Origin of the sequence: Variovorax guangxiensis (genome assembly GCF_003952165.1) — a bacterium.
Taxonomy (GTDB): Bacteria; Pseudomonadota; Gammaproteobacteria; order Burkholderiales; family Burkholderiaceae_C; genus Variovorax; species Variovorax guangxiensis.
Map to the genome: position 1 here is coordinate 224373 of NZ_RXFT01000008.1, position 115156 is coordinate 339528.

The window sequence follows — 115156 nt, forward strand, 5'->3', positions numbered from 1 at the left end:
ACGCGGTCTCGGACAACACCCTGCCCGTGATGCTGTCGCTCGACGCGCTGGTGCAGGACCGGCTGGCCATGATCGAGAGCCTGGCCAGCTCGCGCAACATCGAGCTCGAGCTGGTCTGCGAAGACCGCGTGCCGGTGCTCGGCGAGCGCGAAAGCCTGGTTTCGATGATCGACAACCTCATCAACAACGCCATCAAGTACAGCCCGCCCGACGGTACGGTGGTCGTGCATGTGTCGCGCGATGGCGAGCAGGCCCTGCTGACGGTGGCGGACCAGGGCCCCGGCGTGCCGGCCGCGCTGCGCGAGCGGGTGTTCGACCGTTTCTTCCGCAACCCCGACCAGAGCCAGAGCGGCAGCGGGCTGGGGCTGGCCATCGTCAAGTCGGTGGTCGACCGGCACGGCGGCGAGGTGGCGCTGGGCGAAACCGCGAGTGGCGGCCTGCTGGCCACCGTGCGCCTGCCGCTGGCTACCGCCGATGCGCCGCAACCCATGCTGTGCAGCTGAAACGTTCGCCGGTGCATGGCAAAAAGGGGCCGAAGGGCATAAAGGGCGTGGTCAGCCCCGAATTGGGGCGAGGAATTACACTACCCGGCGCTGTTTACAGGACACTTTCCCATGAAGTGGGTCATTCTTGCCATCTTCGCGCTCAGCGCGCTCTACGTTCATTTCCGCGGCCAGGTACGGCATCGTTTCTTCAGGCAGCTCTCTGATCACTCGACCTTCCTGGCGCCGCTGAACGTCTTCATGTACCTTTTCTCGAAGGTGCCGGGTACGCCCTACCTGTCGCCTGCCGAGTTCCCCGAGATGCGCGTGCTCGAGGAAAACTGGGAAGTGATCCGCGAGGAAGCGCTGGCCATGCGCAACGGCGGCAGCATCAAGGCGTCGAGCCAGTTCAACGACGTGGGCTTCAACTCCTTCTTCAAGAGCGGCTGGAAGCGCTTCTACCTGAAGTGGTACGACGATGCGCACCCCTCGGCCGCCGTGCTGTGCCCGCGTACCACCGAGCTGCTGAAGGGCATCGGCACCATCAAGGCGGCCATGTTCGCCGAGCTGCCGCCGGGCAGCCGCCTCGTGCGCCACCGCGATCCCTTCGCCGGTTCGTTGCGCTACCACCTGGGCCTGTGGACGCCGGGCGTCGAGGGCTGCTACATCGACGTGGACGGCCAGCGCTACCACTGGCGCGACGGCGAGGCCGTGGTGTTCGACGAGACCTACATCCACTACGCCGAGAACACGACCGACCACGACCGCGTGATCCTGTTCTGCGACATCGAGCGCCCGCTGAAATACCGCTGGGCCAGCGCGGTCAACCGCTGGTTCGCGAAGAACCTGCTGGCAGCCGCCGCGTCGCCCAACGATGCCGGCGACAAGACCGGCGGCATCAACCGCGCGTTCAAGTACATCTACCAGATCCGCGTGGTCGGCAAGCGCCTGAAGGCCTGGGACAAGCGCGTGTACTACCTCGTGAAGTGGGCCATCTTCGGCGGCCTGGCGCTCTGGATCTTCTGGTAAGGGCTCAGGCCTCGTTCCATGCCAGCCGGGCGCGCGCGGTGCCTGCCTGGCTCACGACGGCCGCCAGCAGCGTGCCGCCGAGCACGTCGAGCAGCACATGCTGGCGCGTCGCCAGCGTCGAATAGACGATTCCCAGGGCCCACAGCACATTGAGCACGCGCACCCAGGCCGGCGCGCGCACCTCGCGAAGCTGACGCTGCAGCAGCACCGCGGTGAACACAGCGAAGGCCACGTGCAACGACGGGAAGGCATTGCCGCCCGCGTCGGCGTTCTTGAGGAACATCAGCGACGGGTATTGAGCCCAGTCGACCGCGAATGCCGGCACCGTCGTCGGAAAGAACCAGAAGACCACCAGGCCCATGCCCGCCATCAGTGCGGCATCGCGCGCACAGGCGCGCAACTCGGCCCAGTCCTTGGCGAAGGCGGGCGGCAGCGAGATGTAGAACCACAGCGAGCCGTACAGGAGCATCGCCTCGTCGCTCACGCCCACCCAGTGATCGAGCGCGGTGAGCGGCATCACGGTGGGCGGCGTCGGCGGGTTGTGCATCACCCAGAAGTAGAGGACGAAGAAGCCCGTGATGCCCGCCGTGGTGCCGATCATCTTCGCCACCCAATGCGTGGCGATGCGACGGCCCACTGCCCCGTACCAGGGTGTAGGACACGAGGAGGGGAAGGGTGAGGAGGGCGCGGCGCGACGGGTCATCGGCGTTGCAGCTTATGCAACTGCATTGCGTGAACATTGCGCCGGTTGCAAAAAAGTCCTCTCCTAGAATGGCCGGCCCTGGCCTCTGCCAGGCCTTTCACTGGTCTCCCTTTTCTACGTACTCCCATGCGAATCCTGCTCGTCGAAGACGAAGTCGATCTGGCTCAAGCCCTGGCCTCGGCGCTGCGGCAGAACCAGGCGGTGGTCGACGTGGCGGGCTCGCTGCGCGAAGCCGAAGACGCGGCGCTGTCGGCGCAGCACGACGTGATCGTGCTCGACCGTGGCCTGCCCGACGGCGACGGCCTCTCGCTAGTGGCCTTCCTGCGCCAGAACGACATTCCCGCCGCCGTGCTGGTACTCACAGCCATGACCGACGTGGCGGAACGCGTGCTGAGCCTCGACGGCGGCGCGGACGACTATCTCGCCAAGCCCTTCTCCATGGACGAGCTCATGGCGCGCGTGCGTGCGCTGGCGCGGCGCCCCGCGGTGCGTGCGAACCTCGTCATGACGCTGGGGCAGCTGCGCTTCGACCATCACACGCGGCAGGCCCATGTCGGCGAAGAGTGCCTCACCCTGCCGCGCCGTGAGCTGCTGGTGCTGGAAGCGCTGCTGGAGCACCGTGGCCGTACCGTGCTGCGCGAGGCCATGCAGGACCGCGTGTACGGCCATGCGGACGACATCCAGTCGAACGCGCTCGACACGCACGTCTCTCGCCTGCGCTCCAAGCTCGACAAGGCCGGTGCGCAGGTCGAGATACATGCCATCCGCGGCGTGGGCTACCTGATCTGCGCGGCCCGCCCCGGCGGCATGACGGTCGCATGAGACAAGGCCTGCTCTCGCTGCGCTGGCAGCTGATCTGGAGCCTGATCCTCCTGCAGGTGGTGGTCGGCACGCTGGTGATGGGTGGCTTTCTCGGCCTGGCCTGGGTGCTGGGCCGCGTGGTCGACGAGACCGGGCAGGAGACCATCACGGCCATCCAGCGCGCGCTGGTGCGCGGCCCCGACGGAAAACTGGCGATCGAGCCCACGCCGGAGGTTCAGCGCCTGCGGGAGGCCGATCCTCCTTTCTGGTTCATCGCGCGTGACAGCCATGGCGCGGAGTTGCGCAACGGCGACGTGCCTCCCAGCTACGCCAGGCTCTTCGATTCGCTCGACGGCATGGAGCGCATGGCCATCAACCCCGAGAGCGACAACACCCGGCCCAAGGCTCGTTTCGATCGCGTGGAAACGCGCGCGGGCCTGGTGGCTGTGATGACGCAGACGGGCAGCCCCCTGACCGTGAAGAACACGCTCAAGGGCACCGCCATCGCCTTCCTTTTCCTGGTGGCGCCGATGGCGCTGGTGACCTGCCTCGGCGTGATCCTGGCCACGCCCTTCGTCGTGAAGCGCGGCCTCAAGGGCGTGGTGGCCACGGCCGAGCATGCCGAGAGCATCGACGTGCACGAACGCACCACGCGGCTGCCGCTGGCCAATGTGGCGAGCGAGATCCGCCCGCTGGTCAACGCCGTGAACCGCGCCTTCGACCGGCTCAACGAAGGCTACGACCGGCAGGAGCGCTTCCTGGCCGACGCTGCGCACGAGCTGCGCACGCCCATCACCACGCTGCAGATCCATCTCGAAGGCCTGCAGGACGGCCCGCTCAAGGTGAAGCTCCTGCAGGCCTCGGCGCGGCTCGCCACGCTTGCCGAGCAGCTGCTCGACCTGCAGCGGCTGGACCATGTGGCGGTGCAAGACCGCCAGCAGGTCGACCTGAAGGCGCTGTGCGAGCGCGTGGCGGGCGACATCGCGCCGCTGGCCATCATGAACCGCTGCACGCTGTCGGTGGAAGCGCCGAAGCCACTGTGGGTGCGCGGCGATGCGCCCTCGCTGGAGCGCGCGCTGAGCAACCTGATCCAGAACGCCATCGAGCACGGCGGGCAGGGCTGCGACATTCAGGTGCGGCTGTGGGAGCCCTCGGGCTTCGAGGTGCTCGACTCCGGCCCCGGCATTCCCGAGGCCGATCGCGAGCGCGTGGTGGCGCCATTCCACCGGCTGGTGCCGCGCGGGCGTGGCGCGGGGCTGGGCCTGCATCTGGTGGCCGAAGTGGCGCGCCTGCACGGCGGGCAGCTCACGATCGGGTCCAGCGAATCGGGTGGAGCGAAGATGCGGCTGGAGCTGAATCTCGACGCATGAAGATCTGCCCACCATGAACGCCATCGACCGGCTGCCCGAACCCACGAACCTCGCCAGCGCGCAAGCGCTCATCGCGCGCTTGCAGGCAATGCTCGATGCCGAAGGGCTTGCGATGCGCGCGCCGCCGCCCGAGCCCACTACTTGCTGCGGGCGAGGCTGCAACGGCTGCGTGTGGGAAGGATGGCTGGCCGCCGTGGCCTACTGGCGCGACGAGGCCTCGCTGCTGCTCGGTTGACGGCTCGAACGATGCCGGCATAGAGGGTCGGGCGCACGTTGCTGAACAGCATCTGGCTGCTAGGCCCGGGCGGGCTTGCCCGCCGGCCGCCGCCGCGTGAGCGCCAGGTTGGCCGTCATCATGGCCGCGACCAGCGTGACCAGCCACGAGAAATAGACCCACAGCAGGAACATGGGGAGCACCGCAAATGCTCCATACAGCGCCTTGTACGTAGGCATCTTGACGAGGTAGGTGGTGAAGCCGCGCTTGCCCAGCTCGAAGGCCATGCTGGCAATCAGGCCGCCCGCGAAGGCGTCGCGCAACCGCACCTTGGTGTTCGGAACGAGGTAGAACATGCTGGTCAGTGCAGCCACGCCAAGCACGAGCGGCCCGAGGTCGAGCACGACGGCAAGCGAGGGTGGCAGTGTGCGATGAGCCCCATGGAAACGCCCAGGAATACGACGATGAACGCCAGGCTTGCGGCGACCTGGGGCAAGCGTTCTTTTCTGGCGCGATCGATGGTCAGGCGGGTCAGGGCAAACATGTGTCGCTGAAGCAGGAGGAGTCGAACGGTTTCGCGGGCGCAGGGACCGCCGCCGCTGCAGCCGATCGTCGGTCCGACGGCAGTCTCGTGCGGATCGCATCCCCGTTCGATCATCCAGAGGAAGTCTGCAACCGAGGCCTCCCACCTTGCGTCAGCTCCTGGACTTCGCGTATTCCTCCGCGCTCATCATCTCCAGGCCGACGAACGGGGCATCGCCTTCGACCCATGCGTCGTGACCCGGCGGAATGGTGTACGACATGCCTTCCTCGATGACGGTCTGCGAGCCGTCATTCATCTGCACGGTGATCCGGCCGGAAACCGCGTACCCGACGTGAGCCGCCTGGCAGCTGTCCGTGCCCACGACCGGCTTGATGCACTTCGACCAGCGCCACCCGGGCTCGAACCTGAAGCGTCCGAGCGTGTAGCCCTCGAGGCGGACCACTTCGACCCGGGTCTTCTCGGGCTCGCGAACCTCATCCGGTTCGTCATGGGATTTCGTCTGAAGCTTGTTGACATTCATCGGACTGGTCATCGCTACTCTCCTTGCACGAGTGAGCAACTGGTCCGCGGCAGCCTCGTGCCGAACCGCACGTGAACCATTGAATATTAGTCTCGGGTAACGCTTGCGGTGACCTATTTTTCGCGACTGCACGATGGCGCTCGGTCACAGGAAATCTTCGTCCACCACCAGCGACAGCACCGACCAGCGCAGCCGCTGGGCCCAGTTCGATTCCGGCTCCCGATGCAGCACCCAGCGGCGTCCGTCGCGCAGGAAGCTCCATTGCAGGCTGCCTCGCATCGGCGTCTCGCTCACGGTGAAGCTCGCGGGCATGCGCATGCGATGGATCAGGTCCGCCAGCTCGCTTGCAAGCGCGGGACTGTCGACGATCAGGCCCAGTTCGGTGTTGCAGTGCGCCGAGCGCCGGTCCATGTTCATCGACCCCACGTAGAACCAGCGCCGGTCTACCACCGCGAGCTTGGCGTGCAGGCGGCCGAGCGAGCCGCGGCCGCTTTCGGTGTCGCTCCAGGCCGGTTGCGGTTCGCCGGCCGGCATCAGCTCGTACAGCGCGGCGCCCATCTGAAGCAGCGTGCTGCGGTAGCGCGCGTAGCCGTAGTGCACCAGCGGCTCGTCGGTGGTGGCTAGCGAGTTGGTCATCACCGACACGCTCGCACCCTCGCGGCTCGCATGAGTGAGCGCCTCGATCATGCGGGGCATGGGTACGAAGTAGGGCGAGACGACGAGCACCTCGGAGCGTGCGGTGCGCAAGAGGTCGAGGTTCGCGGCCATGACCGCGCCCTCTCGGCCTTTCGGCGTTCCGGCTTCTTCGACGCTGCCGCCGGCATCGCCCGCGAGGAGGCCTTGCACCACTGCGTCCGCCACCACGCGCACCTTCGCGGGAACCAGCTCGACCCGCCCCTGCGCGAGCTGCGCGCCGACCGGACCGCGCCCCAGCGCGTCGCGTTCGCCGGCGGGGGGCATCAAGCGCCCGAGATCGTGCACCAGTGCGGAGAAGCGTTCGCGCGCATGGGCCGGCGCCGGACGGTCTGCGGCCGCGATGGCCTCGAACGGGTACGACAGCGGTCCGTTCCAGAATGCATCGAAGCTCGCCGACAGCGCCCGCACCGCCGGCCCGGCCAGCAGTGCGTCCATGTCGATGAAGTTCGCCGGCTTGCTGCGCCCGAAGTATTCGTCGGCAATGTTGCGCCCGCCCGTGATGGCGAAGCTGTTGTCGGCAATGAAGAGCTTGTTGTGCATGCGCCGGTTCACGCGGCCGATCTCGTGCAGCGACAGCAGCACACGCGTGCGCAGGCCGCCGCTGCGCACCGGCAGCGGATTGAAGACGCGCACCTCCACGTTGGCGTGCGCAGCCAGCCCGGCCAGCAACTCGTCTTCTCCGCCCGCGTACAGGTCGTCGACCAGCAGGCGCACACGCACGCCGCGTCGAGCCGTGTCGCGCAGTTCGCGCAGGAACTGGCGGCCCGAGGTGTCGTTGGCCACCACGTAGTACTGCGCATCGACGGTATGCCGTGCGGCCCGTGCGAGCGCGATGCGCGCGTCGAGGGCCTGGTCACCGCTCGGCAGCAGGCGCACGCCGGACACATCGGATATCCCGGGCATCGCGCCGTCCGGGTCCGGCAGCGACGCGGCGGCGATGCGTGCGAGCGCGCTGTCCCCGACGTCCGTGCGTGCCTGCGACGCGACCCGGTGCACGTTGCCGGGCAATGTGGCGCAGCCCGCCAGCAGCGAGACCGCGGCCATGGCCGCGGCGCACAGAGCGCGGGCGAACACCGCGTGGTGGAGCGCCAGGAGGCAGAACCGGTACGCAAGGGGCTCCCATGCGGTACGCAGCGCGGCGAATGACTTCGGGGTGTTCATGGCGGTCCTCGGTGCATCGGATGCAAAGTGGCGATCGATGCAGCCAGTCTTCCGCGCGGCGCCCGCCGCAACAATTGAACGCAGCGCCTAGTCTCCGGCGCGGTGCCGGCGTGGCCATCCGACTAGGCCGTTGGTGTAGGTGCGCGCACTCGCTTATTGGGTTGCTTTGCGCTAACCTGCATTCAGGACGGGGAGAGCCACCGTAGACGCGAGGTCTGTATGAAGGTTCTTCTGGTCGACGACCACGAGATCGTCTGGAACGGCACCCGACTCCTGCTGGAGCGAATGGCCGCCGAGATCGAACCCGGCCGTCCCTTTCATTTCGAAGCGGTGCGGGACGCCGAGGAGGCTTGCCAGCTGGACCCCGCCGGTGTCGACCTGCTGCTGCTCGACTACCACCTGCCCCGACTCTCCGGGCTCGCCGCGCTCAAGGCCGTGAAGGCGCACTTCGAGGCCGCGCCCGTGTGCATGCAATCGGCGGAAAGCTCGCCGCAGCGCGTGCGCGAGGTCATCGAGGCCGGCGCGGCCGGCTTCATTCCCAAGTCGTACCGGCTCGAGGACATGGAGGCCGCCCTGCGGGTGGTGCTGCGCCACCGGATCTACCTGCCGGCCGAGTTCGTGCTGGCCGACGACGTGACCCGCGCGCGCGACCCCGACGAGCTGCCGCGCGAGGATCTGGCCGGCTTCCTGCGCGTCGAGCTGTCGCCGCGCCAGCGCCAGGTGCTGGCGCTGGCGATGCGGGGCATGCCGGTCAAGCTGATCGCGCGCCAACTGCTGATCGCCGAGGGCACCGTGAAGGTGCACCTGTCGATGGTCTACCGCGCGCTTGGCGCGCGAAACCGCACCGATGCCATGTGCCGCGTCTTCGACGCGCAGGCGGCATGGGCGCTCGAGGCCGCCTGAACATGCCGGCCGCGCCCGACGAACTGGACGAACGGCGCCTGCAGGTGGTCGCCGAGCAGGCCGTGGGGTTGCGCTGGCAGATCCTGCTCACCGCCGTCGTCGTTGCGGCCATCGTCTGGCGCGACGTTCCGGCGCCTTGGGTGCTCGGCTGGTTCGCGGCGGTGATCGCCAGCCGCGAGTGGCGTGCCGCCGCGCTCGCGCGCATGGCCGCCGACCGGGCGCGCCCGATCGCCGCGCGGCTGCGCGCCACCGTTCGCTGGAACGTGCTGATCGGCGCCTGCAATGGCTCCGCGGCGCTGTTCATGACACGGCTCGATCCGACGCTGGATGCGGTCCTCACGATGATCCTTGTGTCCTGGGGCGCGGGCGCCGTTTCCACCAGCGCGACCGTGATGCCCGCCTTCCTGGCCTACGCGGGGCTGCTCTTCGTGCCCACGGCGGCCATGTGGCTGATGGCCGGCGGCTGGCTCGGCTGGGGCGTGGGTGCGCTGGTGCTGATGTTCTTCGGCGTGCAGACGCGCTTTGCCCGGCGCAACCTGCAGACCTTCGAGGAGTCGTTCGGCATCCGCGCGGAGAACCAGGCGCTGGCCACATCGCTGGAGTTCGAGCGCGCGCAGCTCGCCATCGCCCGCGATCAGGCGGTGCGCGCCAACAACGACAAGAGCCGCTTCCTGGCCGGTGCCAGCCACGACCTGCGCCAGCCCCTGCAGGCGATGGCGCTCAACGTGGGGGCGCTGCGGCACGTGGCGATGGCGCCCGATGCGCGCGCGATCGTCGAAGTGGTCGACAGCAGCCTGGAGCAGTTGCGCGCCATGCTCGATGCCTTGCTCGACGTCTCGAAACTCGATGCCGGCGTGGTGGTGGCCCAGCCCCAGCCCGTGCGGATCGACCGGCTGCTGACGGCCGTGATGGCCAGCTTCGGCGCCGCGGCGGCGGCGCGCCAGATCGGCCTGCACACCACCTGCCCGCCCGGCCTGGAGGTGCGCACCGACCCCGACCTGCTGCGCCGCATGTTGGCCAATCTCGTCGACAACGCGATCAAGTTCTCGCCTGCGCAAGGGCAGGTCGTGGTGCGGGCCTGCACGCGGGATGCACCGGACGCCGAGGTCGAGCTGACCGTGCAGGACAGCGGCCCCGGCATCGCACCCGAGAACCATCGGATCGTGTTCGAGGACCTGGTGCAACTCCACGCGACGGGCCCCGGCGCCGCGCTCGCTGCGACCACCGCGGGGCATGGCCTCGGCCTGGGCATCGTGCGGCGGATGGCCGAGTTGCTGGACGTGCCGGTGGAGCTCGAATCCAGCCTCGGCGCGGGTGCCTGCTTTCGCCTGCGGCTGCCGCGCGCCTCAACCGCCGGCGCCGAATGCTTCGAGGGTGACGGCGCAGGTTCGCAGTGGAGCCTGGCCGGGCGCTGCGTGCTGGTGCTGGAGGACGACCCGATGGTGCGCGGCGCCTACCTCAACGCTTTGGGAGCGATGGGCTGCCGCGTGCTCCCGGCCGCCACGCTGGACGAAGCGCTGGGGCACATCGACGAGCCCGACGCGGTGGTGGTCGACTGCCGGCTCGGCGACGGCCTCTCGGGTTTCGATGCCGCCGAGCGCCTGCGCAAGCAGCGCCGCGCACAGCCCGCGCTGCCCGTCGTCATGGTCACGGCCGATACCGATCCGGCGGTGGTCGAGGCGGCACGGCGACAGGCGCTGCCGCTGCTGCGCAAGCCCGTCGATGACCAGCGGCTCGGCCGTGCATTGGCCGCGGCCATCGAAGGTTCCTGAATCCGCGACCGACCCGCGAGGAGTCGAACATGAACAATGGCGGCCACCACCATGACGATGCCCTGGGTGACCGCCTGCTCTCGGAGGGTGCTGAAGTGCTGGTGCGCGAGATCGTCGCGGCGCCGCCGGACGCGCTGCACTGCGAGGTGCTGGTCATCGGCAGCGGCTACGGCGGCGCGGTGGCGGCGGCACGGCTGGCGGGCGCGCTGCCGGTGAACGCACAGTCCGGCACCGCACCGGGCGGGCGACCGGTCAGGGTCTACGTGCTGGAGCGCGGCAGCGAATACCTGCCGGGCGAATTTCCGGCGACCTTTGCCGAGTTGCCGGGGCATGTGCGCTTCAGCATGCAGGACGGCAGGCCCGCGCGCGGCAACCCCTCGGGGCTGTTCGACCTGCGTCTGGGCGGCGATGTGAACGCGCTGCTCGGCAATGGGCTGGGCGGCGGGTCGCTCATCAACGCGGCGGTGATGGAGCGTGCAACGTCCGATGCCTTCGAGGGTGGCGCCTGGCCCACGGGCCTCGACCTCGCCGCGCTGGCGGATGGCTACGGCAAGGCCGAGGCCATGCTGGGCCTGGAACAGATCCCCGAGAGCGTCCCGAAGCTCGATTCCCTGCTGAAAGCCGGTGCGCGGCTGCACGCGGCGAGCGGCAAGGCCCACGTCGCGATCGCCTTCGCGGACGGCACGCGCACGCCGGCCCAGGTGGCGATGCACAGCTGCCTGCGCTGCGGCGACTGCGTGAGCGGCTGCAACCACCGTGCAAAGAAATCGCTGGACACCAACTACCTGGCGCTGGCCCATGCGCGGGGCGCGCGCCTGTTCACCGGCGGCACTGCGCACCGCATCGTGGCCCTGCCGGCGGGGGCCGGCTATGCGGTCGAGTTCTTCTTCACCGACCGGCGCAAGGCACGCACCGACAACACCCGGCCCTATGTGGTGCGCGCGCGGCGGGTGGTGGTGGCCGCGGGCACGCTGGGTTCCACCGAGCTGCTGCTGCGCTCCAGGGCCGCGGGCCTGCCCGTCTCGCAGGCGCTGGGCGCGGGCTTCTCCGCCAATGGCGACATGATCGCGGTGGCGGCCGCGCAAGACGACGAGGCGCTGTCCTGCGCGGCTGAAGGCGACGCACCGGCGCAGCGCGGCGTCGGGCCGACCATCACCGGGCTGCTGCGCACCCGCGCGAAGCAGGGCGAGCGCCCGCTGGTGATCGAGGAGTTCGCCATTCCCGCGCCGCTGCGCCGCCTGCTCGCCGAGGTGGTGAGCACCACGGACGCCCTGCAGGCGCTCGCGCGCATGGACCTCGACCTTCACGCGCCGGACGAGGGGCGCGATCCGCTGGCCGTGGACGACGACATGCTGCGCCGCACGCCGGTCTACGGAATGATGGGCGACGACGGCGCCGCCGGCACCATCGAACCGGTCGGCCATGGCGGCAGCGATGCGGTGCTGGCCGACGCACAGGTGCGCGTCGCGTGGAACAAGGTCGCGGCCCTGCCGGTGTTCGCGGCGCAGACGCGTGCGCTGCATGTGGCTCACGACGGCGCCGGCGGGCTCGGCGGACGCGTGCTGCCCAACCCGCTCTGGAATCCGCTCCCGCCGTTTCGCAGCCTCGAGTCGCTGGTGGACGCGGCGGGCTCGGTGTTCACGGTGCACCCGCTGGGCGGCTGCCGCATGGCCGACGGGCGCGAGCGCGGCGTGGTCGACGGCTGGGGCCGCGTCCACGACGGCGGCGCTGCTGCCGGTGCCGCCGCGCTGCTGCCCGGCCTGGCGGTGCTCGACGGCTCCATCGTGCCGGTGTCGCTCGGCATCAATCCCTCGCTCACCATCGCGGCACTGGCCGAGCGCGCAGTGCCGGTGCTGGCCGCGGACTGGGGCCTGGCGCTGGCCGATTCGCCGCAGCCCCCGGCATCGGAGCGCCCGTTGCGCCGCGACCTGACCCGACCCCGCGCACCCGCGCCCACGCGCGTCTCCCTGCGCGAGCGGATGACGGGCCGGGTGCACATCGACGGCCAGGACTTCGCGTTGAGCGCCGAGGTGGAATTCGAGCCCTTCGACGTACCGGCCCTGCGCGCGGCGCCGCGCGCGCTGGCGCAGCCGATGGTGGTGCTGCGGTTCGGCAAGGGCGACGACGCGCCCGTCGCGCATTGCACCGGCACCGCATCGATGCTGGTGCGCGAGAAGAGCGACAGCATCGAACGCATCCTGCGCAGCCACGCGCTGGCGCGCAAGAAGCTGCAGGCGCTGGCGGAGGTGCTGCTGCCTTCGCGCGCGGCCATGGCGGGCCCGAACGGCGGCAACGGCGACGACGAGGGCGAAGAAGGCCTTGCCTTCGACGGCCCGGTCATGGCCGACCTGATGGCGCTGTGCTCGCACCTGGGGCAGGCGCGCCTCATCGAATATGACTGGACGGTGGCGCGGGTGGAGCACGGCGCGCCGCTGAAGGAGGGCGACCGGCTGCGCCTCACCAAGCGCATCGCATTCGTCGAGGGCGGCAACCCATGGCGGCAGCTGAGCGAGGGCGAACTGAAGCGGATCGGCCCCCTCGGTGAAGAGCCGCTGGGCCGGATGGTGCTGGACCCTTCCTACTTCGTCGAGAAGCTCCAGCCGCTGCTGCGCGTGGAACATCAGCAGGACATGCCCAACCAGCTGGGCGACCTGGCCGAGCTGGCGCTGTGGGTGCTGCGCATCGTGCTGCACATTCACCTGTTGCACTTCGTGCCGCCGCCCGATTCGCCAAAGCGCGACTGGGAGCGGCTGCCCGGCGAGGTGCATGGCATACGGCCCGAGCCGGTCGAGCTCGACACCGCCGCCGGCCCGGGCAGCGCGCCGCCGCGGCTGCTGTCGCGCTACCGCCCGCCGGCGCGCCGCGCGGGCACGCGGCCCGTGATGCTGATCCATGGCTACGGGGCCAGCGGTTCCACCTTCGCGCACAAGAGCATTCCCGGCAACCTGGTGCACAGCCTGCTCGCGGCCGGGCGCGAAGTCTGGGTGCTCGACCTGCGCACCAGCATCGGCTTCTCGTGCCGGCCGCGGCCCTACTGGTCGTTCGACGAAGTGGCGCAGGCCGACATTCCGGACGCATTGCGCACCGTGCAGGCGGCATACGCCACGCCCGACGAAGCGGCGCCTGTCCAGGTCGACGTGGTGGCGCACTGCATCGGCGCCGCCATGTTCAGCGTGGCGGTGCTGCGCCTGCCGGAGTTGCACGCGTCCATCGGTGCCGTGGTGCTGTCGCAGGTGGGGCCGCTGCTGCGCGCCACGGCCTTCAACCGCTTCCGGGGCTATGTGGCGGGCTACCTGCAGCAGTTCATCGGCATCGACGAGTTCGACACGCGGCCCGTGCTGACGCACATGAAGCGCCTGCTGGTCGACGGCCTGCTGGCGACATTTCCCTATCCCGACGACGACGGGGAGGCGCAGCGCCTGCGCGAGGCACCGGGCTTCGCGGCAGTGCGGCACAGGGCCGATGCCATCTTCGGCCAGACCATGCGGCTGCACAACATCGGCAAGGACACGCTCGACGCGCTCGATTCGATCTACGGCTTCGTGAAGCTGAGGGGCCTTGCCCAGGTCGGCAACTACGTCCGCGAAGAGGTGCTGACCGATGCCGGCGGACAGGGCCACGCGGTCGGTTTCGAACTGCTCGGCGAGCGCTTCGGCTTCCCGGTGTTCATGCTGCACGGGCAGCGCAACGCGGTGTTCGACTGGCGCGGCTCGTACGAGAGCTTCTGGCTCCTGAAGCGCGTGTTCGGCAAGGACGGCGGCCTGTCGCGGGAGCCGCCCGAGCTGCCGGACCCGTCGAACGCCCCGAACGCCTCGAACCCTGCCGGGGAGAACCTCTTCCTCGGCGAAGGCACCCCGCACCAGCTGCTGGTGCTCGGCGCCTACGGCCACCAGGACACGCTGATCGGCGAGAAGGCCTGCAGCGACGTGTTCCCGCACATCGTGAGGTTCTTCGAGGCCTTCGACAGGAAGCCCGGCCCCGACACGCCGGTGCCGCCCGACTGGCGGGCCAGCCTGCCGTGGACCGGCCCGTGGCTCGGCCATGCGAGCCGCGTGGCAGGCAACGAGGGCCGGCTGCATTGCCGGCTGGCGCTGCGCCCGCCGCCCGCGCATGTGTCGGCGCGCGCCGTGGTCTTCGTGCCCGCGTGGCGCCGGGGCGGGCGATGGTGCTTCGACTTCGCATGGATGGTGGGACTGCAGACCACGCGCGAGAAACTCCTGCAGGAGGCGGTGGAAGTCGATCTCTTCGACGACCGGCTCGACGAGTACCAGGGCTTCGCGGTGCTCACGGCGCACGACGACCTGCCCATTGCGCGCGGCCCTGTCGATGTGCTGGGCAGGCGGCTGGCGGGCGGGCTGTTCGCGCTGCCGCAGGACGAGCCGATCGAGCCCGTTCGCCGCCAGGTGATGCAGACGCTGGACGCGGCGACCGACGCGCAGCGCGAGCGTGCCGTGGTGCGCCTCGACCCCGCATGGATGGGCGCCGTGCAGCGCGAGGACGAGCCCGCGCAGGCCTCGCTGTGCTTCGCGCTCGCCAGTTGCCAGTACGTGCCGGGCCTGGTCGACCGCGTGCCCGCACAGGCGTCGTACCGGCGGCTCGCGCGGCGGCTCGAGGTACTCGCGCCGCCGCACAAGCCGCAACTGCTGGTGCTGGCCGGCGACCAGGTGTATGTCGACCAGACTGCGGGGCTCTTCGTGCCGGCGGGCGGCGACGACGTCGGCCAGGCCTATGCGCTCACCTTCAGGTTGGAGGCGCTGCGCCAGGTGATGGCCTCGCTGCCGACCTATCCGCTGCTCGACGATCATGAGGTGATGGACGACTGGGAGCCGGGCCCCGACCCCTATGGAACGCCGGCCGTGCGCGCCGCGCTCGACGGCTACTTCTCGCAGCAGCACAAGCTGGTGCGCGACATGGGCCGGCGACGCGACCAGCGTCCCTTCGACTACAGCATTGCGCCGGCCGGCTTTCCGTTCTACATGCTCGACACGCGCAGCACGCGCCAGCAGCGGGTGCTGCGCACCGCCGGGCAAGCCGTGGCCAGTGCCGCGCCGCTGGAGCAGGCGGCGATCCGTACCGAAGCCGGCATGGCCGACCTGAGGAAGTGGCTCGAGGCCGCGCCCGCCGGGCTGCCCAAGTTCATCGTGTCGCCCGTGGCGCTGTTCCCGATGCCGCGCGCGGCCATCTTCGGCGACCCGGCGCAGCGCCTGGGGCTGGACGACTGGAGCGGCTACCCGGCCTCGCAGCGCGCGCTGCTCGAACTGCTGCGCGACATCAGCGCGCGCCACGTGGTGGTGCTGTCGGGCGACCGCCACATGTCGAGCGTGTCGAGCCTCTGGCTGCAGGCATCGGGCGGGCCCGTGGAGGTGATCTCGGTGGTGTCCTCGGGACTTTATGCACCCTGGACCTTCGTCAATGCGCGGCCCGACGCCTTCTGGCTCGACGGCCAGTTCGAACCCGGCGCCACCATGGTCACGGCGGCCGTGGGCATCGGCAACGGCTTCGCAGTGCTGCAGGTGGAGCGGGGCGCCACCGGCCATTGGCGGATCGGCGTCACCCTCGACCTGGACGACGGGCTCACGCAGTGCCACCGCGACCTCGATCCGGCCGGCGGCAGCGGCTGGACGGTGGAGGGACCGGCTCGCTTCGAGCGCGTCCAGCACGCCTAGTGGGTCTGGCGCCTGTGCGTCTCCGGCCTGCCGGTCCGGATCGCCGCCGCCGTCAGCGCGTGAGCCAGCCGTTGATCTCGTCGATGACTTCGGCCTTGTCGCCGCCCGAGAGCGCCTGCAACCGTATCCGCGACATCAGGTAGACGAAGCGAGCCTGAGCCAGATCGCGCTGCGCGGAGACCTTCTGCTGCTCCGCGTTCAGCACGTCGGGCAAGGTGCGGCTGCCGGCCTCGAACGAGCGCCGGTTCGAGATGACGACCTGCTCCGCGGAACGCACCGCCTGTTCGAGGGCCTTGACCCTCAGGATGCCTTCAGTCACGCCGCGGAATTCACGATGCAGCCGAACGCCGAGGTCGCGGCGCAAGGCTTCGAGGTCTTCTTCCGCCCGCTGCCGGCCTGCATGCGCCTGCCTCACGGTGGAACTCACATGGCCGCCCGAATACAGGGGAATGTTGAGTTGCAAGCCGATGGACCTGTTGCTGTAGCGGGTCTTGATGCTGGTGATGGTGTCGCTGTCGTTGCGGGACCATTGGGCGATGGCATCCAGCGTCGGATAGTGGCCCGCCCGCGCCTTCTCCAGCTCGTGCCTGGCCGCTTCCAACTGGGCGCCGAGCGACCGGAGTTCCGGGCTGTTGAGCCCGGCCTGCTCGATCCAGTCTTCCACCCGGTCGGGCGTCGGGCGCACGAGCCGCATCCGGAGCGGGTCCAGCGGCGCCAGCCCGTCGATCGGGCGGTTGACCAGGCTCTGGAGTTGCCTGCGCGTGAAGTCCAGGTTCTGGCGCGCCTCCAGTTCCTGCGCGACGTTGAGGTCGAGGGCCGCGCGTGCCTCGTCGATGTCGGTGCGCGTGCCGAAGCCTGCGCCGACCCGCTTCTGCGCGGCATCGAGCTGGGTCGTGTACGCCGTCTTTTGCGAGAGCACCAGCGCGAGATGCTCCTCGGCCAGCAGCGCCTCGAAATAGGCGCCGCTCACCCGAACGCCGACGTTCTGCAATTCGCGTTCGAGAACCGCCTCGGCATCGTCGACCTGGGCCTGCGCCTGACGGTAGTCGGCCATCTGGTACATGCGGAAGATGGGTTGCCTCAGGCTCAGCACTTCACTGCTGCTGGTGTAGCGCAGGTCGGACGTGACGAGTTGCCCTGATGCGTCGGGCGAAGTTCTTTCCAGCCAGTTCCGATGGCGCGAGACGCTCGCCGACAAGTTGGGAAGCAGTTGCGCGCGGGCCTGCGGCAGGCGTTCGCGCCGGGCGTCGGTGGCTGCCCGCACCGACCGGATCGTCGAGTCCTGTTCCAGCGCCGCCGCGTAGGCCTGGGACAAGTCGAGCGACCAGGCCGGCCCCCAGAGAAGACCGGCAGCGGCGAATGCCAGCACGTTCCTTTTCACGGGTCATTCTTCCGTCATGGAGGCCGCGACACGCTTGGTGAGCGGATGCAGCAGGTAGACGAGCAGAGAGCGTTCCCCTGTCTTGAAAACCACCTCGACCGGCATGCCCGGCTGCAGCGAACGCTTGCCCAGCTTCTTCAGGCCCTCCTGGGTCACCGCCACCCGCGCGAGGAAATAGCTCGCGTTGGTCTGGGGGTCCGTCAGCAGATCGCCGGAGACCGAAACCAGCTTGCCCTGCACCACGAGCTGCGGGGAATGGGCAAAGGTCGAGAAACGCACGTCCACCGGTATGCCGGCGTGGACGCGGTCGATCAGATGAGGCGGCACTCTCGTTTCGAGCAGCAGGGGCTCGTTGGCGGGCACCACATCCATCAGCTTCTGCCCGGGTGCGATCACGCCGCCCACGGTCTGTGCCACCAGTGCCACCACCTGGCCCGAAGCGGGCGAGCGGATCTCGGTGCGGCCCAGTTCGTCCCGCAGGGCGAGGAATTTCTCGAAGTCTCCCTGCACCTCGCGGCTGACTTCCGCCTGCTGCGTCTCCACTTCCTTGTGGTATTCCTGCTGCCTGGCGATGGCGCGCTGGCGAAGCTCCGCGACCGACCGCCGGGCCCGGCCCATGTTGCCGATGAGTTCGGCAATGAAGGTGCCCGATTCCGCGACCTGGCGTTCCATCTCCAGCTGGCGGTTGCGCGGGGCATACCCTTCGGCGACCATCTTGCGTGTCTGGGTCAGCTCCTCGTCGAGAAGCGAAAGCTGGGTCCGGCGGCTGCTCAGCATGCTTGCGTAAGCCTGGGACAAGGCCTGCTGGCCCTGGATGTTCTCCTCGATCGATTGCAGGTCGGCGCGCAAGGCGGCGCGGCGCGACCTGAGCAACTGCTCCTGGTTGAACATCTGCTGACGGATCAGCGGGTCCGTGGCAGCCGCCTGCAAGTCCGGATGGAAGTCGATGGCGTCCTGCCCGCCCTGTTCCGCCAGCAGCCGTCCTTGTATGGCGCGAAATCCCAGGTAACGCTGCCGCACGGTTTCGAAGCTCGCCCTGGCCGCGGCGTCGTCGAGCTTGAACAGCAGCTGGCCTTCCTGGACCTGATCGCCTTCGCCGACCCGCACCTCCTTGAGGATGCCTCCGGTCTGGTGCTGGACGGCCTTGCGCTTCGTGTCGATGGCGACCTGCCCCTGGCTCGGCACGCCCTCGTCCAGCGGAGCGAATGCGGCCCACAGCAGAAATCCGCCGAGTCCGGCGATCAGGGCCCACACGCCGATTCGCCCTGCGCGCCCGAACTCGTTTCCGGGGCCGTTGGCATCCTGCGACCGGTCGTCCTCCGCGGGCGAGGGGAGGGCAGTCACGTCTCTGAGAGGATTCGGTCTGGCCATCTGGAACTCCCTGCGACATGAATCGGATGCAGGACGGCGCCGGATCAGGCCGACTGCACCAGGGCTGCCGGTCGCACGTCGGACCGGGGGCGGCGAAAAGACGCGAGCACGGCATCCCGTGGTCCGTCCGCAATCAACTCGGCATCGTTCAGAACCATGAGGCGGTCGGCCACTGCAACCGCGTCCTGGCGGTGGGTGATCAGGAACACCGTTTTTCCCTTGGCCTTCAATTCCCGTATGGCTCGCAGCAGCGCTGCTTCCCCGTCATCGTCCAGGTTGGCGTTCGGCTCATCGAGGACGATGAGTGACGGGTCGCCATAGAGCGCCCGGGCCAGTCCGATTCGCTGCCTCTGTCCTCCGGAAAGCCGATGGCCCGCGTCGCCGATGGGGGTGTCGTAGCCCTTGGGAAAGCGCAGGATCGTCTCGTGCAGGCCGGCGCTGCATGCGGCCTCGATGACCTTGCGCGAGTCGACCTTGCCGAGCCGCGCGATGTTCTCGGCGATGGAGCCCCCGAACAGTTCGATGTCCTGCGGCAGATAGCCGAGATGCGGACCCAGTTCGAGTCGGTTCCAGCCCCGGACCGGCACGCCGTCGAGCAGCACCGCGCCGCGGGATGCGGCCCAGATCCCGACCATGACTTTCACCAGCGTGGACTTGCCGGAACCGGATGGTCCCAATATCGCGACCACTGTTCCTGCGGGGACCGCAAACGAAATGTTCTTCAGGATGGGTGCCGCGCGCCCCGGGGCCTCTGCAAAGACGCCTTGAAGGCTGACCTCGCCGGTGGGGCCGGCCCGGGAAGGAGCAGGGGCCGGGGCCTGCCCGGGGAAATCGGCCAACAGCCTGTCGAGACGCCCGATTGCGGCGCGGCAGGAGACAAAGCCCCGCCACGCGCCGAGCAACTGGTCGATGGGCGCAAGGGCCCGGCCCATCAGCACATTCGCCGCGATCATGGCACCGGGCGACAACTGGCCATCGATCACCAGCAACGCACCCGCCCCCAATGCGAGCGACTGTTGGCTGTAGCGTATGAACTTGCTCCATCCGGCGACGCGATTGACGAGGCCATGCGCGGAAGCGCTCTTGTCCATGCAGGCCGCATGCTGGCGATTCCAGCGCCTTTGCAGATTGGCGACCATGCCCATCGATTCGAGCACCTCGACGTTGCGAAGCTTGTCCTGCAGGTCGCTCATCGAATCGCCCGATGCTTTCAGGGCCGCTTCCGATGGCGCGACGGTCTTCCTCTGTCCGAACCAGGCCAGTGCGGCCTGGACCAGGGCGAACCCGAGCGCCAGGACGCCGAGCCAGGGATGAAGAAAGAAGATCACCGCGATGTAGATCGGTGTCCAGGGTGCATCGAAGAGCGCGAAGACGCCCAGGCCGGTGAGGAACTGGCGGATCTGGTTCAGGTCAGCGAACGGCCTGGGTGCGATGGACGCCGACTGGCCGAGGTAGGCCTGGAAGCTCCCGTTGAACACCCGGGTGCTCAGTTGCCGGTCGAAGCGCAGGCTGGCCCTCACCAGCAGGCGCGAGCGCAACCATTCCGACAAGGCCAGCGCCGCGAAAAGGAGCAGCGTGATCAAGGACACCGCGAGCAGGGTCAGCTCACTCTGGCTGGCAAGCACGCGGTCGAATATCTGCAGCATGTAGATGGTCGGCGCGAGCATGAGCAGATTGGTCAGGAAGCTCAATGCTCCGACCAGCAGGAACTCTCTTCGGAACTCCCAGAGAGCGCGCCCCAGTTCGCTGCGGTTGAAGAACGAGGGTTTCTTCATGGCAGTGGATGCGCCTGAAGCGCGATGCTCGCGGCGTTGCCGGCATCGCGCCGCTTCGATGCGATGCCGCTTTCCATCTTGCGCAGTCGGTTCGCCGCCTGCTCGTTGGCCTGCCGCAGCGCGGCGAGCACCTCGTCACGCGGGCCGAACGCCTGCATCGTGCCGTCGCACAGCACCAGCATCTTGTCCGCCACGGCCAGCACGCTGGTGCGGTGCGTCATGACGACGAAGGTCGTGCCGCGCGCCTTGAGATTCAGGATGGTGCTTGCCAACGCTGCGTCGCCGGCCTCGTCGAGGCTCGAGTTCGGTTCATCGAGCACCACCAGCGAGGGCTCGTCATAGATTGCGCGCGCCAACGCGACCCGCTGCCGCTGCCCGCCCGACAGCACGGCGCCGTCATGGCCGATCGGGCTGTCGTAGCCCAATGGAAGGCTCGTGATGTACGAATGCAGGTCGACGGCCAATGCCGCCGCCTTGACCTTGGAAGGCCGCACCTCTCCGAAGCGCGCGATGTTCTCGGCCAGTGTGCCGTCGAGCAATTCCACGTCCTGGGGCAGGTAGCCGATGTGCGGGCCGAGCTCGTTCTTGTCCCACGAGAACACGTCCGCGCCGTCCAGCCGCACCTTGCCGCTCGCTGCCGGCCAGAGGCCGACGATCAGGCGTGCCAGGGTCGTCTTTCCAGCGGCGGAAGGGCCCACGACGGCAAGCACTTCGCCGGGCGCCAGGGCGAAGTCCACGTTCTTCAGGATGGCCGGGCCGCTGCCCGGCGCGCCTGCCACGAGGCTTTCGACCTGCAGCGCGCCTTTGGGGGGCGGCAGCGACATCGTGTCCGGTCTCGGGCCGACGGCGCCCAACAGGCTGTCCAGGCGCTGCCATGCATCGCAGGCATTGACCACCGCGCGCCATTGCGTCACGAGCAGCACCAGCGGTGCCAGGGCACGGCCGCCAAGGATCGAACCTACAACCATCAGTCCGGCGTTGCCATTGAGCGGGTTCTTCAGCAGCAGGCAGGCACCGAGGCCGAGCAACAGGGAGCCCATGGTGACCTGCACGAACTTGCTGATGGCCTGGCAGGCCCCGGCACGGTCCGACGCCAGGGCTTCGCGCTGAAGGAAGTCGCGTCGCCTGCCCATCCAGCGGCGATGGACGTCCTTCAGCATGCCCATCGACTCGATGACTTGCGAGTTTCTCAGCGCGGCGTCCGCATACTGCTGCGCCTCGATCGCGCATCGATTGGCCGACATCAGCGCAGGCCGGGTGTTCCGGTCGTTGATCCAGCCAATGAACACCTGCAGCAGCGAGCCCACGACAGCCGACCAGCCCAGCACCGGGCTGATGGCGAACATCAGCCCCAGGAAGACCAGCGAAACCGGCGCTTCCATCAGTGCCAGCAACGGCGCCGAGTACAGGAATTCACGCAAGGTCCGGAGGTCGTTGAGCGGCTGCGCGGTCCCGCCCGGCAACCGCTTGAGACCCGCTTCGAAGACGGCGGCGAAGACGCGGTCGCGCATCTTCTGGTCCAGTTTCTGCCCGGCCTGGTACATCACTTCCGCGCGGGCCCAATCGAGTATTTCCATCAGGCAGCAGGCCGCCAGGACCAGCAATGTCAGCATGGCCAGCGTGAGCGTGCTGCGACTGTTCAAGACCCGTCCGTACACCTCCAGCATGTACCCGCTCGGAGCCAGCAGCAAAAGGCTGGAGCAGGCACTGAACCAGGCCGCCCGCACGAAGTAGGCGTGGAGCGTTGTCACCGCCTGCCGCAATTCGCCAGACTTTTCCTGAGGCTTCATACCACCTCGCAGGTTCGACATCGGTACGCCTGAACACAGGCCGGGTGAGAAGGGGCGGCGCTTTCGCCGACCCTTGCTCCAGAGCTCGTTACGCGATCGCTTCCGTCTGCTGGGTTGTGCCGATCAGGTTGGCCACGCCATCGATCTCCAGGTGGACGTCGAAGTTGAAGCCCGCGAAGTCGGTATCGCCGTCGATCACCTGACCCACGAAGTTCAGGTCCACGTCCGAATTGATCGTGGTCGACGTGATCACATCGATCTTGATGATCTTGAACACATCGTTGTCGGCCGTGTCGGCATAGTTCGACCCTGTGGCGGTCAGGTTCACCGTGTTGTGGCCGCTCAGGCTGATACCCGTGCCGGTGATTTCCTCTGTGCTGCTCAGGACCTGTACGCCCGTGATCTGGTAGTTGGCGCTGTCGTAGTCGTCCTCGCCGATGCTGACGACCTTCAGGCCTCCTCCGGCCGATTGGTAGTCCGCCGCGGAGTTGGCGATCAGCAGCCGGGTCGTGGTGGTGTTGTTCGACGCGTTGAACAGCTTCAGCAGGACAGCCACGTCCTCGCCATCCGTGATCTGATCGATCGTGATGTTGATCGCGTCGGCGTAGGCCGTGTCCGTGCCGACGATGGCCGCCCCGGGACGCTGCGGCGGACTCGTCAGGTTGGGGTTGCTCACCGGGTTCGACTTGTAGAAGTCGAAGTTCAGCAGCTCGCCGGACTGGACGGTATCGGAGTTCACCCCGAGGGTGTTGGTCGCGACGTTGACGAAGCCGGGACTCTCGCTGGTGAAGGTTTCGCCTGCCACGAACGCGTGGTTGTTGCCCGCCAGCAGATCGCCGGAGTCGCTCGGAGGATTGGAGGACCTGGCGGACAGCACGCCGAAGAAGTCGTTGCTGTATTGCTGGACCACGATCTCCGGCGAGTTGTTGCCTACGGTGTCGTAGTTGAAGGATGCCAGCGGCGCACTCGTGGAGAACGTCGTCTGTCCTCCGAAGACCTGGTCCAGGTCGAAGGAAAAGGTGCCGTCCGTCTTGTTGAAGACGACCGTGCCCGTTGCCGCCTGCGTTGTCGTCGACGTCGGCCCGGGGTAGTAGTTGAAGCTGAAGTTGTAGGTGACGGTCGTCGCGTCTTCGGCAAAGTGCGAGACGGTCGCATCGGTGATGGGGCGCCCGCCGCCGGTCGTTCCGCTCAGGCTGTTCAGCACGATGCCGTCGGTCGACGCGTTGTCCACGTCGTCGGCGCCGATGGAGAAGTTGTAGGTTCCCGCAATGGGCTGGGCGTCGTTCGCTCCGATGAGGTCGGAGATGGCCGTCACCGTCGGGCCGTCGTCGTCGAACCTGATGTTGGCGCCGATATTGAGCACCTTGGAGTCGCTGGCGGTGTCTCCATCGCCATCGGTGAGCGTCACGGCGTTGGTCAGGGTGATCAACGTGTCGGCCATCGTGGCCTGCTGGGCCGGGTAGTTCGACGAAGCACCCGGCAGCGCGTGATCGATCTCGGCAAACTGCTGCAGCGTCACCGAACCGGTTGTGCTCACCGCGACGTCGAAGATGGTGTTGCCCGCCGTGATGCCTGCTGCGCTGGCGGCAGTCGAGCCGATGACGTTCCCGCTCACCAGGTACAGCCTGATGGCTGCGCCCTCGCTCGTGAGTCCGGAAAGCCCGCCTTGCGTTGCCACGCCGAGCGCGAAGGTCGAGACGGTGGTGCCGGCCCCGTCGGCGCCATAGCCGCTCGACGTCACGCCGAAGGCGCTCGAGAAGTCCTGGGTGGCCGAGTCGGTGGCTGCCGCGATGGTCTGGGCGTCCTGCGTATTGAGCAGCGTTGTATCGGTGGGCGTCGCCAGCACGATGGACGGGCCGTCGTCGTCGAACTTGATGTTCGCGCCGATGTTGAGCAGCTTCGAGTCGCTGGCGGTGTCTGCATCGCGATCGGTCAGCGTCACGGCATTGGTCAGGGTGATCAGGTCGTCGGCCATCGTGGCCTGCTGGGCCGGGTAGTTCGATGAGGCACCCGGCAGTGCGTGGTCGATTTCGGCGAACTGCCGCAGCGTGACCGAACCGGCGGCGCTCACGGCCAGGTCGAAAATGGTGTTGGCCGCGGCGACGCCGGCTTCGGTGGCGGAAGTCGAGCCCAGGACCTTGCCGTTGAGCAGGTACAGATAGATGGTCGAGCCGTCGCTCTTGAGCCCGGAGTCTCCGCCCTGCGATTTCACGCCGAGCGCGAAGGTCGAGTCGGTGGTGCCGGCCCCGTCGGTGCCGAAGCTGCTCGAAGTCGTGCCGAAGGCCGTCGCGAAGTCCTGGGTGGCGGAGTCGGTGTTGGCTCCGATGGTGTCGGCGTCCTGCGTGTTGAGCAGCGCGGTGTCGGTGGGCGTCGCAAGCACGATGGACGGGCCGTCGTCTTCGAAGACCATCATGGAACCGACTTCCGCCGTTGCGCTGGAAACCTGCAGCAGCCTGAAGCCCCCGATGTCGAAGTCCGCGTGGGTGTTGCCCGAGGCATTGAGGGCCGCCCCGTTCTCGACGAGTACGCGGTTGTGGTCCGCCGACGTCGTGTACTCGATCGAGTAGCCGGCCTTGACGCCGGTGATCGTCGCGACGCCGTTGGTGATGCTGATGGCGATGGCCGAGCTCAGCGCGCCTTCGGCGCCGTTCGAGAAGGTTTCGAGAGCCGCCCCGGTGACGGAGTCGAGCACGCGCACGCTCGTGATCGACACCACCTGGTCGCCCGCATAGCCGTCGATGAAGCTGTTGCCGGACTCGACCGCCGTGCTGTACGCGGTGACCTTGACCTGGGCGCTCTTTCCGCTTTGCAGCTGCACGACGTCGAAGTCGGCGGTCCTCGCTCCGAACATGCCGGTGAAGTCGATGTTCGACTCCAGGTCGGCCTCGTTCTGGTCCAGGTTCGGAATGGTGACGTCCGCCCTGGCGCCGGTCACGAACGTGAAGCGGATGCCTTCCTGCTCGGTGATCATCTGGCTGTTGGTGCCGAACGTGGTCGGCCCGCCGGCCTGGCTGGTGTTGATCGTGTCGCCGGTCGTGATGTTGATGTCATCGGCGGTGCTGTTGGGATTGGGGCCCGACTGGTTTGCCGGGTCCTTTCCGGTCGCGATGATCGACACGTCGGAAATCCGGCCGTTGACGATCGTCGGGTTGCTCTTCGTGAACATCAGGAACAGGTTCTGGCCGGATGGCGCGTTCGCGAGGTTGAACTCCGTATCCTGGCTGACACTGACGAAGACCTTGTTGAGCAGGTTGACCGCGTCGTCGGGGTTGGCCGGATCGGGGTTCGATATCGCTTCGTACTGGACCATCCAGATCTTGGCGCCGGTTACCGGGCTTCCCGTTTCCTCCAGGTAGGCGGCGAACACGACGACATTGAGGGCGGTCTTTCCGTAGACGACGTTGTTGTTGGTCGTGTCGGTGAACAGGAAGATGTCTTCGCCGTCGGCGGTATTGAGACCGCTGTCGAAGCCATTGAGCGGAGCGCCGCCGGCGTCCGTGAAGGAAATATCGGTGACCGTGCCGGATATGCTGAATGTGAACGCGTTGGTGCCGGTGTTGGTTCCGTCATAGCCGCTCAGGGCGGCATTGATGGCGGTCCCGACGCTTTGGGCCGCCAGGCGGCTGCTGAACGCAGCCGGCAGCGAGCTTGCGGAAATGTCATTGTCGTTACTGTCGCCGGCAGCAGCGGGAGTAGCGGCAAGGTTCTGCAAATTGGCGGATTCGTCCAGAGTGACGGTCGAGCCGGCCGTCATATTTAGCGCGGGCATAAGCACTCCTTGGGTTGGAAAAATACGCCGACAGCAGATGCCGATGGATGTGCGTTCGCTGGCAATCGACCGGGTTCATGTATCAGCAGGAAGGGATGCTGAACCGCCCGGCAGCGCGTTGTCCATAGGATAAAAGTTGTCACCCAAAGGATGACGCGCGGGGCAGGACGCTTGCCCTCATGCTCTTAACCTTTTGATACCTTGCGAGGTTTGCGGACCTATCTGTACGAAGATGCGGTCTTTATCATTACCTTCCGGATACCTCCAAAACAAGCGCTTCGGAGGAAGCCATGGAAGAAGTTCCACTGCCGTCTGCGGGGCTGGAACCTGTGTGGAACGCGGATCCGCGGCCGTTCACGCAAGACTTCAGACCGCTGTCGCCATTTGCACCACCCGCGCTGTGGGCATCGGGCTGTTTGCAGCCAGCTGGCCTGGAGGCCCCAACTCATACCCCGTGCCCCGCGGTCGAAGTCCGTGTTCCGGTTCTCGTCGCAACCCTCCCGGGCCGCGCATCGACGCTGTCCGGGCTGGGCCTGTTGGCCTCGAGGTACCGGGCCGAGCGGATGTACCAGGTCGAGTATGCGGAGATGAACAGCATCTGCGACCTCGAAGCCCGCTGCCGGCAGCAGGCGCCTCGCTTGCTGCTGGTGGACACCGCGTTGATTGCGCCGGAGAGAGTCGACAAACTGGATGCCCTGCGCCGCCGTTTTCCGGCCACCGACTGGCTGCTCGGTTGGGAAGCGCCTTCCATGCCGGGGCTGGACGCCGCGATCCGGAGTCAGGCGCGCGGCTGTGTCGAGTGGACAGCGAGTGCAGAGCAGGTCGCGCAATCGCTGGATGCCGTGCTGGCGGGTACCCTGGGCTTCCCGGGGCCGGTGCTGCAGGCGCTGTATCTGTCCGTGCTGCGATTGAAGGCCGCCGGTGGGCGGCCGGCGGCCTGTGCGATATCGCCTGCAATCAGGCTGACCGCACGCGAGGACGAGGTGCTGTCGCTGATGTACCGGGACATGACCAACAAGCAGATCGCCGAGCGGCTCGGCATCAGCGTCAACACAGTCAAGAAGCACCTCGCCCATGTGTTCGCGAAGCAGGGGCAGCACAGCCGGCGCTGGCATCTCGCCTGATCCGTGGCAAGTGCCTCGGTTGAAGCGCCGCTAGCTCTTGCCTCTTGCCATGCGAATCGGATCGACCAGCCGGTCGTAGGCATCGGCATCCAGATAACCCAGCGCAATGGCCGCCTCGCGCGGCGGAATGCGGCGTTCCACTGCAGTGCGCGTGATGCGCGCCACCTTGTCGTAACCGAGCACGGGGTTGAGCGCCGTCACCGACAGCAGCGCATTGCCCAGGTTCGATTCGAGCCGGTCGCGATCGACATCGAGCCCTGCCACCAGCCTGTTCGCGAAGACGCGTGCGCTGTCCGCCAGCACGCGAATCGACTGCAGCACGTTGTGGATCAGCACCGGCTTTGCCACGTTGAGTTCGAAGTTGCCGGATGCGCCGGCCATCGTCACCGTCACGTGATTACCCGCAACCTGCATGGCCGCTTGGGCGACCACCTCCGCGATGGTCGGGTTGCGCTTGCCCGGCATGATCGACGAGGTCAGTCCGTCGTCCGGTATCACCAGCTCGCCGATGCCGCAGCGCGGGCCGGACCCCATCCAGCGGATGTCGTTGGCGATCTTCATCAGCGATGTGGCGACCACGTTCAATGCACCCGACAGTTCCACCAGCGCGTCGTGGCCCGACATGCCTTCGAACTTGCACGGATGAGGTGCGAATGGCAAGCCTGTGAGCCTGCCGATCTCCTCGCAGAAGAACGTGTCGAAGTTCTCCGGTGCATTGAGCCCCGTTCCCGCCGCCGTGCCGCCCTGGGCGAGCAGCAGGAGCCGTGGCAAGGCATCCTGCAGCCGCGAGATGCCGCTGGACACCTGCCATGCGAATGCCTCGAATGCCTGGCCCATCGTCATCGGCACGGCGTCCATCAGGTGCGTGCGGGCCACCTTCGCCGCACCGGCGAACGCGCGGGCGCGGTCTTCCAGCGCGTCTTTCAGAACGGTGAGCGATGGAATCAACCGCTTCGTCAATTCGGTCGCGGCGGCGATGTGCATCACGGTCGGAAAGCTGTCGTTCGACGACTGCGATGCATTCACATGGTCGTTCGGGTGCACCGGCGACTTCGTGCCCAACGGCTGCCCCAGCAGCTCGTTGGCCCGGTTCGCGATCACCTCGTTGGCATTCATGTTCGTCTGGGTGCCCGAGCCGGTCTGCCAGATCGTGAGCGGGAAGTGCTCGTCGAACAGGCCGCGAGACACTTCCCCGGCCGCGGCGGCGATGGTCCCGGCCAATGCCGCGTCGAGTGCGCCGCAGCGTGCGTTGGCTTTCGCAGCCGCGATCTTCTGCAGCCCGAATGCGTGCAGCAGGCAAGCCGGGAAGCGCTCCGTTCCCACTTCGAACACGCCGGCCGCGCGCTGCGTCTGAGCGCCCCAGTATCTGTCGACGGGAATCTCGACCGGCCCGAACGCGTCGTGCTCGATGCGGGTGGCGGCTGTCATGCGTGTCAATCCAGGGCGATGTTGGCCTTGGCCGCTACCGCCCTCCAGCGCGCCACCTCTGCCTCGGTGTGCTTGCCGAGTGCAGCGCCGGTGTATTGCTCGGCCGGCAGCATCTGGATCGCCTGCTCGGCGAGGCGATCGGTGAAGGTCTTGTCGCTCATCACCTTCAGGTAGGCCTGCTGCACCTTGTCGAGCACCGCCTGCGGCGTGCCCTTGGGCGAGTAGATGCCGTACCAGGTCGAGGCCTCGAAGCCGGGCAGCACCGTCTCGCTCAGCGTCGGCACGTCCTTCAGCTGCGGCAGCCGCACCTTCGAGGTCACGGCCAGCGCGCGCACCTTGGCTTCCTTGATCTGCGGCATGGCGGTGTTGGTCTGGTCGAAGATGCCGTCGACCTGTCCGCCGATCACATCGATCAGCGCCGGGCCGGCCCCCTTGTACGGAACCTGCGAGATCCTGATGCCGGCCGAGGCGGCGAACAGTGCCGCGATCAGGTGCGAGCTGGAACCCACGCCGGCATTGCTGATGAAGAGCTTGTCGGGATTGGCCTTGCCGAAGTCGACCAGCGCCTTGATGTCCTTCGCCGGGTGCTCCTTGCGCACCATGAGCACCAGCGGCGTGTCCGGGAAGCGGAACACCGGAGCGAAGTCCTTGACCGGGTCGTAGGCGAGCTTCTTGTACAGCGCCGGCGCGGCGCCCATGTAGCCCATGTGCCCGACCAGCATGGTGTAGCCGTCCGGAACAGCGCGAGATGCCTTCGCGGCGCCCACGGTGCCGCCGGCACCGGGCGCGTTGTCGATCACGATGGACTGGCCCAGTTCGCGCGCAACCCTTTCCGCGATGGCGCGCGCGAGTGCGTCCGTGGGGCCTCCCGCCGCGAAGGGAACGATCCAGGTCACGGGCCGTGACGGGTAGGTCTGCGCGCTCACGCCGTGCGCCGCGGCGGCAAAGCTCATGGCCAGCAGCGCGCGGGCGGCCAGCTTCCTGATGTCGATCATCTGTCTTGTCTCCTCGGGTTGGTGGTTCAGGCCGCCACTTCGGCGGAAAGTGCGAGTGCGCGGTCCACCATCTGCGGCGCGAGGCCCAGGTAGTTCGCCGGATCGGTCAGGCGGTCGATGGCCGCGCGGTCGAAGTGCTTCGTGACCTCGGGCAGCGCCGCCAGCGCCTCGGCCAGCGTGCCGCCCTTCTCGTTGACAGTGCGGCAGGCGTCGTAGACCACGTCGTGCGCCTGCTGGCGGCCGATGTGGGGAGCCATGCCCATCATCACGGCCTCGGCCACGATCAGGCCCCGGCTGATGCCCAGGTTGTGCTTCATGCGGGCCTCGTCCACGATCAGGCCGCCCAGGGCGAACCTGGCCTGGTGCAATGCGCCGGCGGTGAGGATGAAGCTCTCGGGGATGGCGATCCACTCGGCGTGCCACGGGCCGGTCGCCCGTTCGAAGTCCTGCACCATGGCATCGACCATCAGGCCCGCGTGCTGCCGCACCGCCTTGGAGGCGGCCAGCATCAGCTCGCTGGAGATCGGGTTGCGCTTCTGCGGCATCGTGCTCGACGCGCCGCGCCCCTTGACGAAGGGTTCGTAGACCTCGGCGAACTCGGTGGAGGCCATGATCATGATGTCGAGCGCGATCTTGCCCAGCGAACCCGTGACGAGTGCGAGCAGGTTCACAGCCTCCGCGAAACCGTCGCGCGCCACATGCCAGGTGGTGGCGGGCACGCCCAGCCCCAGTTCCCCGGCCAACGCCTTCTGCACCTCGAAGCCCTTGTCGCCGAGCGAGGCGAGCGTGCCGGCGGCGCCTGCGAACTCGACCACCGCCACGCGCGGACGAAGCTCGGCAATGCGCTGCTGGTGCCGGTCGAACATCGCGAGCCAGATCGCGGCCTTGTAGCCGAAGGTGATGGGCAGTGCCTGCTGCAAATGGGTGCGCCCGGCCATCGGCGTGTCGCGGTGCTTCTTCGCGAGAGCGGCGAGGATGCCGCGCAGCTCGCGGACGTCCGCTGCGATGCTGTCGAGCGCGTCGCGCACCTGGAGCGCCACGGCGGTGTCCATGATGTCCTGCGTGGTCGCGCCCCAGTGCACGTAGCGGCCTGCTTCGCCGCACATCCCGACCAACTGGTGCACCAGCGGCAGGATGGGGTAGCCGACGATGTCGGTCTCTTCGCGCATGTGGTCGAAGTCGATGCGCTCGATCCTCGATTCGCGCGCGATCGTCTCGGCCGCCTCGGGCGGGATCACGCCCACGCGCGCCTGTGCCCTGGCAAGAGCAACCTCGGTATCGATGTAGCGCTGGACCAGTGCGCTGTCGCAGAAGAGCTGCCGCATCTTCTGCGTGCCGAACGCGTCGCGGAAAAGGATGGAATCGACGACGGTGCTGGCCATCGGGAGGGAGAGGCGGGTGTTGTTCATGGATGGCCTGGCGAGAGTAGGATGTGTATGTCCGGACATATTGGATTAAATATGTTCGGACATATATAGAAAATAAGGGTTTACCCTTGATGCCATGAATGCGATCCTCGGGGGCAACATGTCTTCCCCATCCAAGCCTCATCACAGCGACATCTCGCGCCACCTGACCGAAGCCATCACCAGCGGCCATTTCGCCGTCGGCTCGGTGCTCCCGACGGAACTGGAGCTCTGCGACCACTACAAGACCAGCCGGCACACCGTGAGGGCGGCGTTGGCCGAGCTCCAGCGCGTGGGGCTGGTGTCGCGCCGCAAGAACGCCGGAACCCGTGTGGAGGCGACGAAGCCGCGCGACACCTTCCGTCCTTCTCTCGCGTCGGTGGACGATCTGGTGCAGTTCGGCACCGAGCACCTGCGGCAGGTGCAATCGATAGAGGAGGTGGCGGTTTCCGCTTCGGTGGCGAAGGACCTGGGCTGCGCGCCCGGTGCGCGCTGGCTGCGGATCTCCAGCCTGCGGCTCGACAGCAGCGGAAAAGTCGGCCCCATCGGGTGGACCGATGTGTACGTGGACCCGGCGTACTCGGAAGTCGGGGCGCTCGTGCGCGAGTCGCCCGACACCCTGGTCAGTTCATTGATCGCCGAGCGCTATGGCCGGCAGATCGCCGAGATCCACCAGGACGTGCGAGCCGACACCGTCAAGGACGCGGTATTGGCGAAGGCGCTGCAGGTGGAGCAGGGTGCGGCGGTGCTGAAGATCGTACGCCGCTACCTCGATGCGGAGGGGCTGGCCTTCGAGGTTTCGGTGTCGGTCCATCCGGCGGACCGGTTCTCGGTGTCGATGCGGCTGCAGCGTTCGGGGGCGTAGCTGCCGGCCGCATCGGCTTCGGGATCTACTGGTTCTGCGACCCCCGATGCGCCCACCCCGTCGTGTGCTTCTCGACCACGCTGAAGAGTTCGTACATCAGCATCGCCATCGCCCCCACCACCATCAGCCCCGCGAACGCCAGCCCCATCTGCATGGCAGAGCCGGCCGAGATCAGCAGGTAGCCGATGCCTTCGTTGGCAGCCGTCATCTCGCTGACCGTGGTGCCCACGAACGCCAGCGTGATCGCGACCTTGAGCGAGCCGAAGAAGTAGGGCATGGAGCGCGGCAGGCCGATCTTCATGAGCACGTCCCAGCGCCTGGCGCCGAGCACGCGCAGCACGTCTTCGAGCTCGGGCTCGAGCGTGGCGAGGCCGGTCGCGATGTTGACCATGATCGGGAAGAAGCTGATCAGGAATGCCGTGAGGATCGCCGGCCCGATGCCGATGCCGAACCACACCACCAAAATCGGCACGAAGGCCGCCTTGGGCAGCGCGTTGAAGGCCGTCATGAGCGGGTAGATCGCCGCGTACGCGATGCGCGAGCTGCCGATGACGAAGCCCAGCAGCACGCCCACCACGATCGCGAGGCCGAAGCCCGCCATCGTGACCCAGAAGGTGCGCCACGCGTGGCCCGCGATGACTTCCTTGAACTCCCAGAACTGGTTCCAGATGCGCCACGGGCTCGGGAAGATGAAGTCCGAAACCTCGAAGGCCGAGCAGATCACCTGCCACAGCAGGATCACCGCCACGAGCAGCAGCCAGGGCGACCAGCGTTCGATTTGCTTGGTGTTTCTCATGAGATCGTGCGCCTCAGTGGGAAACAGCCGCGGCGGACTGTGCGGCGCTCGCGCCGGTGTTGCGGATGGCGCCGATGTGGCCGCGCAGCTCCAGCACGATGTCGGTGAACTCCTTGGTGTAGGTGAGTTCGAGTTCGCGCGGGCGCGGCAGGTCGATCTCGCGCTTCACCACGAAGCGGCCCGGGCTCTTGCTCATCACGTACACCGTGTCGGCGAGGAACACCGATTCGCGCAGGTCGTGCGTCACCAGGATCACGTTGAACTGCTGCTCGGTCCAGAGGTCGCGCAGGATGCACCACAGCTCCTCGCGCGTGAACGCGTCGAGCGCGCCGAAGGGCTCGTCGAGCAGCAGCATCTTGGGCTCGTGGATGAGCGCGCGGCAGATGCTCGCGCGCTGCTGCATGCCGCCCGAGAGCTGCCACGGGAACTTGTCCTCATAGCCGCCCAGGCCCACCTTCTGCAGCAGGCGGCGGGCGCGCTCCTCGTACTCCTTGCGCTTCGCCTTGAAGCTGGAGCGGTAGGGCTCGACGATCTCCAGCGGCAGCAGCACGTTGTCGACCGTGGTGCGCCACGGCAGCAGCGAGGGCGCCTGGAAGGCCATGCCCGAGATCTTCAGCGGCCCGGTCACCGGCTGGCCGTCGATGCGGATCTTGCCCATCGACGGCATCTTCAGCCCGGTGGTGAGCTTCATGAAGGTCGACTTGCCGCAGCCCGAGGGCCCGACGATGGCGATGAACTCGCCGCGCTTCACCTTCAGGTCGATGGCCTCGACCGCGAAGTGGTTGGCGCGCAGCAGCTCCTCGTTGTAGGCGAGCCAGACGTCCTGGAAGTCGACGAAGGGGGCCGCGTCCTGCGATGCGGCTGCCATCACTTCTTCAGGATGTTCAGTTCGGCCGCGGGCGGCAGCAGTGCTGCGGTCCACACCGCGTCGGGGCTCACGCGCGTCTTGGTGTTGAAGGCGTCCGAAACCTGCGAGGCCATCAGCGACATGCGGCCCGCGTTGACCGCGCCGAAGCCCTCGGCGCGCGCATCGGCGCTGTTGATGACGGTGTCGATGGCCAGCTGCAGGCGGCGCGTCTCGAGCTTGCTGTCGATGATGCCGTCGCGCGCCTTCACCGACTCGATGGCCACGGCTGGATTGGCGATGACCTCCTTCGCGCCCTTGGCGAAGGCCGAGAGGAATTTCTTCACCGCCGCCGGGTTCTCCTTGATGAGCTTGGGCGAGGCGATGATGACGTTGCCGTACAGCTTCACGCCGTAGTCGGGGTAGGGAAGGATCACCACGTCGGCGGTCTTGGCGCCGCGCGCTTCCAGGTTGAGCAGCGAGGTGAAGGTGAAGCCGGTGATGGCGTCGATGTCGCCGCGCATCAGCATGGTCTCGCGCAGCGTCGGGTCCATGGCGGTCCAGTTGACCGTGCCGATGTTGTTGGCCTTGGCGAAGATCGGGAAGGCGCGGCGGCCCGCGTCGAACACCGGCGCGCCGAGCTTCTTGCCCGTGAGGTCCGAAGGCTTGGTGATGCCGCTCTTCTTGAGCGTCATGACCGAGGCCGGCGTGTTGTTGTAGACCATCATCACCGCGACAGGCTTGTTGGGGCTGTCGGGATTGTTGGCATGGAACTCCATCAGCGCCGCAAGGTCGGCGAAGCCCATGTCGTAGGCGCCCGAGGCCACGCGCGTGACCGTGCCGCCCGAGCCGTTGCCCGCGTCGATGGTCACGTCGAGGCCCGCGGCCTTGAAGTAGCCCTTGGCGGCCGGGTGGAGGAACAGCGCCGCCGGTCCCTCGAAGCGCCAGTCGAGCTGGAACTTGATCGGCGTCGGGGTCTGCGCAAGGGCCGGTGCGAGGCCGAAGCTGAGGGCCGAGGCGGCGAGGAAGGACTGGAGCAGTTGGCGCTTGTTCATGCGGAGATCGATCCGTTGGATGAAAGGGGATTGAATGCTTCTGCATTCAAGCAAAAACGGTGCCCGCACGTGATTGGTGCGAACCCTTCCTCGCGGATCGAAGCGGTGCGCGGGCGTCGCGATCTGCACCCGCTCAATGCAAAAACGCGGCCGAGGCCGCGTTTGAAGCACCGAAAGCGGGATTCTTCCCCGCTGGACGGCCTTGCGCTTACTTGTCGACCGTCACCTTCGCCACCGCCAGCGCAGTCATGTTGATGATGCGCCGCACCGTCGACGAAGGCGTGAGCACGTGCGCCGAACTCGCGGCGCCCAGCAGCACCGGGCCCACGGTGATGCCGTTGGCGCCGGTCATCTTCAGCACGTTGTAGAGGATGTGGGCCGAGTCGAGGTTCGGGCACACGAGCAGGTTGGCCTCGCCGCTGAGCGTGGTCTCGGGCAGGGCGGTGCGGCGGATTTCCTCCGACAGCGCCGCGTCGCCGTGCATCTCGCCGTCGCATTCGATGTCGGGCGCCATCTGCGCGAACAGGTCGCGCGCCAGCCGCATCTTGCGGGCCGACGAGCGGCTGGAGGTGCCGTAGTTCGAGTGCGAGAGGAAGGCCACCTTCGGCGGCAGGCCGAAGCGGCGCACTTCCTCGGCGGCCATCACCGCGATGCTGGCGAGCAGTTCGGCGCTGGGGTCTTCGTTCACGTTGGTGTCGGTGATGAACACCGTGCGTTTGTCGAGCGTGAGCGCGTTCAGCGTCGCGAAGCCCGGCGCGCCGCGCTTCAGGCCGATCAGGTTGCGGATGTGCTCCAGGTGCACGTCGAAGCGACCGACCAGGCCGCAGATCATGGCATCGGCGTCGCCCAGGTGCATCATGAGTGCGGCAATGGTGGTGTTCGAGCGGCGCACCATGGTCTTGGCGGCCTCCGGCGTCACGCCGCGGCGGCCCATGATCTTGTGGAAGCTCTCCCAGTAGGTGCGGAAGCGCGGATCGTCCTCGGGGTTGACGATCTCGAAGTCGACGCCCGCGCGGATGTGCAGGCCGGCCTTCTTGATGCGCGCGTCGATCACGGCGGGGCGGCCCACCAGGATCGGCTTGGCCAGGCCTTCGTCGACGGCCCACTGGGCGGCGCGCAGCACGCGCTCGTCCTCGCCCTCGGCGTACGCCACGCGCTTGGCGGTGGCGATCTTCGCGGCGCTGAACACCGGGCGCATGAACATGCCCGTCTGGTAGACGAAGCGCGTCAGGTGCTGGCGGTAGGCGTCCATGTCCTCGATCGGGCGCGTGGCCACGCCCGAGGCGGCCGCTGCCTTGGCCACGGCCGGCGCGATGCGCAGGATCAGGCGCGAGTCGAAGGGCTTGGGAATGATGTAGTCGGGGCCGAAGGAGAGTTCCTGGCCGGCGTAGGCGGTGGCCACCTCTTCGCTGATGTCGGCCTTGGTGAGCTCGGCGATCTCGCGCACGCAGGCCAGCTTCATCTCTTCGGTGATCTTGCTGGCGCCGCAGTCGAGCGCGCCGCGGAAGATGTACGGGAAGCACAGCACGTTGTTGACCTGGTTCGGGTAGTCCGAACGGCCGGTGGCGATGATGCAGTCCGGCCGCACGGCCTTGGCCAGTTCGGGGCGGATCTCGGGCTCGGGGTTGGCCAGCGCCAGGATGATGGGCTGGCTCGCCATGGTCTTGACCATCTCGGCGGTCATCACGCCTGGGGCCGAGCAGCCCAGGAACACATCGGCGTCCTTCACCACGTCGGCCAGGGTGCGGGCGCCGGTGTCTTTCTGGGCGTAGCGTGCCTTGGATTCGTCGAAGCCGCCCGCGCGGCCCATGTAGATCAGGCCCTTGGAGTCGCAGGCGTGGATGTTGGCGGGCTTGGCGCCCAGGCCGACCATCACGTCCAGGCAGGCGATGGCGGCCGCGCCCGCGCCCGAGACGGCGATCTTCACTTCCTCGATCTTCTTGCCCACCAGCTCCAGGCCGTTGAGCAGGGCGGCGGCCGAGATGATGGCCGTGCCGTGCTGGTCGTCGTGGAACACCGGGATGTTCATGCGCTCGCGCAGCTTCTTCTCGATGTAGAAGCACTCGGGCGCCTTGATGTCTTCCAGGTTGATGCCGCCCAGCGTCGGCTCCAGCGCCGCGATGATGTCGACCAGCTTGTCGGGGTCGCGCTCTGCCAGCTCGATGTCGAACACGTCGATGCCGGCGAATTTCTTGAAGAGGCAGCCCTTGCCTTCCATCACGGGCTTGGCGGCCAGCGGGCCGATGTCGCCCAGGCCCAGCACGGCGGTGCCGTTGGTGACCACGCCCACGAGGTTGCCGCGGGCGGTGTATTCGGAGGCGGTTGCCGGGTCGGCGGCGATGTCGAGACAGGGATAGGCCACGCCGGGCGAATAGGCCAGCGACAGGTCGCGCTGGTTCAGCAAGGGCTTGGTCGGGGTGATCGAGATCTTGCCCTTGACGGGCGAGCGGTGGTATTCGCGCGCTGCCTCGCGAAGTGCTTCTTCTGCGGGGGAAAGGGGTGCAGCCATGAAAGTCTCCTTGTTTCTGACGGGCAATGAGGCTACCGCAAAAGCAGGGCCTCCTATTACTGGGGAAATGCCGAAAACGCCTGGACCCATAGCTTCCGCTCGATAAGGCGGGTTCCGGCGGATGGGAGGGGGCTCTGGGGTTCGCTAAACTGCCGATCGTTACCAACTGGTTAACAGACCGGCCGTCCAGCCGGACATCGAGCCGGGGGTATCGCCGACAACGAAAACACCGCGAAAAGAGGGGCAACTCGCATGGCATCCGGACCTTTCAACAGCAACGATCCCGACGTCGTCGTCATCGGAGGCGGCCCATCGGGCTCCACGGTGGCCGCGCTGCTCGCGGACAAAGGGCACGACGTGGTGCTGATCGAGAAGGCGCAGCATCCGCGCTTCCACATCGGCGAATCGCTGCTGCCGATGAACATGCCGCTGTTCGACCGCCTCGGCGTGCGCACCGAGGTCGAGGCCATCGGCATCCGCAAGCACGGTGCCGAGTTCGTCTCGCCCTGGCACGATCACTCCAGCCAGTTCCACTTCGCCGAGGCGATGGACAAGAGCTTTCCCTACGCGGTGCATGTGCGCCGCTCCGAATTCGACGAACTGCTCTTCCGCCACGCCGGCAACCGCGGCGCGCGGACTTTCGAGGGACAGCGCGTCACCGGCGTGGACATGGATGCCGGCAAAGGGACGCCCGACAACAGGCCGCTGGTGAAGGTCAAGGCCGACGATGGCACCGAGACCACCTGGCGCCCGCGCTTCGTGATCGACGCCAGCGGGCGCGACACCCTGCTGTCGAACCAGTTCGACGCCAAGCGCCGCAACCGCAAGCACGCCAGCGCGGCGCTGTTCGGCCACTTCGCCAATGCCGAGCGGCGGCCTGGCCGCTTCGAGGGCAACATCACGCTGTTCTGGTTCGACCATGGCTGGTTCTGGTACATCCCGCTGAAGGACGGCACGGTGAGCGTCGGCGCGGTGGCATCGCCGGCGTACTTCAAGCGCCGCAAGGGCTCGCTGGAAGAGTTCCTGATGGAGACCATCGCGCTCGCGCCCAAGCTGGCCGCGCGGCTGAAGAACGCCACGCTGATGGAAGGCGCCACCTCCACCGGCAACTACGCCTACGACTCCAAGTTCTGCCGCGGCGACCGCTTCATGATGGTGGGCGACGCCTATGCCTTCGTCGACCCGATGTTCTCCTCGGGCGTGTACCTGGCGATGAACAGCGGCTTCGAGGCCGCCACCTGCGCCGACCTCTGGCTCAAGGGCGAGGCGAAGGAAGCCGAGAAGGCCTTCAGGCACTACGAGAAGGTGATGAAGCACGGACCGAAGATGTTCTCGTGGTTCATCTACCGCATCACCTCGCCGGCCATCCGGCGCCTGTTCATGGCCCCACGCAACATCTGGCGCATGCAGGAGGCGCTGCTGTCCATCCTGGCGGGCGACCTGTTCCGCAACACGCCCATCGGCCCGCGCTTCTGGGGCTTCAAGGTGACTTATTACGCCTCCTGCCTGGGCATCCTTCCGCAGGCCGTGAAGACCTGGGCCTGGCGCCGCCGCAACCTGAAGGAATCGCTGGAAGCGTTGAAGTAAAGCGGACAGCCGAACGCAGAGGTCGCGAAGGTTTCGCGAATGTCGCAGAAGGAAAACCAAAAAAAGGATTTCATGGTTTCTTCTGCGACTTCTGCGTAGCTTTTGTATTTCTTCTGCGTTCGGAAGTCCGCTTTCGAAGAACCTCAATCAGGCGTGACTGTGTGCTGCGCCAGCGCCTCCAGCGCGCGCACCAGCGCCGAGTGGTCGAGCTGGCCGTAGCCCAGTGCCGCGCAGGCATTCATGAGCTGCGCCGCGCCGGCCGTCTGCGGCAGCGAGACGCCCAATGAACGGGCGCTCTGCATCGCGAGGTTCAGGTCCTTCTGGTGCAGCCCGATGCGAAAGCCCGGCGCGAAGGTGCGCTTGATCATGCGTTCGCCGTGCACTTCGAGGATGCGCGAGCTCGCGAAGCCGCCCATCAGCGCCTGGCGCACCTTGGCCGGATCGGCGCCCGCCTTCGACGCGAACACCAGCGCCTCGCCCACGGCGGCGATGTTCAGCGCCACGATGATCTGGTTGGCCACCTTGCAGACCTGGCCGTCGCCGGCGCCGCCCACGAGCGTGACGTTCTTGCCCATCTTGTCGAGCAGCGGCTTCACGCGCCCGAAGGTGCCTTCGTCGCCGCCGCACATGATCGTGAGGCTCGCGGCCTTGGCGCCCACCTCGCCGCCGGAGACCGGTGCGTCGATGTAGCCGGCGCCCAGCGCGGTGATGCGGCGCGCGAAGTCCTTGGTGGCGATCGGGTCGATGGAGCTGCAGTCCACCACGATCTTGCCGCTGGAGCCCTTCAGGCCGTCGGCCACGCCCTCGGCGCCGGGCGCGCCGAAGAGCACCTTCTCCACGTCGGGCGTGTCCGGCACCATGATGAAGACCACGTCGGACTGGCGTGTCACCTCCGCCGCCGAGGCGCAGATGGTGGCCTTCGACACGAAGGGCTCGGGCGTGTTGCCGTGCGTGTTCACGAAGAGCTGGTAGCCCGCCTCGAGCAGGTGGCCCGCCATGGGCGCGCCCATGATGCCGAGGCCGATGAATCCGATCTTCTGTTGCTGCGTCGTCATGTCTCTTGTTCCTTTTCCGATGTCAGTCATTCATTTCATTGCTGCTGCGTGAGCGCGTGGCGCCAGCCGAGGCCTTCGATGGTGGTGGCGCGGGGCTTGTACTCGCAGCCGATCCAGCCGTCGTAGCCCAGCGAGTCGATGTGCCTGAAGAGCCACGGGTAGTTGATCTCGCCCGTGCCCGGCTCGCCGCGCCCCGGGTTGTCGGCCAGCTGGATGTGGCCGATGCGTGCCAGGTTCTTCGAGAGCGTGTTGCCCAGCTCGCCTTCCATGCGCTGCGCGTGGTAGATGTCGTACTGCACCCGCATGTTGGCCGAGCCGACCTCGTCGATCAGCGCCAGCGCCTGGTCGGTGCGCGTGAGGAAGAAGCCCGGGATGTCGAAGGTGTTGATGGGCTCGACCAGCAGGCGCAGGCCCGCTGCTTCGAGCTCGCGCGCGGCGAGGCGCAGGTTGGCGACCACGGTCTTGTGCGCCGCATCCCTGTCGACGCCGGCAGGCACCTTGCCCACAAGGCAGTTGACCTGCGGGCAACCCAGGACGGTGGCGTAGTTGATCGCCACGCCGATGCCTTCGGCGAACTCGCCCGTGCGGTCGGGATGGCAGGCGATGCCGCGCTCGCCCTTGTCCCAGTCGCCGGCCGGCAGGTTGTGCAGCACCTGCTCCAGGCCGTTGGCGCGCAGGGCGGCGGCGAGTTCCTTCTTCTCGAAGGGATAGGGGAAGAGGTACTCCACCCCCTTGAAGCCGGCCTTGGCGGCGGCTTCGAAGCGCTGCATGAAGGGCAGCTCGGTGAAGAGCATCGTGAGGTTGGCTGCGAACTTGGGCATGTCGGGTCTTTCAGTCGTTCATGAGGGATCGGGAACCGAACGCAGAAGTCGCGAAGGTTTCGCAGAGGTCGCAGAAGGAGAACCAAAGAAGTTTTCTTCTGCGACTTCTGCGTAGTTTTTGTATTCCTTCTGCGTTCGGCTGCCCGTATTCAGCGGTCCTTGATCAGTCCAGCAGCGCCGCAACAGCCGTCGGCGCGTCGGCCGGCGTCTCGGCCAGCGGCTCGAACTCGGTGATGTTGTCGATCTCGGTGCCCATCGCGATGTTGGTCACGCGCTCCAGCATCACCTCGATCACCACCGGCACGCTGAACTCGGCCATCAGGGCCTCGGCGCGGCGGATGGCCGGCGCGATCTCTTCCTGCCGGTTCACGCGGATCGCCTTGCAGCCCAGGCCCTCGACCACCTTCATGTGGTCGACGCCGTAGCTGCTTTCGATGCCCGCGTCGGGCGCCGCGTTGATGTTGTCGAACGCGAGCTGCACGCAGTAGTCCATCTCGAAGCCGCGCTGCGCCTGGCGGATCAGGCCGAGGTAGGAGTTGTTGACCACGATGTGGATGTACGGCAGCTTGAACTGCGCGCCCACGGCCAGCTCCTCGATCATGAACTGGAAGTCGTAGTCGCCCGACAGCGCGACGATCTTGCGCGCGGGGTCGGCGGCACGCACGCCCAGCGCGGCGGGAATGGTCCAGCCCAGCGGACCGGCCTGGCCGCAGTTGATCCAGTGGCGCGGGTTGTACACGTGCAGGAACTGCGCGGCTGCGATCTGCGAGAGACCGATGGTGCTCACGTAGCAGGTATCGGTGCTGAAGTTGTTGTTCATGCACTGGTACACGCGCTGCGGCTTCATCGGCACTTCGTCGAAGTTGGTCTTGCGCAGCATCGTCTTCTTGCGCTCGATGCATGCCTTGGCCCAGTCGCGGCGATCGGTGAGGCGGCCCGCGGCCTTCATCTCTTCGGCCACCTCGACGAAGAGTTCCAGCGCGGCCCTGGCGTCCGACACGATGCCGAAGTCGGGCGTGAACACGCGGCCGATCTGGGTGGGCTCGATGTCCACGTGCACGAAGGTGCGGCCCTTGGTGTAGACGTCGACGGAGCCGGTGTGGCGGTTCGCCCAGCGGTTGCCGATGCCCAGCACGAAGTCGCTGGCCAGCATCGTGGCGTTGCCGTAGCGGTGGCTGGTCTGCAGGCCGCACATGCCGGCCATCAGCGGGTGGTTGTCCGGAATGGAGCCCCAGCCCATGAGCGTGGGAATCACCGGCACGCCGGTGGCTTCGGCAAAGCGCACCAGCAGGTCGGATGCGTCGGCGTTGATGACGCCGCCGCCGGCCACGATCAGCGGGCGCTCGGCCGCGTTGAGCATGCCGACGGCCTTCTCGATCTGGGCCCGCGTGGCGGCCGGCTTGTAGGGCTTGAGCGGCTCGTAGCTGTCGATGTCGAACTCGATCTGCGCCATCTGCACGTCGAAGGGCAGGTCGATCAGCACCGGGCCCGGGCGGCCGGAGCGCATCAGGTGGAAGGCCTGCTGGAACACCTGCGGCACCTGGCCCGGCTCGCGCACCGTGACCGACCACTTGGTGACGGGCTTGGAGATCGATTCGATGTCCACCGCCTGGAAGTCTTCCTTGTAGAGCCGCGCGCGCGGCGCCTGGCCGGTGATGCAGAGGATGGGAATCGAATCGGCCCAGGCCGAGTACAGGCCCGTGATCATGTCGGTGCCCGCCGGGCCCGAGGTGCCGATGCACACGCCGATGTTGCCGGCCACGGCGCGGGTGTAGCCCTCGGCCATGTGCGAGGCGCCTTCCACGTGGCGCGCCAGGATGTGCGCGATGCTGCCGCGCTGGCGCAGTGCCGAGTACATCGGGTTGATCGCTGCGCCCGGCACGCCGAAGGCCTGCGTCACGCCTTCCTTTTCCATCACCAGAACCGCGGCCTGGACCGCTGTCATCTTTGCCATCTGAGTCTCCTTTGGGATGGGCTCACTGTAGGAAGCGGGGCGGATTCCAAGAAGACGGCTGCGGACCATAAAACCTATTCCAGGCTGGAATAAGTGACTACCATCCGGCCCATGGACAGATTGCTGGCAATGGAAATGTTCGTGCGCGTGGTCGAGACGGGCAGCTTCTCGAAGGCCGCGCGCGAGTTCAACACCACGCAGCCCACGGTAACCAAGCAGATCGCCGCCACCGAGGAGCGGCTGAAGGTGCGCCTTCTCAACCGCAACACCCGCGGCGTGAGCCTCACCGAGCCGGGCGCGCTCTACTACGAGAAGTGCAAGACCATCGTGCGCGAGGCCGAGGAGGCCGACAGCATCGTGCAGCTGCGGCAGACCCAGGCGCAGGGCCTGCTGCGCGTGGGTACCTCGGTGGCCTTCGGGCGTCGCGTGGTGGTGCCGCTGGCGCTCGAATACATGAGCCGGCATCCGCAGGTGCAGCTCGACCTGAGCTTCGAGGACCGCTACGTGGACCTGATCGCGCAGGGCATCGACGTGGCCATCCGCATGGGCAAGCTCGCCGACTCGTCGCTGGGCGCGCGCTACCTGGGCGCCAATCCGTGGGTCATGGTCGCCTCGCCCGCCTACCTGAAGAAGCACGGCACGCCGAAGCGCGCGCAGGACCTCAGCGCGCACGTGGCGCTGATCTACAGCAGCGTGGTGGGCGACGAGTTCTGGCGCATGCACACGCCGCGCGGCGAGCCGGTCACGGTGCCAGTGTCGGGCCGGTTCCGCTCGAACAACCTCTCGGCCGTGCTGGCAGCGGCGCGCGACGGCCTGGGCATCGCGCTCATGCCGCGCTACGTGGCCAGCGATTCGCTGGCGGCCGGCAAGGTGCGCGAGGTGCTGGGCGACCATGCGCTGCCCGAGCAGGAGATCCACGCCGTCTTCCCCTCGCCCAAGCTGGTGCCGGGCAAGGTGTCGGGCTTCGTGGCCTTCCTGCAGGGGCGCTTCGACGAAGGCTGGTGGGAGGCGGCCTGAGCGCCGACCATCGGAGAGGGCTTCAGGCCGCCACGAAGGCGCCGTGCAGCCCCAGCGGCAGGGCATAGGGCAGCGTGGCCTGCGCCACCGGGCCTGCCGCGAGATTGTCGGCCGCGAAGCACGAGAGCACCGTCTTCTGCCGCCCGAAGTCGAAGGCCGTGCCCAGCACCCAGCCGGGCCTGGAGCCGTCGGGCACGAAGACGTGCTCTTCCACCATGGTCTGCGCGCCGTAGCTGAAGCGCTGGCTGCGGCCGGTTTCCACGTCGGTGCGCGCGACCGCGCCGAAGCCGGGCAGGTCGCGCCGGATCTGCGTGGCGTGCACCACCTGGCGATGCCGCAGGCCGACGCGCCGCGGATCGATGCGCGGGAACTCGGCCTCCTGCGCCAGCGCCGTCTGCGTGGCCCGTCCCCCGGACAGGTTCAGCGTGGCGACCGTCAGGTGCGGCTCGGTGGTCTTCACGCGGCGGGCGCGCATCACTTCGCGGTTGCTGATGAACACCGAATCGGAGTTCTCCGAGCGCACGTAGTCGATGTGGATCTGCGTGCCGCGCGGCGTGTCTTCCTCCCAGGCGTTGCCGACGTGGAACAGGAAGCCAGCCGGCAGCGCGAGCATCTGGCGGCGTTCCCAGTTCTGCTTGTCGACCACCAGCGCGCGCATGCCGAGTTCGGGCCGCCAGACGTGCGCATCCAGGAAGGTGGCGCCGGCTTCCTTGCGCTTGCCGTCGTAGACCAGCGGCGGCAGCAGGAACACCAGGTGCCGCTCGGTCACGGCGAAGTCGTGGACCATCGGCATGTCGGCCACCGGCACCACAGCGGCGCGACGCAGCGTGCCTTCGGGCGCGATCTCGTACAGCGCCAGCAGGCCCTGGCCGGAGCTCACGCCGAAATTCCACACCGTGCCGTCCGGATCGATCTTGGGATGGGCCGAGAACGGCATGCCCGCGAGATCGGGGCGCCAGGTCTTCACGCCCAGCGTGTCGAGCGTGCTCGCGTCGATGCGGGTGGCCGAGCCGCCTTCCCACAGCGCCAGCACCTCGCCGCCCATCGGCAGCACGCTGGTGTTGGCGACGTTGATGCTGTCGGCCGAGGTCGGCGGCTCGACGCCCGGTGGCGTGGTGCCGAAGGCCTCGAACAGGCGGCGGCCCGCTTTCGTCTCGGCCACGCGCTTGGGCGTGGCGACGTAGCGGCCCTGGTGCCGCACGTCGGTGCCCTCGATCACGAAGCGGTGCACCATGCCGTCGCCGTCGAACCAGTGGTGGTAGCGCTCGCCGCCCAGGTCATGGCCGGCCGGGCCGATGCGGAACAGTGTGCCGGCGACGGCATCGGGGAAGCGGCCGCGCACGGTGGCGCGGGTGAGCGGGAAGTCGTTCGGGGGCGTGGCGAAGCCGGTCTTCCAGGGGGCGCCGGAGGCTTCGAACTGGACCTGCCAGTCGTCCGCCGTGCCGGCTGCCCGCGCCAGCGGCGCCAGAAGGGGGAGGGCACCGGCCGAAGCCAGCAGGCGCAGGAGTTCGCGTCGTTCCATGGCTGTCTCCCTTCGTCTTCAGTGCAGGTGGATGACTGTCTGCATGTCGGCCTCGACACTGATCGCCGCCGCGTCGAAGCCGGGCGCCGCGCGGTTGCCCTTGGCATCGTTCGAGAAGCCGTAGCGCTCGGTGGGCATGCCCATGAGGTTGGTGTCGAGCTTGCCGTTGCCGTTCTCGTCGGCGAACACGCGCAGCGCGTAGCGCCCGGGCGCCAGGCCGGTGAACAGCAGGCGGGCCTTGCCCTCGCGCATCGGTGCGGTCTGCGAGGCCACGGGCTTGCCGTCGGTGTAGCTGGCGGCGTCGCCGTACACCGCGACGTAGAGCGTGGCGTCCGCGGCCGGGCCGTCGGCGACGCTCAGGCTCAGGTCGGCGGCGAGGGCGCCCAGGGGCGCGAGGATCGCGGCCGCGCACAGGGCGCGCACGGCGGGGCGGAACGGGGGAAGGCGGAGTTGCATGACGGGCCTCGTTGGTTGTTGGAGGCCCGACGATCCCGCAGGCCGGGCGCGGCGCCCAGCCTCATGCGACGGAATGCGGGATTGCGCGCGCGAAATGCGCGCGGCGGGGAGCGGACGGCGCCGGCTTCAGCCGGCTTTTTCGTCCTTGGCGACTTGTCTGGGCTGTGCGTCCTCGGCCTGCTCGTGCCCTGGGCCCACATGGCCGGAGTCGGCAAAGAGGCTCCATGCCGCCATGAACAGCGCCGCGATGACCGGCCCGATCACGAAGCCGTTGATGCCGAAGATCGCCATGCCGCCGATGGTCGACATCAGCACGATGTAGTCGGGCATCTGCGTGTCCTTGCCCACCAGCACGGGGCGCAGGATGTTATCGACCAGGCCGATGACGAACACGCCCACGAAGATCAGCACGCCGCCTTGCCAGAAATGCCCCGTGGCCAGGAAGTAGATGGCCACCGGCCCCCAGATCAGCGCCGCGCCCACGGCCGGCAGCAGCGAAAGAAATGCCATCAGCACCGCCCACAGCAGTGCGCCCTGCACGCCGAGGAACCAGAAGGCCAGCCCGCCTAGCGCGCCCTGCGCGACCGCCACGGCCACGTTGCCCTTGACCGTGGCGCGGATCACGGTGGTGAACTTGTTCAGCAGGTAGTGCGTGTGGGGCTTGGCCAGCGGCAGCGCGTCGCGCATCCGCTTGGAAAGGTCGGAGCCGTCGCGCACCAGGAAGTACAGCAGGTACAGCATCACGAAGAAGCTGACGATGAAGTCGAAAGTGTTCTGGCCGATGGCCAGTGCCTGGCTCGCGATGATCTGGCTGGCCTGCCCGGCGGCCGCCGAGATGCGTGCCTGCCATGCCGCCATGTCGCCCAGGTTGAAGCGCTCCACCAGGTTCAGCAGCCACTGCGGCGAGGCGTCGAGGATCTGCTGGAAGTAGGCCGCGAAGTTGATCTGGCCCGAGCGGATGCTCTGTGTGACCAGCGCGATCTCCTGCACCAGCGACACCCCCACCATGGCCAGCGGCAGGATCACGATGAACAGGCAGATCGCCAGCGTCGACAGCGCCGCCGCATTGGGCTTGCCGCGCATCCTCTTCAGCAGCCGCTTGTAGAGCGGCGTGAACAGGATCGCCAGCGCCACGCCCCACAGCACCGCGCCGAAGAACGGCATCAGCACCCAGAGGAAGGCGACGGTCACGGCGGCGAGAAGGGCGAGGAACACGCCGCGCTGGAGTTGGGGTGAGTTCATAAGTGTCTCGGACTGTAGCCGAGCGCAGCGACAGCAGAACCCATTTGCCGGCTTCGGCTCGCTCGAGCGATCGAGGATCTGCTTTCCTGCGTTGGGAATATCGAGACAAATCGCACCAAAGCCCGCTCGTTTATTTCAGATGCCCGCATTCGCGTCGGCTTGCGTCCTAGGATTTTCTGCAAGAAATAAAAGAGGGAGGTGAGCGTGAGCTCAATTTGCAATTGCAATTCGTGCAGCACGAATTGCTCCGGGATTCCTGTCGTGTCTGCAGGCATTGATTCGGCAATGGTCTTGCACGTCCGGATTCAGAACCCGTCGGCAGAGGCGCCGTAACTCTGCAAGCCGGCAGCCCGATTGCGCGGCCGAGCCTCTTTTCTTTCCCAATTGATCTTCACGAAACAAACAGACGCAGTCAGGGAGACTGGACTATGGGACCAGGCACGCCGCAGCGGCCACCATCGGGCACACATCAAGGCCAGCCCGCACCGACATCCATCGCCGAGCGCGAGCCCCAGACGGCCGTCGCCCCGCTGAACACCATCGCCAAGGAAGACATCGCCGCCGCGAGCAAGGCGGTGGACGAGTGGCTGCGGTCCTTCACCGGCGGCTATGTCACGCTCGACCGGCTGACCACGGTGCTGGGCAGCATCCCCATCGTGGGCAACATCATGGCGCTGGTGGATGTGTTTCTCGACATCGTCACCATCCTCGACAAGAAGTCCACCGATGCCGTCACGAGGTTCCTGAACTGGGCGAGCCTCGGCATCAATCTCATCGGCCTGATTCCAGCGCCGCCCACCATGGCCGCTGCGCGCATGAGCCTGCGGCCCACGCTGCACCTCGTCAGGCAGGAGCTGCTGCATGGGGCCAGGAATCTCGGCCAGACCATCGTCACCATCCTGGTGGGGCACCTGAATGCATCCATCGTCGGTGAGCTGGAGACCTTCATCGACGGCGCCATCGCAAGGCTCTCGGGCATTCTGGAAGATTGCGCGAGGCTCTCCGACAGCATCCTGGACAACCTGATCGGCATCCTTCAGCGCGTGCTCGGCGGGCAGGACCTCTTCACCGTCGCCAGGCCGGGTGCCCCCGAAACCAACGACTACGACCCCAGGACCCAAAGCACGTGGAGCGGCATGTGGCGCCGCGCGGTGAAGTACTCCGAGGGCACGGCCAGGCGCGCCGCCAACTACGCCGCAAGGAAGGCCGCAGCCTACCTGCCCGAAAGCGTCAGGGCCAGGGTCAGCGAGGTGATCGAGAGCCTGGTTGCCTTGAAGGCGGACTTCCGCAGGCAACTGACCGACCTCGCCAACCAGGAACTGCAGGGCAGCATCATGTGGCTGCTGCGCCAGCTGCTGTCGGCCATGGCGCAGAAGAAGAGCCTGCGCGCGGCCATCGTGTCGCCAGGTGCAGGTGCCGAAGCAACCAAGAGCAGGCCCGGTACCCGGGTCGAGCACGTACGTGTACAGGCGCCGGCCCACGGCGACCCCGGCTGCAAGAACTGCCCGCTTTCGGGCGCAACGGTCCCTTCGGCAAGCAGGTTCGCCATCAGCCTGGCGACCGGCTGCGAAAGCTTCACCCACGTCGACTTCACACTGGTTGCGCCGTTGCCCATCACCTGGGCGCGCACCTATCGCAGCAATCTTGGCGCTTTCGACGAGGGCACCCTCGGCGCGAGATGGCTCACGCCCTACAGCACGCGCGTGGACATCGCCACACCGACGCAGGGCCCGCGGGCCGGCGAGCCCAGCCTGGTCTATCACGGCGCGGACGGCCGCAGCCATGCCTATCCGCTGCTGGCCGTGGGCCGGAGCTACCGCGATGCCATCGAAGAAGTGACGCTCACGCGGCTGAGCGAGAGGCTGTTGGCCCTGGATTTCGGCAAGCCCGTATCGAGCGGCGAATCCGGCGACTGGCGCGAGGTCTACGAGCTGGTGGATACCTCCGCCCGCAAGGTCGCTACGCAAGGCAGACAGCACTTCCGGCTTGTCGCGCTGCACGCCGGCAAGGAGGCCAGCATCGGCCTGCGCTACGACCATGTGATCGCAGCCACCGGCGAACAGGTCTTGAGCGACATCGTCAGCAAGCAGGGTGATGTCACCGTGGCCCATGTGGGCACTCGCCCCGATGCGAGAAGCGGATTGATCGCCAGCCTGTGGGAGATCAAGGGCGGCCAGGTCGTGCGACAACTCGCCGGCTATGTGCACGGCGCCGAAGGCGACCTCGTCGCGGCCCAGGACGAAAACGGCGAGACCTGGAACTACAGCTACAGCCACCATCTCGTGACCCGGTACACCGACCGCACGGGCCGGGGCATCAACCTCGAGTACGACGGCACCGGCGTCGATGCCAGGGCGGTTCGCGAGTGGAGCGATGACGGGAGCTTCGCCCTCAGGCTCGAGTGGGACAGGAACATCCGCCTGACCTATGCAACTGATGCGCTCGGCGGCGAGACCTGGTACTACTACGACATCCTCGGCTACACCTACCGGATCATCCATCCCGACAAGCGCCAGGAGTGGTTCTTTCGCGATGAGGCGAAGAACATCACGCGCCATGTCCACACCGACGGCAGCACCGACGACTTCAGCTACGACGCCGACGGCAACCTGCGGACCCACACGCGGGCCGACGGCAGCCAGGTGCACTTCGCGCACGACGAGCGCGGACGCATGACGGGCCTGCGCGATGCCGAGGGCGGTGTCTGGAAGCGCGACTACGACGCCGACGGCAACCTCGTCGAAGAGATCGACCCGCTGGGGCACAAGACCGCATACGCCTACGACAAGGCCGGCCGGCCCGTGCGAATCACCGATGCGAAGGGCGGCGTCAAGACGCTGACCTACACGCCGGCGGGCCAGCTTGCCAGCCACACCGATTGCTCGGGCAAGACCACGCGGTGGGAGTACGACGAGCAGGGACGCCTGGTCAAGGCGACCGATGCCATGAGCCAGGGCACCCGGTATCGCTACACGAGCGCGAACGAACGAGGGAAGGCTGCCGCCGCAGCGAACGCCAACCGAACGGGCCGGCTCGAGGAGATCATCCTGCCGGACAACACCAGCGAGCACTTCGTCCATGACGCAGAAGGGCGCCTGCTGGCGCACACCGATGCGCTGGGGCGCAGGACGAGCTACGACTACACGCGCTCCGGCCTCGTGTCCCGGCGCATCGACGCGGCGGGGCATACGCTCAAGTACCGCTGGGACCTGCTCGGACGCTTGAGCGAACTGCATAACGAGAACGGCAGCCGCTACGACTTCCGTTATGACCCCGTGGGCCGTCTGCTGGAAGAAGTGGGCTTCGACCGCAAGACCACACGGTACGGCTATGAAGAGTCCACGGGGGTGCTGTCGGAAGTGGCTGAGGGCGAGCACACCACGCTGCTGCAATTCGATCCGATCGGCCGCCTGATCGAGCGCAGCGCCGGCGGCGATGCAGAGAGCTTCGCCTACGATCGGAACGGCCGCTTGGTCGAAGCCGGCAACAGCGACGCCAGGCTGCAATGGTTCTACGACCCCGCGGGCAACCTGACGCGCGAGCATCAGCACTACCTGCAAGGCGCCCGCACGGCAGTCTGGCAGCACGGCTACGACGAACTCAACCAGCGCGTCGCGACCATCCGCCCAGACGGTCATGTGACTCAGTGGCTCACCTATGGCTCCGGCCACGTGCATGGATTGCTCGTCGACGGTCAGGAGATCCTGGGCTTCGAGCGCGACGACCTGCATCGCGAGATTGCGCGCGCGCAGGGCAACGGACTCACACAGGAGCAGCACTACGACCCGGCCGGCCGATTGCTGGAGCAGCAGCTCTCCCAGACCAGGCGCGGCGCCCTCGGAGCCACCGGCATTCGCCGCAGCTACCAATACGACAAGGCCGGCCAGCTGATCGCCATCGGCGACAGCCGGCGCGGCAACCTCAGCTATCGCTACGACCCGGTAGGGCGACTGCTAGAAGCCAACAGCCGGTTGGGACGGGAGACGTTCGCGTTCGATCCAGCGGGGAACATCGGCAACCCGTCTCCAGACGCGGAAGGCACCGTGCAGCCGGCGAGCCGCGTCACCAATCGTGTTGCCGTTCGCTCGGGTAGCGATGGTCGCAGCATGGCCGGCAAGCTGATGGACAACCTGCTGAAGGACTACGCCGGCACGCGCTACAAGTGGGATGAGCGCGGCAACCTGATCGAGCGCAGCCGCAACGGCGAAAAGACGGTGTTCACCTGGGACGGCTACAACCGGATGCGAAGCGCCGAGACCTTCGGCGAAACCACAAGCTTCAGCTATGACCCGCTGGGCCGGCGCATCGCCAAGCGCACACGGCATGCGTGCACCTTGTTCGGCTGGGACGGCGATACGCTGGCGTTCGAGAGCACGCAGAGCGCCGAGGGCTGGCAGGAGGGTGGCTGGCTTGGCGACAGCGTTCACTACATCCATGAACCCGGCTCGTTCGTGCCGCTGGTGCAGATCCGGCAGGCCCAAGCCGTCGTGTTGAGCCGGACTACGGATGTGAAGGCACTGATGGCCGACAACGGCGGGCGCTACGACATCGAGCTGGACCCGCTATGGAACGGGGAGCAGAGCCGAACACCTGCGCCGTTCAGCAAAGAGGAAATCGCCTTCTACCAGTGTGACCATCTGGGCACGCCGCAGGAGCTGACGGATCATGAGGGGCGCGTGGCGTGGTCGGCGAGCTACAAGGCTTGGGGGGAGGCGAGGCAGGCGATCAGTGAGGCTGGACGGCGGGCTGGCTTTCGAAACTCCATCCGCTTTCAAGGTCAGTACTGGGATGAAGAGACGGGGCTGCATTACAACCGGTATCGCTATTACGATCCGCTGGTAGGGAGGTTCGTAAGCAGCGATCCGATCAAATTGGCGGGTGGAATCAATCTCCAACATTACGCGCCGAACCCGCTCGAATGGATTGATCCGTTGGGTCTGGTTGGGAAATCCATCCCGAATGGAACGTCTGTCAATCGTATTGGTGGTAATTCGATAGAGAATTTGCGGCTAAAACCTGGCGAGAAAAATCTGAATCCGCCAGGAATTTCGGTGCTTCACAGCTGCTGCCCCTGCACGGCATCAACTCAGATGAGAGATGCTTTTCCTCGGGCGACAGGACTGCAGCAAGCTGCAGGTACTATAGCCTCTGGAACTTCAGATCAAATAAGAAATTCCGGCTTCGATGTTATCTCTGACCCAACAGGCAAATTTCCAAATCATGCGCGAATAGTGCACCCACATGGTACTGAAGGGTTCAACGATGAGAATCTTCGAAGTCTTTCCAGCGCACTTGGAGTTCAAACATCATGTCCTCTGAAGAAATGAATTTTGATCTTTTGGATTTTGCTTTTGTTGACTTGGGAGTCATATCGATTAATTCTTTGGAGAATGGAATCTATATTGGAAAATTTTCTCCAAATGATTCTTTTGAAAAATATAAAGCCATATTTTTGGAGTATGAGCTACTCGTTGAGTCTCAGCAATTTTCAGCGGTTGATGAGATGGATTTGAAATTTGCAAGCATGGGTTTTTTTGTGATTTCTAAGAATCATAAGAGTGCTGCTTGTGAGATTTTTGATCTACAAATCATGGGGGGCAATATTTCCTTTCGAATGGCATCTTCGGATTTAGGTTTGAAGGCTGATGTCAATAATCGGCGTCCATTGCATCCAAGAACCTGACTTATTCGTGCCGCTGGCGCTGATCCGGCAAGGCCCAAGCAGTTGGGTTGAGCCGGACGACAGATGCGAGAGCGTTGAGGGCCGACAAAGGCGAACGCTTCGCCATCGAGCTGGACCTGTTATGGAACGGAGAACAGAACCGAGCACCTGCGCCGTTCAGCGAGGAAGAAATCGCCTTCTACCAGTGCGACCATTTGGGCACGCCGCAAGAGCTGACGGATCATGAGGGGCGTGTGGCGTGGTCGGCGAGCTTGGGGGGAGGCGCGGCAGGCGATCAGTGAGGCTGGACGGCGGGCTGGCTTTCGAAACTCCATCCGCTTTCAAGTACTGGGATGAAGAGACGGGGCTGCATTACAACCGGTATCGGTACTACGACCCACTGTCAGGTCGATTTGTTTCCGGCGACCCGATCAAGCTTTCTGGCGGATTCAACCTTCATCTCTTTGCTCCTAGTCCCATTGGCTGGGTAGATCCTCTTGGGCTGCAGGCAGGAAAAAGACGCAAACACCCAGAATCGAAGATGGAAACCACAAAGAAGGTTGGCAGCATATCGACGAGCGGCATATCACAGGAAACTCACCCGATGGCCCTGGCTACCTTTTTGCACCGGGTACAACAAGAGCGCAAGTTCAATGTCTTTGTGAGTTGCTTGTGCAAAAAGGATCGAGAACCAGCGATCCTGCTCGAACAATTCAAGCATATGAAAAAAGAACGACCGTAAATGGTAAGAGAACACGCTATCGAGCCATCTTTGATTCAAAGGATGGAAATAGGGAAATTACCGCTTTTCCGGTGGAGAGTGAGTGAAGATGAAGGTTTCGTTTTCTAGGATAGATCCAGACTCCGCGCCTGGAGGTTTTGATATGGGAGATATCCTGATCGAAGCTGAAGGTAAAAAAATATCATCTCAAGGAAGTTCTCAAAATTTGATGATGATTTATATAGCACTTTCTGATTTGATGTTTGGGGTTTTGGGGCTGAATGGTGCGCGTGGCGACTCCAATTTTGTAGGAGTGGATTCTTCTTTTTCGGTTTACTTTAAATCCAAAGGAAGTGTGCTTGAGATTTCGCAGAAAAAAGGATTAAAAATGACCTGCAAAAAAATTGATTTCTTGAATGCCCTATGTTCCGGTGTGGGGGAGTTTCTTGCGTCAGGAAATGATTTGAAGTTTTCTGATTCGGTACGCTCTGATCTTCATGTCGCTTTGGGGAAGCTGATACAGGCCAAATCAAGAAATTAGAATTATTGAAGATTTTGTTCTGCGGCGTTGTTCGTGGGGTGACAGTGTTCATTGCACCCATGAGCCTTGCTCGTTCGCGGGGCGTTGATAGGTGAGGGATAAAAAGCGGCAGAGGGTGTCCCGAAACGACTACACAAGCAACCGTTTATCGAGGTGAAAACGGAGAAATTCGAACGGCATTCCCGCAGCTTCCAACGCCTTAAGCATGCAGATCTTCCCTGACTACATTTCCAAATTGAACTACTGCTTGCACGTCATGAGCGATGACGAGCTGGATGATTTCTATATCAACGATGGTGGCTGCCGCGCCAATCTGCTTGATGTGATGAAGGCCGACTTCGAGCATTTCGGACCGGAGAGCCAACAGCGAGTACTGGATGCTATTGAGTTCATTCTGTCATCGGGCAATATCGAAAAATACTGGCGCGCCGTGGTGCCTCATGAGGTGCCTCTAGATGAAGTGGAAGACAAACCGGGCTACTTGCGATCGCTCTACGAAAAGCTGACGGGGCGTTTGCTGTCGCCAAGAGGCTTTGGGTCTGATGTGGAAATAGTCTATGGGCGTCACAGCATTGACACTCGCCTTTAATCGGGCAGCCGCTACAGGTGAGAGAAGCGATGCATCTGATCGAGCGTAGCCGCAACGGCGAGGAGACGGAAAATTTACCCGAGGAATGTGTATGACTGGACTTAAGGAGGTTTGGGTTTTCAGTGGGGTGAACGCAAAATTCCCTGCAGCGGTTTTTGATGTCAAGGAAGATGCTTTGGGTTGGATAAAAAAGAATAGATTAACTGGTGTTTTGACTAAATATCCAGTGGGAATTTCGGTTTATGAGTGGGCGATTGAAATCGGCAATTTCAAAGTGAGGTCAGGGAGGGATTCGACCCCTGAGTTCATTGGAAAATTTTCGAGTGCAGCGCAAGAGCATATGCATTTCGAAGATGGAAATTTCGATTGATTTTTTGCGCGGAATCCGTTCAATTGAATTGATCCAACTGGCTTTGACCGACAACCGGTTAACCGGCGTGCAGAGAGAATCTGGTAGGGCAGATTTTCGAAAGCTATTCCGCTCAGGACTGGTGTCGGAATAAAACGAAGGGACCGCACTGCAGCCGACATCAGTATTGCGACCGGCTGTCAGGCCGACTTGTTTCTATCGACCTCCGGCCGCACCGGCACCGCGAATGTGCGTGGCCGAAAGCGTCTCACCGCCGCGCGCGCGGCAGCGCCACCGGCGCCAGCGTGACCTTCAGCCGGCTGGTCGCATCCGGCTCGGCCGCAGCATCCACTTCCAACGCTCGTTCGACATTGCCGATGTGCTCCAGCATCAGCCGCCGCGCCCCGGCCGTGTCCCCGGCCTCCAGCGCCGCGACGATGGCGCCGTGCTCCGCGCACGACTGCCCGGCTTCATGCTTGGACTGGTAAAGCGTGGCCGCCAGCGTGGTGCGTGCCGTGAGGTCGCGCAGCACGTCGACCAGCAGCTGGTGCCCCATCTGCTCGGCCAGGCAGACGTGGAAGTCGGCCAGCAGGAAAGCGCGGGTGGCGGCGTCGGCGCCCTCGATGGCGCGTTGTTCGTCGGCGATGTGGTCGCGCAGCTTGCGGATCACCTTCGCGAGCGGCCGGCCTTCGCTGGCCTCGAGGATGCCGGCCTCGACGATGCGCCGGGCCGAGAAGGCGTCGCGCGCTTCCTCGGCCGAGGGCTCCACCACATACCAGCCGCGGCGCGACTGCACTTCGACGAAACCGCGTGCCTGCAGTTGCATCAGCGCCTCGCGCACCATGGTGCGGCTTACCGAGAAGTTCTCCGCCAGCGCCTGCTCGCCCAGCCGTTCGCCCGGCGCGAGCTTCTGCGCGAGGATGGCCTCGACGACGCGTTCGGCGATGACGGTGGGGCTGACGTCGGGGGCGGGCATGTTGATGGTCCGGCTTCTTTCTCTATCAATTAGTGTGCCGCGGTGTTTACCACGGGCCTGGCCCCGGATTCGGCTTCGGCCAGCGGCTCGTCGTCGGGCGAATAGTTGCCGTCGAGCACCGCGTGGGCGCGTTCGCGGTCGATGTCGCCTTCCCAGGCGGCGATGGCGACGGTCGCCACGCAGTTGCCGATCAGGTTGCCCAGCGCGCGGGCGATGCCCATGAACCAGTCGACCGACAGCACCAGCACCAGCCCGATGGCGGGAATCGCCGGAATCGCGTGCAGCGTGGCCGCGAGCACCACGATGGCCGAGCCGGGCACGCCGTGGGCGCCCTTGGAGGTGACCAGCGCGATTGCCAGAATGGTCAGCAGGTCGGCCATCGAGATCGGCGTGTTGGTGGCCTGTGCGATGAACACGGCCGCCAGCGTGATGTAGATCGAGAAGGCGTCGAGGTTGAACGAGTAGCCCGTGGGAATCACCAGGCCCACCGTCGAATCGCGGATGCCCATGCGGCGCAGCTTGGCCATGACCTGCGGCAGCACGCTGTCGGAAGAGGTGGTCGCAAAAACGATGGTGAGCTCCTCGCGCAGGTAGCGCAGCAGCTTGATCAGGCTGAAGCCCGACATGCGCATCACCAGCCCCAGCACCACGAACACGAAGACCAGCACTGCGCCGTAGAAGAGCGCCACCAGCATGCCCAGTTGCTTGAGCGAGCCGATGCCGTATTGGCCCACCGTGAACGCGATGGCACCCAGCACGCCCAGCGGCGCCAGCTTGATGATGATGCCCATGATCTTGAAGAGCACCAGCGACGTTGCGTCGATCACCGCCGCCACCGGCTTGCCGCGATCGCCCAGCAGCGTGAGCGCGCAGCCGAAGAGCACCGCGAACAGCAGCACCTGCAGCACGTCGCCGGTGGCGAAGGCGTTCACCACCGTCGTCGGGATGAGCTTCATCAGGAACTCGACCGTGCCGCCGCTCGTGAGCTTGTCGGCGTTCGAGGCATAGGCGCTCATCGCGGCCGGGTCGAGCTTCGACGGGTCGACGTTCATGCCCGTGCCCGGCTGGAACACGAAGGCCAGCACCAGGCCCATGGCCAGCGCGATGGTCGTCAGCACCTCGAAGTAGATGAGCGACTTCACGCCCACCCGGCCCACGCGCTTGAGGTCTCCCGCGCCGGCGATGCCATGCACCACCACGCAGAACACCAGCACCGGGATGATCATCTTGATCAGCTTGATGAACCCGTCACCGAGCGGCTTGAGCTTGACGGCGTACTCGGGAGCCAGCAGCCCCCCGAGCACGCCGAGCACCAGCGCGATGACCACCTGACCGAAAAGCGACTTGGCGAAGCGGGGCATGGGGTGTCTCCTGTCTGTCTACCTGCTGTTTGTCTTGCCTGGTTTTTGCATGCAAGCAATGCCATTTCTTGCATGCAAGAAATGTAGGCAAGGTAGCAAGGAGCGCGTCAGAGGGTATTCCCGGGCACGGGACAGGCTGGCAGACGGGGACGTGGCCGGCAGCCGCGCCCGTTGTTGAACGCCAGGTCAGGCGGCGGGGGGCGGTGCCGCTTCTTCGGCTGCCTCGCGCGGCAGCTCGTACAGAAAATATGGCGGCTCGCCCGGCCGGCTGCGCAGCAGCAGCGGCCTCGCCACGTTGTAGACCGGCACGTCGTTGATGGTGCGCGCCTGCAGCGTGCCGCGGTGCGCGTGGCCGTGGAACACGGCATCCATCGGATAGCGCAGCAGCGGCTCTTCGAGCCGGCTGCTGCCGAGAAAAGGAAAGATCTCCACCGGCTCGCCCTGCACCGTGCCGACGATGGGCGAGTAATGCAGCAGCGCGATGCGGCGCCGGGTGCGCAACTTGGCGAGCGCCGACTCGAGCTTCATCGCTTCGTTCAGCGCTTCCTGCACGAAGAGCTTGATCGCCGGCTCGCCCCATGCGCCGAGCGAGCCGCGCCCGAAGCCGCCGCCGAAACCCTTGACTCCGGCGATGCCCACTCCCTCGATCTCGCAGATGGAACCGTCGAGCACGCGCACGCCGGCCTGGGCCAGCACCTCCACCACCTGCCCCGGTGTGCCGGATTCGAAATCGTGGTTGCCCAGCACGGCGACGATGGGAACGGACACGCCGCTCAGTTCCGCGGCGAGGATCCTGGCTTCCTCCGCGGTGCCATAGTCGGTGAGGTCGCCGCACAGAAGCAGCGCGTCGGCCTCGTCGGCGGCCTGCGCGAAGAAGCCGTGCAGCGAGCCTGCAGAGTCGCGATGAACATGGAGATCGCCCACCGCGGCGAAGCGGACGTGAGAAGAAGACTTGGGATGAGCCATGGCGATGCCAGCCTGCGCCAGCACGCGATGCATGCTCATCGGCCCCATCCCGCTGCGCCTGTAGGTGCCGGCCGACGTTCGATGGGGCCGTTCGCGCCGGGCCCGGGTTCGCTCGCGGTACCTACGCTGCCCGACATGGATCACCCGGCCGTTGCAGTTGCCGCAGCAGCAGTTGCTGCTCCCGCTCTCGCGCCTTCGCTCGAGGAGGAGGTCGATCCCCGCGTGGCCGACTTCTACCGGCGGACCTTGCGCGCGCTTGCCAGCGCCGGAATTCCCTTTCTGGTGGGCGGCACTTTCGCCCAGGCCTGCTACACGGGCATCCGCCGCCCGACCAAGGATCTGGACCTCTTCATCCGGCGCGAGGACTACGAGCGCATCGCGCAGCTATTGCTGCAGAAGTACGGCTGGCGCGCCGAGATGCGCCACCCGCACTGGCTGGCCAAGGTGCACGACGGCCGCGAGTTCATCGACCTGATCTTCAATTCGGGCAACGGCCTGTTCCCGGTGGACGAGCGCTGGTTCAGGGGCAACTGCAGTGCCGATGTCCTGGGCGTGCCGGTGCTCGTTGCCAATGCCGAGGACTGCGTGCTGTCCAAGGCTTTCATCATGGAGCGCGAGCGCTTCGACGGAGGCGACATCGCCCACCTGATGCTCGCGTGCGCGGAGCGCCTCGACTGGGCCGGCCTGCTGGAGCGCTTCGGCGTGCACTGGCGGGTGCTGATGGCCCACGTGACGCTGTTCGGCTACATCTATCCCGGCGAGCGCCACCGCATTCCCGCATGGCTGGTCGCCCGCCTGATCGGCCGCCTCGCCGACGAGATGCGCGAGGCGCCGCATCCGGAAGACCACGTCTGCGCCGGCACCCTGCTCTCGCGCGAGCAGTACCTGCCCGACGTGCGCCAGATGGGCTACGTGGACATGCGCCTCACCCCGGCCAGCGGCATGACGCAGGAGGACGTGGCGGCGTGGACCGAGGACATCCAGGCGAAGAAACCGAAGGACGAGGCGAAGGACGATTCGAAGGACGAGGGCGAATGACGCCGCTCAGGCGTCGACGTCGATCAGCGCCAGCCCCGTTTCGCGGTCGCAGGTCTTGCGCAGGTAGCCTGGCGATTCGACCAGCAGCACCTCCAGCGTGGGCTGCACCGTGGCCTGCAGCACGTGGCCGCCGATGGTGCTGCCGCCGCGCCGCCCCAGCACCGCATGCGCGTGCACCTTGGGCCGGTCGCCATCCAGTGCGATGTCGCCGTTGAGCGAAAGCACCTCGACCTGTTCATCGACCGGAATGCGCTCGTAGTCCTTGCGCTCCCAGTCGAAATACCCGAGTTCGGCGGACCGCAGCGCGCCGATGGCGCTGAAGCGGCTGGCGGTCAGTGCGTGCTCTTTCGCGAATCTCTCGAGGATGGGGATGACGTCGTCGCCCTTTTCGAACACGAGAGCGATGGTCCGCTCGGGCTGCTTGTTGAGAATCTTGAACTTCATCTGCGGGAGCTCCTGTGGACGTGACTTGCTTCACCGCCTGCAATCCTCGGTGGACCCCTTGCATGGGCGGTCCGCGCGTGACCGCGGGGGAGGGCCGGCGCGGGGCTTGGTGCGATCGCGCTCGCCCGGCACGGCATCCGCGGGCGGCTTCTCGATCAGGCCCTGGTCTCTGTGCGGCGGAGCGGGCTTCACCAGCCGCGGATCGCCGTTGCCGGGCGGCTTCACGATGATTGCCGGGTCTGCGCCGGGCTGAGCTTCGCCGGTGCCGGCCGGCGGCCGCTGCCCTGCCGCGGGCTGCGCGGCGGCCGGTCCGGCGCACAGCATCAGGGCGCCGGCCACCAGCATGGACTTCGTTGTCAGGGAAGTCATCGAAGCCAGCCTGGAACCGGACTGCGGCACTCAGGCCGGCACCGGCTGCGAAATGCCGCAGAGCGCTTCGGTGGCCGGTTTGGTCTTGCGCTCCTTCACCGCCACGTCGGCGAGCGCGAGGATGCCGACGAGCCGCTTGTCCCGATCGACGATCGGAAGGCGCCTGATCTGGTGCTCGGCCATGATCTGCGCCGCGTGGTCGACCGCGTCGTCCTCGTAGGCCCAACGGATGCCGTCGGACATCACGTCGCGCACCTTGGTGTTGCCGTCATGGCCCTCGGCCACGCCACGGATGGCGATGTCGCGGTCGGAGATCGCGCCGACCATGCGGTCGTTCTCGCCCACCGGCATCATCCCGAAGTCGCCGTCGCGCATGCGCTTCGCTGCTTCGGCGATGGTCGCATCGGGGCTGATGACCTCGACGTCGCGGGTCATCACATCGTTGATCTTTCGCATCTGGAAATCCTTTTCTGAAACGGGCAGCCATGGCTCGCCGCCGGCAAGCTGGCTGCTGGAGAAACCGGGCTATCTGCCCCGGGGAGTTCCGGGAGCCGTTTCGCCCGGTGCGGTCGGCGCAGTGGGTGTGGCCGGCAGTTCCACCGGAACCTCGAAGCGCTTCTGGAGCACGTGGAAGTAGGCGAGCGCGCCCAACAGCGCGATCACCGCCGCCACGATGCCCCACGCGAAGACGCGGCGTTCTTCGCGTTCGGCACCCGGCGGCCGCTGTTCTTCCTTCATGCCCGGCGGAACTGCTGTCGCTGCGCTGCGGGCGCTACTTCTTCATGGCCTTGACTTCGGCCTTGCCCTTGTCCTCGTCGGCCTTGGCCTGCTTCATGCACGCGGACTTGGCGTCGCCCTTCTGGTCGTCGCACTTTTCCTTGGCGATGCTGTAGGCCACCTCGACCTTGGCCTCGGCCACCTTGCGGGCGCCGCTGTCGCTGGGCCTGACCTTCTGGTCGAGTTCGGCCTTGGCGATCTTTTCCTTGCCCTTGGCTTCTTCCACGCAGACGTCCTTTGCGTTGTCCTTCATGGCATCGCAGGCTGCGCGGTCGGCCTTGTAGTCGGCTGCGATCTTGTCGCGGCCGGCCTTGAGTTCGGCGACCGCCGGATCGGCCGCGGGTGCCGTGGGTGCGTTCATCTGCGCATGGGCCGAAAGCGCCGTGAGGCAGGATGCGGCAATGCAGCTGTAGATGAGTTTGTTCATGTCCATCTCCTTGGAACGCCGGCGCTCGTTGCACACAGGATGGAACCGGGAAAAGGATCGGAAAAGGATCGGATAGCTGGTTCACCCGGTTCGGGTTGTCCGGCGCATGAAATCCAGACTAGAAAGCACCGAGGATGAGTCGATAGGACGCTGGGCGATGCGCCCGTCAGTGCATGCTGACGCGCGATGCGGTGACGGACTGTTCTCACGCCGATGCGCTGCGCCTTCCGACCGGCTGCGCTCGTGCGCCGTTCAACATCCGGACAGGGGAAAAACCCGGGACCAGGAAAGGACCCCCATGCAGATGCTCCGGATTTCGAGCGAGCGGCGCGCCCGCCTGCTGGCGGATGGCCTCCTGGCCATCAACGCCAGGAGCCAGGAAGTGCTCCACGGCCTCACCTTCGAGGAATCGCAGTTCCTGATCGACTTCGACGACGACGATGGGGCAGCGGACGACGATCCGTCGCAGGAGCGGCGCAGCGAACTCTCGCTGCGGCACGAGCAGGCGCGGCTGCGGATCGCGACAGCCGACGACGAAAGCAGCGCCGACGAGGAGCAGCGGCCGAGAGCTGCGACGAAGTTCTAGCTCTGGACGTGCAGGGCGCTCATGCGCCGGACCCGACCCGCACGTGGATCTCGGGGAACTTGTCGTCGTAGAACGCGAGCCTCGCCTTCAGGCCCTGGTGCTCATCGTACGGGTCTTCGTAGCTCCACACCGCGTCCTCCAGCCGTCTCTCGCCGAGATTCAGGCTGTAGTAGTGCGCCGTTCCCTTGAACGGGCACTCGGTGGTGGTCTGCGAGCGCGCCAGCTTCTCCATCCGCACGTCGGAGCGCGGGAAGTAGTAGCGGGCGGGAGCGTGGTCTTCGTCCACCCTCACGACATTGTTGGACGTGGCGATGACCACGCCTTCGGCCTCGACTTCCACGGGTTGCTGCAGCCGCGTTTCACGGACCTGGTGGCCGGGATGTTTCCGGTGACCGGGGGATTTGCTCATTTGCTGTTCCTGTCTGGTGCCTGGCCGTTCGGCGCGACGACCGGCGCGGCGGGTTTGTCGGGAAGGGACGCATCGCTGTTCGCGCCGCCCCTGGCCTTGTCAGCGTCGGCCTGCGCCGCGCAGGCGGATCGCTCTGCCGCGCTCCTGAGGTCGTCGCACTTCTTGATGGCCGCCCGGCGGATGGCCTCCTGCCTTGCTGCCTCGGCAGGCTTGTTCGCGTTGCCGTCGCCCTTGGGCTTGGTCGCATCGATTTCCGCCGGCACTGGAAGCGGCGCCTGCTGCGCCGTTGCGTGAACCGCAGCCAGGCAGGCTGCGGCGAGGACGATGAGTTTCTTCAGGTCTGGTCCGGACATGGCGGCCTCCAGAAAGAAAACCAATCTGTGCCTCTGGCGTGTGCACTCATGTCGGACGAATTCACTTCGCGCCGAGCGATTCGGGAGCAGCGAGTGCGTCAGGAGCCGTTCATGTTTGGACGGATCCGTCAGTAACGTTACCGAATATCCGGCCGCCGCGACCTCGCCCTTCGCGCCCGCATCGCGGTGCATCGGCGTCGCGATTTCCGCGCTTCCCTCTGACGCCCAGTGCCGGCTTCGGCCTTGCCTAACGGCTGCGCCACCTCGTCGCCGCGTGACCCTCATGCCGTGGCGATGTAGGACTTTCGCCCGACCGTGCTGTGGCCCAAATGTGAACTTTGCACACTCTGTTTCGCTCCGATGCAGCCAAAAACGGGGGTTCCGCCTTACCTTGATATTGCACTGCAGCAAGCACGCGGACGGCGGAAATACCCGGGATGTTCGCGAACGCGGTGCCTGAGTCTCTTCAACCAGTGGACGCGCGCCGGAGTTCCGACCCTTGCGCACGTTCGTCGCCAAGGGGTGGTCATGCGTGTTTCGAAACTCCGTTCAGTTCTTCCTTCCCGGCGCCCGAGGGGCGCGGCCCGTGCGGCGGTGCGTCCGCCTTCCGGTCCGCGCGGCCGGTTTCGGCAGCGCGGCGCCTTCGTGCCCAAGCTCGCGGCTTATGGCCTGCTGGCGTTCGTGCTTTGGCTGATGGTCTCGACGCTGGTGCAGCCGTTGCTGTCCTCCCAGGCCACCCGGGCGGTGCTGCAGGCGCCCGTGGGGCTCATCACCTCGCCGATCAACGGCGTGGTCACGCAGATGGTGGTGCATGCGCGCGACACGGTCGAGCCGGGCACCGTGGTGGCAACGGTGCGCAACCCGACCATCAACCAGGAGATCCTCACCACGCTGAGTTCGCAGCGCCTCGCGCTGCAGAGCCAGCTCGCGCAGCTGGGCAACCACTTCAAGGCCGACAGCCAGGAGCTGAAGTTCGTCGGGCACGAGGCCAACGTGCACCGCGAGGCTTCGCTGGCGCAGGCTTGGGACTCATGGCAGATCGCGCAGCGCCAGCGCGACGTCGCGCACAGCGTGGTCGAGGAGCAGGAGAACAAGGTCCGGGTCAACAAGGCGCTGCTCGAACAGGGCGCGATCAGCGAGCAGGTGATGAACGCGGCCGAGGCGCAGCTGAACACGGCGCGCGCCAATGCGTCGGTGGCCGAGCAGGCCTTCGCCGGCCAGGCGCAGACGGTGGCCAGCGCGGGGCAGGGCGCCTTCGTGGGCACCGGCGGCAACAGCATCTTCCAGACGCTGGAGAGCCGGCGCGAGGTGCTGCGCAACAGCGTGAATCGCGCAAAGCAGGACGGCACGGCCATCCTCTCGCAGCTCAAGCAGGTGACGGCATTGGAGAACGAGGAGCGCCAGCGGGTGGAGAAGCTCTCGGCCTATGAAGTCAAGGCGAGCCAGCCGGGCCAGGTCCATACCGTGCTGGCGCCCGAAGGCGCCTACGTCACCGCCGGGGCTTCGCTGGTGCGCGTCACCGACTGCCGGCGTCTGGGCGTGGTGGCGGTGTTTCCCGCGCGGGTGGCGAAGCGGCTGAGCATCGGCTCGATGCTCGACGTGAAGCTCGACCAGAACGGCCCAGCAATGCCGGCGCGCGTGCAGCAGCTGCTGCCGGTGGCGTCCGATGCGCTGCAGAGCACCTACAGCGTGCCCTTCCCCTTCGCCGAACAGGGCTCCATCTACGCCGTCGCGGACTTCGAGGGCAACGCGGCGCAGAAGGCCACCGAGGGAAGCAGCCTGTGCGCTCCTGGCAAGGTGGTCGCGGCGAGCCTGCGCTCCTGAGCCGGGATCGAGGGGACGAGCCATGCGAGCGATCCCGATGCTGCGTGCCCTGGCGCTTTGCATGGTTGCCTTGCCCGCGGCAGCCTTTGCCCAGCAGCCCGCAGCGACATCGACTCAGCAGCGCCTCGCGCAGCAAAGCTGCGAGGGCCTGCGCCAGGCGGTCAAGGACGCACAGAAGAGCACCACCAGCGGCCCGCTCTTCCTTGCGAGCTACCGCGTTGCCGGCAACGACCGCGGCTCTGCGCCGCTGGAGCCGGCGCTGGCGAACGCGGCCTACACCTACGACAACGCACTGGCCGGCATCGCGCTGCTCGCATGCGGCGACGCGGCTTCCGCCAGGCGCATCGGCGACGCCGTCGTGCGCGCCATCGAACGCGACCCCAACGCCGCCGACGGCCGCGTGCGCAACGCCTACCGCGCAGGCCCGATGACCGAGGACAAGGCCGCGCTGCCCGGCCGCTGGGACGAGGGCCGCAAGCAGTGGATCGCCGACGCCTACCAGGTGAGCACCGCCACCGGCAACGTGGCCTGGGCCGCGCTGCTGCTGCTGAACCTGTCGCAGGCCGAGCCGACGCCGGCCTATTCGGCGGGCGCGCGCAGGCTGCTCGGCTGGATCGAGCAGCGCACGCGCGCGAAGAACGACCCCGACGGCTACAACGGCGGCTGGTACGGCTGGGACAACGCGCAGCGTGCGCAGACCTGGAAGTCGACCGAGCACAACATCGACATCGCGGTGGCCGCCGCGTGGGCTGCGCGATCGGGTGAGGCGGGTGGGCAGGGCGAGGCCATGCGCCGCCAGGCGCGCACCGCGCTCGATTTCGTCGGCCGCATGTGGAACCCGTCGGAGCAGCGCTTCAACATCGGGACCAAGGAAGACGGCGCGACCATCTCCACCGAAAGCTCGGGCCTGGACGCGCAGCTCTGGCCGCTGCTGGCGGCGACCGACCGCTCCTGCGCCTGGACGGGCGCGCTCGACTGGGCGCAGAAGCACCACAGCTCCGGCGAGGGCTACGGTTTCTCGCGCGATCCCGACGGCATCTGGACCGAAGGCAGCGCGCAGTTCGCCGCGACGCTGGTGGCCCGCAAGGGCTCGGCGCCCGAGGCGCTGTGGCGGCTGCTCGCATCGCAGCGCGCGGACAACGGCCTGTACTACGCCACGCCCAGCGCGCGCATCTCCACGGGGCTGGCCATCGGGCCCGATTCGCCAGGCGCCGACTTCTTCTACTACCACTGGCCGCACCTGGGCGCCACCGCGTGGATCGCGCTGGCCGCCAACGGCTTCAACCCATTCACCGGCAAGACCGCCGCAGCAGGAGCCATTCCATCATGTCCCACCTGATCGCCACGCCGGAGTTCCAGCTCAACGCCCTCGTGGCGGGGCTCGCGCTGCTCCTGATGACGTGGGGCCGTGTCGAGCGCACGGGCCACCGCGCCGTGTTCGGGGCGCTGACCGCGCTGCTGCTCATGCGCTATGCCGTATGGCGCGTGACGGCCACCATGCCGCCCTCGGACCTCGGCTTCGAGACCCTGTTTGCCTGGGTGTTCCTGTTCTTCGAGATGACGGCCGTGGTCTACACGCTGATGTCCATCCACATGCTGGTGCGGCGCCGCGACAACCGGCGGCTCGCCGATCTGGGCGAGGCCGCGCTGCGCGCGCGCGGCGCGGATGTGCCGGCGCTGGACGTGTTCATCTGCACGTACAACGAGGAACTGGCCGTGCTCGAGAAGACCATCATCGCCGCGCAGGCCATCGACTACCCGCGCCTGCAGGTCTGGGTGCTCGACGACACCCGGCGCGACTGGCTGCGCGACTACTGCGCGCGCAGGGGCGTGAACTACGCGCGCCGGCCCGACAACAGCCACGCCAAGGCGGGCAACCTCAACAACGGCCTGCGGCTGTCTGCGCAGACGACCAACGCGCCCTTCATCCTGGTGCTCGACGCCGACTTCGCGCCTCGCCGCCAGATCGCCTGGCGCATGCTCGGGCTCTTCGACGACCCGAAGGTCGGGCTGGTGCAGACGCCGCAGTTCTATTACAACGCCGACCCCATCCAGCACAACCTGCGCGCCACCGACAGCTGGGTCGACGAGCAGCGCGTGTTCTTCGACGTGCTGCAGCCCGCGAAGGATGCGGTCGACTCCGCCTTCTGCGTGGGTACTTCGTTCATCGTGCGCCGCGACCTGATCACGGCCGCGGGCGGCTTCCCGGTGGGCAGCGTGTGCGAGGACATCCACACCACCTACCTGCTGCTGCGCCGCGGCCATGTCACGCGTTGGCTGGGCGAGCGGCTGTCGAACGGGCTGTCCGCCGAGAGCATCGTCGACTACATCAACCAGCGCAGCCGCTGGTGCCTGGGCACGGTGCAGCTCGCGCTGCTGCCGAATGGGCCGCTGCGCGGCAAGGGATACAGCCTTTCGGCGCGGCTGCACTTCCTGCACGGGTTGCTGCACTGGCTGGGCAAGCCCTTCATGGCGCTGATCATGCTGGCGCCCGCGCTGTACTGGTATGCCGACGTGTCGGCCTTCCATGCGACGCCGCAGGCCTTCGCCGCCTACGGGCTGCCGCCGCTCATGATGTTCTGGGCGTACAGCTACTGGATCAGCCAGCGGCGCTGCCTGCCGGTGTTCAGCGAGGTGAGCCAGCTCGTCGCGGCCATGGCCGTCACGGGCACGCTGCTCGCCGCGATGCTCAAGCCCTTCGGCCATCCGTTCAAGGTGACTGCCAAGGGGCTGGACCGATCGAAGACGGTGGTGCACTGGAAACTGGTCGCCGTGTTCGGCGGGCTGCTCGTCGCGCTGCAGCTGGGCGGTGCGACGGCCATCATGACCGGGCCGGCGCTCGCGCCGGGCGACCAGCTCAACCTGGTGTGGACCGGCATCGCGCTCGTCCTGTGCCTCGGCGCGCTCATCGCCTGCGTGGACCTGCCGAGGCCCGATGGCGAGGAGCGATTCCCGTGGCGCGTCGCGACGCGGGTGCGAACGGCGGCGGGCGAGGGCGAGTCGCGCTTCGTCAACATCGCCGCGGACGGCGCCCTGATCGAAGGCGGCGCGCTGCTCAAGCGCCTGCGCGTGGGCCAGCCGCTGGAGGTCTTTGTCGACCCGGTGGGCTGGCTGCCGGCCTTCATCGACCGCCGCAAGCGCGCCAGCGCGGAGTTGCGCTTCGCCGCCACCGAGGCGCAGCGCGAGCAGCTGGTGAGCCATGTCTTCAACGTGCCGCCGAGCCACGTCGCGGTGCAGGTGCGGCCCTGGGGCGCGGCCTCGGCGCTGCTTGCGAGCGCGGGCTTCGGCTCGCCGGGAGCCGGCGTCGTGCGCATGTTCCTGCGGCTTTCGCTCCTCGTGCTGGCGGTGTGCGTGCTGCTGGTGACGAGCGGCTGCAACCTCACGCCGCCGCTCAAGCAGCCCGACCTGACGGTGCCGTCGAGCTGGCCCGCCGGCGCCACCGTGCCCTCGGCGGAGCCCGCCGACTGGCGCGGCTTCGTGCAGGACGACGAGCTGCGAGGCCTGATCGACACCGCCCTGCGCCAGAACCGCGACCTGCGCGTGTATGCGGCGCGTGCGCGCGAAGCGCGAGCGGTCTACGCGGGAAGCCGCGCCTCGCTGTTTCCGGAGCTGGGGCTGTCCGGCAACGCGCAGCGCGCGAAGACCACGCCGCAGGGCTCGCTCAGCCCGGTGGGCAACATTCCGTCGGACGGGCGGGTGTCGAACAGCTTCGATGTCCAGGCCGGCGTGATGTCTTACGAGCTCGACTTCTTCGGCCGCCAGCAGAGCACGGCGCAGCAAAGCGGCTCCCTGGCCGAGGCCGGCGACAAGGACTACGCGGCGGCCCGCATGAACCTGGTGGGCGAGGTGGCCAACGCGTACCTCACGCTGCGCGCCGATCGTGCGCTGCTCGCGCTGGCCGACACCAACGCGGCTTCGCTCTCGGCCAACGCGGACATGATCGGCCGCGCCAAGGCCGTGGGCGGCGCCGCGCAGCTCGACGTGTACCGCGCGCAGTCGCTGCTGCAGAACGCCCGCGTGCGGCAGGAGGAATACCGCATGCGCGTCGCGCAGGACCTGCAGGGGCTGAACGTGCTGGTGGGCCAGCCCGTGCCGCCGGACACCGGCTCCGCGCGGCCCTGGCCCGAGCGCTCCACCCAGTCGGTGGCGGCAGGGCTGCCCTCCAGCCTGCTGCAGCGCCGGCCTGACCTGCTGGCCGCCCGCGCCCGCGTCGAAGCCGCCAACTCGGGCATCGGCGCCGCCAAGGCGGCCATGCTGCCGACCATCTCGCTGACCGCGCTGGCGGGCGGCGTCAGCAACGAGTTCTCGACGCTGCTGAGCAGCGGCAACAGGAGCTGGGCCGGCGTGCTCGGCGTGTCGCTGCCGCTGTTCGACTGGGGGCGCCGCTCGGCCAACGTCACGAGCAACGAAGAGAAGCTCGCGGCCGCGATGGCCTCGTACGAATCGGCCGCGCAGGTGGCCTTCCGCGAGACCGCCAACGCCCTGATCGCCGGCGACCACCTGCGCCCGCAGCTGGAAGCGCAGCAGTTGCGCGTGCAGTCGCTCGAGAAAGTCGCCAGCATCTCGCGCACCCGCTTCCGCAGCGGACTGGAGGACTATTTCTCCAGCCAGGATGCGCAGCGCGAGCTGTACGCCGAGCAGCAGCAGCTGATCGAGCTGCAGCTCAAGGATGCGGTGAACCTCGTTAACCTCTACAAGGCGCTCGGGGGTGGCTGGGGGAGCGCCTGAGGAGGCGCCAGCCGTTCCCGGCTCTCGTCATCACCGCACGAACACCTCGATCTCCACGCGCCGGTTCGGCGCGAGGCAGTCGATCAGCTCGGCCCGCTTCGCCGTCTGCGCGCATTGCACCTTCGGCTCCGACTCGCCCTTGCCCTGCACCTGGATGGCCTGCGCCGGCACGCCCGAGCGCACCAGGTAGTCGCGCACGGTCTCGGCGCGAGCCAGCGAGAGTGCCTGGTTGTATGCAGTGGTGCCGAGCCGGTCGGTGTGACCGGTGATCCTGATCGACTCCACGGGGCCGGCGCTGCCCCTGATGTCGCCCGCCAGTGCGTCGAGCCTGCGCCGTCCTTCGGGCAGCAGGTCGGACAGCGAGCGGCCGTCGAAGCGGAACAGGCCGTCGGCGCCGAGCGTGGTCCTCGTGGCGGCAGCGGCCGGCCGGGCGGCTACGGGCGTGGCCGCCGCGCGCGTCGGGCGCAGCAGGTCGGCGCAGCCCGGGCCCTTCCAGTACATGCCGTTGGTCAGCACGTCCGCGTTGAAGCGCACCATGTACTGGCAGCTGATGTACTCCGGCCCCGCGCCGGTGCGGAAGTGGAAGATGTAGTTCCACTCGCGCACGCCGCCCAGCCCTTCGCTGAAGTGCGGGAAGCCCAGCAGTTCGCGGACCTGGTCCTTGCCCATGCCGGTGCGCATGGTGCGCAGGGCATCGAGGCTGGGGAAGGCCCCCTGCTTCCACTTGGCCGATTCCGGGGAGGGGAACTCGTCGTCCTTCGGCGGCGCCGGGTTTTCCGAAGCGGCGCGGGCCTGCATCTCGGGCGTGACGGTGTAGCTCGGGCTGGCGCAGCCGCCGGCCAGCAATGCCGCCATGCAGAGCGCGGAAACAGCGCAGGGGGTCCTGAAGCGGGAGAGCTTGTTCATGATGGGGTTCGTCCGGTTCATCTGTATCGCTTTCCCTTCAGTTGAAGACCCATTCCGCGCCGACGGTGGCGCCCACGCCGGCGCGGCTGGTGGCCACGCCGCCGGTGATGCTCCAGGCGTTGTTCTCCGCGGTGCGGCGGAAGCTCACGCCCACCGCGCTCTGGCCCTTGAACGAGCCCGCGCCGATGCGCATGACCGTCTTGCCCGGCACGTAGCTGCCGGGCATCTGCAGCGCCATGGCGGCGGCGACGCCGGCATAGGCGTTCTTCTCGACACCGTCGAGGCGGTCGCCCAGGGCGTTGATGCGGTTGTTCAGGCCGGCGCTGGTCGCGTTGAGCTGGTTGACGTTGACCGCGTCGGTGCCCGCCACGCCCGGTGCCACGTTGTGCACCGTGACCGGGCCGGTGGCGTTGCTGCCGCCCATGGTCACGCTGTTGTAGTTGGTCGTGCCGTCGGCGTTGGTGTCGTACTTGACCGTCGACTGATCGATCACCGCCACCTGGCCCTGCACGCCCCGCAGCTGCGACACGTTGACCGCGTCGCTGTCGGCAGTGCCCGCGGCCACGCCGGTGATCTGGCGGAACTGGCCGCTGGCGGCATTGCCCACCGACACGGCCGCCAGCGTGCTCGTGGTCGCACCGATGGCGATGCGCTGCGCGTCGGTCGCGGTGGGCGGCACGTAGCCGGCCACGCCCGCCGCCGTCGAAGCCACCGAGCCCGCGCCCAGCGCCACGCCGCCTGCCTGCGTCACGCTGGTGCCGGCGCCCAGCGCCACGCCCTGCACCGCGGCGGCCGAAGACTGCGTGCCCAGCGCGATCGAGTCGGCCAGGTGCGAGGTCGAGCCCTGGCCGATCGCGATGCCGCCGGGCGCGCTCTGCTGCACCACGGCACCGTTGCCGATGCCCACGCCGTTGTTGCCGTTGACCACCGTCTGCGGGCCGACCGCGACGGATTCCGCGCCGATGGCCAGCGAGTCGGCCGCCGTGGAGTTGGCGTGGAAGTACTGGATCGGCGTGACCGCGAAGGACTGCAGCGCGCCGCTGAGCTGGCGCACCGTCACGGCATCCTGCGCCTGCGTGCCGTCGGCGACGTTGGTGATCTGGCGGTAGGTGGTGGCGCTGCCGACGGAGAGCGCGCCCAGCAGCGTGCGGTCGGTCGTGTTGAATGGGATCAGCGAACTGCCCGCGGGGATGTTGCCGGTGCTGCCCGCGACCGCGCGGTCGGACACGGAGCCCGAGCCGAGTGCGATCCCGTTGTCGACGGTGGCGCTCGCATCCTTGCCCACGGCGACGGCGTCTGCACCTGTGGCGCCGTTGTTGTTTTCGTTGCCGCCGCCGGTGGACTGGACGCTGAAGTACCTGATCTTGTTGGCCGTGACCGTGCTGCTCAGGTTCTCGATCGACTGGTTGGTGAAGAAAAGCTGCGAACCGTTGACGGCATCGGTCGACGAGCCCGAGAGCCTGCCGGCCGCCACGTTGGTGATCGTGCGCTCGGCTCCGACCGAACCGACGCTGACTGTGCTCGTCGGCGCGGCGCCGGCGAAGTTGTAGGTCGTGCCGTTGATCACCGTGCTGGCCGTGCCGACGGCCGCGGCCGTGGTGGACCCGGCGCCCAGCGCTACGGCGCCGGCGTTGCTGGCCACGGCGTTCGGCCCGATGGCGACGGAATCCGTCGCCAGCGCCTGGGAGTCGGGCAGGACCGAGTTGGCGTGGAAGTACTTGATGCCCGCACCAGCGTTGATGTTGGTGATGTCGGTCGTGTTCTTCGTGACCTGCAGGTTCGTGGCGTTCAACTGGGAGCCGTTGACGGCGTCGGTCGAGGTGTCGGAGAGCCGGCCGGCGGCCACGTTGGTGATCGTGCGCTCCGCGCCGACGGCACCGATGCTGACCGTGCTGGTCGGCGTCGTGCCGGCGAACTTGTAGGTTGTGCCACCGATCACCGCGTTGGCCGTGCCGACGGCCACGTCCGTCACCGAGCCCGAGCCCAGCGCCACGGCACCGGCATTGTTGGCCACTGCGTTCGGGCCGATGGCGACGGAGTCCGCTCCCACTGCCTGCGAGTCGGGCTGGGTCGAATTGGCGTGGAAATACTTGATGCCCCCGCCGGCGTTGATGTTGGTGATGTCGGCCGTGTTCTTCGTGACCTGCAGGTTCGTGGCGTTCAGCTGCGAGCCGTTGATGGCGTCGGTGGAGGTGTCGGAGATGCGGCCAGCGGCCACGTTGGTGATCGTGCGCTCCGCGCCCACGCTGCCCACGCTCACGGTGCTGGTCGGCGTGGTGCCTTTGAAGTTGTAGACCGTGCCGCCGATGGTCGCGCTGGGCGTTCCCACCGCCGTGGCGGTGACCGAGCCGGAGCCCAGTGCGACGTCGCCCGCATTGGCCGCCGCCGTCGCCGCATCGCCGATGGCCACGCTGCCCGCCTTGCCGACGGCACCTGCCGTGGAGCCGTTGCCCAGGGCCACCGACCCCTGGCCGATCGCCTTGTTGCCGTTGCCGATGGCCACTGCGCCATTGGCCTGGTTGGCCGCGGTGGCCGAGGCCGTGCCGTCGCTGTTGGCGATGTTGTCCGCACCGCCGACGAACGCGCCTGTGCCGCTCGCAAAACTCGGATCGCCGATGGCGACAGCGCCGTTGCCATAGGCCGTGTTGCCGGAGCCGATGGACACGGCCTTGCCGCCGGTGGCGGTGGCGTTGGTGCCGATTGCAACCGCTTCGGCCGAATCCGCCCGGGTGTTGCTGCCGACCGCGATGGTGTTAAGGGCCGAGGCGCTGGACAGGCGGCCGATGGCGATCGCTTCCGTCTGGGTCGCGGACGACTCTCCGCCGACGGCAATGGCATTGGTTCCTGCTGCATTGGCGCCGGCGGTCGTGTTGCCGCCAACCGCCACGGAACCGGTGCCAGTGGCGCGCACTGCGGTGGCGGCGGTGGTCCCGCCCGAGCCGAGCGCGGTGGCGTTGTCGGCGCCCGCATTGGTTCGGGTACCGATCGAAACCGAGTCGACGCCGGTCGCGTGATTTGCGATACCCATCGCGACAGCGCGTGTCTGGGACGCCTCCACGTCCGTGCCGACGGCGATGGCGGCATCCGCCGTGGCGCCCGTTCCCGCCACTGTGCGTGCGCCAAGGTTGATGGAATTTATCTGGGAAGCCACAGCCTGGAAGCCGATCGCGATGGCGTTGCGGCCGCTTGCGCCGGCGCTGGTGCCTTGCGCGATGGCGTCCTGTGCGGAAGCAGTCGCGTTCAGGCCGATCGACGTCGTCGCGTTGGCCGCGACGCCGATCCCCGCATTGGTGCCGATGGCGATGTTGTCGTTGCCGCTGACCAGGTTGCCTGCGGAGGCCTTCAAGGTGGCATCGTAGGCGACCGCGCCGTCGCCTGCGCCGAAGGCGATGTTGCGCGTTCCCGTGACGCCTGAGCCGGCACCCCGCATCGCGCTCGCGATGCCTCCTCCCATGGCGGTGTTCTGCGCGCCGCTGACCAGTGTTCCCGCGGCAATGCCCACTGCGGCCGAACCCGTATTGGCGCTCGTCGAGCCCGCGCCCGCACCCTGGCCGACCGCGACCGAACTGGCCCCGCTCGCGACCGCCTGTGCTCCGAGCGCAAGCGAACTGTTCCCCAGCGCCCGGGCGGCGTTCCCTACGGCAGTGGCTGCCTCGTCGCTTGCCTTTGCCGTGGAACCGAGGGCTGTTGCCGTCTGGGCGGTTGCGGCAGACTGCACGCCGATGGCAACGGCAGCGTTGCCGCTTGCGGTCACGTCCGTGCCGATTGCGATCGAACTCTCGCTCAGAGCGCCTGTTCCCGCAGCGGTACGTGCGCCCAGGTAAAGGGAATTGATCGCAGAGGCAATGGCGCCGAAGCCGAGAGTCACGGCATTCAGGCCCGTACTGCTGGCGCCATAACCTATGGCAGTGGCACCGCCGGCAGTTGCTTGAGACTGCTGCCCCACGCAGGTTGCGCTGCCGCTGTAGTAGTTATAAGGGGCCGTGGTGCAAATTGCCGACTGCGCATGCGCCATCGAGGCCCCTCCGAGTCCTCCCATGGCCAACAGTGCACTCATGACGCCCGCGCGCCAGTGCCCTGACCGGAGCAATGTGAGCGCGCGGGGCGCTGCATCCACGCGGCTCCCGCCGCGTTTTCCTCCAGCGGAAGTGATTTCAGACGCCGCTACCCAGGCGCCGAGGGATTCGTTCCACAACGAACGATAAGTCTTGTTCATGAGCCCCGTCCCATCCATTCAAAAGGTCGTTGAACGGCCAAAACCGTTCGGGCTCCCTGTGCAATTTTCAAATTATTTTTTGCAAACAAATCTTATTGAATGAATTGAAGGAGGCGCCTTTTAATGTCTCATTTTGGAGTCAGATTGCCGAATTGATTTGAATTTTAAATCAAGCCAAATGTCAAAATAGTAATATGAAGATACTCTTTGAATTATTTTGTTGTATTTTTTAAAAAATCAGCCGTTTAGATATAAGTTGTAATCACATTTTTGATATGGATCGCGCTCGAAAATCTATTTGATTTTTTATTGAATTTGATATTTCCATGCCGGACGCGGTGTCCGGGGAAGCGCGCATGCCGCGACTCGTCGTGATAATCCCGGCCGATCCCGAATGGCAACGCCGCTTCGGAGCCTTCCCACCACTTCTCTCCATCCCCGTCATGTCTTCCCACTTCTGCTTTCCTGTCATTGCTGCATCCGTCGCCCTCGCACTCGGCTTTGCGCCGAGCTTGCCGGCCGTGGCGCAAACGGGCGCACCGGCGCCGCGCGTGCAGTCCGACCTGAAGGACATCCGCATGCGGGCGATCACCAGCCTGCCCAAGGCGGGCGGCAGCGCCGACGACCGCAATAGCTGCTCATGGCGCGTGATCCAGCCGAAGTCGCCAGCGGCCAAATTGGTGGCCGCGCAGGGCTGGGCGGTGACCGCCGATGTGCCGATGGGTTCCTATCGCGCCGTCAGCTTCGCTGGCCAGATGGAAGCCGGAACCAGCGGCACCTGCACGATCACCCAGGGCAACGTGGCGGTGTTCGATGGCGACAGGCTCGTCGCGCTGGCCTACGGCAAGTCGCCCGAAGACCCCGCCATCGGCAACCTGACCGCGCTGGAAGGCGGCTCCGTGCGCGTGTGGGACGGCGACCTCGTCGGCTCGCCGGTGGGCGACCTGCGCGTCGAGGCTGATGGCACCCTGCACCTCGGCAAGCCGGCCGACGAGGAGTCGGTCTGCAAGGGCCGAGCCAAGGTGCCGAACGTCTACGGCATGCCGATCGACAAGGCGCGCAAGGTTCTGGCTGCCAGCGGATGGAATCCGGTGCGCGGCGGGGCCAGCAGCGAGGCCCGGCAGGCCGGGTTTGTCAAGCGCGGCATCGCCGAAGCCGAGTCCTGCGCGGGCACCGGCCTTGCCTATTGCGACTTCGGCTATTCCGGTCCGGCCGGCCGGCTGACCGTGACCACGGCGGGAGAGAAGAGCCTTCCGGACGTCGTCGGTTACGACGTCAACTGCCGCTGATGCAGATGAAGCCTGGCGCCGCGCACTGAAGCCGGGCAGGGCGGGGCGGGGCGGGGCGGATTCAGGCAGGCGATGCCTGCGCACCTACACGGGTTGTCCGGCCGTTCCCACATTCGCCCGCATCGCGACGCAAAAGCATCGACTCCGGATCGAGTACCGGCACCGGAGCACAGACTTGGCAACCCCGTCCACCCGAAGAACGCGCACGCGAGCGGCGAAAAAGCCGCATGGAGACATCCGCATCGGAATCTCCGGCTGGCGGTACGCGCCGTGGCGGGGCCGCTTCTATCCGGCCGGGCTGGCACAGCGCAACGAGCTTGCCTTCGCCTCGCGCATGCTGCCCAGCATCGAACTCAACGGATCGTTCTATTCGCTGCAGCGCCCCGAGTCGTACGAGACATGGCGCGACCAGACGCCCGACGGCTTCGTGTTCGCGGTCAAGGGCTCGCGCTACATCACGCACATGCTGCAGCTCAAGGACGTGCGCCCGGCGCTCGCCAACTTCTTCGCCTCGGGCGTGCTCACACTGGGCCGCAAGCTCGGCCCCATCCTCTGGCAGCTTCCTCCGCGCATGCGCTACGACGCCGAGCGCGTCGAAGCCTTTCTCTCGCTGCTGCCGCACGATGCCAAGGCCGCGTCGGCGCTGGCGCGCGAGCACGACGAGCGCATGAACGGGCGGTCCTCGATGAAGGCCCCGCGCGGCCTTCGCATCCGCCATGCCATCGAAGTGCGCAACCGCAGCTTTGCCGACCCCGATTTCATCGCCACGCTGCGCCGGCACGGCGTGGCCCTGGTGGTGGCCGACACCGCGGGCCGCTGGCCGATGCTCGAAGACATGACGGCGGACTTCGTCTACATCCGGCTGCACGGAGACAAGGAGCTCTACGCCAGCGGCTATGGCGACGCCGCACTCGACCGCTGGGCCGAGCGCATCGAAGCATGGAGCCAGGGCCGTCAGGTCTGCGACGCCAGGCTTGCTTCGGATGTCGGTGCACGGCGGGGCCGGCACGATGTGTACTGCTACTTCGACAACGACACCAAGGTGCGCGCGCCCTACGACGCGGCGCACCTGGCGATGCGGCTGGGGCTTCCGACGGGCTTCGAGCCGGAGGAGAAAGCCCGCCACCGGGGATGAGAGAGCCCGACCAGGTTGTGGCTGCCGCACGTGGCGCCTTCAACGGCTGATAGGCTCGCGTGCTCTACCGGGCGGAGCCTTTCAACAATGTCCAGCAACAAGTTCCAGATCGGCAAGTGCGCATTCGAGTTCGCGCCGGATACCCAGGTCGTCTTCGAGGATGGCGGCATGTCCTTCGAACTGAAGGCTCGGCCCGTCGCCTTCGACAAGGCGCTGCACGCGCCGCCCTTCGACCCCGAGGGCTCCGACAACCCGGCGCCGGGGCAGGTTGCTCCTTCGTTCCGCTCCTCGACCTTTCACTTCCATGACAACCACGACACGCCGCACCGGCGCGTGCGCTACCTGAAGGATCAGCCGACGCACGGCTTCTATCTCTGGGAGAAGGGCTTCGACTTCGGCACGCGCTTCTTCGGCGAGATCGACCTGCGGCCCGACCGCATCGAAATGCACGGCCTGCTGCGGCACGACTACGAGACGGACGAGGAGGGCGTTGCGGTCGATGTGGTGTGGCACTGCACGCCGGGAGAGGTGGAACTGCGCGCGCACACCTACGGCAGCTTCGATGAGGCGATGGCTGCTCCGCCAGAGCGCGTGCGGCGGTTGATCATCAGCCATTGGGATGCCGTGTGGCGCGAGGAACTGCTGCGCTTCACGCAGCTCGAGTTCCTGTCGATGGAAGACCTGTGGACGGGCAACCCCGAGAAGGCCGTCACGGCCTTGCCCGAATCCCTTTGCATGCTGACGCGCCTGCGCGAGCTGCATCTGCGCAGCCGCCATATCGCCCGTCTTCCCGAGAACCTCGGGACGCTCGAATCGCTGGAAGTGCTTTCGCTCCAGCACTGCCGGATCGAAGCATTGCCCGACAGCATCGGAAAGCTCGCGCGGCTGCAGAGGCTGCTGCTGGACGGCAACCAGCTCAGGACCCTGCCCGAATCGGTGGGCCACCTGCCGGCCCTCAAGCTGCTGAGCATCAACCGCAATCCCTTCGAGTCGCTGCCGGCCTCGCTGCGGAACATCGCGAAGGTCAATATCGAGAGGAAGAACGAAGCGCTCTTCCGCGACATCCGCTATCGCCCCGACGTGGAGGTCGCGATCGACCGCGAGGCCTTCATGGCACGCAGCAGCCCGCTGCATGTGGCGATGCTGGGCGATGCCCTGGCACGCCACGATCTCAAGGCTTACGAAGAGCCGCTTCGGCGCCACGCGCGCCAGGCACTGCGCCTGCGCACCACGGAGCCCGAGGATCATGCGACCCCGGGCAGCACGCGCATCGGCGGCACGCCCGACCTGCCGCCCGGCATCGACTACCCGGTCACCGATGGAAAGCTCTGGCGCTTCTATGCACAGATCGATCTCGCGGACATCGCCGCGCTGCAGTCGTGGCTGCCGCGCACCGGCCGCCTCTACTTCTTCGGCGAGGGCCAGGAGAAGGGCGACGGTGTGCGCGTGCTGCATTCGAATGCTTCTGCCGCCGAGCTGCAGCCCTATGCATGGCCGGAGGGCGCGGAGTTCGCCGATGGTTCCGACGTGAGCGACGCTCATGAAGGCTACAAGGTCCGCATCGACGCCACCGTGTCGCTGCCGAACCTCTACAACGCCGGAGGAGGTCGCCTGAGCGGTGAAGACGCCTCGCTGCTCGAGATCGACAGGGACGACAAGCTGCAGGAAGCGTATTGGGCGCTCGAAGCCGAACTCGCCGGCGATGGCGAGCGCAGGAACGGCGCACACCTGATGAACGCACACGTCTTCACGCAGCACGAGAACCCGCAGGAGCAGGCCTCGCGCGAAAGGGGCGGCCTGCCGCAGGAATGGATCAACCTGCTCACGCTCGATTCGGACAACAAGCCCGGCTTCTGCTTCTGGGATGCCGGCACCTTCACCTTCAGCATCCACGAGAAGGACCTGGCCCTGGGCGACTTCTCGCGCGTGCACTGGAGCCTGGAAAGCAGCTGAGTCCGCGTCGTTGGTGCGGACTAGAACTTTCGCAGTCCCGCTCGCGTTGTTCTTTCGCAATACCCGCATTCCGCCGTGCCGGATGAGGCGTCGGCACGCATTCCCATACCTAGAATCGCGCCGGTCCGGGCGTCCGCCCGGCCCCATCAACCGGAGAAGCCGCGATGTCCTTTTCGTTCGGTGCCGTCGTCGTCACGTACTTCCCCACCGACGGGCAACTGACGAATCTCCATACGCTTTCGCGCTCGTGTCCGCGTCTGTGCGTGGTCGACAACACGCCGGAGCCGGGCGGCTGGCATGGCGCACTCGCCGATGCGGGAATCACCGTGCTGCACAACGGCAACCGTGGCGGCATCGCGGGCGCATTCAACTGCGGCATCACCGAGCTCGAAGCGCAAGGCGTCGAACTCTTCTTCCTGCTCGACCAGGATTCGGTGCTGCCCGCTGGCTACTTCGACGCAATGTGCCAGGCGGCGGAGACGGCACAGGGAAAGGCTTCCGGTGAAGGCAAGCAAGCCGCTGCCTTCCTGATCGGCCCGCTCGTCCACGACACCAACCTCGACGCGCTGATCCCGCAATTCGGCCTGCAGGGCAAGCGCGTCTACCAGCTCGACCTGCGCAAGCCCTTTACCGAGCCGCTGTCGCGCTGCGCCTTCATGATCTCGTCGGGCTCTCTGATCTCGCGCGGGGCCTGGGCCAAGGTCGGGCACTTCGACGAGCGCTACGTGATCGACCACGTCGACACCGACTACTGCATGCGCGCCCTGCGCAGCGAGGTGCCGCTCTATCTCAACACGCAGGTGGTGCTGCGGCACCAGATCGGCGACCTCGAGGCGAAGTCGCTGTTCGGCTGGAAGATCTACGTCATCAACTATCCGGCCGTGCGGCGCTACTACATCTCGCGCAATGCACTCGACCTCTCGCTGGCGCACATGCGTGCCTTTCCGGCGATCCTGTTCATCAACGTCTACACGCTCAAGCAGATCCTGCCCATGCTGATCTTCGAGCGCGACCGCTTGAGAAAGAGCGTCGCGCTGCTGGTCGGCTGCCTCGACGGCCTGCTCGGCAGGCTCGGTGGCATCCGCGAGGTGCGCCCGCGCGTGGGCAAGTACCTGAGCCGCAGCGGCTGAGAGTGCAGCGATGAATTCGACCCTTCAAGCACCGCGCGTGCGCCGCGCCGCGCTCGCCTTCATCTTCGTCACGGTGCTGATCGACTTCCTCGCGTTCGGCCTGATCCTTCCAGGCCTGCCGCATCTGGTGGAGCGGCTGGCCGGCGGCAGCGCCGCGACCGCGGCGTACTGGATCGCGGTGTTCGGCACGGCGTTCGCGGCGATCCAATTCGTGTGCTCGCCGGTGCTGGGCGCGCTGTCCGATCGCTTCGGGCGGCGGCCTGTGATCCTGCTGTCATGCCTGGGCCTTGCCGTCGACTTCGTGTTCATGGCCCTTGCCGACAGCCTGCCGTGGCTCTTCATCGGCCGCGTGGTGTCGGGCGTGTTCTCGGCCAGCCTCACCACCGCCAATGCCTACATCGCCGACGTGACGGCGCCGGAAGAAAGAGCCAGGAGCTACGGTATCGTGGGCGCGGCCTTCGGCGTGGGCCTGGTGCTCGGTCCGGTGCTCGGCGGCCAGTTGAGCCACGTCGATGCCCGCCTGCCGTTCTGGTTCGCGGCCGGCCTCACGATGCTCAACTTCTGCTACGGGTGGTTCGTGCTGCCCGAATCGCTGCCGCCAGAGCGGCGCAGCCGGAAGTTCGACTGGTCGCATGCCAACCCGGTCGGCTCGCTGATGCTGCTGAAGCGCTATCCGCAGGTGTTCGGCCTGGCGGCGGTGATCTTCCTGGTCAACCTCGCGCAGTACGTGTACCCGAGCGTGTTCGTGCTCTTCGCCGACTACCGCTTCCAGTGGAAGGAAGACACCGTGGGCTGGGTGCTCGGCCTGGTGGGCGTGCTGAGCGTGGTGGTCAACGCGCTGCTGATCGGGCCGGGCGTGAAGCGTTTCGGCGAGCGCGCGGCGCTGCTGTTCGGGCTGGGTTGCGGCGTGCTGGGCTTCGCGATCTGCGGCGTGGCCGATGCCGTGGCGGTCTTCATGCTCGCGCTGCCGTTGTGCACCTTGCTGGCCTTCGCGGGGCCGGCAGCGCAGGTGCTGGTCACGCGGCAGGTCGACGCGGCGCAGCAGGGGCGCATCCAGGGCGCGCTGACGAGCCTGGTGTCGGTGGCGGGCATCGTCGGGCCCGCGGCCTTCGCCGGAAGCTTCGGCTATTTCATCGGCGTGGACGCACCGGTGCAGCTGCCGGGCGCGCCGTTCTTCATTGCCGCACTGTTCCTGTGCGTGGGCACGCTGGTCGCCTGGCGCTGCACGCGGCCGGCGGCGGCCACAGGCGAAGCGGTGGTCGAGCCAACCTGACCAACCTGACGGCGCGCCGGCTGCCGTCTCAGCGGATCGGGGCCGGCGCAAGTGGCCGCTCCCCCGTGCGACTGCGCGGTCGCGGGGTACTCGTCGGCCCGTCCGTACGTAATTCCCCTTACGGCTGCGTCAGATTGCAATCAGTTTGGCGCCAGAGCATGCAGGGGTCCGGACTTCCGCCCGGATGGAGACGATCAGCCCCGGTTTGCCGGTGCCGGTGATTTCGAAACCCATCGCACAAGAAGAGATGAAAAACAGAACCCTTGTCAGAGGCTTGTTCCTCATGGCGATAGCGCTGGCCTTCGGCCTGACCTCGCTTCGCTACCCCATCGGAGACTTGAGCCGTGCCGGCCCCGGTTTGTTCCCCGCCATGATCAGCGCGATGCTGCTGGTGATCGCGGTTTCCACCGTGATCCGGTCGTTCTTCGTGGAGCGCGTGGCGCTGGAGTTCAACTTCAAGAACATCTCGCTGATCCTGGGCAGCCTCTGCGGCCTGGCGGTGATCTCCATGTACGTGAACATGATCGCCGGGATCATCTTCATGGTCTTCTGCTCGGGCTTCGCCGCGTCGTCCTACTCGGTCATGCGCAACGTGAAGATCTCCGCCGGGCTGGTCGTCATGGCGCTGGCCCTGCAGAAGCTGCTCGGCCTGAACCTTCCGCTGTACTGAGGAAGGACCGAGCATCATGGAAGTCCTCAACAACCTCGCGTTCGGGTTCTCGCATGCCCTGACCATGCAGAACCTGCTGTTCTGCGCCATCGGCTGCACGGTGGGCACGCTCGTCGGCCTGCTGCCGGGCCTCGGCCCGCTGGCCACCATCAGCCTGCTGCTGCCGCTGACCTACTCCATTCCCACCACCGGCGCGCTCATCATGCTGGCCGGCATCTACTACGGCGCGCAGTACGGCGACAGCGTCAGCGCCATCACGATGAAGATCCCGCATGCGAGCAGCATCGTGGCCTGCATCGACGGCTATGCGATGACGCTCAAGGGCCAGACGGGCCTCGCGCTCTTCACCGCGGGCTTCTCCAGCTTCATCGGCGGCACGGTCGCCATCCTGGTGCTGTCGTTCCTCGCGCCCGTGCTCGGTGAAGTGGCCTTCCTGTTCGGGCCCGCCGACTACGTCGCGATGATGCTCGTGGGCTTCGTGTGCGTGAGCTTCGTGACCACCGGCAGCCTGCTGAACGGCCTGGCGATGTGCATGATCGGCGTGCTGCTCGGCACCATCGGCACCGACGTGAACAGCGGCATGCAGCGCTTCACGCTCGACCTGCCGTTCCTGGTCGACGGCGTTGGCATCGTGAGCATCGCGCTGGGCTGCTTCGGCATTGCCGAGATCACCAAGAACCTCGACTCGCGCGAGGAGCGCTCGCCCTTCAACGGCAAGATCAACCTGATCCCGACCTGGGCCGAGTTCAAGCGGATCATTCCGAGCGCCCTGCGCGGCAGCGCGGTCGGCTCCTTCCTGGGCATCCTGCCCGGCGGCGGCCCGACCATCGCCCAGTTCGCCGCCTACGCGATCGACAAGAAGGTCAGCAAGTACAAGCATGAGATCGGCACCGGCTGCATCGAAGGCGTGGCCGGCCAGGCCGCGGCCGACGAGGCCGCCGCGCGCACCAGCTTCATTCCGCTGATGAGCATCGGCATCCCCGAGAACGCCGTCATGGCGCTGATGCTGGCCGCCTTCATCATCAAGGGCATCCAGCCCGGCCCGAACATGATCGGCAGCCACCCCGAACTGTTCTGGGGCCTGGTGGCCAGCATGTGGATCGGCAACGTTTTCCTGCTGGTGCTGAACGTGCCGCTGGTGCGCTACTGGCTGTCGGTGTTCAAGATTCCGTACGCGGTGCTGTTCCCGTCGATCCTGTTCTTCTGCTGCATCGGCACCTACAGCGTGAACAACAGCCTCGAGGACATCTTCATCACCGCCGCCTTCGGCTTCATGGGCTACATGTTCATGCGGCTGGAGCTCGAAGCTGCGCCGCTGATGCTGGGCTTCATTCTCGGCCCGATGCTGGAGGAGAACTTCCGCCGCGCCATGCTGCTGAGCCGCGGCAGCTTCGGCATCTTCGCCACGCGCCCGATCAGCGCCACGCTGCTGAGCCTGGTCGGCGTGTTCATCGTGTGGCAGGTGACTTCGTTCCTGATCAAGGTGCGCAAGAACAAGGGCGCGGCCCTGCCGCCGCAACCCGTGGCGGCGATGGAGGAATAAACACGCCTGCCGGCCGCTTCGGCGGCAAGCAACGATAGACCTGTTCGCCGCGTTGCCCGCCTGGGTAACGCGGCGAACTGCTTTGAGGTGGCCCCGTTCGCGCGCACCGTCAGTGCATGCGCGCGAACTTCCCCGGCGGCTGCCCCACATGCCGGCTGAACGCCGTGCTGAAGGTGCTGGCCGAACCGTAGCCCACCCGCTCGGCCACTTCCGCGATCGCAAGCTCGTCGCCGCGCAGAAGCTGCTTGGCCAGGGCCATGCGCCACGACAGCAGATATTCCATCGGCGGCATGCCGACAGCGCGGCTGAAGCGGTCGAAGAAGGCGGAGCGCGATAGCGCGCTCTTGCGCGCCAGCTGTTCCACCGTCCAGCCGCGGGCGGGGTCGCCATGCATGTGGCGGAACGCAGCCGCGAGCCGCTTGTCCGCCAGGCCGCGCAGCAGACCGGGCGGCGCCTCTTCGCCGGAGGTGGTGCGCAGCGCTTCCACCAGCAGCACTTCCACGAGCCGGATTAGCACCAGCTCGCGGCCCGGCCGGCGCTCCAGCGATTCCTCGCGCACCAGCTGCGTCAGCAGCGGAAGCTTCTGCGAACCCCGCACGTGCAGCACGGCGGGAAGCAGCGACACCAGCATCGCCGAATCGGGCGAGTCGAACTCGAAGTAGCCGCCCAGCATCCGTACCTCGGGCCGGCCGCCGCGCGTGCCGTGGCGTATCTCGCTGCCGCTCGTGTCCATGGCCGCCTTGCGCGCGTCGATGGGCACCGGCGTGCCCGGCTCCAGGCTCGTCATCGTGAAGCCGGGCGTGGTGGGCAGCAGCACGAAGTCTCCCGCGGTGAGCGTCAGCGTTTCCTCTCCATCGACCGACAGCAGGCAACTGCCTTCGAGCAACGCGCAGAAGCTCGGCAGGCCGAACTGCGTGTAACGCACGCCCCAGCGCCCGGCCCCGCTGATCACCTTCGAGAACACCGCCCGGGGCTTGAGCAGCGCGATCACATGCGACAGCGGGTCGATGGCCATGGGTGGACTTTCACAAACAAATGATGGACTGATGATTGTAGATAGTCCGGTAGGTCGAGCCTATCGTACGAGTTCCTTCCAACCGCTCGTTCACTTACCCATTCAGAGGACCACCATGAAGACTGTTCTGATCACCGGCTGCTCGTCCGGCTACGGCCTTGCCACTGCGCGCCATTTCCATGCTCAAGGCTGGAACGTCGTCGCGACCATGCGCAAGCCGCAAGACGGACTTTTCGAAGACTCCCCGCGCATGCGCGTGCTTGCGCTCGACGTGACGCGGCCCGAGAGCATCGTCGCCGCGCTGGACGCGGCAGGCCCTGTCGACGTGCTCGTCAACAACGCCGGCATCGGCCTGTTCGGTGCCTTCGAGGCCACGCCGATGGCGACGACGCGCGAGCTCTTCGAGACCAACACCTTCGGCGTGATGGCCATGACGCAGGCCGTGCTGCCCGCGTTCCGCGAGCGCCGCGGGGGCGTGGTCGTCAACGTGACTTCGAGCGCGACCCTTGCGCCCATGCCCCTGGTTGCGGTCTACACCGCCAGCAAGACGGCGGTCGAGGGCTTCACGGCCTCGCTGGCTCACGAACTGAGGGCATTCGATGTCGCCGTGAAGCTCGTCGAACCCGGCTACGCGCCCACGACGCGATTCACCGAGAACGGTGGCGAGCGGATGCAGGGCCTGATCACCGAGCCGTATGCGCCCCTTGCTCAGTCGATCTTCGGTGCGCTGGCGCAGGCCACGCAACTGACGAAGGAGTTGGATGTCGCCGAGGCGGTCTGGCGCGCGGCGAACGATGCGACGGGGCAACTGCGATTTCCGGCGGGCGCCGACGCGGTCGCGCTGGCGCAGCGGGGCGCGGGTTGAGGCAGCCGTCCGGCGCCGGCCGCGAGCTTCAGCCTGCCGTTGCCGCAGTTGCGGTCGCAGGCGCAGGTGCAGATGCAGATGCAGATGCAGATGCAATCGCAGCCGCGGTGGCCGGCGAGGCCTCGGGCTCGCACTGCAGCGCGCTGTCGGTGCCGGGGATGGGCGCGGTGAGGATCTGGGCCAGCCAGTGGTCGAGCGTGTCGTCCGGCGGTGCTGTGGGGCGATGCTCGCGGGCCGAGGGCTCCGCGGCGCCGGAGGCTCCGCGGGTGATGGGGCTCACCTCGTCGGGAAACCATCTGAAGATGCTGACCTGACTCTTGTAGCCATCACCCGAGCGCACGAAGAGGAATCCCTGCTGTGCGTTGCCTTCCGCGTCGACCGGGACACCGGCAGCCCGAAGGGCCGTGACCCTTGCGCCGGTTTCCATGTCGCGCGGCAGCTTCAAGGTGATGCTTGCGTTGTGGACCATCCGTCTCGCCATGTTCGTACCCTCATGCTTTCTTGCGGCTCGCTGACTCGAAAAGCTTTCCCAGGGGCCCGCGTTTTTTTGAGGGAGGCGCGGGCCTCCCGGAACTTCATTGCGGTAGTGCCTGCCTACTTGTCGTGATGCAGGTAGCTCGCCTGCTTCGGCAGCAGCAGGCTCACGGTGAAGGCCACGACCATCATTGCCGTCACGTACCAGTAGAAGTAGGACTCGTGCCCGATCGACTTCAGGCCCAGCGCCACGTACTCGGCGCTGCCGCCGAAGATCGCGTTGCCCACCGCGTAGGAGAGGCCAACGCCCAGTGCGCGGATCTCGGGCGGGAACATCTCCGCCTTCACGATGCCGCTGATCGAGGTGTAGAAGCTCACCACCGCCAGCGCGAGGGTGATGAGCGCACCTGCCACCAGCGGGCTGCCGACGTTCTGCAGGTTGCTCAGCACGGGCACCGTCATCAGCGCGCCCAGGGCGCCGAACAGCAGCATGTTGCTGCGGCGGCCGATGCGGTCCGACAGTGCGCCGAACAGCGGCTGCATGCACATGTAGATGAACAGGCAGGCCGTCATCACGTTGCTGGCGGTCTTGATCGACATGCCGGCGGAGTTCACCAGGTACTTCTGCATGTACGTGGTGAAGGTGTAGAAGATCAGCGAGCCGCCGGCCGTGTAGCCGAGCACCACGAAGAAGGCGCGCTTGTGATGGGTGAAGAGCTCGCGCATCGTGCCCGCGCCCTTGGCGGCGCGGGTCTTGTTGCTGGCGGTCTCGGTCAGCGTGCGGCGCAGCATCAGCGCCACAACGGCCGCCACGGCGCCGAGCACGAAGGGAATGCGCCAGCCCCAGGCCTTGAGCTCGGCCTCGTCGAGCACCTGCTGCAGCACCACAACGACCACCACCGCGAGCAACTGGCCGCCGATCAGCGTGACGTACTGGAACGACGAGAAGAAGCCGCGCTGGCCGCGCATCGCCACTTCGCTCATGTAGGTGGCGGTGGTGCCGTATTCGCCACCCACCGACAGGCCTTGCAGCAGCCGCGCAAGCAGCAGCAGCGCCGGAGCGGCCGCGCCGATCTGCGCATAGGTGGGCAGGCAGGCGATGACCAGCGAGCCCACGCACATCATGACCACCGAGGTCACCATCGAAGTCTTGCGGCCCTTGCGGTCGGCGATGCGGCCGAACAGCCAGCCGCCGATCGGGCGCATCAGGAAGCCGGCGGCGAACACGCCGGCGGTGTTCAGCAGCTGCACCGTGGGGTCGGACTTGGGGAAGAAGGCGGGCGCGAAATAGATGGCGCAGAAGGCGTAGACGTAGAAGTCGAACCACTCCACCAGGTTGCCGGACGAGGCGGCGAAGATGGCGAAGATGCGCTTGCGCTTTTCCTCGAAGGTGTAGGGCGTGTTGTTGTTGGCGGTGGCGGGTGCCGCGTCGGGGCTGGAAGCGCCGGCGGCCGCGCTTGCGATGGCGGTCATGAAAGGGGTCCTTGTCTCTGGCTGCGGCCCGCGGCGTTAAGAAGAAAAGGCACGCGGGGGCCGTTGCGGCGAGTCTGTCCGGCCGGTGCAGCGCTGTCGTCCGTAACCGGCCGTTGGCCGTCTACGTATCGGTACGCAAGGGTAAATACCTAGATTGGGGCCGCGACGGGCGTGCGCCGTCGGCGGTGGCCGGTGCCCGGCAAGCTACAGCAAGTGCTCCCGCAGGAACCGATCCAGCTGATGGCTGTTCGCCAGCCCCAGCTTCGCGAACACGTGCGCCCGGTGCGTTTCCACCGTGCGCTGCTCCAGCGGGGCGAGTTCCTGCGCGATCTGCTTGTTGGGCTTGCCCTCGGCGACCAGCCGGGCGACCTGCATCTCGCGCGGGGTGAGCTTGTCCCACAGCGCCTGCGCGGCCTGGCGGGCCTGGCGGCGGGTGGCGATCTCGCCGGCCTGTTGCAGGGCGCGGGCGATGGTGTCGAGCAGGCGCTCGTCGTTGCAGGGTTTCTCGAGCCAGCCGAAGGCGCCGTTCTGAACGGCTTCCACGGCCATGGGAATGTCGCCGTGGCCCGAGAGGAAGATGACCACGAGCGGGCTGTCCTGCGTGCGCAGCGTGTCGAACACCTGCAGGCCGCTCATGCCTTCCATGCGCAAGTCCATGATCACGCAGCCGGCGCGCTGCAGGTCGGTGCCTTCGAGGAAGGCTTCGCCCGAGGCGAAGGTCTGCACCGCGTAGCCGCGCGACAGCAGCAGCAGGCCGAGCGAGCGGCGCACGGCCTCGTCGTCGTCCACGATGCACAGGTTGTTGGCGGGAGCGGCGCTGTTGTGGGTCATGTCGGTGGCGATATTTCCAGCTCGAGGGTGAAGACTGTGCCACCGCCCGGACGGTCGGCAAAGGTGAGGCGGCCCCTGTGCGCCTCGACGATGGTGCGGCAGATGTTCAGGCCCAGCCCCAGCCCGCCGGTCTTGGTGGTGAAGAAGGGCGAGAACACCTGCTCGGCCACGGCGGCGTCGATGCCCGGGCCGCGGTCGGCCACGTGGATGTGCATGCGTCCTTCCTTGAGCCCCGCCTCGATCTCCACCAGCCGCTGCTCGGGCGGCACGGCCTGCATGGCGTGCAGGCTGTTCGACAGCAGGTTGAGCAGCACCTGCTCGAGCAGCACGCGGTCGCCGCGCACCTCGGGCAGTCCGGGCGGAATGCGAAGCTCGGCGCGCGCCTGGCGCATGCGGATCTCGCCCTGCAGCAGCGCGATGGCGTTGCCGGCCAGCGCTGCCACCGAGCAGTCTTCCGTGCCCACGGTGCGCTGGCGCACGAAGCCGCGGATGCGCCGCACGATCTCGGCGCTGCGCTGCGCCTGCGTCACGGCTTCGTCCAGGCTGCTCACCAGCAATTGCTGGTTGCCCTGCTCGGCGAAGGCCTTGGCGGCGCTGGCGAAGTTGCTCAGCGCCATCAGCGGCTGGTTGAGTTCGTGGGCCAGCGTGGAGGCCATCTCGCCCAGGCTCGCCAGGCGCTGGGCGTGCTGCAGTTGCTCGTCGTTCTGGCGCTGGCGCAGCTCGGCGCGCTTCTGTTCGGTGATGTCCACCACCGAGCTCATCCAGCCGGCGTGCTTGCCGTCGGCATCGATCAGCGCGGCGGTGTAGACCATGGTGATGACCTCGTGCCCGTCGCGGTGCCGCAGGCGCGACTCGAAACCGGAGCGCACGGGCTGGCCGCTCATCATCGCGTCGTAGTGGCGCCAGTGCTGTGTCACGTCGTTCGGGTGCCAGTAGGGGTAGGGCGGCAGCTTGCCCAGCAGCTCGTCGGCGCCATAGCCGGTCATTTCGCAGAAGGCCGGGTTCACGTAGATGATGCGGCCTTCGAGGTCGCGCGCGCGCATGCCCACCAGCAGAGAGTCTTCCATCGCCTTGCGGAAGGCATGGGCCTCGTCGAGGTCGTGGGTGCGCTCGCGCACGCGCAGCTCCAGCACGCGGCGCGCGTCGCGCTGCTCGGCGAAGCGGCGTTCGCGCAGCTGCCAGTAGAGGCCGGCCAGCAGCAGCACGACGGCGCACAGCAGGCCCAGCATCCAGGCACGCTCGCGCGCGTTGGAGACTTCCGCGTGGTCGGTCATCACTGTCAGCGTCCAGCCGAGGTCGGGCAGGCGCTCGTCCACCGCGAGGTACTCGCGCGGGCGGCCGCCGATATCGGTGCGCACCAGGTAGCCGAGCTGGCCTTCCTCGCGTTCCACCTTCCACGGCAGTGCCGTGAAGCTGGTGCGCGTGCCGTACTGCTGGTCGCGACGCATGCCTTCGAGCTCGGTGGCCTGCAGCGGGCGCGATGACCGGTACATCCACGACGGTACCGAGCTCAGGAACACGACGCCGCGAGCGTCGGTCAGCAGGATGGGGTCGCGCACGAAGGTCCAGGTTTCCTGCACCTGGCGCAGGCTGACCTTGACCGTCACCACGCCCCGGATCTCGCCGCCTTCGCCGCGCACCGGCGAGGAGATGAAGAGCCCCGGCTCGCCGGTGGTCTGGCCCACGCCATAGAAAAGGCCGTTGCGCCCCGCGCGGGCGTCGATGAAGTAGGGCCGGTTGGCATACGACTGGCCGACGAAGCTCTGCGGCGTGTTCCAGTTGCTGGCCGCCAGCGTGAGGCCCTGCATGTCGATCAGGTAGAGCACGTCGGAACCGGCCTGCCGGTTCACCCGCTCGATGTAGAGATTGGCGCGCTGCTTGGCGGCAATGTCGTTGGGGCGGGCCAGCGCGGCCAGCACGTCGGGATGCAGGCCCGCGGTGAAGGGCAGGTAGCTGTACTTGCCGGCGGCGTCGCGCAGGCCGAGCACGTGCACTTCCATGGCGCGGCGGATCGAGTCGGCCTGGAAGCTCGCTTCGCGGTTCGCCGCCCATTGGCCCGCGAGGCCGATCAGCAGCAGGGCCAGCGTGCACGCGGCCATCCAGGCGATCGTGCTGCGATGCCGCCGGCGAAGGCGGGCCTGGGCGGTGGCCGACGTCGTATGCGTCGGATCGGGGGCGGGGGTGGACATGGTGGGCGGCATGGGGGCGGGGCCGACCGGCGGCGGGAGGATTTTGCCCTGATCCTCCCGGGCAGGCCCTGCCGCCCGCCTTTCGCCCACCTTCCGTTCAGGCCGCCACCGGCTGCTCCTGCGTGCCGGCCCGCTGCGTGGCCCGCCCGGCCGGGCGCGCGTCGAGCTGCCTTGCGAGCGCATCCCACCGCACTCGCGCCGACACCACGCTTTCCTCCTTCACATGCCCGAAACCGCGGATCTGCTCGGGCAGCCGTGCGAGCGACAGGGCAGTATCGAAGTCGATGGCATCGAAGCGCGCGAGCACGTCCTCGACCATTGCACGGTAGTCCTCGATGAGCTGCCGCTCCATGCGCCGCTCGGCGGTGCGGCCGAACAGGTCGAAGGCCGTGCCGCGCAGGCCGCGAAGGCTCGCGAGGACGCGGAAGGCACCCATCACCCAAGGCCCGAAGCTGGTCTTCATCGCGCGGCCCTCGGCATCGCGGCGGCCGAGCACCGGCGGCGCGAGATGGAAGCGCAGCACCGGCTTGCCCTCGAACTGCTCGCCCAGCTTTTCCATGAAGCGCCGGTCGGTGTAGAGGCGCGCGACCTCGTACTCGTCCTTGTAGGCCATGAGCTTGAAGAGGCCCGATGCGACAGCCTTCGCCAGCTGGTTGCTGCCGCGCTCGCGCTCTTCGAGCGCACGCACGCGCTCCACCAGCTCCGCGTAGCGCTGCGCGTACGCGGCGTCCTGGTACGACGCGAGGAACTCGGTGCGGCTCCTGACCAGCGCCTCCAGGCTCTGCGGCCGCTGCAGCGCGACGACCTTCTGCGGCGAAGCTTCTCGCGTCACCGCCGCGAGGTCGAGCGCCGCCTTGCGGCCCCACCGGAATGCGGCCTGGTTCGCCTTCACCGCCACACCGTTGATCTCGATGGCCTTGTCCAGCGCCTCGGCCGACAGCGGCACATGGCCCTTCTGGAAGGCGAAGCCCAGCAGGAACAGGTTGGCCGCGATCGCGTCGCCCATGAGCCGCGTGGCCAGTTGCGTCGCGTCGATGAAGTCGGCGCGGCCTTCCACCGATTCCTCGATGAGCGCGCGCACCTGCGCCGCCGGAAACTGCCAGTCGGGCTGCTGCGCGAAATGGCCGGTCGGCTGCTCGAAGGTATTGACCAGCGCATAGGTGCGGCCCGGCCGCATGCGCGCGATGGCGTCGGGCGCGCCGGCCGTGAGCATGTCGCATCCCAGGATCAGGTCGGCCTCGCCGGTGGGAATGCGCTGCGCCTTCAGCTGGGCCGCGTCGCGTGCGATGCGCACATGTGACGTGACCGAGCCGTTCTTCTGCGACATGCCCGTCATGTCGAGCACGCTCACGCCCTTGCCTTCGAGGTGCGCGGCCATGCCGATCAGCGCGCCGATGGTGATGACGCCCGTGCCGCCGATGCCGGTGATCAGGATGTTGTGCATGCCGTCGAGCGCGGGCTGCTTCGGCTCGGGCAGCGGCGCCTCTTCGGCTGCAGCCTTCGCGGCGACCGGTGCCTGCCTGCGCGGCTTCACGCCTTCGACCGTCACGAAGCTGGGGCAGAAGCCCTTGATGCACGACTCGTCGGCGTTGCAGGCGCTCTGGTCCACCGCGCGCTTCAGGCCCAGCTCGGTCTGCTTCGGCAGCAGGGCGGTGCAGTTCGACTGCTCGCCGCAGTCGCCGCAGCCCTCGCAGACCGCGTCGTTGATGAACACCCGGCGTGCCGCCTGCGGAAACTCGCCCTTCTTGCGGCGGCGGCGCTTCTCGGCGGCGCATACCTGGTCGTAGATCAGCACCGAGACGCCCTCGAACTCGCGCAGCTCGCGCTGCACCGCGTCCATGCTGTCGCGGTGGTGCACGGTGAGCATGAAGCCCTCGCGCTCCGGCGGCAGCACGCTGCGGTCGGACCAGCGCGACGGGTCTTCGGCCACGAGCGCAAGGCGCTTCACGCCCTCGGCCGCCATCTGGTGCGCGATGCGCGGCACGGTGATGGGGCCGTCCACCGGCTGGCCGCCCGTCATCGCCACCGCGTCGTTGTAGAGGATCTTGTAGGTGATGTTCACGCCCGCCGCCACGGCCGCGCGGATGGCGAGCGAGCCCGAGTGGTAGTAGGTGCCGTCGCCCAGGTTCGCGAACACGTGGCTGCGCCTGGAGAACCACGCCTGCCCCAGCCATGGCGCGCCTTCGCCGCCCATGTGCGTGGTCGTGCGGTTGTGCTCGGGGTAGATGGCGGTGGCCATCACGTGGCAGCCGATGCCCGCGAGCGCGAGGCTGCCTTCGGGCACCTTGGTCGAGGTGTTGTGCGGGCAGCCCGAGCAGTACCAGGCCGGCCGCGAGGGCGTGGCCACGGCCTTGCCCAGCACCACGTCCTTCGCGTCGAGGATCGCCAGCCGCATGCGGATGCGGTCGCTGGTGTGAAAGCGCGCCACGCGCCCCGCGACGACGCGCGCGATCTGCGCCACCGAGAAATCGGCCGTGGCCGGCAACAGCCACTTGCCGCGCGGATGCGCGCCCCATTCGCCCTGCTCGTCGAACTTGCCGATGACGCGCGGGCGCACGTCCTCGCGCCAGTTGTAGAGATGCTCCTTGAGCTGGTATTCGACGATCTGGCGCTTCTCTTCCACCACCAAAATTTCTTCGAGGCCATCGGCGAACTCGCGGATCGAATCGGGCTCCAGCGGCCACGGCATCGACACCTTGAAGAGCCGGATGCCGATGCGCGCGGCCTCGTCGGCATCGATGCCCAGTTCTTCCAGCGCCTCGAGCACGTCGCGGTACGACTTGCCCGAGGCCACGATGCCCAGGCGTGCCTTCGGCGAATCGATGGTCACGCGGTTGAGCCGGTTGGCGCGCGCATAGGCGATGGCGGCGTAGATCTTGTAGTCCTGCATCAGCGCTTCCTGCTTGCGCGCCTGCACGCCGAGCGTGTCGGTCGACAGGCGCGCATGCACGCCGCCGGGCGGGAAGACGAAGTCCGAAGGCAGCTGGGTGTGCACGTCGAGCACGCCGGCCGGAATGGAGCCTGAAGACTCCACCGTGTCGGCCAGCGCCTTGAAGCCCACCGGCAGCCCCGCGAAGCGCGACATCGCGAAGCCATGCAGGCCGAGCTCGATGTACTCCTCCACGCTCTGCGGGTAGAGCATCGGGATCATCGACGCGGCGAACAGGTGGTCGCTCTGGTTGGGCAGCGTGGACGAAGACGCGCCATGGTCGTCGCCCGCCACCAGCAGCACGCCGCCGTGGGGCGAGGTGCCCGCGTGGCTCATGTGCTTGAACACGTCGCCGCAGCGGTCCACGCCCGGGGCCTTGCCGTACCACATCGCGAAGACGCCATTGACGGCGGACTCGCCCGTCAGGTGCACCTGCTGCGTGCCCCACACGGCGGTGGCGGCGAGTTCCTCGTTCACGCCGGGCAGGAACTTCACCGCGCTGGCTTCGAGTTGGGGCTGCGCCTTCCACAGCGCCTCGTCCAGGCCGCCGAGCGGCGAGCCGCGGTAGCCCGAGACGAAGCCCGCGGTGTTCAGCCCGGCCTTCTGGTCGCGCCATTTCTGCACGAGCATGAGGCGCACCAGTGCCTGGATGCCGCTGAGGTAGATCCGGCCTTCGGTGGCCGTGTATTTGTCGTCCAGCGCAACGCTGGCCAGTTCGTGGGATGCCATGACTGAAAAAGACTCCGGGTAGGACTCGTCGGAATGCGGGCTTGGCCCCGGTAGAGGGCCGGCTCGCGGAATGCCTCGGCGGGGTAGACGCCGAGGCAGCAACGATTCTTCCGGCTTGTCCGCGGAAAGTGCTTCTTCTTTTTGGCGGCATGCCTCAGGTTTTGGAAGATCCGTCTGCTGTTGGTGTATTCGACCGAAAGTATTTCGGTGCAGTCCGTGCCTCCCGCCGGCCCGACAATGTCGGCCTTGCAGACCCACCCCCGCACCCCATGAGACCCGACCTCGATTCGCTGGCGCTCTTCCTTCGCGCCATTGAGCACGGCAGCCTGTCGAAGGCCGCCGCCGAGAGCCACATGGTGCTGTCGGCCGCCAGCCGCCGCCTTGCCATCCTCGAAGAGCAGCTGGGCGTGGTGCTGCTCAACCGCACATCGAAGGGCGTGACGCCCACCGGCGCCGGCGAGTCGCTCGCCATGCATGCGCGGCAGATATTGCGCGACGTCGACCGCATGCGCGCCGACCTGTCGGACTACGCGCAGGGCGCCACCGGCCGCGTGCGGCTGCATGCCAACGCATCGGCCATGGGCCAGTTCCTGCCCGACGACGTGGCGAGCTTCCGCCAGCGCTATCCCGAGATCCGCGTGAGCGTGGAAGAGCACCGCAGCGTCTACATCGTGCAGGCGATTCGCGACCGGCAGGCCGACGTCGGCGTCATCACCAGCGAGGCGGCCGACCCGGCGCTGCACTTCATTCCGTACCGCACGGACAGGCTCGTGGCCATCGTGCGGCAGAAGCACCCGTGGCGCGGGCGCGAGGTGTCGTTCGAGGAGCTGCTCGACTACGACTTCGTCGGCCTGGAAGACGACTCCGCCATCTCCCGCACCATGGAAGACGCCGCGATGAGCGCGCGCAAGGTGCTGCGCCTGCGCGTGCGCGTGAAGAGCTTCGAGGCCGTGTGCCGGATGATCGAAGCGGGCATGGGCGTGGGCATCCTGCCCGAAGGCGCTGCGGTGGCCTATCGCAAGGAGATGAAGCTGCGCTTCATCAATCTCACCGACGCGTGGGCTTCGCGGCGGATGTATCTGTGCACCCGGCAGGAGGCGCTGAGCTTTCCGCAGAGGCGGCTTGTCGACCATCTGCTGGCGCGTGGGATGTCCTGAGGCTCGGGTCCGGGTTCGTTCAGGGCGAGGCTCACGCCGACGGGGCGCCTTGCTGCGCGAATGTCCCCGGTCTTCGGCCTTTGTGATGGAGGGCGGTTCGGTTGAATCGCACTCTTCGGCAGCCTGCGATAGATGTGATTGCGCAGACGCCCGACAAGTCAGGGCAACGACGCAACACAACGATAGCTTTCAGCCTTCGTCACGTCGCCCGACACGTACGCCGGGTAGTTCGGATAGCGGCACATGGGGCGCGTCGCTCCAATCGCCTGAATGCGCCTCCAGGCGACCCGGGTCCTGCAGGACCCGGGATTCGCCCAGAACCCCGACCAGCGCCTCGCGGACTTCTTCAATTGACAGTGCTGTGTTTTGCCTGGACATGAAAACTGCTTCTCGACTTTCGATGGGAGACATTGACTGCGAATGCGCCGAAGCGAGCTTTCTCGAAGGTCCGTCGAAGGTCCTGGTCCAGGGGCGCGCGGATGTGTGCGCGGGCCAGCCCGGATCACCTTCTTTTGCGAACCGCGCCCAGGCTTCGTGCATCTCGCGCGCCAGCTCACCGGGCGCCGCGGCTCCCGCAAACTCGCGGCCCATGGGGGTATGCAGGTTTGCGAAGACGAATGGCAATTCGACACCATGCGCGGCGCCCAACTGGCCGCCGCATTGCGGCGAGCGCCAGGAAAAGAGATACCGGTACGTCGGCCCGAGGTGCGCGTCGGCCAGCTCGGCGATCCGCCGGGCAGGGGTGCTGTAGAAGTACTCGGACTGCAACGCGCACAGCGCGGCGCCGGGGCTTTCCTGGCCGGCGGGCATCGGCAGGCCGGCTTCGCGAACGAAGTCCTCGAGGTCCGTGGCGGTCAGGCGGGAGAGCGCGTCCGTCGGCACGTAGTACAGGCGCATCTCTTGCGCATTGCTGCCCACCAGGATCTGCAAGCGCCTCGGTGCGGCCGTCCATTCATCCGCCATCGCCTGCAGGGGCTCTGCCCGCAGGATCCGCCCGTCGACGACAGGGCGCAACGGGAAGAGGTTGCGGGCGCTCATGCCGTGCGCTTTTCGCAGGCGCGGGTCGCTCGCCAGTGCATGCACCGCTTGCAGAAGACCGGTGATGGGCGCCGCGGCCATGGCCAATCGCGTCGGCTCGATGCCGGCCACCGACGCGATCGCCCGGAAAGCCACGGTGGCTTCGTCCACGCTCTGACAAGCGATGCTCGGGCTCTGAAGGATTGCGCGGTGAAAGAGGCCGCGCGAAGCGGGCATGCCCATCAGGCAAGCCAGGGCACCGGCCCCCGCGGATTGGCCGAACACGGTGACCCTTTCGGGGTCGCCGCCCCAAGCGGAGATGAAGGCCTGGACCCACTGCAGCGCCGCGAGCTGGTCGAGCAACCCGCGGTTGTCCGGCGCCGAAGGAAGGTGTGCGAAGCCGTCCACGCCAAGCCGGTACTGGATGGAGACGAACACCACGCCCTGCCTCGCGAACGAGGCGCCGTCGTACAGCGGATCGCTCGCGCCGCCGCGGAAGAACCCACCGCCATGGACCCAGACCATCACCGGCAGATGGGCGCCGGGCGGCGCATCCGGCGCCCAGATGTTCAGCCGCAGCGCGTCTTCGCCGCCGCGCGGGTCGTCCTGCGCCTGCGGGTCGCGCGGCCATTGGAAGGCGACCGGGCCGAACGAGGAGGCATCGCGCACGCCTGCCCACGCAGGCACGGGCACCGGGGCCTCGAATCGCAGCGCGCCGAAGGGCGGCTGCGCATAGCGCACGCCTTTGAAGACACGCACGCCGTCGAGCCATGCACCCCTGAGCCCGCCGCCATGGGCCAGGCGCACCTCGGGTGCGTGCTTCGCGTTCATTCGGTGGCCAGGCCCAGCCTGTCGATCAATGGGCGCCACACCGCGGCATCGCGAGCGGCCCAGCTGCGCACATCCGCGGGCGCGGAAGCAATGAGCGTGACGTTCATGGCTTCCATGCGTGCCTTGTACTGTTCGTTGGTGCGGCATTGCTCCGTTGCTACGTTGAGCTTGGCCGCGATCGGCTGTGGCAGCCCCGCCTTGCCCACTACCGCAATCCAGGAAGGCCTCGCAAGATCTGCCGCGGCCGGAACCAATTCGGCAATCGTAGGCACGTCAGGCAGCAGCTTCGATCGCTGGCTGTCGAAGACCGCTAGTGCCACGAGCTTGCCGGCCTTCACCTGCTGCGCCGCCGTGCCGATCACGAGCGTCATGGCCTGGATCTGCTTGCCGATCAGCCCGGTGAGGCCCGCGCCCTCGCCGACGAAGGGCACGTGCGTGCCTGGCACGCCAACCTTGTCCAGCAGCGCCGTGGTCAGCAAGTGTGCCGGGCTTCCCTTGCCAGGAGACCCGAAGTTGATGCCGCCGGGCGTGGTCTTCGCCAGCTTCTCCAGGTCAGCCAGCCGCGCGATGCCTTCGCCCGCGGGCACCGTGAGCACGAGCGGCGAGGTGCCCAGGATCGCGATGCCCTCGAAGTCGGTCGCCGGATCGTAGGGGCGCTGCTTGTAGGTGTAGGGCGTGATGCTCATCTGGGACATGCCGATGCTCATCAGCGTGTAGCCGTCGGGCGACTGCCCCTTGAGGTTGTTGATGGCCAGCAAGCCATTGGCACCTGGCTTGTTCTGCACGATCACCGGGTGCGCGAGTTCGCGTGCGATGCAGTCGGCCCAGACGCGCGTCATCGAGTCCGATGCGCTGCCCGGCGGTTGTTGCGCGATCAGTTGAATTGGCTTGGCTGGGTACACCACAGCGTCTGCCCAACTGGCTGCGGCGCATGAAGAGATGAGGATCGCGAGCAGCAGCCTGGGCGTGTGGATAGGGTTCATCTTGTCTCCTGGAAAATAGGTGTTCGCCCGGGCCTAGCTGCGTGCCGCCGGGGCGCGCGAAGGCTTCCTGGGCTTGCGAGGCGCCGCGGCCGCTTCGCAGTGCGCGACGATCAGATCCGCAAGGCACGCCAGTTGCGCTTGCGATCGCTCCGAGCGCACTTCCTCGGCGGTAGAGGGAAAGAGCTGCAGGAGGCCCAGGCCCCGCAGCGCGGAGAAGACAAGCCCTACGACTGCGTGCCGATCGGCGGCGTTCTCGAGTTCCGGGAAGGCGCCGAAGAATCCCGCTTCCATTTGTTCGCCGAGTTCGATCCGAAGACTGGCAATTTGTGCGAGGACTTCGGGTTGATTGCGCGTGCCGAGGTAGATGTTCCAGGCTGCGACGAAGCGAGGCTGCGCGTAGATCAACTGCCAGGCCGCGTTGACGAAAGCCGACGCGCGTTCGTGCAGCGGCAAGGTTTCCGCAGGCCAGAGTTCGCCCGCATCCACACCCGACTGGATGAGCTCGCCGAGCACCTGCATCATCAGCACCGCCTTCGATTCGAAGTGATGCTGGACCGCGCCGGAAGTCATGCCGGCGGTCCTGGCCAGTTCGTGGATCGACATGTCCTCCAGGCTTCGGGTCTGGATCACATCGATGGCCGTGGCGATCAGGTGTTTTCTTGTGGCGGCGCTGCGTTCGGCATGCGTGCGACGGGGTGCGGAAGGTCTGTGCATGTATTTACATTACGGATTTTCCGTAAAATGTATTTGCATCCGGCGTGCCCCTGGATAGGGGTAACCCGATGGCACCGTCCGCTTCCGCAAGGAGCCTCTTCGATTTCCCGTTCCTCTTCGAGGATTCAGGTATGAAGCGCTTTCTCGAACTGCTTGTCGCCTTTGCAGCGTTGTCGCTGTTTGCGGCCCTGTCGACGGCCGGCCCGGCCACCCCGGGCGGCGTGAAGGAAATCGCCCTGGTTCACGGCGCGACCATGCGCCCTCAGGCGTTTCAGCCGCGCTTGGCGGCTTCGAGCAATCTCGAAAAACGCTGATTGGCGTGCGTCATCGTCCGAGTGAGCTCCTGGCTCAACAAGTCGATCAGCGCGCGAACCGCCGGCACCAGACCGCGCCGCGACGGAAACACGGCATGCAGTTGGTGCGGCGCGAGCCTGTGATCGGGCAGCAGGATTTCCAGGTCGCCCTTCTCGATCGACTCCGCACACAGATTGAAGGGAAGTCTCGCGATGCCCACGCCGGCCAGTACGGTCTGCCAGATCAGATGGACATCGTCGGTCGCAAGCACAGGTAGGTACTCGATCGACTCATCGGCGCCTTGCGGATCGGTCACTCGCCACGCCGGACGTTCGCCCATGCTTACCCCGAGCCCTATGCCTACCTGGCCTTGCAACGAGGCCACGGTTTCAAACGGACCGTGCGCTGCGATGAAGTGTGGGCTGGCGACCAGCACCTGCTCGCTCAACCCGAAGCTGCGCACGATCAATTGGGAATCGTCGACGACTGTTCGCACGCGCACGGCCACATCGAATCCCTCGGCCACGACATCGACCCTTCGGTTGGTCAGCTCCAGATCGAGGCGAACGTCGGGGTACCGGTCAAGGAACTTGGGGATCACAGGGGCGAGAAAGAGATGCGCGATCCCCACTGGGCAGCTCACGCGCAACCGCCCGGCCGGCCGGGCGTTCGCATGCTCGGCCACCTCCATCGCGGCACGCGCGGCACTGGTCATGGCCTCGCAGTGCTGAAGGAACGCAGCGCCGACCTCGGTCACATGCATCGCACGCGTGGAGCGCTGCAGAAGCCGAACGCCGAGCCGCTTCTCGAGATCGGCGATGCGTCGGCTGATGCGCGACTTCGGCATGCTCATTGCACGCCCGGCGGCCGAGAAGCTGCCGTGCGACACGACCGCCACGAAGAGGGCGAAATCATTCAGATCCACGGGCGAGTTCCCGCGCATGGCGAGGTCTGGGGACTGTGCGGGTGCGGGCTGCTGCATTGATTGTCCTGCGGGCCAGAACGAAGAGTTGCGATTGTGCCGTCTGGTGCCGCGAGGAGGCTGCGCCTATCTTCATGGCTCCTCTCGACACTCCCACATCATGCAAGTCCTTCATCTCGATTCCAGCATCCTCGGCGATGCCTCCGGTTCACGCGCCCTCAGTGCTTCCATCGTGTCGGCGATCCGCACGCACAACCCTGACGCCAACGTCGTCTACCGCGACCTCGTGCTGGACGCCATTCCTCATCTCGACGGCCCCATCGCTTCCGGATTCCGCGACCTGTCCATCGCTTCGGACGACCCCCTCGTGGCGCGTGAACATGCCCGGTCCGACGCGCTGGTTCACGAACTCCAGGGCAGCGACGTCATCGTCGTCGGCGCGCCCATGTACAACTTCTCCGTCGCGACCCAGTTGAAGGCCTGGATCGATCGCGTCATGCAACCCGGCAAGACCTTCAAGTACACGCCCGCCGGTCCCGTCGGCCTGGCCGGCGGCAAGCGCGTGATCGTCGCTTCCACGCGCGGCGGCGTCTACACCGCGGGGCCCATGGCCGCGCTCGACTTCCAGGAGACCTATCTCAAGGCGGCCTTCGGATTCATCGGCATCACCGACGTGCATTACCTGCGGGCCGAGAGCATGTCCAGGGGCCCGGATATCCGGGCGCGTGCCATGGAAGACGCACGGGCCGGCGTGCTGCGGGTGGTCGACGCGGCTCTGCGCGACTGAAGGCGCATCGCCCCAAACACACGTTTCATTCAACATCCGAGGAAAACCATGCTTTACGTCGTAACGCTGAACTACGCGCGCCCCATCGAGGAAGTCAACGGGCATCTGGACGCCCACAAACAATGGTTGAGCAGGTTCACCAAGTCGGGACACATCCTCGCCGCAGGACCACTCGCGGACGGCACGGGTGGGGTGATGCTGGCCCATTGCGCCGACTCCAATGAACTCGAAGCCATGATGGAGCAGGACGCCTTCGTGATCGAGCGCGTGGTCACCGTCTCGGTGCAAAGTTTCGAGCCGGCGCTGCGCGCGGAGGCCTTTGCGGCGCAATGGGCGCCATTGGCAAAAGCCATTGCCGCCGGCTGATATTCGCCCAGGCGACTTCACAAGAGACGCGCAGAGGCGCTCGACCTCGGTGCATGTTCCGGCGGGACCTCGCGCCATCTCCTCCTGGGAAACATGCCGCGAGGCTTGCGATATTCATGCTCGACACAAGCAGGACAGGACTCAGGCGGGATTCGGCTTGGCGCTGGCGGCCAGCCCGGCGCCCCATCACCCAGGGCTGCCTGGGGGTGTCTCGGGGGTTACACACAAGAACCATAAAAACGGCCGCGGTTCGCTTGCCGGCCCCCACAACAAGAGAGACCCCAAATGACGCATCGAGGACGAGGATCGAGGCCCGCGTGGCCATTCAGGACACTGGCGCTGACTACTCTTGCCATCGCGCTGACCGCCTGCGGCGGCGGTGGTGGTGGCGGCGCTTCCTTTCCACTGATTCCCCCATCGTCCGGCGGCTCGCCCTCCGGCAACACGCCGCCTCCGGCGACGCAGCCACCAGCCACGCAGCCTGACAACGCCACACCCGAGGTGACGCCGCCCACGTGCGCGGCCGTTCCGGCCGGCGCACCTCTGACGGCCATCTCGTCCGTGCAAGGCACGGGCCACATCAGCCCCATGGCGAACCAGGCCGTGACCGTGCGCGGCGTGGTGGTGGGCGATTTCCAGAACTCCGGCTCCGCCTCGGTGAAGCTGAACGGATTCTTCGTACAGCAACTCGTGCCCGATGCCGATCCGCTGACCTCCGAAGGCGTCTTCGTCTACGCGCCGAGCGGCAGCACCCGCGTGGCCGTCGGCGACTTCGTGCAGGTCACCGGCGAGGTGACCGAGTTCGGCCAGACAGCCGGTGTCGGCGCGAAGCCTGACAGCATCACCGAGATCGTCGGAACTGGCGCCACTGCGCTGGCCATCAGCGTCTGCGGCAGCGGCGTGGTCGTCAAGCCCACGCAGATCACGCTGCCGGTGGCGGACGAATCCACGCTGGAGCGCTACGAGGGCATGCTGGTCGAGATCGCGCAGCCCCTGGCGGTGACAGAGCTCTTCGAGCTGGGCCGCTACGGCCAGATGGTGCTGTCGCTGAACGGGCGCCAGTTCAACCCGACCAACGGCAACGCGACGGCGACGCATGCGCAGAACCTGCTCTCGCGCATCATGCTGGACGACGGCTCGTCGGTGTCCAACCCGAACCCCATTCCGTACCTGAGCGCGGCCGGCACCGAGGGCACCCGCCGCATGGGCGACACCACGCAGAAGATCACCGGCATCCTGAGCCACAACTTCGGCGCCTACCGCATCCAGCCGACGGTGGCGCCGGTGTTCGCGCAGGCCAATCCGCGCCAGCCCACGGCGCCGGTGGTCGGCGGCTCGCTGAAGGTGGCCAGCCTCAACGTGCTCAACTACTTCACCACCTTCCAGGACGGCACGAACTCTGCAGGCCAGCCCGGCCAGGTCTGCCTGCTCGGCACAGGCGTAGCGACGGACTGCCGCGGCGCGAACAACCTGAACGAGTTCAAGCGGCAGCAAGCCAAGATCGTGGCGGCCATCGCGGGGCTCGACGCCGACGTGATCGGCCTGATGGAGATCCAGAACACCGACGTCGCGACGAACGACCTGCTGGCCGCCCTCAACGCCAAGGTCGGCGCGAACACCTATGCGGCGGTCAACAGCGGTGTGTTCGGCACCGACGCCATCAAGGTCGACATCCTCTACAAGCCCGCGAAGGTGCAGCGCGTCGGCAACGTCGTGCTGCCGACCGGCGCCGACCTGGCCGACTACACCGCCGCCAGCGGCCGCCCGCCGCTGGCCCAGCGCTTCAGCGTGGTCGGCAACAACGGCGGCTTCTGGTTAGTGGTCAATCACCTGAAGAGCAAGGGCAGCTGCCCGACCACGGGCGACGTCGACCAGGGCCAGGGCTGCTGGAACCTCGCGCGCGTCAAACAGGCGCAGGCACTGAACAGCTTTGTCGGCAAGCTCAAGGCCATGGGCACGACCGGCGAGCCAGACGTGCTGATGATGGGCGACTTCAACAGCTACCTGCTCGAAGACCCGACCAAGCAACTCGAGGCCGCGGGCAATGAGAGCCTGCTCAAGCGCATGCCCGCGGCCGACCGCTACACCTACGTGTTCGGCGGCGAGACCGGCGCGCTCGACCATGCCTACGTATCGGCCTCGCTGGCCACGCAGGTCAACGGCGTGAACGTGTGGCACATCAACTCCGACGAACCGACCGCGCTCGACTACAACACCGACTTCACCACCGACGACCGCTACGCGCCCACGCCGTTCCGCGCGTCGGACCATGACCCGGTGCTGGTGGGCTTGAACCTCGCGGCCGACACTGCGGTGGTGGAGCCCATCGTCAGCGCGTCGATCCCTGGAGCGGCGAAGACTGGCGAGAGCTACAGCGTGAACATCACCGAGGCCACGCCCGGCGGTGCCACGACGGTAACCTCGCTCGTGGTCGACTGGGGCGATGGCACCACCACCAACGTACCTGGCACGGGCGCGGTGACGCATACCTACGCGACGGCGGGCACCTTCGGCGTGACGATCACGCTGACCAACTCGTCCAGCCAGACGGCGATGCAATCGGGCAACGTGACGGTCACCAACACGGTGGTGGTGAATCCGCCCGGGCCGCCGGACCTGTTCTTCAGCGAATACGTGGAAGGCTCGTCGAACAACAAGGCGATCGAGATCTACAACCCGACCGCTGCGGCCATCGACCTGAGCCTGTACGCCGTCAAGCTGTATTCCAACGGCGCTTCGAGCCCGCCGACCAGCACCCAGGCACTGAGCGGCTCGCTGGCGCCCGGCGCCGTGCTGGTGCTGGCGAATGCGAGTGCCACGGCAGCCTTCAAGCCCGCCGGCACGCAGGACAGCGGTGTCGCCAACTTCAACGGCGACGATGCCCTGACGCTGGAAAAGTCTGGCGTGGTCATCGACCGCATCGGGCAGGTCGGCGTGGACCCGGGCACCGAGTGGAAGAGCTCCAACGGAGCCAGCACCCTGAACCAGACCCTGCGCCGCAAGGCCAGCATCACCTCGGGCGATCCCAACCCGGGCATCGCCTTCGATCCGGCGGTTCAGTGGGACAGCTTCCCCATCGACACGTCTGCTGGGCTGGGTTCGCATTCGGTGAACTGAACCCGACCGGGCGCCCGGACATGGGCGCTCCGCATGAAGCAAAGAGAACGGGAAGGGGCGCTCAGCGCAGCGCCCCGACCAGACCCGGCACCGATCCAATCGGGCCAGGACTTCTCGACGCGCTGCTCATTCAGGGCGACGCTCACGCCGATGGGGTACCTTGCTCCGCGAATGTCCTCCGCCCTTCGGGCTCCCCCTTTATTTCGCTGCGCAAGGCACCCCATCGGCGTGAGCGGTTGGAGCCGCTGGGGCTGACTTGGAAAGGGGGCACGAGGTTCGCGCACAGCGCATTGCGGAAGCTGCATTTGTTGGCAGTCGCCGCGACTTCGTGCTGTGCGAGGCGGCGACTTGCCGGGTTCTTCTCTACAGTGAATGCCCCTGTCACCCGATACCCCACCAAGGGGAGGAGAAAGGCGCAACACACCCAAGTCACCCAGATGTTCGAAGGCTGCTTGCCTCGCGGCAGGTCGTCGGTGCGAAAGCAGCGATGCAGATGCGAGGTGTCAAAAGGCGACGGCCAGGGTGTTACTAGCACCCCAGCCGTCTAACCAAGTTCGTGCAACACCTTGGAAGGACCGCACAAAAATGGCTACCAAGACTATAGCCCGGCCAACTACGCCGGTAGCTTCCGCAGAAACCGCCCAACAAGACCCGGCGGATCTTCTTGAAAACACCCTCACTCAGCTTGAAGCTCTCCTGTGGGTATGCCACGGGGAAGACATCGACTGGTGCAGCGGGGATGGGCCTCGGCAGCTGGACAATCTGCTTTGGCTTGCGGCCGAGATGGCGCGCAAGGCGGGGGAGTTGTTTCAGCTGAGCGAGAAGGCGCGACGTGGGGCGCCTGAGGCTGGCGGGTAGCGGCCGGTCTGCGGGCTGCGGCGTTCGCAGCCCGCCTAACGAACGGGGGCTTTGGGGTAGGGCGGCTGAAGCCTTTTGCGACGGACCGAATTCAGCCCGGTTGAGGTTGTGTTCTCCAGCACGTGTTCGAGTTCTTTCAGAAGAGAAACTAAAAGGTGGTTCGACGCGCGCATGCGGTGACATTGCGCCGTGAGGCGTATGCTCGCCAGCACCGCTCACGATGAAATGTCACTGTGCTCCAGTAGGCGTCAACGTCAAGCGCCTCGTACACCTATCGACGGAGATTTCATGCCCCTCGCCGAGAGAACGGACGAACTGAAGCGACTGATCCAAGCCTTTGAGTCCGAGGCTGGAAGGTTTTATCCCTTGACGCTCTCACTTCTGTATGTGACGCAAGACAGCCTTAGCTTCGACCGTCCAATAGGGCGGCCAAACCACGCGATCATGTTGTGGCAGTACTACGGTGCGATCCAGGGGGAGGGCGGTGCCGAGGGGCTTGCCAAGGACTTGGAGGATAGCGACCTGAAATGGGGTATCCGAGGCGCCAAGCTGACTTGCTTCGGTGTGCTCGAAGGCGACGGCTGCGAATTGTTTGTCCGTATGGCTCAGCGCGCGGGCACTTTGTTCGACAAGGACGAGGCGAGTTCGCTCAAGTCGCGGATGGTTCAAGAAATTTTGGACACCGAATTGAAGAGGCACGCTCCAGCCAAGCCGACTGCGGCATCGAACGATAACCCGCTTGCACTTTGGCTGAATTACTTACTGTTCCACCTCTCTATGACGAACCCTGGTAGGGAGAAAGCCCAACGCATCAATCCCGATCCATTTACTCTCTCTCTGCTTGCGCTGGAGAGGCTCTACTCAGAGCGCTCGATTGGAAAAGCGGATAGGTCTGTACAACCTCTATCAGCGCTCCAATTCAAAGTGGCCATGTCATTTCCAGGCGAGCAACGACAGTACGTCTCTGCCACGGTTAACGCGCTCCGGTCGCACCTTCCGCCGGATTCAATCTTCTATGACTACGACTATCAAGCTCAGCTTGCGAAACCGAATCTGGACGTGCTGTTGCAGGACATCTACCGAAACAGGGCCGATCTGGTCGTCATCTTCTTATGCGAAGAGTACGGTGCAAAGCAATGGTGTGGACTTGAGTGGCGGGCGATCCGGGATCTGATCAAGCACAAGAATGATGACCAGATCATGTTTGTGAGGTTCGACGATGCGCCCGTTGAAGGTGTTCTATCTCTGGACGGTTACGTGGACGCCAGGGTTCACTCGCCAGAGAAACTAGCCGATTTCATTCGGCAGCGAGTAGAAACCTCGCGGGCGTGAGCCCAGGGCTGCCCAACTCCGCCTCCGGCCCGCCGCCTGAGGCGGCTTCAAACTCGAAAATCAGATCTCATACAAATGCCCATTTTTCGTGATCAGCCGCTTGCAAGCACCAACCTTGACCGCCAAGGCGAGCGTCTTAGCAAGCACTTCCTGGAACAGTGTTGCGCCGACATGTCCAGCAGGCGATTCCCAGTGCACCAAGAGCATGACATGCGCAGGCCTGTTTCAGGGTACATCGAGAATCCACGGCTTGTGCCGGACGTGGATCACCCCGGGGAGTGGCGTTTGATCGGTGACGTGTATGTGGATGAAGGTGCTCTAGAGGATGTGCTTGGAGGATTCAGCATCTCCGGGATGGAAATAATCCGGCGCACGGAAGATGCAACTGCCTTGTTGTATCTGCCGTTCCCCCACTACAACGATGAGGATCTTCTCGTGCAAGTGCTCGCCGACGCCGCTCTTGGTGTCGGGAAATGGATCAAAAAGGGTGCCGAACCTTTAGGCTGGGTGCTCTTGGGAAGTGTTGTTGCATTCGCCATTACGCCGATATGGGATGACATCTACAAGCGCAAGATCGCACCGCGAATCGACGGATTGATAGCCGGGCTCTTGCCCGCACTCCGCAAAAGGGGCTTGGCAGCCGAACTTGTCCAGATCGTCTTGTTCAAGGAAGCTGAAGTCGAGGTCAGGATCATCCCTGTGCAGGGAAAAGAAGAGATTTGTCTGCATTCGTCTGCCGTGGAGCGGGGTCTACGTGAGGTAGTCAACTTTCTCAGGGTCGACGTCACCGCTCAGGCAATAGGAGTAAAGCGAATCGTCATCTTTTTCGACGAAGTACTCGGAGCCTACAAGTTGCATCGCATCGAGTATGTCGACGGGCGCGTCGAGCATCTGGCCTAACTTGTCGTATGCCGCAGCCCGGTTCCATTCGTTCGATTGGCGAAATAACGCTGCGCTTCAACACTACAGCCACCCTCATCATGCGCAGGGCACCGGGTGCTCCCCGCAGCGAAATAAAGGGGGAGCCCGAAGGGCGGAGGACATTCGCGGAGGGGAGTACCCGGTGCCCTGCGCACGCGCCCCGAATGAAGGCGGCGGGCAGGTCAAAAGAAAAGAATCAGCGCAACGCTTCGACCAGATCAAGCACCATCCGGTCCCCACCGAACTTCCCGACCCCATGAGTCAGCAGCGCATCCACAGCCTGCGCAATGCCATGGCTCGAAGACGACTGCTCCGCCATGTCGTTGTAGTACCCCAGGTCCTTCTTCGCGTTCGCCATCGAGAACTTCAGCGAATCGGTGCTGCCGGTCAGCAGCTTGGGCTTGACGCGTTCGAGTGCCACGCCGTTGCCGCCGCCCTTGGCGAGCACGTCGACGAACACGTCGGGCTTCACGCCGGCGTGTTCGGCGCAGGCCGCGGCCTCGCACAGCAGCGCCACGGTGCCCAGCGACACGAAGTTGTGCAGCAGCTTCATCGCGTGGCCGGCGCCGATGCCGCCCACGTGCGTGACGTTCTCGGCGAAGCAGCGCAAGAGCGGCAGGCACGAGGCCAGCACTTGCTCGTCGCCGCCCACCAGCAGGTTCAGGCGGCCTTCGGCGGCCTCCTTGGCGGTGCGGGTCATGGGCGCGTCGATGAACTTGCCGCCCTTGGCGCTCACCGCTTCAGCCACCTTGGCGGTGGAGGCGGGCACTGCGGTGGAGCAGTCGATGACCACGGTGCCGGGGCGCAGGGTGCTCAGTGCGCCTGGACTGTCCTGAGTGCCCAGCATCACGGCCTCGACCTGCGGGGTGCCGGTGACGCAGAGGATCAGCACATTGACCTGCGCGGCCAGCGAGGCCACGTCCTTCACCGAGGTGGCGCCGGCCTTCAGCAGGCCGTCTATGGGCTGGTTGCCCGCGTGCTCCAGCACGGTGAGCTGATGGCCGTGCTTGACGATGTTGCTGGCGATGCCGTGGCCCATCAGGCCCACGCCGACGAGGCCAACCTTGCGCGGCGCTTGCTGCTGTTCAGTGGTTGTCATGTGTTGTCTTCATCCGTGCTTGATGGCGATGGTCTTGAGGGTCGTGAAACCGAGCAGGGCCTCGAAGCCCTTCTCGCGGCCGAAGCCGCTGGACTTCACGCCGCCGAATGGCAGTTCTACACCACCCGCCGCACCGTAATTGTTGACGAAGACCTGGCCGCAGTGCAGCTTGTGCGCCATGCGCAGCTGGCGCGCGCCGTCGCGGGTCCACACGCCGGCCACCAGACCGAAGTCCGTCCCGTTGGCCAGGCGCACCGCCTCGGCCTCGTCGGCGAAGGGCGTCAGGGCCAGCACGGGGCCGAAGATCTCGCGCTGCGCGATGTCGCTCTCGTGCGGCACGTCGCGGAACAGCACGGCTTCCTGGTAGTAGCCGGTGGAAGAGGCATTGGGCGACACCGTGCCGCGCGCGGCCACCTTCAGGCCGGCCGCCTCGGCGGTCGCGACCATGTCTCGCACCTGGCGGAACTGCTTTTCGTTGATGAGCGGGCCCATGTCCAGGTCTTCGGCGGGCGTGCCCGCGCGCACTGCTGAGAAGCGCCCGGCGAGGCGCTGCACCACTTCTTCGTAGACCGACTGTTCCACCAGCACGCGGCTGCCCGCCGAGCAGGTCTGGCCGGCGTTCTGGATGATGGCGTTCAGCAGCACCGGCTCCGCCGCGTCGAGGTCGGCATCCGCGAACACGATCTGCGGCGACTTGCCGCCCAGCTCCAGCGTCACCGGGCAATGGCGCTCGGCAGCGGCCAGGCCCACGCTGCGGCCGGTAATGGTCGAGCCGGTGAACGAGATGTGGTCGATGCCGGGGTGCGCGCACAGCGCAGCGCCGGCTTCCTTACCGTAGCCGGTCACCACGTTGAGCGCGCCTGCCGGAAAGCCGACCTCGGTCGCGATCTCGGCCAGGCGCAGCAGCGACAGGCTCGCGTCTTCCGCTGGCTTCACCACGCAGGCGTTGCCCGCGGCGAGCGAGGCTCCCACGCTGCGGCCCGCGATCTGCATCGGGTAGTTCCAGGGAATGATGTGGCCCGTCACGCCGTGCGGCACGCGCACCGTCAGCACGGTGTAGCCGCGCTCGTAGGGCAGGGTGTCGCCGTGCAGCTTGTCGCAGGCGCCGGCGTAGTACTCCATGTAGCGGGCCAGGGCGGTGGCGTCGTTGCGCGCCACGCGCAGCGCCTTGCCGGTGTCGCGCGCCTCCAGTTGGGCCAGCTCCTCGTGATGCTCCATGACGGCGGCGCCGAGCTTGGCGAGCAGGCGGCCGCGCTGCAGCGCGGTCATGCCGCCCCAGGGGCCGTCGAAGTTCTCGCCCATGGCCTGGCGTGCGGCGCGCACGGCGGTGTCCACGTCGGCGGCGGTGCCGCGCGCGATCTCGCCGAACTTGCTGCCATCGCTCGGGTCGATCACGTCGATGGTGGCGTTGCCTTCGGACTGCATGTGGCGTCCGTCGATGTAGTGGGCTGCTGCTGCGTTCATGATGTCTTGTCTCCTGAAGGCCGGTCAGCGGGACGTGTTGGGTTCCGGCCAGGGTTTCTGCGGTTCGCGGATCTGCTCGAAGGCGCGGCTGAACTGCAGCACGCCCAGGTCGTCGAAGCGGCGGCCGGCAATCTGCAGGCCAATCGGCAGGCCCTCGGCCGAGTAGCCGCAGTTGATCGAGGCAGCGGGCTGCTCCGACATGTTGTAGGGCACCGTGAAGCCGATGTGCTCCAGCGGCAGCATCGGGTCGTTGGTGGGCGATGCGTGGTCGGCCGGCGCGGGCATGTTGGGCGACACCGGCGAGATCACGAAGTCGTAGGCCTTGGTGGCCGCAATGGCCGCCGCCCGCGCCGCGATGAACTGGCTGTAGGCGTCGAAGATGTGCGCGCCCGAGAAGCCGGCCGCGCTCTCGGCCCATTCGCGGATGTACGGCAGGATTTTCGCGCGCACTTCGGGCGCCATCGCCTGGATGTCGATGCACGAGCGCATGCGCCAGAAGTGGTCCATGCCCTGCAGCATCTTCGGTGTCATGAAGGCCGGGATTTCTTCCACCACTGCACCAGCCGCCTCGATGCGCTTCGCCGCGCGGCGCACGGCCTCGGCGATCTGCGGATCGAGCGGCAGGCCGCAGCCCGCGTCCATGTGCAGCGCCACGCGCTTGCCCTTGATGAACGACGGGTCGACCTCGAAGGCCGTCCAGTCGATGACGGGGGGCGGCAGCTCGGAGTAGTCGCGGTCGTCGGGCTGCGCGACCGAGGCCATCATCAGCGCCGAGTCGGCCACGGTGCGCGTCATCGGGCCGGCGCAGCGGCCCATGTAGGGCGAGCTCAGCGGAATGCGCCCGAAGCTGGGCTTGAGCGTGTAGATGCCGCACCAGCTCGCCGGCAGGCGCAGCGAGCCACCGATGTCGGTGCCCACGTGCAGCGGGCCATAACCTGCAGCGGCTGCGGCGCCGGCGCCTGCGCTCGAGCCGCCGGGCGTGCGCGACAGGTCCCACGGGTTGCGCGAGAGCTCATGAAAGCTCGACAGTCCCGACGACAGCATGCCCAGGTCGGGCATGGTGGTCTTGGCGACCAGCACAGCGCCATCTTCCTTCAGGCGCGCGGCGGGCGGCGAGTCGTACGTCATCGGCACCAGCTCGTAGGCGGCGGTGCCCAGCGGCATCGCATCGCCCTTGGTCGCGAGGTTGTCCTTGATGGTCACGGGCACGCCGTCGAGCGTGCCGAGCGGCTTGCCGGCGAGCCAGCGGGCTTCGGAGGCGCGGGCCTGCTCCAGCGCCAGTTCGGGGCGGAAGAGCCAGGTGGCATGCAGCTCGGGCTCGTAGGCGGCGATGCGCTCGTTCACCGAACGCGCCACTTCCACCGGCGAGAGATCCTTGGATGCATAGGCCGCGTGCAGCTCCTGCACGCCCAGGGAATACAGCGGCTTCGATGTCGACGTGCTCATCGCATCAACCCCACGAGATCGCGGCCAGGTCGTTCACCACGATCGGCATGCTCGGCCACAGGCCCTTCACTTCCTTGCGCGCGATGGTCGGGAACACGGCCTGGTAGAGGAAGCCGTTGACCGCGTCGGTCGCCAGCATGCGCTGGGCGTCGGCCAGCAGGTCGGCGCGGCGCTTCTTGTTTTCCTCGTTCTGGATGGTGACGAACAGGTCGCGGAACTTCTTCGAGTCGTAGCCCCAGTAGTAGTCGGGCTCGGTGTACTTCACCAGGTCGAAGGGCTCCACGTGCGCGACCATGGTCAGGTCGAAGTCGTGCGCGCCGCCGAAGGTGCCGCTGAGCCACTGGGCCCATTCGACGTTCTGGATCTTCACGTTGATGCCGATCTGCGCGAGCTGCGCGGCGATCACCTCGCCGCCCTGGCGGGCGTAGGAGGGTGGGGGCAGCTGCAGGCGCAGCTCCAGCGGCGTCTTCACGCCGGCCTCGGCCAGCAGCTTCTTCGCCTTCTCCACGTCGAAGGGGTTCATCGCGGTAGTGTCGATGAAGCCCGGCGCGCCCAGCGCGTAGTGGCTGCCGATGGGCCTGCCGAACCCGTCCGCCGCGCCCTGGATGATGGCGTTGCGGTCGATGGCCGCCAGGATCGCGCGGCGCACGCGCACGTCGTCCAGCGGCTTCTTGCGGTTGTTGATGGTCAGGATCACCTTGCCGCGCGTGCCCACCTCGATCACCTGGAAGCGCGCGTTGCCCTTGAACTGGCTCACCGAGCGCGTGCCCGCGCGCGGGAAGATGTCGATGTCGTTCGACAGCAGCGCGGCGGTCTGCGCGGCCGTGTCCGACATGAAGCGGAAGACGAACTTCTCGGTCTTCGCGAGGTTCGGGTCGCGATAGGTGGGCGACTTCACCAGCGTGCACGAGGCGCCGCGCTGCCAGGCGCTCAGCTTGTAGGGGCCGGTGCCCACGGGGGCGGTGGCGTTGGTCTCGGCGCTCTTGGGCTCCACGATGCAGGCGGTCGACTGGCCGAGCATAAAGGGCAGGTCGGGGTTCGACAGCGTGCTGTTGACGCCCACCGTGTACTCGTCGAGCACCACGGTACCGATCTCGCTGAAGAAGCGCTTGTCCTTGTTGGTGCTCTTGGCGCTGCCCGCGCGGTCGAACGAGAACTTCACCGTGTTCGCGTTGAACGGCTGCCCGTTCTCGAAGCGCACGCCCTTGCGCAGCTTGAAGACGAAGGTCTTCATGTCGGGCGAGGAGGACCAGCTCTCCGACAGCATCGGCGTGACGCTGCCGTCGGCGTTCACCTTGGTGAGCGTCTCGAAGATGTTGTATTGCGTGATCTCCGCGATGGCCGATGCCGCGCCGCTGGTCGGGTCCAGGCCCGGCGGTTCGAGCGGCATGCCGATCGTCAGCGTGTTCTTGCCGGCCTGCGCGCGGGCCTGGGGCAGGAAGACACCCGGGATCGCCGCGGCCATGGCGGAAGTCATGAGTGTGCGTCGCTTCAACATTCGATAGTTCCTGAGGTGAGGGTGGAAAAAACTTGCCGTCGACGTCCGCGCTAGCGAGACGGCGTGTGCAGCACGGCGGAAAGCAGGGTGCGCGTGTACTCGTGCTGCGCGTGCTCGAACAGGTCGGCCGGCCGGCCGCGTTCGACGATGCGGCCCTTGAAGACCACGCAGACCTCGTCGCAAAGGTGGTTGACCACCGCGAGGTCGTGGCTGATGAGCAGGTAGCTGATGCCGAACTGCTGCTGCAGGTCCTGCATGAGGTTGAGTACCTGCGCCTGCACCGAGACATCCAATGCACTGACTGGCTCGTCGGCCACGATGAGCTTGGGGCGCGTGATGAGGGCGCGTGCGATGGCGATGCGCTGGCGCTGTCCGCCCGAGAACTCGTGCGGGTACTTGTCGAGGTCGGTGGTGCGCAAGCCCACGGCGGCGAGGGTCTCGGCGGCGCGTTCGCGCTGCTCGGCGCGGGTGGTGGCAGCGAGCGCTTCGAGCGGCTCTGCGACGATGCGCGCGACCGTCTGGCGCGGATCGAGCGAGCCGTACGGGTCCTGGAACACCATCTGGAAGTCGCGGCGTGCCACGCGCAGCTCTTCCTTCGAGAGCGCGTGCAGATTGCGGCCTTCGAGGGAAACGGTGCCGGAAGTGGGCGTATCGAGCGCCATCACGAGACGCGCGATGGTCGACTTGCCCGAGCCCGATTCACCGACGATGCCTACGCTCTGGCCGGCCTGCACATCGAAGCTCACGCCGTTGAGCGCCTTCACGGTCGGCGGCGGGCCGAAGAGCTTTTCGCGCGGGAGCGCGTAGTGGCGATAGAGGTTGTTCACTGCCAGCAGGGGCTGGCGGGCGGTAGCAGCGGACTGGCTCATGCGGTGGCGGTCCTGGCGGTGGATGCGGCGATCTCTCCGAGTCGCAGGCAGCGCACCACGTGATCGTTGGGCAGCAGCGTCTCGCGCGGGCGCGTGCTCTGGCACAGGTCGATGGTGTGGGCGCAGCGGCCGGCGAAGGCGCAGCCGCGCGGCATGTCGACCAGCTCCGGCACGCTGCCGCGGATGGTCGGCAGCCGGCCCGCGCGCACCGCGCCGAGGGCGGGGCGCGCCGCGAACAGGCCGCGGGTGTAGGGATGGGCGCGTCCGGCGAACACCGCGTCGGTCGGGCCGCTTTCCACCGCGCTGCCGCCGTACATCACGAGCATGCGCTTCACGCTGTTGGAGATCACGCCGAGGTCGTGCGAGATCAGGATCAGTGCCATGCCCATTTCCTTGACCAGGCCCTGGATCAGGTCGAGCACCTGCTTCTGGATGGTCACGTCGAGCGCGGTCGTCGGTTCGTCGGCAATCAGCAGGTCGGGGCCGCAGGCGAGCGCCATCGCGATGCCGATGCGCTGGCGCTGGCCGCCGGAGAACTGATGCGGGTACGCATCGAGCCGCGAGGCCGCGTCAGGAATGCCCACGCGGTCGAGCAGGTTCAGCGCTTCCTTGCGGGCCTGCTCCTTGGTCAGGCCGCGATGCAGCCGCAGCGGCTCGCCGACCTGGCGTGCGATGGTGTGCACCGGGTTCAGCGCCGTCATCGGCTCCTGGAAGATCATGCCGATGCGGTTGCCCCGGATCTCGCACATCTTCTTCTCGGGCAGGCCGACGAGTTCCTGCCCGTCGAGCTTGATGCTGCCCGAGACCTTGGCATTGGAGGGCAGCAGGCCCATCAGCGACATCACCGTGATCGACTTGCCGCAGCCCGACTCGCCGACGATGCCCAGCGTTTCGCCGCGCTCCAGCGAGAAGGAAATGCCGCGCACGGCTTGCGCCGGCCCGCGCTGGGTCTGAAGGCCGATCTGGAGGTTGTTGACTTCGAGGAGAGGCATGGTCAGTGGATCGGGATCGGGCAGCCGAACGCAGAAGGAAGACAAAAGCTACGCAGAAGTCGCAGAAGGGAATCAGGAAAATTGTTTATGGATTTCTTTCGCGACCTTCGCGAAACCTTCGCGCCCTCTGCGTACTGGTACCCGCATTTGAAGTGCTCGTTCATCGACCACCTCTTCACCGTGCACGCGCAAGACGAGGATCGAGCAGGTCGCGCAGGCCGTCGCCGAGCATGTTCAGGCCGAGCACCGCGAGCGCGATCGCCATGCCGGGAAAAACGGCCAGCAGCGGCTGCTGGAACATGAGGGTCTGGGCTTCGCTGAGCATGCGCCCCCACGAAGGTTGCGGCGGCTGCGTGCCCAGGCCGAGGTAGGAGAGGGCGGCTTCCGCGAGGATGGCGATGGCGAAGCGAATGGTGATCTGCACGATCAGCACGGCCGAGATGTTCGGCAGCACGTGCTGCATCGTGATCGCGAAACTGCCCTTGCCGCAGGCGCGCGCGGCGGCGACGTACTCGCGCGACCAGATCGCGTTGGCCGATGCACGCGTGATGCGCGCGAAGGTCGGGATGTTGTAGATGCCGATGGCCACGATGGCATTCACGATGCCTGCGCCGAACACGGCCGTCATCATGATGGCCGAGAGGATCGCGGGAAACGCCAGCGTGAAGTCGGACAACCGCATCACCGCCTCTTCGACCCAACCGCGCTTGGCGGCCGCGAGCAGGCCGAGTGCCGTACCGACTACGAGGCCGATGCCCACCGCGATCACACCGACCAGGATGGATGCGCGCGCGCCGACGAGCAGCAGCGAAGCCACGTCGCGGCCGAACGCATCGGTGCCGAGCCAGTGCGAACCGGACGGCGCCTGCAGCTTGTTCGCCATGTCCATGCCGTAGGGCGAGTAGGGCGTCCACACATAGGAGATCAGCGCGGCGAGCACCAGCAGTGCGGCCAGCACACCCCCGATGCAGAAGCTGCGATGCCGCAGTGCGCGGCGCCAGAAGCCGGGGGCCTTCAGTGCCACGCCGGAGGGGGCGGCGGGCAGCGCGGCGGAGGTTGGATTGACGGCGCTCATATGTCGCTGGCCTTGATGCGCGGGTCGATCACGGCATAGAGCACGTCGACG

91 protein-coding genes and 1 pseudogene (1 of these 92 running past the window's edge) are annotated in these 115156 nt (G+C 66.7%); 39 read left to right on the forward strand and 53 right to left on the reverse strand.

Annotated elements, in window-relative coordinates; genetic code table 11:
* Both EJP67_RS19985 and lpxO read left to right on the forward strand, forming a co-directional pair.
* Positions 1 to 503, forward strand: the final stretch of a protein-coding gene (locus EJP67_RS19985; RefSeq protein ID WP_126023441.1) for a sensor histidine kinase. It extends 925 nt beyond the left edge of the window; only the last 503 of its 1428 coding nucleotides appear in the window; the start codon falls outside the window, past its left edge; the stop codon is at positions 501 to 503.
* A gap of 111 nt (positions 504 to 614) precedes the next feature.
* Positions 615 to 1511 carry a lipid A hydroxylase LpxO gene (gene lpxO / locus EJP67_RS19990; RefSeq protein WP_126023442.1) on the forward strand — a complete coding sequence of 299 codons (897 nt, stop codon included), beginning with the start codon at positions 615 to 617 and terminating at the stop codon, positions 1509 to 1511.
* Between the two features lie 4 nt (positions 1512 to 1515).
* On the opposite strand, the gene EJP67_RS19995 is transcribed toward lpxO, so the two are convergent.
* A complete protein-coding gene (locus tag EJP67_RS19995; RefSeq protein ID WP_240650711.1) occupies positions 1516 to 2214 on the reverse strand; it encodes a phosphatase PAP2 family protein in 699 nt (232 codons plus the stop codon).
* A gap of 126 nt (positions 2215 to 2340) precedes the next feature.
* Between EJP67_RS19995 and EJP67_RS20000 the strand changes: the two genes are divergently transcribed.
* The 3 genes from EJP67_RS20000 to EJP67_RS20010 are packed head-to-tail and all read left to right on the forward strand — an operon-like array spanning position 2341 to position 4620.
* On the forward strand, positions 2341 to 3036 hold the full coding sequence (locus tag EJP67_RS20000; RefSeq protein WP_126023443.1) for a response regulator: 696 nt from the start codon (positions 2341 to 2343) through the stop codon (positions 3034 to 3036).
* Complete coding sequence (locus EJP67_RS20005; protein ID WP_126023444.1) at positions 3033 to 4385, forward strand: sensor histidine kinase; 1353 nt, start codon at positions 3033 to 3035, stop codon at positions 4383 to 4385. Before EJP67_RS20000 ends, EJP67_RS20005 begins: the two co-directional genes overlap by 4 nt.
* Before the next feature lie 13 nt (positions 4386 to 4398).
* Positions 4399 to 4620, forward strand: coding sequence for an oxidoreductase-like domain-containing protein (locus tag EJP67_RS20010; RefSeq protein WP_126023445.1), 222 nt, complete (start codon positions 4399 to 4401; stop codon positions 4618 to 4620).
* A gap of 59 nt (positions 4621 to 4679) precedes the next feature.
* On the opposite strand, the gene EJP67_RS33660 is transcribed toward EJP67_RS20010, so the two are convergent.
* From EJP67_RS33660 to EJP67_RS20025, 4 genes are all read right to left on the reverse strand, one after another.
* Positions 4680 to 4973: a YihY family inner membrane protein gene (locus tag EJP67_RS33660; protein WP_165909657.1), complete on the reverse strand. Its 294-nt coding sequence runs from the start codon at positions 4971 to 4973 to the stop codon at positions 4680 to 4682.
* Complete coding sequence (locus EJP67_RS33665) at positions 4961 to 5143, reverse strand: hypothetical protein (protein WP_165909658.1); 183 nt, start codon at positions 5141 to 5143, stop codon at positions 4961 to 4963. The genes EJP67_RS33660 and EJP67_RS33665 overlap by 13 nt, the downstream gene beginning before the upstream one ends.
* A gap of 151 nt (positions 5144 to 5294) precedes the next feature.
* Positions 5295 to 5675: a cupin domain-containing protein gene (locus tag EJP67_RS20020; RefSeq protein ID WP_126023447.1), complete on the reverse strand. Its 381-nt coding sequence runs from the start codon at positions 5673 to 5675 to the stop codon at positions 5295 to 5297.
* Between the two features lie 132 nt (positions 5676 to 5807).
* The gene (locus tag EJP67_RS20025; protein ID WP_126023448.1) at positions 5808 to 7520 is read right to left on the reverse strand and encodes a phospholipase D-like domain-containing protein; all 1713 of its coding nucleotides are present in this window, start codon (positions 7518 to 7520) and stop codon (positions 5808 to 5810) included.
* Positions 7521 to 7739: 219 nt separating this feature from the next.
* Between EJP67_RS20025 and EJP67_RS20030 the strand changes: the two genes are divergently transcribed.
* From EJP67_RS20030 to EJP67_RS20040, 3 genes are read left to right on the forward strand one after another with little or no spacing between them, the layout of a single operon-like run.
* Positions 7740 to 8423, forward strand: coding sequence for a response regulator (locus tag EJP67_RS20030; RefSeq protein WP_126023449.1), 684 nt, complete (start codon positions 7740 to 7742; stop codon positions 8421 to 8423).
* Positions 8424 to 8425: 2 nt separating this feature from the next.
* On the forward strand, positions 8426 to 10195 hold the full coding sequence (locus tag EJP67_RS20035; RefSeq protein ID WP_126023450.1) for a hybrid sensor histidine kinase/response regulator: 1770 nt from the start codon (positions 8426 to 8428) through the stop codon (positions 10193 to 10195).
* A gap of 29 nt (positions 10196 to 10224) precedes the next feature.
* Complete coding sequence (locus tag EJP67_RS20040) at positions 10225 to 15861, forward strand: alkaline phosphatase D family protein (RefSeq protein WP_126023451.1); 5637 nt, start codon at positions 10225 to 10227, stop codon at positions 15859 to 15861.
* Between the two features lie 52 nt (positions 15862 to 15913).
* Here EJP67_RS20040 and EJP67_RS20045 read toward each other — a convergent pair whose 3' ends face one another.
* The 5 genes from EJP67_RS20045 to EJP67_RS20065 all read right to left on the reverse strand — a co-directional run bounded on the left by EJP67_RS20045 (position 15914) and on the right by EJP67_RS20065 (position 25947).
* Entirely contained in the window at positions 15914 to 17242 is a 1329-nt protein-coding gene (locus EJP67_RS20045; protein ID WP_126023452.1) for a TolC family outer membrane protein, read from the reverse strand.
* A 3-nt stretch (positions 17243 to 17245) separates the two neighbouring features.
* Positions 17246 to 18613, reverse strand: a complete 1368-nt coding sequence (locus EJP67_RS20050; protein WP_126023453.1) for an HlyD family type I secretion periplasmic adaptor subunit — start codon at positions 18611 to 18613, stop codon at positions 17246 to 17248.
* A gap of 44 nt (positions 18614 to 18657) precedes the next feature.
* Entirely contained in the window at positions 18658 to 20388 is a 1731-nt protein-coding gene (locus EJP67_RS20055) for a type I secretion system permease/ATPase (protein WP_126023454.1), read from the reverse strand.
* Positions 20385 to 22178 (reverse strand): type I secretion system permease/ATPase, encoded by a 1794-nt coding sequence (locus EJP67_RS20060; RefSeq protein WP_126023538.1) that lies wholly within the window; start codon positions 22176 to 22178, stop codon positions 20385 to 20387. Before EJP67_RS20060 ends, EJP67_RS20055 begins: the two co-directional genes overlap by 4 nt.
* 88 nt (positions 22179 to 22266) lie before the next feature.
* Positions 22267 to 25947: a DUF5801 repeats-in-toxin domain-containing protein gene (locus EJP67_RS20065; protein WP_126023455.1), complete on the reverse strand. Its 3681-nt coding sequence runs from the start codon at positions 25945 to 25947 to the stop codon at positions 22267 to 22269.
* A gap of 563 nt (positions 25948 to 26510) precedes the next feature.
* Between EJP67_RS20065 and EJP67_RS20070 the strand changes: the two genes are divergently transcribed.
* Positions 26511 to 27071: a LuxR C-terminal-related transcriptional regulator gene (locus EJP67_RS20070; protein WP_165909659.1), complete on the forward strand. Its 561-nt coding sequence runs from the start codon at positions 26511 to 26513 to the stop codon at positions 27069 to 27071.
* A gap of 30 nt (positions 27072 to 27101) precedes the next feature.
* Here the strand turns inward: EJP67_RS20070 and EJP67_RS20075 are convergent, their stop codons facing one another.
* Genes EJP67_RS20075 through EJP67_RS20085 form a run of 3 tightly spaced genes read right to left on the reverse strand, consistent with a single transcriptional unit; the run spans position 27102 to position 30903 of the window.
* Positions 27102 to 28499 carry a class II fumarate hydratase gene (locus EJP67_RS20075; RefSeq protein WP_126023457.1) on the reverse strand — a complete coding sequence of 466 codons (1398 nt, stop codon included), beginning with the start codon at positions 28497 to 28499 and terminating at the stop codon, positions 27102 to 27104.
* 5 nt (positions 28500 to 28504) lie between these two features.
* Positions 28505 to 29494 carry a tripartite tricarboxylate transporter substrate binding protein BugD gene (locus tag EJP67_RS20080; RefSeq protein WP_126023458.1) on the reverse strand — a complete coding sequence of 330 codons (990 nt, stop codon included), beginning with the start codon at positions 29492 to 29494 and terminating at the stop codon, positions 28505 to 28507.
* Between the two features lie 26 nt (positions 29495 to 29520).
* Entirely contained in the window at positions 29521 to 30903 is a 1383-nt protein-coding gene (locus tag EJP67_RS20085) for a class-II fumarase/aspartase family protein (RefSeq protein ID WP_240650713.1), read from the reverse strand.
* Positions 30904 to 31021: 118 nt separating this feature from the next.
* Between EJP67_RS20085 and EJP67_RS20090 the strand changes: the two genes are divergently transcribed.
* A complete protein-coding gene (locus tag EJP67_RS20090) occupies positions 31022 to 31765 on the forward strand; it encodes a GntR family transcriptional regulator (RefSeq protein WP_126023459.1) in 744 nt (247 codons plus the stop codon).
* A 25-nt stretch (positions 31766 to 31790) separates the two neighbouring features.
* Here EJP67_RS20090 and EJP67_RS20095 read toward each other — a convergent pair whose 3' ends face one another.
* From EJP67_RS20095 to EJP67_RS20110, 4 genes are all read right to left on the reverse strand, one after another.
* On the reverse strand, positions 31791 to 32561 hold the full coding sequence (locus EJP67_RS20095; RefSeq protein ID WP_126023460.1) for an ABC transporter permease: 771 nt from the start codon (positions 32559 to 32561) through the stop codon (positions 31791 to 31793).
* Positions 32562 to 32574: 13 nt separating this feature from the next.
* A complete protein-coding gene (locus EJP67_RS20100) occupies positions 32575 to 33429 on the reverse strand; it encodes an ABC transporter ATP-binding protein (protein ID WP_126023461.1) in 855 nt (284 codons plus the stop codon).
* On the reverse strand, positions 33429 to 34460 hold the full coding sequence (locus EJP67_RS20105; RefSeq protein WP_126023462.1) for an ABC transporter substrate-binding protein: 1032 nt from the start codon (positions 34458 to 34460) through the stop codon (positions 33429 to 33431). The genes EJP67_RS20100 and EJP67_RS20105 overlap by 1 nt, the downstream gene beginning before the upstream one ends.
* 208 nt (positions 34461 to 34668) lie before the next feature.
* Positions 34669 to 36969, reverse strand: a complete 2301-nt coding sequence (locus EJP67_RS20110) for an NADP-dependent malic enzyme (RefSeq protein ID WP_126023463.1) — start codon at positions 36967 to 36969, stop codon at positions 34669 to 34671.
* Between the two features lie 252 nt (positions 36970 to 37221).
* Between EJP67_RS20110 and EJP67_RS20115 the strand changes: the two genes are divergently transcribed.
* Positions 37222 to 38556: an NAD(P)/FAD-dependent oxidoreductase gene (locus EJP67_RS20115; protein WP_126023464.1), complete on the forward strand. Its 1335-nt coding sequence runs from the start codon at positions 37222 to 37224 to the stop codon at positions 38554 to 38556.
* Positions 38557 to 38699: 143 nt separating this feature from the next.
* On the opposite strand, the gene EJP67_RS20120 is transcribed toward EJP67_RS20115, so the two are convergent.
* The 3 genes from EJP67_RS20120 to gcl form a co-directional block, all read right to left on the reverse strand.
* Complete coding sequence (locus EJP67_RS20120; RefSeq protein WP_126023465.1) at positions 38700 to 39611, reverse strand: 2-hydroxy-3-oxopropionate reductase; 912 nt, start codon at positions 39609 to 39611, stop codon at positions 38700 to 38702.
* Between the two features lie 35 nt (positions 39612 to 39646).
* Positions 39647 to 40432: a hydroxypyruvate isomerase gene (gene hyi, locus EJP67_RS20125; protein ID WP_126023466.1), complete on the reverse strand. Its 786-nt coding sequence runs from the start codon at positions 40430 to 40432 to the stop codon at positions 39647 to 39649.
* Between the two features lie 163 nt (positions 40433 to 40595).
* The gene (gene gcl / locus EJP67_RS20130; RefSeq protein WP_126023467.1) at positions 40596 to 42386 is read right to left on the reverse strand and encodes a glyoxylate carboligase; all 1791 of its coding nucleotides are present in this window, start codon (positions 42384 to 42386) and stop codon (positions 40596 to 40598) included.
* 111 nt (positions 42387 to 42497) lie between these two features.
* Between gcl and EJP67_RS20135 the strand changes: the two genes are divergently transcribed.
* Positions 42498 to 43403, forward strand: a complete 906-nt coding sequence (locus EJP67_RS20135; protein WP_126023468.1) for a LysR family transcriptional regulator — start codon at positions 42498 to 42500, stop codon at positions 43401 to 43403.
* 22 nt (positions 43404 to 43425) lie between these two features.
* Here EJP67_RS20135 and EJP67_RS20140 read toward each other — a convergent pair whose 3' ends face one another.
* The 3 genes from EJP67_RS20140 to EJP67_RS20150 all read right to left on the reverse strand — a co-directional run bounded on the left by EJP67_RS20140 (position 43426) and on the right by EJP67_RS20150 (position 46623).
* Complete coding sequence (locus EJP67_RS20140; RefSeq protein ID WP_126023469.1) at positions 43426 to 44925, reverse strand: carotenoid oxygenase family protein; 1500 nt, start codon at positions 44923 to 44925, stop codon at positions 43426 to 43428.
* Positions 44926 to 44943: 18 nt separating this feature from the next.
* The gene (locus EJP67_RS20145; RefSeq protein WP_126023470.1) at positions 44944 to 45381 is read right to left on the reverse strand and encodes a DUF2141 domain-containing protein; all 438 of its coding nucleotides are present in this window, start codon (positions 45379 to 45381) and stop codon (positions 44944 to 44946) included.
* Positions 45382 to 45507: 126 nt separating this feature from the next.
* Positions 45508 to 46623, reverse strand: coding sequence for an AI-2E family transporter (locus EJP67_RS20150; RefSeq protein WP_126023471.1), 1116 nt, complete (start codon positions 46621 to 46623; stop codon positions 45508 to 45510).
* A gap of 428 nt (positions 46624 to 47051) precedes the next feature.
* Between EJP67_RS20150 and EJP67_RS20155 the strand changes: the two genes are divergently transcribed.
* The 7 genes from EJP67_RS20155 to EJP67_RS20180 all read left to right on the forward strand — a co-directional run bounded on the left by EJP67_RS20155 (position 47052) and on the right by EJP67_RS20180 (position 54506).
* Positions 47052 to 51950 carry an RHS repeat-associated core domain-containing protein gene (locus EJP67_RS20155; protein ID WP_240650714.1) on the forward strand — a complete coding sequence of 1633 codons (4899 nt, stop codon included), beginning with the start codon at positions 47052 to 47054 and terminating at the stop codon, positions 51948 to 51950.
* Positions 51932 to 52306 carry a hypothetical protein gene (locus tag EJP67_RS20160; RefSeq protein ID WP_126023472.1) on the forward strand — a complete coding sequence of 125 codons (375 nt, stop codon included), beginning with the start codon at positions 51932 to 51934 and terminating at the stop codon, positions 52304 to 52306. Before EJP67_RS20155 ends, EJP67_RS20160 begins: the two co-directional genes overlap by 19 nt.
* A 47-nt stretch (positions 52307 to 52353) precedes the next feature.
* Positions 52354 to 52587 carry an RHS domain-containing protein gene (locus EJP67_RS33970; protein WP_240650715.1) on the forward strand — a complete coding sequence of 78 codons (234 nt, stop codon included), beginning with the start codon at positions 52354 to 52356 and terminating at the stop codon, positions 52585 to 52587.
* Positions 52584 to 53027, forward strand: coding sequence for an RHS repeat-associated core domain-containing protein (locus tag EJP67_RS33975; RefSeq protein ID WP_240650716.1), 444 nt, complete (start codon positions 52584 to 52586; stop codon positions 53025 to 53027). The genes EJP67_RS33970 and EJP67_RS33975 overlap by 4 nt, the downstream gene beginning before the upstream one ends.
* 88 nt (positions 53028 to 53115) lie before the next feature.
* Positions 53116 to 53547 carry a hypothetical protein gene (locus EJP67_RS20170; RefSeq protein ID WP_126023473.1) on the forward strand — a complete coding sequence of 144 codons (432 nt, stop codon included), beginning with the start codon at positions 53116 to 53118 and terminating at the stop codon, positions 53545 to 53547.
* Between the two features lie 256 nt (positions 53548 to 53803).
* Positions 53804 to 54136, forward strand: a complete 333-nt coding sequence (locus EJP67_RS20175) for a hypothetical protein (RefSeq protein WP_240650717.1) — start codon at positions 53804 to 53806, stop codon at positions 54134 to 54136.
* A gap of 91 nt (positions 54137 to 54227) precedes the next feature.
* A complete protein-coding gene (locus EJP67_RS20180; protein WP_126023475.1) occupies positions 54228 to 54506 on the forward strand; it encodes a DUF7710 domain-containing protein in 279 nt (92 codons plus the stop codon).
* 247 nt (positions 54507 to 54753) lie between these two features.
* Here EJP67_RS20180 and EJP67_RS20185 read toward each other — a convergent pair whose 3' ends face one another.
* The 3 genes from EJP67_RS20185 to EJP67_RS20195 form a co-directional block, all read right to left on the reverse strand.
* Positions 54754 to 55461: a GntR family transcriptional regulator gene (locus EJP67_RS20185; RefSeq protein WP_126023476.1), complete on the reverse strand. Its 708-nt coding sequence runs from the start codon at positions 55459 to 55461 to the stop codon at positions 54754 to 54756.
* Positions 55462 to 55490: 29 nt separating this feature from the next.
* Complete coding sequence (locus tag EJP67_RS20190) at positions 55491 to 56822, reverse strand: C4-dicarboxylate transporter DctA (RefSeq protein WP_126023477.1); 1332 nt, start codon at positions 56820 to 56822, stop codon at positions 55491 to 55493.
* 186 nt (positions 56823 to 57008) lie between these two features.
* Positions 57009 to 57827: a metallophosphoesterase family protein gene (locus EJP67_RS20195; RefSeq protein WP_240650718.1), complete on the reverse strand. Its 819-nt coding sequence runs from the start codon at positions 57825 to 57827 to the stop codon at positions 57009 to 57011.
* 96 nt (positions 57828 to 57923) lie between these two features.
* Here EJP67_RS20195 and EJP67_RS20200 point away from each other — a divergent pair, with 96 nt between their 5' ends.
* Positions 57924 to 58826: a nucleotidyltransferase gene (locus EJP67_RS20200; protein WP_126023478.1), complete on the forward strand. Its 903-nt coding sequence runs from the start codon at positions 57924 to 57926 to the stop codon at positions 58824 to 58826.
* Between the two features lie 6 nt (positions 58827 to 58832).
* Here the strand turns inward: EJP67_RS20200 and EJP67_RS20205 are convergent, their stop codons facing one another.
* The 5 genes from EJP67_RS20205 to EJP67_RS20225 all read right to left on the reverse strand — a co-directional run bounded on the left by EJP67_RS20205 (position 58833) and on the right by EJP67_RS20225 (position 60843).
* Entirely contained in the window at positions 58833 to 59270 is a 438-nt protein-coding gene (locus tag EJP67_RS20205; protein ID WP_126023479.1) for a PPC domain-containing DNA-binding protein, read from the reverse strand.
* A 30-nt stretch (positions 59271 to 59300) separates the two neighbouring features.
* Positions 59301 to 59639 (reverse strand): hypothetical protein, encoded by a 339-nt coding sequence (locus EJP67_RS20210; RefSeq protein ID WP_126023480.1) that lies wholly within the window; start codon positions 59637 to 59639, stop codon positions 59301 to 59303.
* A 30-nt stretch (positions 59640 to 59669) separates the two neighbouring features.
* Positions 59670 to 60095 carry a CBS domain-containing protein gene (locus EJP67_RS20215; protein WP_126023481.1) on the reverse strand — a complete coding sequence of 142 codons (426 nt, stop codon included), beginning with the start codon at positions 60093 to 60095 and terminating at the stop codon, positions 59670 to 59672.
* A 69-nt stretch (positions 60096 to 60164) separates the two neighbouring features.
* The gene (locus EJP67_RS20220; RefSeq protein ID WP_126023482.1) at positions 60165 to 60377 is read right to left on the reverse strand and encodes a hypothetical protein; all 213 of its coding nucleotides are present in this window, start codon (positions 60375 to 60377) and stop codon (positions 60165 to 60167) included.
* Positions 60378 to 60411: 34 nt separating this feature from the next.
* Positions 60412 to 60843: a hypothetical protein gene (locus EJP67_RS20225; RefSeq protein WP_126023483.1), complete on the reverse strand. Its 432-nt coding sequence runs from the start codon at positions 60841 to 60843 to the stop codon at positions 60412 to 60414.
* A 298-nt stretch (positions 60844 to 61141) separates the two neighbouring features.
* Between EJP67_RS20225 and EJP67_RS20230 the strand changes: the two genes are divergently transcribed.
* Positions 61142 to 61429 carry a hypothetical protein gene (locus tag EJP67_RS20230; RefSeq protein ID WP_126023484.1) on the forward strand — a complete coding sequence of 96 codons (288 nt, stop codon included), beginning with the start codon at positions 61142 to 61144 and terminating at the stop codon, positions 61427 to 61429.
* Between the two features lie 19 nt (positions 61430 to 61448).
* On the opposite strand, the gene EJP67_RS20235 is transcribed toward EJP67_RS20230, so the two are convergent.
* Both EJP67_RS20235 and EJP67_RS20240 read right to left on the reverse strand, forming a co-directional pair.
* Positions 61449 to 61838 carry a DUF427 domain-containing protein gene (locus EJP67_RS20235; RefSeq protein ID WP_126023485.1) on the reverse strand — a complete coding sequence of 130 codons (390 nt, stop codon included), beginning with the start codon at positions 61836 to 61838 and terminating at the stop codon, positions 61449 to 61451.
* The gene (locus tag EJP67_RS20240; RefSeq protein ID WP_126023486.1) at positions 61835 to 62383 is read right to left on the reverse strand and encodes a hypothetical protein; all 549 of its coding nucleotides are present in this window, start codon (positions 62381 to 62383) and stop codon (positions 61835 to 61837) included. Before EJP67_RS20240 ends, EJP67_RS20235 begins: the two co-directional genes overlap by 4 nt.
* A gap of 453 nt (positions 62384 to 62836) precedes the next feature.
* Between EJP67_RS20240 and EJP67_RS20245 the strand changes: the two genes are divergently transcribed.
* The 3 genes from EJP67_RS20245 to EJP67_RS20255 are packed head-to-tail and all read left to right on the forward strand — an operon-like array spanning position 62837 to position 68743.
* Complete coding sequence (locus tag EJP67_RS20245) at positions 62837 to 64015, forward strand: HlyD family secretion protein (protein ID WP_240650719.1); 1179 nt, start codon at positions 62837 to 62839, stop codon at positions 64013 to 64015.
* A gap of 22 nt (positions 64016 to 64037) precedes the next feature.
* Complete coding sequence (locus tag EJP67_RS20250) at positions 64038 to 65354, forward strand: hypothetical protein (protein WP_240650720.1); 1317 nt, start codon at positions 64038 to 64040, stop codon at positions 65352 to 65354.
* Entirely contained in the window at positions 65342 to 68743 is a 3402-nt protein-coding gene (locus EJP67_RS20255) for an efflux transporter outer membrane subunit (protein ID WP_126023488.1), read from the forward strand. The genes EJP67_RS20250 and EJP67_RS20255 overlap by 13 nt, the downstream gene beginning before the upstream one ends.
* A gap of 30 nt (positions 68744 to 68773) precedes the next feature.
* Here the strand turns inward: EJP67_RS20255 and EJP67_RS20260 are convergent, their stop codons facing one another.
* From EJP67_RS20260 to EJP67_RS34260, 3 genes and pseudogenes are all read right to left on the reverse strand, one after another.
* Entirely contained in the window at positions 68774 to 69649 is an 876-nt protein-coding gene (locus EJP67_RS20260; protein ID WP_240650721.1) for an OmpA family protein, read from the reverse strand.
* A 37-nt stretch (positions 69650 to 69686) separates the two neighbouring features.
* The gene (locus EJP67_RS20265; protein ID WP_476718480.1) at positions 69687 to 73403 is read right to left on the reverse strand and encodes a beta strand repeat-containing protein; all 3717 of its coding nucleotides are present in this window, start codon (positions 73401 to 73403) and stop codon (positions 69687 to 69689) included.
* A gap of 333 nt (positions 73404 to 73736) precedes the next feature.
* Positions 73737 to 73883 (reverse strand): annotated as a pseudogene (locus EJP67_RS34260) (ESPR domain-containing protein); the annotation flags it as partial.
* A 425-nt stretch (positions 73884 to 74308) separates the two neighbouring features.
* Here EJP67_RS34260 and EJP67_RS20270 point away from each other — a divergent pair.
* The 7 genes from EJP67_RS20270 (at position 74309) to EJP67_RS20300 (ending at position 82858) form a co-directional block, all read left to right on the forward strand.
* Positions 74309 to 75154, forward strand: a complete 846-nt coding sequence (locus tag EJP67_RS20270) for a PASTA domain-containing protein (protein WP_206169531.1) — start codon at positions 74309 to 74311, stop codon at positions 75152 to 75154.
* A gap of 175 nt (positions 75155 to 75329) precedes the next feature.
* Complete coding sequence (locus tag EJP67_RS20275; RefSeq protein WP_126023491.1) at positions 75330 to 76289, forward strand: DUF72 domain-containing protein; 960 nt, start codon at positions 75330 to 75332, stop codon at positions 76287 to 76289.
* Positions 76290 to 76376: 87 nt separating this feature from the next.
* Entirely contained in the window at positions 76377 to 78242 is a 1866-nt protein-coding gene (locus tag EJP67_RS20280) for a DUF1963 domain-containing protein (protein ID WP_126023492.1), read from the forward strand.
* A gap of 164 nt (positions 78243 to 78406) precedes the next feature.
* Complete coding sequence (locus tag EJP67_RS20285) at positions 78407 to 79372, forward strand: glycosyltransferase family 2 protein (protein WP_126023493.1); 966 nt, start codon at positions 78407 to 78409, stop codon at positions 79370 to 79372.
* A gap of 10 nt (positions 79373 to 79382) precedes the next feature.
* Positions 79383 to 80645 (forward strand): TCR/Tet family MFS transporter, encoded by a 1263-nt coding sequence (locus EJP67_RS20290; protein ID WP_126023494.1) that lies wholly within the window; start codon positions 79383 to 79385, stop codon positions 80643 to 80645.
* A gap of 247 nt (positions 80646 to 80892) precedes the next feature.
* Complete coding sequence (locus EJP67_RS20295; protein ID WP_338067706.1) at positions 80893 to 81315, forward strand: tripartite tricarboxylate transporter TctB family protein; 423 nt, start codon at positions 80893 to 80895, stop codon at positions 81313 to 81315.
* Positions 81316 to 81331: 16 nt separating this feature from the next.
* Entirely contained in the window at positions 81332 to 82858 is a 1527-nt protein-coding gene (locus EJP67_RS20300) for a tripartite tricarboxylate transporter permease (protein WP_126023495.1), read from the forward strand.
* A gap of 109 nt (positions 82859 to 82967) precedes the next feature.
* Here EJP67_RS20300 and EJP67_RS20305 read toward each other — a convergent pair whose 3' ends face one another.
* Positions 82968 to 83873: an AraC family transcriptional regulator gene (locus EJP67_RS20305; protein ID WP_126023496.1), complete on the reverse strand. Its 906-nt coding sequence runs from the start codon at positions 83871 to 83873 to the stop codon at positions 82968 to 82970.
* Positions 83874 to 83988: 115 nt separating this feature from the next.
* Here EJP67_RS20305 and EJP67_RS20310 point away from each other — a divergent pair, with 115 nt between their 5' ends.
* Positions 83989 to 84738, forward strand: coding sequence for an SDR family oxidoreductase (locus EJP67_RS20310; protein WP_126023497.1), 750 nt, complete (start codon positions 83989 to 83991; stop codon positions 84736 to 84738).
* 28 nt (positions 84739 to 84766) lie between these two features.
* Here the strand turns inward: EJP67_RS20310 and EJP67_RS33825 are convergent, their stop codons facing one another.
* From EJP67_RS33825 to EJP67_RS20335, 5 genes are all read right to left on the reverse strand, one after another.
* Positions 84767 to 85207 (reverse strand): hypothetical protein, encoded by a 441-nt coding sequence (locus EJP67_RS33825; protein WP_206169532.1) that lies wholly within the window; start codon positions 85205 to 85207, stop codon positions 84767 to 84769.
* Between the two features lie 125 nt (positions 85208 to 85332).
* Complete coding sequence (locus EJP67_RS20320) at positions 85333 to 86685, reverse strand: MFS family transporter (protein WP_126023498.1); 1353 nt, start codon at positions 86683 to 86685, stop codon at positions 85333 to 85335.
* A gap of 204 nt (positions 86686 to 86889) precedes the next feature.
* Positions 86890 to 87516 (reverse strand): response regulator transcription factor, encoded by a 627-nt coding sequence (locus EJP67_RS20325; protein WP_126023499.1) that lies wholly within the window; start codon positions 87514 to 87516, stop codon positions 86890 to 86892.
* Positions 87513 to 89705: a sensor histidine kinase gene (locus tag EJP67_RS20330; protein WP_126023500.1), complete on the reverse strand. Its 2193-nt coding sequence runs from the start codon at positions 89703 to 89705 to the stop codon at positions 87513 to 87515. The genes EJP67_RS20325 and EJP67_RS20330 overlap by 4 nt, the downstream gene beginning before the upstream one ends.
* Positions 89706 to 89802: 97 nt before the next feature.
* Positions 89803 to 93363: an indolepyruvate ferredoxin oxidoreductase family protein gene (locus EJP67_RS20335; RefSeq protein WP_126023501.1), complete on the reverse strand. Its 3561-nt coding sequence runs from the start codon at positions 93361 to 93363 to the stop codon at positions 89803 to 89805.
* 269 nt (positions 93364 to 93632) lie between these two features.
* Between EJP67_RS20335 and EJP67_RS20340 the strand changes: the two genes are divergently transcribed.
* The gene (locus EJP67_RS20340; RefSeq protein WP_126023502.1) at positions 93633 to 94520 is read left to right on the forward strand and encodes a LysR family transcriptional regulator; all 888 of its coding nucleotides are present in this window, start codon (positions 93633 to 93635) and stop codon (positions 94518 to 94520) included.
* Between the two features lie 189 nt (positions 94521 to 94709).
* Here the strand turns inward: EJP67_RS20340 and EJP67_RS20345 are convergent, their stop codons facing one another.
* Genes EJP67_RS20345 through EJP67_RS20355 form a run of 3 tightly spaced genes read right to left on the reverse strand, consistent with a single transcriptional unit; the run spans position 94710 to position 98065 of the window.
* Complete coding sequence (locus EJP67_RS20345; protein ID WP_126023503.1) at positions 94710 to 96368, reverse strand: carboxylesterase/lipase family protein; 1659 nt, start codon at positions 96366 to 96368, stop codon at positions 94710 to 94712.
* A complete protein-coding gene (locus tag EJP67_RS20350; protein WP_126023504.1) occupies positions 96365 to 97351 on the reverse strand; it encodes a Bug family tripartite tricarboxylate transporter substrate binding protein in 987 nt (328 codons plus the stop codon). Before EJP67_RS20350 ends, EJP67_RS20345 begins: the two co-directional genes overlap by 4 nt.
* Before the next feature lie 33 nt (positions 97352 to 97384).
* Positions 97385 to 98065: a TetR/AcrR family transcriptional regulator gene (locus EJP67_RS20355; protein WP_126023505.1), complete on the reverse strand. Its 681-nt coding sequence runs from the start codon at positions 98063 to 98065 to the stop codon at positions 97385 to 97387.
* A 68-nt stretch (positions 98066 to 98133) separates the two neighbouring features.
* Here EJP67_RS20355 and EJP67_RS20360 point away from each other — a divergent pair, with 68 nt between their 5' ends.
* A complete protein-coding gene (locus EJP67_RS20360; RefSeq protein ID WP_126023506.1) occupies positions 98134 to 98379 on the forward strand; it encodes a hypothetical protein in 246 nt (81 codons plus the stop codon).
* Here EJP67_RS20360 and EJP67_RS20365 read toward each other — a convergent pair.
* Complete coding sequence (locus EJP67_RS20365; protein WP_240650722.1) at positions 98337 to 99341, reverse strand: LysR substrate-binding domain-containing protein; 1005 nt, start codon at positions 99339 to 99341, stop codon at positions 98337 to 98339. The two genes, EJP67_RS20360 and EJP67_RS20365, sit on opposite strands and share 43 nt — an antisense overlap.
* 100 nt (positions 99342 to 99441) lie before the next feature.
* Between EJP67_RS20365 and EJP67_RS20370 the strand changes: the two genes are divergently transcribed.
* The 5 genes from EJP67_RS20370 (at position 99442) to EJP67_RS20395 (ending at position 106641) form a co-directional block, all read left to right on the forward strand.
* On the forward strand, positions 99442 to 100068 hold the full coding sequence (locus EJP67_RS20370; RefSeq protein ID WP_126023507.1) for an FMN-dependent NADH-azoreductase: 627 nt from the start codon (positions 99442 to 99444) through the stop codon (positions 100066 to 100068).
* A 48-nt stretch (positions 100069 to 100116) separates the two neighbouring features.
* Positions 100117 to 100434, forward strand: coding sequence for a YciI family protein (locus EJP67_RS20375; protein WP_126023508.1), 318 nt, complete (start codon positions 100117 to 100119; stop codon positions 100432 to 100434).
* 285 nt (positions 100435 to 100719) lie between these two features.
* On the forward strand, positions 100720 to 103551 hold the full coding sequence (locus tag EJP67_RS20380; RefSeq protein ID WP_126023509.1) for an ExeM/NucH family extracellular endonuclease: 2832 nt from the start codon (positions 100720 to 100722) through the stop codon (positions 103549 to 103551).
* 1146 nt (positions 103552 to 104697) lie between these two features.
* The gene (locus EJP67_RS20390; protein ID WP_126023511.1) at positions 104698 to 105741 is read left to right on the forward strand and encodes a TIR domain-containing protein; all 1044 of its coding nucleotides are present in this window, start codon (positions 104698 to 104700) and stop codon (positions 105739 to 105741) included.
* 75 nt (positions 105742 to 105816) lie between these two features.
* Entirely contained in the window at positions 105817 to 106641 is an 825-nt protein-coding gene (locus EJP67_RS20395; RefSeq protein WP_126023512.1) for a hypothetical protein, read from the forward strand.
* Positions 106642 to 106858: 217 nt separating this feature from the next.
* Here EJP67_RS20395 and EJP67_RS20400 read toward each other — a convergent pair whose 3' ends face one another.
* The 7 genes from EJP67_RS20400 to EJP67_RS20430 form a co-directional block, all read right to left on the reverse strand.
* The gene (locus EJP67_RS20400; protein WP_126023513.1) at positions 106859 to 107761 is read right to left on the reverse strand and encodes an NAD(P)-dependent oxidoreductase; all 903 of its coding nucleotides are present in this window, start codon (positions 107759 to 107761) and stop codon (positions 106859 to 106861) included.
* Between the two features lie 9 nt (positions 107762 to 107770).
* Entirely contained in the window at positions 107771 to 109225 is a 1455-nt protein-coding gene (locus EJP67_RS20405) for an aldehyde dehydrogenase family protein (RefSeq protein WP_420824275.1), read from the reverse strand.
* Between the two features lie 24 nt (positions 109226 to 109249).
* Entirely contained in the window at positions 109250 to 110671 is a 1422-nt protein-coding gene (locus EJP67_RS20410) for an amidase (RefSeq protein ID WP_126023514.1), read from the reverse strand.
* Positions 110672 to 110675: 4 nt separating this feature from the next.
* Positions 110676 to 112169: an ABC transporter substrate-binding protein gene (locus EJP67_RS20415; RefSeq protein WP_126023515.1), complete on the reverse strand. Its 1494-nt coding sequence runs from the start codon at positions 112167 to 112169 to the stop codon at positions 110676 to 110678.
* 50 nt (positions 112170 to 112219) lie between these two features.
* Positions 112220 to 113038: an ATP-binding cassette domain-containing protein gene (locus EJP67_RS20420; protein WP_126023516.1), complete on the reverse strand. Its 819-nt coding sequence runs from the start codon at positions 113036 to 113038 to the stop codon at positions 112220 to 112222.
* On the reverse strand, positions 113035 to 114030 hold the full coding sequence (locus tag EJP67_RS20425) for an ABC transporter ATP-binding protein (RefSeq protein WP_126023517.1): 996 nt from the start codon (positions 114028 to 114030) through the stop codon (positions 113035 to 113037). Before EJP67_RS20425 ends, EJP67_RS20420 begins: the two co-directional genes overlap by 4 nt.
* Positions 114031 to 114205: 175 nt before the next feature.
* On the reverse strand, positions 114206 to 115105 hold the full coding sequence (locus EJP67_RS20430; RefSeq protein WP_126023518.1) for an ABC transporter permease: 900 nt from the start codon (positions 115103 to 115105) through the stop codon (positions 114206 to 114208).
* Positions 115106 to 115156: the final 51 nt, after the last annotated feature.

Coding starts and splice junctions, on each gene's coding strand:
- EJP67_RS20180 (WP_126023475.1), top strand. CDS start 54,228: ATGACTGGACTTAAGGAGGTTTGGGTTTTCAGTGGGGTGAACGCAAAA.
- EJP67_RS20370 (WP_126023507.1), top strand. CDS start 99,442: ATGCAAGTCCTTCATCTCGATTCCAGCATCCTCGGCGATGCCTCCGGT.
- EJP67_RS20335 (WP_126023501.1), bottom strand. CDS start 93,363: ATGGCATCCCACGAACTGGCCAGCGTTGCGCTGGACGACAAATACACG.
- EJP67_RS20395 (WP_126023512.1), top strand. CDS start 105,817: ATGCCCATTTTTCGTGATCAGCCGCTTGCAAGCACCAACCTTGACCGC.
- EJP67_RS20010 (WP_126023445.1), top strand. CDS start 4,399: ATGAACGCCATCGACCGGCTGCCCGAACCCACGAACCTCGCCAGCGCG.
- EJP67_RS20085 (WP_240650713.1), bottom strand. CDS start 30,903: ATGAACAACACCCGCCTCTCCCTCCCGATGGCCAGCACCGTCGTCGAT.
- EJP67_RS20155 (WP_240650714.1), top strand. CDS start 47,052: ATGGGACCAGGCACGCCGCAGCGGCCACCATCGGGCACACATCAAGGC.
- EJP67_RS20150 (WP_126023471.1), bottom strand. CDS start 46,623: ATGAACTCACCCCAACTCCAGCGCGGCGTGTTCCTCGCCCTTCTCGCC.
- EJP67_RS20355 (WP_126023505.1), bottom strand. CDS start 98,065: ATGCACAGACCTTCCGCACCCCGTCGCACGCATGCCGAACGCAGCGCC.
- EJP67_RS20215 (WP_126023481.1), bottom strand. CDS start 60,095: ATGCGAAAGATCAACGATGTGATGACCCGCGACGTCGAGGTCATCAGC.
- EJP67_RS20350 (WP_126023504.1), bottom strand. CDS start 97,351: ATGAACCCTATCCACACGCCCAGGCTGCTGCTCGCGATCCTCATCTCT.
- EJP67_RS19995 (WP_240650711.1), bottom strand. CDS start 2,214: ATGACCCGTCGCGCCGCGCCCTCCTCACCCTTCCCCTCCTCGTGTCCT.
- EJP67_RS20360 (WP_126023506.1), top strand. CDS start 98,134: ATGGCACCGTCCGCTTCCGCAAGGAGCCTCTTCGATTTCCCGTTCCTC.
- EJP67_RS20260 (WP_240650721.1), bottom strand. CDS start 69,649: ATGAACAAGCTCTCCCGCTTCAGGACCCCCTGCGCTGTTTCCGCGCTC.
- EJP67_RS20420 (WP_126023516.1), bottom strand. CDS start 113,038: ATGAGCCAGTCCGCTGCTACCGCCCGCCAGCCCCTGCTGGCAGTGAAC.
- EJP67_RS20140 (WP_126023469.1), bottom strand. CDS start 44,925: ATGGAACGACGCGAACTCCTGCGCCTGCTGGCTTCGGCCGGTGCCCTC.
- EJP67_RS20345 (WP_126023503.1), bottom strand. CDS start 96,368: ATGAACGCGAAGCACGCACCCGAGGTGCGCCTGGCCCATGGCGGCGGG.
- EJP67_RS20070 (WP_165909659.1), top strand. CDS start 26,511: ATGTACCAGGTCGAGTATGCGGAGATGAACAGCATCTGCGACCTCGAA.
- EJP67_RS20205 (WP_126023479.1), bottom strand. CDS start 59,270: ATGAAGTTCAAGATTCTCAACAAGCAGCCCGAGCGGACCATCGCTCTC.
- EJP67_RS20170 (WP_126023473.1), top strand. CDS start 53,116: ATGAAGGTTTCGTTTTCTAGGATAGATCCAGACTCCGCGCCTGGAGGT.
- EJP67_RS20415 (WP_126023515.1), bottom strand. CDS start 112,169: ATGTTGAAGCGACGCACACTCATGACTTCCGCCATGGCCGCGGCGATC.
- EJP67_RS33825 (WP_206169532.1), bottom strand. CDS start 85,207: ATGGTCCACAACGCAAGCATCACCTTGAAGCTGCCGCGCGACATGGAA.
- EJP67_RS20325 (WP_126023499.1), bottom strand. CDS start 87,516: ATGACCCACAACAGCGCCGCTCCCGCCAACAACCTGTGCATCGTGGAC.
- EJP67_RS20050 (WP_126023453.1), bottom strand. CDS start 18,613: ATGGCCAGACCGAATCCTCTCAGAGACGTGACTGCCCTCCCCTCGCCC.
- EJP67_RS20320 (WP_126023498.1), bottom strand. CDS start 86,685: ATGACCGCCATCGCAAGCGCGGCCGCCGGCGCTTCCAGCCCCGACGCG.
- EJP67_RS20195 (WP_240650718.1), bottom strand. CDS start 57,827: ATGAGCATGCATCGCGTGCTGGCGCAGGCTGGCATCGCCATGGCTCAT.
- EJP67_RS20340 (WP_126023502.1), top strand. CDS start 93,633: ATGAGACCCGACCTCGATTCGCTGGCGCTCTTCCTTCGCGCCATTGAG.
- EJP67_RS20255 (WP_126023488.1), top strand. CDS start 65,342: ATGTCCCACCTGATCGCCACGCCGGAGTTCCAGCTCAACGCCCTCGTG.
- EJP67_RS20425 (WP_126023517.1), bottom strand. CDS start 114,030: ATGCCTCTCCTCGAAGTCAACAACCTCCAGATCGGCCTTCAGACCCAG.
- EJP67_RS20235 (WP_126023485.1), bottom strand. CDS start 61,838: ATGAGCAAATCCCCCGGTCACCGGAAACATCCCGGCCACCAGGTCCGT.
- EJP67_RS20305 (WP_126023496.1), bottom strand. CDS start 83,873: ATGGCCATCGACCCGCTGTCGCATGTGATCGCGCTGCTCAAGCCCCGG.
- EJP67_RS20210 (WP_126023480.1), bottom strand. CDS start 59,639: ATGACTTCCCTGACAACGAAGTCCATGCTGGTGGCCGGCGCCCTGATG.
- EJP67_RS20310 (WP_126023497.1), top strand. CDS start 83,989: ATGAAGACTGTTCTGATCACCGGCTGCTCGTCCGGCTACGGCCTTGCC.
- EJP67_RS20225 (WP_126023483.1), bottom strand. CDS start 60,843: ATGAACAAACTCATCTACAGCTGCATTGCCGCATCCTGCCTCACGGCG.
- EJP67_RS20095 (WP_126023460.1), bottom strand. CDS start 32,561: ATGAGAAACACCAAGCAAATCGAACGCTGGTCGCCCTGGCTGCTGCTC.
- EJP67_RS20240 (WP_126023486.1), bottom strand. CDS start 62,383: ATGCACCGCGATGCGGGCGCGAAGGGCGAGGTCGCGGCGGCCGGATAT.
- EJP67_RS20280 (WP_126023492.1), top strand. CDS start 76,377: ATGTCCAGCAACAAGTTCCAGATCGGCAAGTGCGCATTCGAGTTCGCG.
- EJP67_RS20185 (WP_126023476.1), bottom strand. CDS start 55,461: ATGCCCGCCCCCGACGTCAGCCCCACCGTCATCGCCGAACGCGTCGTC.
- EJP67_RS20290 (WP_126023494.1), top strand. CDS start 79,383: ATGAATTCGACCCTTCAAGCACCGCGCGTGCGCCGCGCCGCGCTCGCC.
- EJP67_RS20390 (WP_126023511.1), top strand. CDS start 104,698: ATGCCCCTCGCCGAGAGAACGGACGAACTGAAGCGACTGATCCAAGCC.
- EJP67_RS20000 (WP_126023443.1), top strand. CDS start 2,341: ATGCGAATCCTGCTCGTCGAAGACGAAGTCGATCTGGCTCAAGCCCTG.
- EJP67_RS20380 (WP_126023509.1), top strand. CDS start 100,720: ATGACGCATCGAGGACGAGGATCGAGGCCCGCGTGGCCATTCAGGACA.
- EJP67_RS20100 (WP_126023461.1), bottom strand. CDS start 33,429: ATGGCAGCCGCATCGCAGGACGCGGCCCCCTTCGTCGACTTCCAGGAC.
- EJP67_RS20400 (WP_126023513.1), bottom strand. CDS start 107,761: ATGACAACCACTGAACAGCAGCAAGCGCCGCGCAAGGTTGGCCTCGTC.
- EJP67_RS20430 (WP_126023518.1), bottom strand. CDS start 115,105: ATGAGCGCCGTCAATCCAACCTCCGCCGCGCTGCCCGCCGCCCCCTCC.
- EJP67_RS20190 (WP_126023477.1), bottom strand. CDS start 56,822: ATGCCCCGCTTCGCCAAGTCGCTTTTCGGTCAGGTGGTCATCGCGCTG.
- EJP67_RS20405 (WP_420824275.1), bottom strand. CDS start 109,225: ATGAACGCAGCAGCAGCCCACTACATCGACGGACGCCACATGCAGTCC.
- EJP67_RS20330 (WP_126023500.1), bottom strand. CDS start 89,705: ATGTCCACCCCCGCCCCCGATCCGACGCATACGACGTCGGCCACCGCC.
- EJP67_RS20115 (WP_126023464.1), top strand. CDS start 37,222: ATGGCATCCGGACCTTTCAACAGCAACGATCCCGACGTCGTCGTCATC.
- hyi (WP_126023466.1), bottom strand. CDS start 40,432: ATGCCCAAGTTCGCAGCCAACCTCACGATGCTCTTCACCGAGCTGCCC.
- EJP67_RS20250 (WP_240650720.1), top strand. CDS start 64,038: ATGCGAGCGATCCCGATGCTGCGTGCCCTGGCGCTTTGCATGGTTGCC.
- gcl (WP_126023467.1), bottom strand. CDS start 42,386: ATGGCAAAGATGACAGCGGTCCAGGCCGCGGTTCTGGTGATGGAAAAG.
- EJP67_RS20025 (WP_126023448.1), bottom strand. CDS start 7,520: ATGAACACCCCGAAGTCATTCGCCGCGCTGCGTACCGCATGGGAGCCC.
- EJP67_RS20270 (WP_206169531.1), top strand. CDS start 74,309: ATGTCTTCCCACTTCTGCTTTCCTGTCATTGCTGCATCCGTCGCCCTC.
- EJP67_RS20065 (WP_126023455.1), bottom strand. CDS start 25,947: ATGCCCGCGCTAAATATGACGGCCGGCTCGACCGTCACTCTGGACGAA.
- EJP67_RS20035 (WP_126023450.1), top strand. CDS start 8,426: ATGCCGGCCGCGCCCGACGAACTGGACGAACGGCGCCTGCAGGTGGTC.
- EJP67_RS20295 (WP_338067706.1), top strand. CDS start 80,893: ATGAAAAACAGAACCCTTGTCAGAGGCTTGTTCCTCATGGCGATAGCG.
- EJP67_RS20005 (WP_126023444.1), top strand. CDS start 3,033: ATGAGACAAGGCCTGCTCTCGCTGCGCTGGCAGCTGATCTGGAGCCTG.
- EJP67_RS20030 (WP_126023449.1), top strand. CDS start 7,740: ATGAAGGTTCTTCTGGTCGACGACCACGAGATCGTCTGGAACGGCACC.
- EJP67_RS20060 (WP_126023538.1), bottom strand. CDS start 22,178: ATGAAGCCTCAGGAAAAGTCTGGCGAATTGCGGCAGGCGGTGACAACG.
- EJP67_RS20120 (WP_126023465.1), bottom strand. CDS start 39,611: ATGACGACGCAGCAACAGAAGATCGGATTCATCGGCCTCGGCATCATG.
- EJP67_RS20365 (WP_240650722.1), bottom strand. CDS start 99,341: ATGCAGCAGCCCGCACCCGCACAGTCCCCAGACCTCGCCATGCGCGGG.
- EJP67_RS20175 (WP_240650717.1), top strand. CDS start 53,804: ATGAGCGATGACGAGCTGGATGATTTCTATATCAACGATGGTGGCTGC.
- EJP67_RS20090 (WP_126023459.1), top strand. CDS start 31,022: ATGTCTTCCCCATCCAAGCCTCATCACAGCGACATCTCGCGCCACCTG.
- EJP67_RS20200 (WP_126023478.1), top strand. CDS start 57,924: ATGGATCACCCGGCCGTTGCAGTTGCCGCAGCAGCAGTTGCTGCTCCC.
- EJP67_RS20375 (WP_126023508.1), top strand. CDS start 100,117: ATGCTTTACGTCGTAACGCTGAACTACGCGCGCCCCATCGAGGAAGTC.
- EJP67_RS20220 (WP_126023482.1), bottom strand. CDS start 60,377: ATGAAGGAAGAACAGCGGCCGCCGGGTGCCGAACGCGAAGAACGCCGC.
- EJP67_RS20285 (WP_126023493.1), top strand. CDS start 78,407: ATGTCCTTTTCGTTCGGTGCCGTCGTCGTCACGTACTTCCCCACCGAC.
- EJP67_RS20110 (WP_126023463.1), bottom strand. CDS start 36,969: ATGGCTGCACCCCTTTCCCCCGCAGAAGAAGCACTTCGCGAGGCAGCG.
- EJP67_RS20135 (WP_126023468.1), top strand. CDS start 42,498: ATGGACAGATTGCTGGCAATGGAAATGTTCGTGCGCGTGGTCGAGACG.
- EJP67_RS20040 (WP_126023451.1), top strand. CDS start 10,225: ATGAACAATGGCGGCCACCACCATGACGATGCCCTGGGTGACCGCCTG.
- EJP67_RS20105 (WP_126023462.1), bottom strand. CDS start 34,460: ATGAACAAGCGCCAACTGCTCCAGTCCTTCCTCGCCGCCTCGGCCCTC.
- EJP67_RS20080 (WP_126023458.1), bottom strand. CDS start 29,494: ATGATCGACATCAGGAAGCTGGCCGCCCGCGCGCTGCTGGCCATGAGC.
- EJP67_RS20075 (WP_126023457.1), bottom strand. CDS start 28,499: ATGACAGCCGCCACCCGCATCGAGCACGACGCGTTCGGGCCGGTCGAG.
- EJP67_RS20300 (WP_126023495.1), top strand. CDS start 81,332: ATGGAAGTCCTCAACAACCTCGCGTTCGGGTTCTCGCATGCCCTGACC.
- EJP67_RS20410 (WP_126023514.1), bottom strand. CDS start 110,671: ATGAGCACGTCGACATCGAAGCCGCTGTATTCCCTGGGCGTGCAGGAG.
- EJP67_RS20230 (WP_126023484.1), top strand. CDS start 61,142: ATGCAGATGCTCCGGATTTCGAGCGAGCGGCGCGCCCGCCTGCTGGCG.
- EJP67_RS20020 (WP_126023447.1), bottom strand. CDS start 5,675: ATGACCAGTCCGATGAATGTCAACAAGCTTCAGACGAAATCCCATGAC.
- EJP67_RS33665 (WP_165909658.1), bottom strand. CDS start 5,143: ATGTTTGCCCTGACCCGCCTGACCATCGATCGCGCCAGAAAAGAACGC.
- EJP67_RS20145 (WP_126023470.1), bottom strand. CDS start 45,381: ATGCAACTCCGCCTTCCCCCGTTCCGCCCCGCCGTGCGCGCCCTGTGC.
- EJP67_RS20055 (WP_126023454.1), bottom strand. CDS start 20,388: ATGAAGAAACCCTCGTTCTTCAACCGCAGCGAACTGGGGCGCGCTCTC.
- EJP67_RS20160 (WP_126023472.1), top strand. CDS start 51,932: ATGTCCTCTGAAGAAATGAATTTTGATCTTTTGGATTTTGCTTTTGTT.
- lpxO (WP_126023442.1), top strand. CDS start 615: ATGAAGTGGGTCATTCTTGCCATCTTCGCGCTCAGCGCGCTCTACGTT.